The sequence below is a fragment of the Aeromonas sp. PI_26 genome (assembly GCF_027854445.1).
Taxonomy (GTDB): domain Bacteria; phylum Pseudomonadota; class Gammaproteobacteria; order Enterobacterales; family Aeromonadaceae; genus Aeromonas; species Aeromonas veronii.
In genome coordinates this window covers 56257-168747 of sequence record NZ_JAJNOE010000006.1, presented here as the reverse complement: position 1 = coordinate 168747, position 112491 = coordinate 56257, and the positions used below count along the sequence as shown (strand labels likewise).

The 112491-nt window shown below is 58.5% G+C and carries 115 protein-coding genes (1 of these 115 only partly in view); 37 read left to right on the top strand and 78 right to left on the bottom strand.

Annotation, left to right across the window (positions count from 1 at the left end; all coding sequences use genetic code 11):
• On the bottom strand, positions 1-1026 hold the 5' portion of the coding sequence (locus LRL22_RS09175; protein ID WP_216952885.1) for an ATPase RavA domain-containing protein. The gene continues 588 nt to the left of window position 1, outside the view; the window shows 1026 of its 1614 coding nt (coding positions 1-1026); it begins with the start codon at positions 1024-1026; its stop codon lies beyond the left edge, outside the window.
• Between the two features lie 313 nt (positions 1027-1339).
• Here LRL22_RS09175 and LRL22_RS09170 point away from each other — a divergent pair, with 313 nt between their 5' ends.
• Entirely contained in the window at positions 1340-1774 is a 435-nt protein-coding gene (locus LRL22_RS09170) for a DNA polymerase III subunit psi (protein WP_257696323.1), read from the top strand.
• A gap of 102 nt (positions 1775-1876) precedes the next feature.
• A complete protein-coding gene (gene rimI / locus LRL22_RS09165; protein ID WP_216952883.1) occupies positions 1877-2326 on the top strand; it encodes a ribosomal protein S18-alanine N-acetyltransferase in 450 nt (149 codons plus the stop codon).
• Positions 2327-2333: 7 nt separating this feature from the next.
• On the opposite strand, the gene LRL22_RS09160 is transcribed toward rimI, so the two are convergent.
• Positions 2334-2834 (bottom strand): hypothetical protein, encoded by a 501-nt coding sequence (locus tag LRL22_RS09160; protein WP_406596058.1) that lies wholly within the window; start codon positions 2832-2834, stop codon positions 2334-2336.
• Positions 2835-3061: 227 nt separating this feature from the next.
• On the opposite strand from LRL22_RS09160, the gene LRL22_RS09155 reads away from it, so the two are divergent.
• Complete coding sequence (locus LRL22_RS09155; RefSeq protein WP_270905235.1) at positions 3062-4852, top strand: AMP-dependent synthetase/ligase; 1791 nt, start codon at positions 3062-3064, stop codon at positions 4850-4852.
• An 81-nt stretch (positions 4853-4933) separates the two neighbouring features.
• Here LRL22_RS09155 and gshA read toward each other — a convergent pair whose 3' ends face one another.
• The 4 genes from gshA to LRL22_RS09135 all read right to left on the bottom strand — a co-directional run bounded on the left by gshA (position 4934) and on the right by LRL22_RS09135 (position 10846).
• Positions 4934-6532, bottom strand: coding sequence for a glutamate--cysteine ligase (gshA, locus tag LRL22_RS09150; protein WP_005340500.1), 1599 nt, complete (start codon positions 6530-6532; stop codon positions 4934-4936).
• A 61-nt stretch (positions 6533-6593) separates the two neighbouring features.
• The gene (locus tag LRL22_RS09145; RefSeq protein ID WP_270905234.1) at positions 6594-9407 is read right to left on the bottom strand and encodes a M16 family metallopeptidase; all 2814 of its coding nucleotides are present in this window, start codon (positions 9405-9407) and stop codon (positions 6594-6596) included.
• Between the two features lie 27 nt (positions 9408-9434).
• Positions 9435-9872, bottom strand: coding sequence for a YqaA family protein (locus tag LRL22_RS09140; RefSeq protein WP_270905233.1), 438 nt, complete (start codon positions 9870-9872; stop codon positions 9435-9437).
• The gene (locus LRL22_RS09135) at positions 9869-10846 is read right to left on the bottom strand and encodes an NADP-dependent oxidoreductase (protein WP_270905232.1); all 978 of its coding nucleotides are present in this window, start codon (positions 10844-10846) and stop codon (positions 9869-9871) included. The genes LRL22_RS09140 and LRL22_RS09135 overlap by 4 nt, the downstream gene beginning before the upstream one ends.
• A gap of 56 nt (positions 10847-10902) precedes the next feature.
• On the opposite strand from LRL22_RS09135, the gene LRL22_RS09130 reads away from it, so the two are divergent.
• Positions 10903-11070: a hypothetical protein gene (locus tag LRL22_RS09130; protein WP_005358060.1), complete on the top strand. Its 168-nt coding sequence runs from the start codon at positions 10903-10905 to the stop codon at positions 11068-11070.
• Positions 11071-11124: 54 nt separating this feature from the next.
• Here the strand turns inward: LRL22_RS09130 and LRL22_RS09125 are convergent, their stop codons facing one another.
• Positions 11125-12135: a Preprotein translocase subunit SecY gene (locus LRL22_RS09125; RefSeq protein ID WP_100654550.1), complete on the bottom strand. Its 1011-nt coding sequence runs from the start codon at positions 12133-12135 to the stop codon at positions 11125-11127.
• A 255-nt stretch (positions 12136-12390) separates the two neighbouring features.
• Here LRL22_RS09125 and LRL22_RS09120 point away from each other — a divergent pair, with 255 nt between their 5' ends.
• Together LRL22_RS09120 and LRL22_RS09115 are read left to right on the top strand one after the other, a co-directional pair.
• A complete protein-coding gene (locus LRL22_RS09120) occupies positions 12391-12687 on the top strand; it encodes a hypothetical protein (RefSeq protein WP_219295547.1) in 297 nt (98 codons plus the stop codon).
• Positions 12688-12706: 19 nt separating this feature from the next.
• Entirely contained in the window at positions 12707-13057 is a 351-nt protein-coding gene (locus LRL22_RS09115) for a hypothetical protein (protein ID WP_042053367.1), read from the top strand.
• Positions 13058-13106: 49 nt separating this feature from the next.
• Here LRL22_RS09115 and LRL22_RS09110 read toward each other — a convergent pair whose 3' ends face one another.
• From LRL22_RS09110 to rpsF, 4 genes are all read right to left on the bottom strand, one after another.
• Positions 13107-13847, bottom strand: a complete 741-nt coding sequence (locus LRL22_RS09110; protein ID WP_042084396.1) for a ferredoxin--NADP reductase — start codon at positions 13845-13847, stop codon at positions 13107-13109.
• 101 nt (positions 13848-13948) lie between these two features.
• Positions 13949-14395, bottom strand: coding sequence for a 50S ribosomal protein L9 (gene rplI / locus LRL22_RS09105; RefSeq protein ID WP_005340490.1), 447 nt, complete (start codon positions 14393-14395; stop codon positions 13949-13951).
• Positions 14396-14447: 52 nt separating this feature from the next.
• Positions 14448-14678 (bottom strand): 30S ribosomal protein S18, encoded by a 231-nt coding sequence (rpsR, locus tag LRL22_RS09100; protein ID WP_005308890.1) that lies wholly within the window; start codon positions 14676-14678, stop codon positions 14448-14450.
• 30 nt (positions 14679-14708) lie between these two features.
• Positions 14709-15095 (bottom strand): 30S ribosomal protein S6, encoded by a 387-nt coding sequence (rpsF, locus tag LRL22_RS09095; protein ID WP_005308887.1) that lies wholly within the window; start codon positions 15093-15095, stop codon positions 14709-14711.
• 237 nt (positions 15096-15332) lie between these two features.
• Here rpsF and LRL22_RS09090 point away from each other — a divergent pair, with 237 nt between their 5' ends.
• The 3 genes from LRL22_RS09090 to LRL22_RS09080 all read left to right on the top strand — a co-directional run bounded on the left by LRL22_RS09090 (position 15333) and on the right by LRL22_RS09080 (position 18132).
• Complete coding sequence (locus LRL22_RS09090) at positions 15333-16556, top strand: Nramp family divalent metal transporter (RefSeq protein ID WP_270905231.1); 1224 nt, start codon at positions 15333-15335, stop codon at positions 16554-16556.
• Between the two features lie 111 nt (positions 16557-16667).
• On the top strand, positions 16668-17525 hold the full coding sequence (locus LRL22_RS09085) for a hypothetical protein (RefSeq protein WP_270905230.1): 858 nt from the start codon (positions 16668-16670) through the stop codon (positions 17523-17525).
• Positions 17526-17688: 163 nt separating this feature from the next.
• Positions 17689-18132 carry a PACE efflux transporter gene (locus tag LRL22_RS09080; RefSeq protein ID WP_270905229.1) on the top strand — a complete coding sequence of 148 codons (444 nt, stop codon included), beginning with the start codon at positions 17689-17691 and terminating at the stop codon, positions 18130-18132.
• Positions 18133-18259: 127 nt separating this feature from the next.
• Here the strand turns inward: LRL22_RS09080 and hupA are convergent, their stop codons facing one another.
• Complete coding sequence (gene hupA / locus LRL22_RS09075; protein WP_005340484.1) at positions 18260-18532, bottom strand: nucleoid-associated protein HU-alpha; 273 nt, start codon at positions 18530-18532, stop codon at positions 18260-18262.
• A gap of 337 nt (positions 18533-18869) precedes the next feature.
• Here hupA and LRL22_RS09070 point away from each other — a divergent pair, with 337 nt between their 5' ends.
• On the top strand, positions 18870-19352 hold the full coding sequence (locus LRL22_RS09070) for an Rsd/AlgQ family anti-sigma factor (protein ID WP_005348975.1): 483 nt from the start codon (positions 18870-18872) through the stop codon (positions 19350-19352).
• Positions 19353-19452: 100 nt separating this feature from the next.
• Positions 19453-19833 (top strand): PilZ domain-containing protein, encoded by a 381-nt coding sequence (locus LRL22_RS09065; RefSeq protein WP_108540899.1) that lies wholly within the window; start codon positions 19453-19455, stop codon positions 19831-19833.
• 81 nt (positions 19834-19914) lie between these two features.
• Here the strand turns inward: LRL22_RS09065 and radA are convergent, their stop codons facing one another.
• The gene (gene radA, locus LRL22_RS09060) at positions 19915-21282 is read right to left on the bottom strand and encodes a DNA repair protein RadA (protein WP_005340481.1); all 1368 of its coding nucleotides are present in this window, start codon (positions 21280-21282) and stop codon (positions 19915-19917) included.
• Positions 21283-21382: 100 nt separating this feature from the next.
• Between radA and LRL22_RS09055 the strand changes: the two genes are divergently transcribed.
• Positions 21383-23761: a PilZ domain-containing protein gene (locus LRL22_RS09055; protein WP_201906421.1), complete on the top strand. Its 2379-nt coding sequence runs from the start codon at positions 21383-21385 to the stop codon at positions 23759-23761.
• 54 nt (positions 23762-23815) lie between these two features.
• Here the strand turns inward: LRL22_RS09055 and LRL22_RS09050 are convergent, their stop codons facing one another.
• The gene (locus LRL22_RS09050) at positions 23816-24721 is read right to left on the bottom strand and encodes an alpha/beta hydrolase family protein (protein WP_270905228.1); all 906 of its coding nucleotides are present in this window, start codon (positions 24719-24721) and stop codon (positions 23816-23818) included.
• 28 nt (positions 24722-24749) lie between these two features.
• Entirely contained in the window at positions 24750-25760 is a 1011-nt protein-coding gene (serB, locus tag LRL22_RS09045) for a phosphoserine phosphatase SerB (RefSeq protein ID WP_270905227.1), read from the bottom strand.
• A 119-nt stretch (positions 25761-25879) separates the two neighbouring features.
• Between serB and LRL22_RS09040 the strand changes: the two genes are divergently transcribed.
• The gene (locus LRL22_RS09040; RefSeq protein ID WP_270905226.1) at positions 25880-26500 is read left to right on the top strand and encodes an AhpA/YtjB family protein; all 621 of its coding nucleotides are present in this window, start codon (positions 25880-25882) and stop codon (positions 26498-26500) included.
• A gap of 67 nt (positions 26501-26567) precedes the next feature.
• On the opposite strand, the gene deoD is transcribed toward LRL22_RS09040, so the two are convergent.
• The 7 genes from deoD to LRL22_RS09005 all read right to left on the bottom strand — a co-directional run bounded on the left by deoD (position 26568) and on the right by LRL22_RS09005 (position 33789).
• Positions 26568-27284 carry a purine-nucleoside phosphorylase gene (deoD, locus tag LRL22_RS09035; protein WP_005340471.1) on the bottom strand — a complete coding sequence of 239 codons (717 nt, stop codon included), beginning with the start codon at positions 27282-27284 and terminating at the stop codon, positions 26568-26570.
• A gap of 76 nt (positions 27285-27360) precedes the next feature.
• Positions 27361-28569, bottom strand: a complete 1209-nt coding sequence (locus LRL22_RS09030) for a phosphopentomutase (RefSeq protein WP_270905225.1) — start codon at positions 28567-28569, stop codon at positions 27361-27363.
• 14 nt (positions 28570-28583) lie between these two features.
• A complete protein-coding gene (gene deoA / locus LRL22_RS09025; protein ID WP_270905224.1) occupies positions 28584-29915 on the bottom strand; it encodes a thymidine phosphorylase in 1332 nt (443 codons plus the stop codon).
• 109 nt (positions 29916-30024) lie between these two features.
• Positions 30025-30798: a deoxyribose-phosphate aldolase gene (gene deoC / locus LRL22_RS09020; RefSeq protein ID WP_270905223.1), complete on the bottom strand. Its 774-nt coding sequence runs from the start codon at positions 30796-30798 to the stop codon at positions 30025-30027.
• Positions 30799-31222: 424 nt separating this feature from the next.
• A complete protein-coding gene (locus LRL22_RS09015) occupies positions 31223-31393 on the bottom strand; it encodes a XapX domain-containing protein (protein ID WP_005340467.1) in 171 nt (56 codons plus the stop codon).
• A 125-nt stretch (positions 31394-31518) separates the two neighbouring features.
• Positions 31519-32793 carry a NupC/NupG family nucleoside CNT transporter gene (locus LRL22_RS09010; protein ID WP_005340466.1) on the bottom strand — a complete coding sequence of 425 codons (1275 nt, stop codon included), beginning with the start codon at positions 32791-32793 and terminating at the stop codon, positions 31519-31521.
• A 222-nt stretch (positions 32794-33015) separates the two neighbouring features.
• Positions 33016-33789, bottom strand: a complete 774-nt coding sequence (locus tag LRL22_RS09005) for a TatD family hydrolase (protein ID WP_270905222.1) — start codon at positions 33787-33789, stop codon at positions 33016-33018.
• Positions 33790-33830: 41 nt separating this feature from the next.
• Between LRL22_RS09005 and tppF the strand changes: the two genes are divergently transcribed.
• On the top strand, positions 33831-34445 hold the full coding sequence (tppF, locus tag LRL22_RS09000) for a type IVa pilus pseudopilin TppF (RefSeq protein WP_270905221.1): 615 nt from the start codon (positions 33831-33833) through the stop codon (positions 34443-34445).
• 325 nt (positions 34446-34770) lie between these two features.
• On the opposite strand, the gene luxS is transcribed toward tppF, so the two are convergent.
• The 4 genes from luxS to LRL22_RS08980 are packed head-to-tail and all read right to left on the bottom strand — an operon-like array spanning position 34771 to position 37922.
• Positions 34771-35280: an S-ribosylhomocysteine lyase gene (gene luxS / locus LRL22_RS08995; RefSeq protein WP_005340462.1), complete on the bottom strand. Its 510-nt coding sequence runs from the start codon at positions 35278-35280 to the stop codon at positions 34771-34773.
• Positions 35281-35298: 18 nt separating this feature from the next.
• A complete protein-coding gene (locus LRL22_RS08990) occupies positions 35299-35901 on the bottom strand; it encodes a transglycosylase SLT domain-containing protein (protein ID WP_270905254.1) in 603 nt (200 codons plus the stop codon).
• A 50-nt stretch (positions 35902-35951) separates the two neighbouring features.
• Positions 35952-36290 carry a nitrogen regulatory protein P-II gene (gene glnB / locus LRL22_RS08985; RefSeq protein WP_005308848.1) on the bottom strand — a complete coding sequence of 113 codons (339 nt, stop codon included), beginning with the start codon at positions 36288-36290 and terminating at the stop codon, positions 35952-35954.
• Between the two features lie 9 nt (positions 36291-36299).
• Positions 36300-37922, bottom strand: a complete 1623-nt coding sequence (locus LRL22_RS08980) for an NAD+ synthase (RefSeq protein ID WP_270905220.1) — start codon at positions 37920-37922, stop codon at positions 36300-36302.
• Between the two features lie 146 nt (positions 37923-38068).
• Here LRL22_RS08980 and LRL22_RS08975 point away from each other — a divergent pair, with 146 nt between their 5' ends.
• Positions 38069-38578 (top strand): GspH/FimT family pseudopilin, encoded by a 510-nt coding sequence (locus tag LRL22_RS08975; RefSeq protein ID WP_270905219.1) that lies wholly within the window; start codon positions 38069-38071, stop codon positions 38576-38578.
• A gap of 104 nt (positions 38579-38682) precedes the next feature.
• Positions 38683-39210: a GspH/FimT family protein gene (locus LRL22_RS08970; RefSeq protein WP_058058695.1), complete on the top strand. Its 528-nt coding sequence runs from the start codon at positions 38683-38685 to the stop codon at positions 39208-39210.
• Positions 39211-39237: 27 nt separating this feature from the next.
• Here LRL22_RS08970 and tapY2 read toward each other — a convergent pair whose 3' ends face one another.
• From tapY2 to murJ, 12 genes are all read right to left on the bottom strand, one after another.
• On the bottom strand, positions 39238-39519 hold the full coding sequence (gene tapY2, locus LRL22_RS08965) for a type IVa secretion system protein TapY2 (RefSeq protein ID WP_019445572.1): 282 nt from the start codon (positions 39517-39519) through the stop codon (positions 39238-39240).
• Positions 39516-43178, bottom strand: coding sequence for a pilus assembly protein (locus LRL22_RS08960; protein ID WP_270905218.1), 3663 nt, complete (start codon positions 43176-43178; stop codon positions 39516-39518). The genes tapY2 and LRL22_RS08960 overlap by 4 nt, the downstream gene beginning before the upstream one ends.
• Positions 43179-43188: 10 nt before the next feature.
• A complete protein-coding gene (tppD, locus tag LRL22_RS08955) occupies positions 43189-43626 on the bottom strand; it encodes a type IVa pilus pseudopilin TppD (RefSeq protein WP_110304056.1) in 438 nt (145 codons plus the stop codon).
• On the bottom strand, positions 43623-44621 hold the full coding sequence (locus LRL22_RS08950; protein ID WP_270905217.1) for a PilW family protein: 999 nt from the start codon (positions 44619-44621) through the stop codon (positions 43623-43625). The genes tppD and LRL22_RS08950 overlap by 4 nt, the downstream gene beginning before the upstream one ends.
• Positions 44618-45187 carry a type IV pilus modification protein PilV gene (gene pilV / locus LRL22_RS08945; RefSeq protein ID WP_236381100.1) on the bottom strand — a complete coding sequence of 190 codons (570 nt, stop codon included), beginning with the start codon at positions 45185-45187 and terminating at the stop codon, positions 44618-44620. Before pilV ends, LRL22_RS08950 begins: the two co-directional genes overlap by 4 nt.
• Positions 45188-45189: 2 nt before the next feature.
• A complete protein-coding gene (locus LRL22_RS08940; protein ID WP_270905216.1) occupies positions 45190-45594 on the bottom strand; it encodes a type IV pilin protein in 405 nt (134 codons plus the stop codon).
• A gap of 110 nt (positions 45595-45704) precedes the next feature.
• Positions 45705-46640, bottom strand: a complete 936-nt coding sequence (gene ispH, locus LRL22_RS08935) for a 4-hydroxy-3-methylbut-2-enyl diphosphate reductase (protein WP_270905215.1) — start codon at positions 46638-46640, stop codon at positions 45705-45707.
• Positions 46640-47092, bottom strand: coding sequence for an FKBP-type peptidyl-prolyl cis-trans isomerase (fkpB, locus tag LRL22_RS08930; protein ID WP_005341354.1), 453 nt, complete (start codon positions 47090-47092; stop codon positions 46640-46642). The genes ispH and fkpB overlap by 1 nt, the downstream gene beginning before the upstream one ends.
• Positions 47089-47586: a signal peptidase II gene (gene lspA, locus LRL22_RS08925; protein WP_005340447.1), complete on the bottom strand. Its 498-nt coding sequence runs from the start codon at positions 47584-47586 to the stop codon at positions 47089-47091. The genes fkpB and lspA overlap by 4 nt, the downstream gene beginning before the upstream one ends.
• Positions 47586-50447, bottom strand: coding sequence for an isoleucine--tRNA ligase (ileS, locus tag LRL22_RS08920; RefSeq protein ID WP_270905214.1), 2862 nt, complete (start codon positions 50445-50447; stop codon positions 47586-47588). Before ileS ends, lspA begins: the two co-directional genes overlap by 1 nt.
• The gene (gene ribF, locus LRL22_RS08915; RefSeq protein WP_270905253.1) at positions 50447-51421 is read right to left on the bottom strand and encodes a bifunctional riboflavin kinase/FAD synthetase; all 975 of its coding nucleotides are present in this window, start codon (positions 51419-51421) and stop codon (positions 50447-50449) included. The genes ileS and ribF overlap by 1 nt, the downstream gene beginning before the upstream one ends.
• Before the next feature lie 154 nt (positions 51422-51575).
• Positions 51576-53138: a murein biosynthesis integral membrane protein MurJ gene (gene murJ, locus LRL22_RS08910; protein WP_270905213.1), complete on the bottom strand. Its 1563-nt coding sequence runs from the start codon at positions 53136-53138 to the stop codon at positions 51576-51578.
• 191 nt (positions 53139-53329) lie between these two features.
• On the opposite strand from murJ, the gene rpsT reads away from it, so the two are divergent.
• The gene (gene rpsT / locus LRL22_RS08905) at positions 53330-53593 is read left to right on the top strand and encodes a 30S ribosomal protein S20 (protein WP_005308808.1); all 264 of its coding nucleotides are present in this window, start codon (positions 53330-53332) and stop codon (positions 53591-53593) included.
• A 49-nt stretch (positions 53594-53642) separates the two neighbouring features.
• Here the strand turns inward: rpsT and LRL22_RS08900 are convergent, their stop codons facing one another.
• The 8 genes from LRL22_RS08900 to rppH form a co-directional block, all read right to left on the bottom strand.
• On the bottom strand, positions 53643-53945 hold the full coding sequence (locus tag LRL22_RS08900) for an ArsR/SmtB family transcription factor (protein WP_013724128.1): 303 nt from the start codon (positions 53943-53945) through the stop codon (positions 53643-53645).
• Between the two features lie 51 nt (positions 53946-53996).
• Positions 53997-54929 (bottom strand): transcriptional activator NhaR, encoded by a 933-nt coding sequence (nhaR, locus tag LRL22_RS08895; protein WP_005340434.1) that lies wholly within the window; start codon positions 54927-54929, stop codon positions 53997-53999.
• Entirely contained in the window at positions 54916-55323 is a 408-nt protein-coding gene (locus tag LRL22_RS08890; protein ID WP_042053339.1) for a hypothetical protein, read from the bottom strand. Before LRL22_RS08890 ends, nhaR begins: the two co-directional genes overlap by 14 nt.
• Positions 55320-56510, bottom strand: coding sequence for a Na+/H+ antiporter NhaA (gene nhaA / locus LRL22_RS08885; RefSeq protein ID WP_270905212.1), 1191 nt, complete (start codon positions 56508-56510; stop codon positions 55320-55322). Before nhaA ends, LRL22_RS08890 begins: the two co-directional genes overlap by 4 nt.
• A gap of 223 nt (positions 56511-56733) precedes the next feature.
• Positions 56734-57528: a thymidylate synthase gene (thyA, locus tag LRL22_RS08880; RefSeq protein ID WP_005340427.1), complete on the bottom strand. Its 795-nt coding sequence runs from the start codon at positions 57526-57528 to the stop codon at positions 56734-56736.
• The gene (lgt, locus tag LRL22_RS08875; protein WP_031227775.1) at positions 57528-58352 is read right to left on the bottom strand and encodes a prolipoprotein diacylglyceryl transferase; all 825 of its coding nucleotides are present in this window, start codon (positions 58350-58352) and stop codon (positions 57528-57530) included. Before lgt ends, thyA begins: the two co-directional genes overlap by 1 nt.
• Positions 58353-58419: 67 nt before the next feature.
• Positions 58420-60699: a phosphoenolpyruvate--protein phosphotransferase gene (ptsP, locus tag LRL22_RS08870; protein WP_179903131.1), complete on the bottom strand. Its 2280-nt coding sequence runs from the start codon at positions 60697-60699 to the stop codon at positions 58420-58422.
• Between the two features lie 14 nt (positions 60700-60713).
• Positions 60714-61241: an RNA pyrophosphohydrolase gene (gene rppH / locus LRL22_RS08865; RefSeq protein ID WP_005340421.1), complete on the bottom strand. Its 528-nt coding sequence runs from the start codon at positions 61239-61241 to the stop codon at positions 60714-60716.
• A gap of 733 nt (positions 61242-61974) precedes the next feature.
• On the opposite strand from rppH, the gene mutH reads away from it, so the two are divergent.
• The gene (mutH, locus tag LRL22_RS08860) at positions 61975-62649 is read left to right on the top strand and encodes a DNA mismatch repair endonuclease MutH (RefSeq protein WP_042084339.1); all 675 of its coding nucleotides are present in this window, start codon (positions 61975-61977) and stop codon (positions 62647-62649) included.
• A gap of 80 nt (positions 62650-62729) precedes the next feature.
• Positions 62730-63053, top strand: coding sequence for an isoamylase early set domain-containing protein (locus LRL22_RS08855; protein WP_005348910.1), 324 nt, complete (start codon positions 62730-62732; stop codon positions 63051-63053).
• Between the two features lie 108 nt (positions 63054-63161).
• Here LRL22_RS08855 and rplS read toward each other — a convergent pair whose 3' ends face one another.
• The 5 genes from rplS to ffh all read right to left on the bottom strand — a co-directional run bounded on the left by rplS (position 63162) and on the right by ffh (position 66679).
• Complete coding sequence (gene rplS, locus LRL22_RS08850) at positions 63162-63509, bottom strand: 50S ribosomal protein L19 (protein WP_005313505.1); 348 nt, start codon at positions 63507-63509, stop codon at positions 63162-63164.
• Between the two features lie 32 nt (positions 63510-63541).
• Entirely contained in the window at positions 63542-64291 is a 750-nt protein-coding gene (trmD, locus tag LRL22_RS08845) for a tRNA (guanosine(37)-N1)-methyltransferase TrmD (RefSeq protein WP_005340400.1), read from the bottom strand.
• A gap of 34 nt (positions 64292-64325) precedes the next feature.
• A complete protein-coding gene (gene rimM, locus LRL22_RS08840; RefSeq protein ID WP_005340394.1) occupies positions 64326-64847 on the bottom strand; it encodes a ribosome maturation factor RimM in 522 nt (173 codons plus the stop codon).
• Positions 64848-64871: 24 nt separating this feature from the next.
• On the bottom strand, positions 64872-65120 hold the full coding sequence (gene rpsP, locus LRL22_RS08835; RefSeq protein WP_005340392.1) for a 30S ribosomal protein S16: 249 nt from the start codon (positions 65118-65120) through the stop codon (positions 64872-64874).
• 182 nt (positions 65121-65302) lie between these two features.
• Positions 65303-66679, bottom strand: a complete 1377-nt coding sequence (gene ffh / locus LRL22_RS08830) for a signal recognition particle protein (protein ID WP_064338811.1) — start codon at positions 66677-66679, stop codon at positions 65303-65305.
• 202 nt (positions 66680-66881) lie between these two features.
• Between ffh and LRL22_RS08825 the strand changes: the two genes are divergently transcribed.
• Together LRL22_RS08825 and LRL22_RS08820 are read left to right on the top strand one after the other, a co-directional pair.
• Complete coding sequence (locus tag LRL22_RS08825; RefSeq protein WP_270905210.1) at positions 66882-67670, top strand: cytochrome C assembly family protein; 789 nt, start codon at positions 66882-66884, stop codon at positions 67668-67670.
• A 42-nt stretch (positions 67671-67712) separates the two neighbouring features.
• Entirely contained in the window at positions 67713-68993 is a 1281-nt protein-coding gene (locus LRL22_RS08820; protein ID WP_042053332.1) for an HlyC/CorC family transporter, read from the top strand.
• A gap of 40 nt (positions 68994-69033) precedes the next feature.
• Here LRL22_RS08820 and LRL22_RS08815 read toward each other — a convergent pair whose 3' ends face one another.
• Positions 69034-69504, bottom strand: coding sequence for an Rrf2 family transcriptional regulator (locus LRL22_RS08815; protein WP_005340388.1), 471 nt, complete (start codon positions 69502-69504; stop codon positions 69034-69036).
• A gap of 111 nt (positions 69505-69615) precedes the next feature.
• Here LRL22_RS08815 and hmpA point away from each other — a divergent pair, with 111 nt between their 5' ends.
• Positions 69616-70809: an NO-inducible flavohemoprotein gene (gene hmpA, locus LRL22_RS08810; protein WP_270905209.1), complete on the top strand. Its 1194-nt coding sequence runs from the start codon at positions 69616-69618 to the stop codon at positions 70807-70809.
• 99 nt (positions 70810-70908) lie between these two features.
• Here the strand turns inward: hmpA and LRL22_RS08805 are convergent, their stop codons facing one another.
• The 6 genes from LRL22_RS08805 to LRL22_RS08780 form a co-directional block, all read right to left on the bottom strand.
• Positions 70909-71493: a tetratricopeptide repeat protein gene (locus tag LRL22_RS08805; protein WP_041202422.1), complete on the bottom strand. Its 585-nt coding sequence runs from the start codon at positions 71491-71493 to the stop codon at positions 70909-70911.
• 395 nt (positions 71494-71888) lie between these two features.
• The gene (mdh, locus tag LRL22_RS08800; protein ID WP_005340384.1) at positions 71889-72824 is read right to left on the bottom strand and encodes a malate dehydrogenase; all 936 of its coding nucleotides are present in this window, start codon (positions 72822-72824) and stop codon (positions 71889-71891) included.
• A gap of 221 nt (positions 72825-73045) precedes the next feature.
• Positions 73046-73708 carry an arginine ABC transporter permease ArtM gene (gene artM, locus LRL22_RS08795; protein ID WP_005348902.1) on the bottom strand — a complete coding sequence of 221 codons (663 nt, stop codon included), beginning with the start codon at positions 73706-73708 and terminating at the stop codon, positions 73046-73048.
• 3 nt (positions 73709-73711) lie between these two features.
• Positions 73712-74362, bottom strand: a complete 651-nt coding sequence (gene artQ / locus LRL22_RS08790) for an arginine ABC transporter permease ArtQ (RefSeq protein WP_103251361.1) — start codon at positions 74360-74362, stop codon at positions 73712-73714.
• 3 nt (positions 74363-74365) lie between these two features.
• Positions 74366-75103: a transporter substrate-binding domain-containing protein gene (locus tag LRL22_RS08785; protein ID WP_270905208.1), complete on the bottom strand. Its 738-nt coding sequence runs from the start codon at positions 75101-75103 to the stop codon at positions 74366-74368.
• Between the two features lie 24 nt (positions 75104-75127).
• The gene (locus tag LRL22_RS08780) at positions 75128-75868 is read right to left on the bottom strand and encodes an ATP-binding cassette domain-containing protein (protein ID WP_270905207.1); all 741 of its coding nucleotides are present in this window, start codon (positions 75866-75868) and stop codon (positions 75128-75130) included.
• Between the two features lie 201 nt (positions 75869-76069).
• Here LRL22_RS08780 and argR point away from each other — a divergent pair, with 201 nt between their 5' ends.
• A complete protein-coding gene (gene argR / locus LRL22_RS08775) occupies positions 76070-76540 on the top strand; it encodes a transcriptional regulator ArgR (RefSeq protein WP_005340378.1) in 471 nt (156 codons plus the stop codon).
• 90 nt (positions 76541-76630) lie between these two features.
• On the opposite strand, the gene LRL22_RS08770 is transcribed toward argR, so the two are convergent.
• The 5 genes from LRL22_RS08770 to glnK form a co-directional block, all read right to left on the bottom strand.
• The gene (locus tag LRL22_RS08770; protein WP_270905206.1) at positions 76631-77536 is read right to left on the bottom strand and encodes a Dyp-type peroxidase; all 906 of its coding nucleotides are present in this window, start codon (positions 77534-77536) and stop codon (positions 76631-76633) included.
• A gap of 103 nt (positions 77537-77639) precedes the next feature.
• Positions 77640-78674 carry an ABC transporter ATP-binding protein gene (locus LRL22_RS08765; RefSeq protein WP_270905205.1) on the bottom strand — a complete coding sequence of 345 codons (1035 nt, stop codon included), beginning with the start codon at positions 78672-78674 and terminating at the stop codon, positions 77640-77642.
• 82 nt (positions 78675-78756) lie between these two features.
• On the bottom strand, positions 78757-80382 hold the full coding sequence (locus tag LRL22_RS08760; protein ID WP_270905204.1) for an ABC transporter permease: 1626 nt from the start codon (positions 80380-80382) through the stop codon (positions 78757-78759).
• A 39-nt stretch (positions 80383-80421) separates the two neighbouring features.
• Positions 80422-81429, bottom strand: coding sequence for a Fe(3+) ABC transporter substrate-binding protein (locus tag LRL22_RS08755; protein ID WP_005357960.1), 1008 nt, complete (start codon positions 81427-81429; stop codon positions 80422-80424).
• A 258-nt stretch (positions 81430-81687) separates the two neighbouring features.
• A complete protein-coding gene (gene glnK, locus LRL22_RS08750; protein WP_005341406.1) occupies positions 81688-82026 on the bottom strand; it encodes a P-II family nitrogen regulator in 339 nt (112 codons plus the stop codon).
• A gap of 201 nt (positions 82027-82227) precedes the next feature.
• Between glnK and arfB the strand changes: the two genes are divergently transcribed.
• The gene (arfB, locus tag LRL22_RS08745) at positions 82228-82644 is read left to right on the top strand and encodes an alternative ribosome rescue aminoacyl-tRNA hydrolase ArfB (RefSeq protein ID WP_270905203.1); all 417 of its coding nucleotides are present in this window, start codon (positions 82228-82230) and stop codon (positions 82642-82644) included.
• A 29-nt stretch (positions 82645-82673) separates the two neighbouring features.
• Positions 82674-83165, top strand: coding sequence for a methylated-DNA--[protein]-cysteine S-methyltransferase (locus tag LRL22_RS08740; protein WP_270905202.1), 492 nt, complete (start codon positions 82674-82676; stop codon positions 83163-83165).
• A 358-nt stretch (positions 83166-83523) separates the two neighbouring features.
• Here LRL22_RS08740 and LRL22_RS08735 read toward each other — a convergent pair whose 3' ends face one another.
• From LRL22_RS08735 to tapT, 4 genes are all read right to left on the bottom strand, one after another.
• Positions 83524-83949: a hypothetical protein gene (locus LRL22_RS08735; RefSeq protein WP_040098961.1), complete on the bottom strand. Its 426-nt coding sequence runs from the start codon at positions 83947-83949 to the stop codon at positions 83524-83526.
• 194 nt (positions 83950-84143) lie between these two features.
• Complete coding sequence (yaaA, locus tag LRL22_RS08730; RefSeq protein WP_270905201.1) at positions 84144-84917, bottom strand: peroxide stress protein YaaA; 774 nt, start codon at positions 84915-84917, stop codon at positions 84144-84146.
• Between the two features lie 47 nt (positions 84918-84964).
• The gene (gene tapU / locus LRL22_RS08725) at positions 84965-86074 is read right to left on the bottom strand and encodes a type IVa pilus ATPase TapU (protein WP_236271980.1); all 1110 of its coding nucleotides are present in this window, start codon (positions 86072-86074) and stop codon (positions 84965-84967) included.
• 28 nt (positions 86075-86102) lie between these two features.
• Complete coding sequence (tapT, locus tag LRL22_RS08720) at positions 86103-87137, bottom strand: type IVa pilus ATPase TapT (protein WP_005340354.1); 1035 nt, start codon at positions 87135-87137, stop codon at positions 86103-86105.
• A gap of 39 nt (positions 87138-87176) precedes the next feature.
• Here tapT and LRL22_RS08715 point away from each other — a divergent pair, with 39 nt between their 5' ends.
• From LRL22_RS08715 to LRL22_RS08695, 5 genes are all read left to right on the top strand, one after another.
• Positions 87177-87878, top strand: coding sequence for a YggS family pyridoxal phosphate-dependent enzyme (locus LRL22_RS08715; RefSeq protein ID WP_058057968.1), 702 nt, complete (start codon positions 87177-87179; stop codon positions 87876-87878).
• Positions 87879-88020: 142 nt separating this feature from the next.
• Complete coding sequence (proC, locus tag LRL22_RS08710) at positions 88021-88845, top strand: pyrroline-5-carboxylate reductase (protein ID WP_270905200.1); 825 nt, start codon at positions 88021-88023, stop codon at positions 88843-88845.
• Positions 88846-88856: 11 nt separating this feature from the next.
• Positions 88857-89408 (top strand): YggT family protein, encoded by a 552-nt coding sequence (locus LRL22_RS08705; protein ID WP_005341416.1) that lies wholly within the window; start codon positions 88857-88859, stop codon positions 89406-89408.
• A complete protein-coding gene (gene yggU, locus LRL22_RS08700) occupies positions 89408-89710 on the top strand; it encodes a DUF167 family protein YggU (RefSeq protein ID WP_005340341.1) in 303 nt (100 codons plus the stop codon). The genes LRL22_RS08705 and yggU overlap by 1 nt, the downstream gene beginning before the upstream one ends.
• Before the next feature lie 43 nt (positions 89711-89753).
• Positions 89754-90173, top strand: coding sequence for a DUF4426 domain-containing protein (locus LRL22_RS08695; protein ID WP_270905199.1), 420 nt, complete (start codon positions 89754-89756; stop codon positions 90171-90173).
• Between the two features lie 101 nt (positions 90174-90274).
• Here LRL22_RS08695 and LRL22_RS08690 read toward each other — a convergent pair whose 3' ends face one another.
• The 7 genes from LRL22_RS08690 to LRL22_RS08660 all read right to left on the bottom strand — a co-directional run bounded on the left by LRL22_RS08690 (position 90275) and on the right by LRL22_RS08660 (position 97702).
• Complete coding sequence (locus tag LRL22_RS08690; RefSeq protein WP_005357935.1) at positions 90275-91471, bottom strand: NupC/NupG family nucleoside CNT transporter; 1197 nt, start codon at positions 91469-91471, stop codon at positions 90275-90277.
• Positions 91472-91653: 182 nt separating this feature from the next.
• Positions 91654-92589: a LysR family transcriptional regulator gene (locus LRL22_RS08685; RefSeq protein ID WP_162515184.1), complete on the bottom strand. Its 936-nt coding sequence runs from the start codon at positions 92587-92589 to the stop codon at positions 91654-91656.
• 82 nt (positions 92590-92671) lie between these two features.
• Entirely contained in the window at positions 92672-93208 is a 537-nt protein-coding gene (locus tag LRL22_RS08680; protein WP_005340333.1) for a glutathione peroxidase, read from the bottom strand.
• 58 nt (positions 93209-93266) lie between these two features.
• A complete protein-coding gene (locus LRL22_RS08675; protein ID WP_270905198.1) occupies positions 93267-93830 on the bottom strand; it encodes an NnrU family protein in 564 nt (187 codons plus the stop codon).
• Between the two features lie 232 nt (positions 93831-94062).
• Positions 94063-95196, bottom strand: coding sequence for a glycerate kinase (locus LRL22_RS08670; protein WP_270905197.1), 1134 nt, complete (start codon positions 95194-95196; stop codon positions 94063-94065).
• A 9-nt stretch (positions 95197-95205) separates the two neighbouring features.
• Entirely contained in the window at positions 95206-96468 is a 1263-nt protein-coding gene (locus tag LRL22_RS08665) for a GntP family permease (protein ID WP_108613298.1), read from the bottom strand.
• Between the two features lie 118 nt (positions 96469-96586).
• Positions 96587-97702, bottom strand: coding sequence for a sugar diacid recognition domain-containing protein (locus LRL22_RS08660; protein ID WP_270905196.1), 1116 nt, complete (start codon positions 97700-97702; stop codon positions 96587-96589).
• A gap of 209 nt (positions 97703-97911) precedes the next feature.
• On the opposite strand from LRL22_RS08660, the gene LRL22_RS08655 reads away from it, so the two are divergent.
• Positions 97912-98286, top strand: coding sequence for a YacL family protein (locus LRL22_RS08655; RefSeq protein ID WP_026034971.1), 375 nt, complete (start codon positions 97912-97914; stop codon positions 98284-98286).
• A gap of 66 nt (positions 98287-98352) precedes the next feature.
• Complete coding sequence (locus LRL22_RS08650) at positions 98353-98649, top strand: hypothetical protein (RefSeq protein WP_005340323.1); 297 nt, start codon at positions 98353-98355, stop codon at positions 98647-98649.
• A 67-nt stretch (positions 98650-98716) separates the two neighbouring features.
• Here the strand turns inward: LRL22_RS08650 and LRL22_RS08645 are convergent, their stop codons facing one another.
• A complete protein-coding gene (locus LRL22_RS08645) occupies positions 98717-99454 on the bottom strand; it encodes a substrate-binding periplasmic protein (RefSeq protein WP_216959492.1) in 738 nt (245 codons plus the stop codon).
• 120 nt (positions 99455-99574) lie between these two features.
• On the opposite strand from LRL22_RS08645, the gene LRL22_RS08640 reads away from it, so the two are divergent.
• The 3 genes from LRL22_RS08640 to LRL22_RS08630 all read left to right on the top strand — a co-directional run bounded on the left by LRL22_RS08640 (position 99575) and on the right by LRL22_RS08630 (position 102707).
• Positions 99575-100405, top strand: coding sequence for a CPBP family intramembrane glutamic endopeptidase (locus LRL22_RS08640; RefSeq protein WP_270905195.1), 831 nt, complete (start codon positions 99575-99577; stop codon positions 100403-100405).
• 203 nt (positions 100406-100608) lie between these two features.
• Positions 100609-101925 (top strand): sphingomyelin phosphodiesterase, encoded by a 1317-nt coding sequence (locus tag LRL22_RS08635; RefSeq protein WP_270905194.1) that lies wholly within the window; start codon positions 100609-100611, stop codon positions 101923-101925.
• Positions 101922-102707 (top strand): hypothetical protein, encoded by a 786-nt coding sequence (locus tag LRL22_RS08630; RefSeq protein WP_270905193.1) that lies wholly within the window; start codon positions 101922-101924, stop codon positions 102705-102707. The genes LRL22_RS08635 and LRL22_RS08630 overlap by 4 nt, the downstream gene beginning before the upstream one ends.
• A gap of 2 nt (positions 102708-102709) precedes the next feature.
• Here LRL22_RS08630 and LRL22_RS08625 read toward each other — a convergent pair whose 3' ends face one another.
• The gene (locus tag LRL22_RS08625) at positions 102710-103930 is read right to left on the bottom strand and encodes a DEAD/DEAH box helicase (RefSeq protein ID WP_270905192.1); all 1221 of its coding nucleotides are present in this window, start codon (positions 103928-103930) and stop codon (positions 102710-102712) included.
• Positions 103931-104074: 144 nt separating this feature from the next.
• Between LRL22_RS08625 and LRL22_RS08620 the strand changes: the two genes are divergently transcribed.
• Positions 104075-104902: a transporter substrate-binding domain-containing protein gene (locus LRL22_RS08620; protein ID WP_270905191.1), complete on the top strand. Its 828-nt coding sequence runs from the start codon at positions 104075-104077 to the stop codon at positions 104900-104902.
• A gap of 59 nt (positions 104903-104961) precedes the next feature.
• Here LRL22_RS08620 and tpx read toward each other — a convergent pair whose 3' ends face one another.
• Entirely contained in the window at positions 104962-105462 is a 501-nt protein-coding gene (gene tpx, locus LRL22_RS08615) for a thiol peroxidase (protein ID WP_005341463.1), read from the bottom strand.
• A gap of 184 nt (positions 105463-105646) precedes the next feature.
• On the opposite strand from tpx, the gene LRL22_RS08610 reads away from it, so the two are divergent.
• Positions 105647-108094 (top strand): zinc/cadmium/mercury/lead-transporting ATPase, encoded by a 2448-nt coding sequence (locus LRL22_RS08610; RefSeq protein WP_270905190.1) that lies wholly within the window; start codon positions 105647-105649, stop codon positions 108092-108094.
• Between the two features lie 210 nt (positions 108095-108304).
• On the opposite strand, the gene pulA is transcribed toward LRL22_RS08610, so the two are convergent.
• Entirely contained in the window at positions 108305-112369 is a 4065-nt protein-coding gene (pulA, locus tag LRL22_RS08605) for a pullulanase-type alpha-1,6-glucosidase (protein ID WP_270905189.1), read from the bottom strand.
• Positions 112370-112491 lie beyond the last annotated feature (122 nt).

Sequence of the window (112491 nt, the reverse complement as noted above, 5' to 3'; positions counted from 1 at the left end):
ACGCTGGGCCACGCCCTGTTTGAGCTGTTTGAATTGATCCCGCAGGGCAAGCAGCTGGCGGGTCAAGGCCAGTTGCTGATAACCGTAGAGACGGGAGAACTCGGTCATCATCTCCAGCAGGGCGGTGCGGGACTCCTCGTCGTGCCAGAGACAATCCTTGAACAGCAGCAGATCTACCGGTGCGACCTCATCGCGGCCATTGAAGAAGGCGCTCGCCTTGATGAGCCGTACCGCCTTCTTCCAGCGGCGATCCGACACATAACAGCGATGGGCCAGCTGGCTGTCTAGCTGCTGGCGCAGCTGATAGATAAGTTCGAAACAGGCATCCGGCAGGCGCACCTGCTCAATCTGGCTCTGCCACTGCTCGTACTCATCCCCCCGGATCTGCAGGGATTCCGGCAGATTCTGGTGGGCGTGACCGTCGCTGGCCAGCATGGATTGAAAGTTGGCTTTCTCCTGCACCCGGTCCATCCAGATCCGCACCAGCATCCGGTCGTAGAGCGCTTCCAGCCCGCTGTCCGGCGCCGGCAGCTCGTTGGAGGCGGTCACCAGCAGCCGCATGGGGATGGGATGCTGGCTATCACCATTGCGGAACTGCCGTTCGTTGATGGCGGTGAGCAGGGTGTTGAGAATGGCGGGACCCGCCTTCCAGATCTCGTCGAGGAACACCACCTCAGCCTCCGGCAGATAGCCGGCAGTGAGGCGCAGGTATTTGCCATCCTCTTTCAGCGCCTGAATGGAGAGGGGGCCAAATACCTCCTCCGGTGTGCTAAAACGGGTCATCAGATATTCAAAGTGGCGGGCGTCGTGAAAGGCCAGCTTGAGGCGACGGGCAATCAGACTCTTGGCGATACCGGGTGGCCCCAGCAAGAAGACACTCTCGCCACTGAGGGCTGCCAGCAGACCGAGGCGCAGGGCATCCTGCCGTTCATAAAGCCCCTCACCGAGGGCTGCCAGCAGCCGGGGCAGGCGCTCCTGGATGGGAATAAGACGCGCAGGGTTCTGGGCTTGAGCTAAAGACGACATAGAGAGTGTTCCGAAGCTGGGATGATGTTAGCCCCAAGGCGCGATATCCATTTGCTCGACCTTGGGTTTTGTCTTGTTATGATGTTTATTCTGGTATCTCTTGCCGCACAATACCCGCCTCTGGCAGGAAAAAACGCAAAGGCAGTGCGATACCGTATCGGCAGCGTGCTGCGCCCATGCATAGCCAGTGTCGTGATGGCACCATGCCCGCATGCGCCAGATGATGCGTTGCAAAGGGTGCAGCAAAAGCGGTTCGAGTGTACCCTGCGCAACACAATTTTCCCCAACGCAGATCAAGAGTGAGTCGCCCCAGATGCAAGATCCCGTTCGTCAGAGCATGTTGGCCCGCATGGGCATTCAAAGCTGGCAACTGCGTCGTCCGGCATTGCTGGGTGCAGATCTCGTACCCGAGCTTGCGCAAGATGCCGTGCAGCCCGACCAGACAGCACCGGCCACCCGCGCTCCGCTGCCCAGCGGCAAACTCTGGTTGCTGGCGCCTCAGCTGCCTGCCACCACGCTGCTGGCGGATATCTGCCAGCTGCTCGGCATGACCCCCGACGAGGTCTCACTGCTCAGCGAGCTGCCGCCTGCCGATCTGCAAACGGCGGATGCCTCACCGCTGCTCTGGCTGACGGAGGCCAACCCGGAACGACCCGATGCGTTGATCTGTCCGCTGGCCCCCAGTGCCGCACAAAAGCGCGCCCTGTGGCAACAACTACGCCGACACTTGGCGAACAGTACGGCATGATCATGCCTTCAACGCCCTCTTGGAAGCCGCTCTTTTTACCTGATTTTACAAAAGTCGTCTTTGCCAACCCCGACATCCTCCACCCAGTCACCCGGAGTCAACATGCCTGAGTTTCGTCCCCTGCTCGAAGCCGATTTCGACCTTGTCTATCCCATAGAGCAGGCCGCCCACAAGGAGCCCTGGAGCCAGGCCAACCTGCTATCCTGCTTCGGTCCTCGCTATCTCAACGGCTTGATGCTGGTCGATGGTCGCCCGGCCGGCTTCTATATCTCGGATCTGGTGGCCGGAGACAGCTCGCTGATGAATATCTGTGTCCACCCCGAATTTCAGGGCAAGGGGTTGGGACGGACACTGCTGCAAGCCTACCTGACTCGCAGCAAACAAGCCGGGGCAGAAGCCTGGTTTCTCGAGGTGCGGGCAGGCAACCAGACCGCCATCAACCTCTACGAGAGCGCCGGCTTTGCCGAGTATTGCCGCCGCGCCGACTACTACGGCACCGGCAATGATCGGGAAGATGCGGTACTGATGTCCCGCCTGTTCGACTTCAGCTGATCCCGCCTCAATCGAGGGGGGCATTGTCCATCGCCGGATCCTGCAAGGAGAGAGTGGTGTGAACCACCGCCTCGAATCCGGCGGCGGAAAGCGGCATATAGAAGCCCCGCAGCCAGGTTTTCCCCGGCATCCAGATCTGCTGTATATCCACCACTATCTTGATCGGTTTGAGGGGTTGACCCGGCTGCTGGATATAGATGCCGGGCGGTGTGGCCACCTTGGGAAAACGGCGCAGGATCTGTTCACTACCATCCCCCTTGCCCGGATTGAGCCGCACCTTGACCAATCGGCTCAACGGCACTCTCATCTCTTCACTGCGCCAGAAGCGTTCGTTCAATGCCTTGCAGCGACGGCACTTGGGGGTCTCCAGCACATAGAGCAGCGGATAGCCCAGCGCCAATGCCTGCTGTTGGGCCTGCTGGTATCCCTCCGCCCCTTCATACCAGGGATTCGCAGGCTGCTGTGTCTTGCCCAGAAAGTACCAGGCCGCCCCGCCCCCCACCATCATGAGCCCGATCACGGCCAATGCCCCTTTCATCCATAGATTCATATCGTTAACTCTCCCTTTGCTCCTTTGCAGTATCGGCCACTCTGCACAAAGGAAGAGCTATTTGCACTCTTTGTGATCCAAGACAAACAGCGAACACTTGTAAGCTGTAATCTTGGAGTTTAAACTCTAGCCCGATTTTTAGTGCCCTTGCAGGCGTACAACTGTAATTAAAGGATGTTTAACTGATGCCGAAGCTTCATCTGGTTCGACTGATGCGTGAACGTATTGCCCAGCTTGGCAACAAGGCTGCCCTGCGGGTTCAGCAGGATGGCCAGTGGCGCGCCATCGGCTGGCGTACTCTGGGCCAGGCCATGGACTACTGCGCACAGGCGCTGATCCGTGCCGGCCACCAGCCCACCGAGATGGTCGGCATCTATGCCCGCAACATGCCGGAGTGGACCCAGGCCGATCTCGGCATCCTTGCCGCCCGCGGCGTCAGCGTCCCTATCTACCCCACCAGCACGCTCGATCAGCTGCGCTACATCGTCAAAGATGCCGGCATCAAGGTGCTGTTCGTTGGCGAGCAACCCCAGTTCGATCAGGCGCTGAAACTGATTGAAAACGGCGAGATCCGCCAGATCGTCGCCCTCGATGGCAGCGTCAACCTGCGCGGCTGCGAGCAGGCGAGCCACTTCCAGACATTTCTGGTCTCCGGCAACCATCAGCCCAGTGAGCAGGAGCTGCGCGAGCGGGAAACCCAGTACCGGATGGATGATCTGCTGACCCTGATCTACACCTCCGGCACCACAGGCGAGCCCAAGGGGGTCATGCTCGACTTCAGCAACATCGCCGCCTGTTTCGAGATGCACAACAGCCGCCTCGATCTGAACGAGCAGGATGTGTCGCTCTGCATGCTGCCGCTCAGCCACGTATTCGAGCGGGCCTGGAGCTACTACGTGCTCTATTGCGGCGCCGAGAACGTCTATATCCGCGATCCGCAGAAGGTGATGGATGTGATTGGCGAGGTGCAGCCGACCGTGATGTGCGCCGTGCCGCGCCTCTACGAGAAGGCCTATGCCATGATCCAGGCCAAAGTCGCTCAGGCTCCGGCTCTGCGTCGTGCCCTGTTTGGCTGGGCAACCCGTGTCGGCAAGCAGATGGTTGCCACCCGTCAGGCTGGCAAGTCCGCTTCCCCGCTGCTCTACGGCCAGCTCTGGCTCGCCGAGCGACTGGTGTTTCGCAAGCTGCGCGCCCGCTTTGGCGGCCGCACCCGCTTTCTGCCGGTGGCGGGCGCCCGTCTGGCCGACGATGTGAACCTCTTCTTCCAGGCGATGGGGCTCAACCTCAAGTACGGCTACGGCATGACCGAGACCACCGCCACAGTCTGCTGCTACGAGGATAGCCAATTCAAGCTCGGCTCCATCGGCACGGCACTGAACGGCATCGAGGTGAAGCTGGGGGAGAACAACGAACTGCTGGTGCGCTCCCCCACAGTGATGCGCGGCTACTACAACAAGCCGGACGCCACCGCAGAGGTGATGACCGAGGATGGCTTCCTGCGTACCGGCGATGCCGGTGAGCTCGACAGCCAGGGCAATATCTACTTCACCGAACGTCTCAAGGAGCTGATGAAGACCTCCAACGGCAAGTACGTGGCCCCGCAACTGGTGGAAGGGACCATCGGCAAGGATCGCTTTATCGAGCAGATCGCCATCGTCGCCGATGCCCGCCACTTCGTCTCGGCGCTGATCGTCCCCTGCTTCGAGTCGCTGGAGGAGTACGCCCGCTCCATCAACCTGCAGTACCAGTGCAAGACCGAGCTGCTGCGCCACTCCCGGGTAATGGAGTTCTTCGAAGCCCGCATCGCCGACTTGCAAAAAGAGCTGGCCAAGTTCGAGCAGGTGAAGAAGTTTACCCTGCTGCCGAGCGCCTTCTCCATGGAGCTGGGTGAGCTGACCCCCACCATGAAGCTGCGCCGCAAGATCATCGAGGCCAAGTACCAGAGCGAAATCGAGGCCATGTACAACCACGTCTGATATCGCTCAGGTTCAGAGAAATCAAAAAGCCGCTCACTCGAGCGGCTTTTTGTTGGCACTTTGGTTGGTACGAACCTGCCTTCAGGCCGTGGTGGTACTGGTTCCGAAGTAGTCGGCCAGGAAGTCATCGAACGACAGGCTGTCGCTGCGCTCGCGTTCGCGCTGCTTGGCCAGCGAATCCTTCGCTTCACCGGCAAAGTAGGCCTCATCCCAGTACTGCAGCTCCCCTGCCAGCAGCTCCTCGCGATAGCGGGTCGCCAGCTTGTCACCGTAACAGCCGTTATCCTTGCCACTCTCCAGCAGCTCCTTGAGCATGCGGGCGGAGTAGGTGAGCTCGGGGTTGAGCAGCTTCTCGCGGTGCATCGCCAGCGTCTCGCGATAGCGGTTGCGGCCACAGCAGCGATCCAGCAGATCGGCCACCTGAGCCAGCTCGTCGAACAGTTTGAGTCCGTACTCTTTGAGGCCAATGGCATTGCCCTGCTCATCTTCAAGCGTCAGGCCGGGACGACGCCCTTCCAGCACCACCTTGTTCTGGTTGCGGCGGTTGCGGGCAATCTCCTCGTCACTCAGCACCGGAGAGGGGCGCAGCAGGCACCAGACCAGGAACAGGTCGAAGAAGCGGATCTGATCCGCATCGATGCCGAGAGGGGTGAAGGGGTTGACGTCCACGGTGCGCAGCTCGATGTATTCGATGCCGCGCTGATCCAGCGCATCCGAGGGCTTCTCGCCGCTGCGCGGGGTGCGCTTGGGGCGGATCGGGGCGTATAGCTCGTTCTCCAGCTGCAACACGTTGTCGTTAAGCTGACGATACTCCCCATCCACCTTGACCCCGATCTTGGCAAAGTCGGGATTGTGGGTGTTGATGGCGCGGCGCAGGCTGCTGACATAGGCAGGCAGATTGTCGTGGCTGATCTTGAGCCCAGCCTGGGCGCTGTTGGTGTAACCGAGATCAGAGAGACGCAGCGCGGTGGCGTAAGGCAGATAGAGGGTGCCCTTGCCGGTCTTCTCGAACGGCAGGTTGCTCTTGCGCCCCTTGAGGAAGGATTCGCAGATGGCCGGGGAGGCGCCAAACAGATAGGGCACCAGCCAGCCGAAGCGGTAGACGTTGCGAATAAGCCCCATGTACTTGTCGGAGATAAAGCGCTGGCTGCAGCACCCTTCGCACACCAGATCCTGCCACTCGCTCCAGAAGCTGTCGGGCATGGAGAAGTTGAAGTGCACCCCGGCGATCACCTGCATCAGGCTGCCGTAGCGGTTCTTCAAGCCCTGACGGTAGAGGGTCTTCATCTTGCCGATGTTGGAGCTGCCGTACTGAGCCAGTCGGATGCTCTCTTCCCCGCCGACGAAGCAGGGCATGGAGAGCGGCCAAATCCGCTCGTCACCCAGATGCTGAATCACATGGTGATGGATGTCGCCGAGCTGTTCCATCAAGCTGTCGATGGAGTCGGTGGCCGGGGTGATGAACTCCAGCAGGCTCTCCGAGTAGTCGGTGGTGATATTGGGATGGGTCAGGGCCGAGCCCAGCGCCCGGGGATGGTCACTCTGGGCGAGTCGGCCATCCGGCGTGATGCGCAGGCATTCACGTTCGATCCCGCGCCGGATCCCCTTGAGCGCGGTGAGGCGCTCCGGTGATCCCAACGCATTCAGCAACTCGGTGAGCGACAAGCTTGTTGTAGTCATATTCACGGCTCATGTGAGGCCGCCCCATCCGGGGCGGCTCTTGATTTTTATAAAGCGTCAGTTACGGCAACTGCAGCGGATAGATGGGAAGATGAAGCTCCTTCAGGGGTTTTTCAAGCTTTTGCTTGTCTCCCACCACCACGATCACCATGTCGGCCGGATTGAGCCAACGGGCAGCACTGGCCTTCAGCGCCTCGGGCGACACCGTTTTGATCAGGTTGTTCTGGGCCTGCACATAGTCCGGTTTCAGGTCATACATCACCATCTGCAGCAGGAAGCCCGCCTTCTGGCCCAAGGTCTCGTAAGAGAGGGCATCCTGCTGGGAGACCGCGCTGCGCATATAGGCCAGCTCGACCGGGGTCGGGCCGCTCTTGCGGTAGTTGTCCATCTCCTTGAGGAACTGGCGGATGGCATCGACGGTTGCGTCGGCCCGCACATTGGCGCCGGTGGCGAAGGTGCCTACCTCGCGGTTAGCGGAGAAACCGGAGCTGGCGCCGTAGGTGTAACCCTTGTCTTCCCGCAGGTTGAGGTTGATGCGGCTGTTGAAGTTGCCACCCAGGTTGAAGTTCATCAGCCCGGCGGTGAAGTAATCCCCCGTGGTATCGAACGGCATGGCGCGACGACCGATGCGGATCACCGACTGAGGCGCCCCCGGTTTGTCCACCAGATAGATGCCCGGCTTGGCCTGCTCACCCTTGAGCTTGAGATCCCCCAGGGTCGGCGTGGCCCCCTTCCACTCGGTCAGGAAGCCAAGTTGCTCCTCGATCTGCTTCTGGCCCACATCACCGACCACCACCACTTTGGCGTTGGTGGGGTTGTAGTAGGCCTGATAGAAGTGCTTCACGTCAGCCAGGGTCAGCTTGGCCACATCGGCTGCAACCCCGTCGGTAGGTTGACCGAGGCGGTTGTTCTTGCCGTAGACCAGCTCGCGGAACGCCTGCCCGGCCAGCCACTCGGGCTGCTGCTGGGCCTGTTGCATCCCTTGCAGCAGCTGCGCCTTGACCCGCTCGAAGTCCGCCTCCCGCATGCCCGGGCGCTCCAGCACCTCGCGCACCAGCGCCAGGGTCTGGGGCAACTTGTCCGCCAGCGAGCTGACGGTGATGAGGTTGTTGTACTGGGCGCTGGAGACATCAATGCTTGAGCCCAGCTTTTGCAGCTCATCGCTGAGCTGAGCCTCGGTCAGGCGCACCGTGCCCTGTCCCATCATGGCGGCGGTCAGATTGGCCAGCCCAAGCTGTCCTTTATCTTCGGCACGAATACCGCCCGGCAGGGCGATCATGATGGAGACGGCCGGGATCTCGTCACTCTTGGTGCCGATGATCTCGATGTTCTTGTCGAGCTTGCCGTGCCAGATGGCGGGCACCTTGACGCTCACCGCCTCACTCGCCTTGGGCTGCACGCTGCGATCGAAATTGTCTTTTACCGGTCGTTCGGCCAGCGCCTCGTCATGCTTGCTGTAATCCGGCAGCTCGCGCTTGGCGGGGGTAAAGTTCGGGGTGGCAACCTGCCACTCTGTCTTGCCCTTGGGCACCACGCTCAGCACCACCGCAGGCTTGCCCGCGATGAACTTGTCGTAGGCGGCCTTCACCTGCTCCGGTGTCACCTTGCCGATGGCATCCAGCGTCTTGAACACATAGTTGGGATCCTGGGCAAACACCTGACCCATTGCGAGCTGGCTCACCTTGCCGGAGACGCTGTCCAGACCCCAGATGGCGGAGGCGCGGTACTTGGCGATCGCCTTCTCCAGATCTTCCGGCTTGAGGCCGCGCTGGGCAAACTCGCCGATCACCTTGTCCACCTCCCCCTTGAGGGTCTTGAGGCTGCCATCCTGCGACGGATTGGGATAGGCGTAGACGGTCAGAGTACAGGCCAGCTCTTCGCAGTAGTGGGACGCCCCCACATCGATCGCCTTGCCGGTTTTCACCAGCGACTGGTAGAGCATGGAGCTGGCGGAGCCGCCCAGCACGTCGGCAAACATGTCGAGCGCAGGCTCCTGCGGATCGCCAAGAGAGACTGTGGGGTAGCTGATATAGAGCAGCGGCAGGTGCACCTTGTCCTGCAGCGTCACGTAGCGGGTCTCGGGCAGTGTCACCGGCTTTGGCGTCGGCTCGGCCACGTCCGGGCCGCGCGGGATGGCGCCGAAGTACTTCTCGATCCACTCGAGGGCCTGCTTGCTGTCAAAGTCGCCGCCCAGGGTCAGGGTGGCGTTGTTGGGACCATACCAGCGCAGGAAGAACTGCTTGAGGTCGTTTACATCGACCCGGTCGAGATCTTCCACGTAACCGATAGGCTGCCAGGAGTAGGGGTGAGTACGCGGATAGAGCGCCTCCCCCACCTTTTCGCTCACCAGCCCGTACGGCTGGTTGTCGACCCGCTGGGCCCGCTCGTTCTTGACGGTGGCGCGCTGGATCTCGAACTTCTTCTGGCTCACCGCATCGAGCAGGAAGCCCATCCGATCCGCCTCCAGCCAGAGCACTTTTTCCAGCTGGTTGGCCGGCACAGTCTCGTAGTAGTTGGTGCGATCCTTGTTGGTGGTGCCGTTCATGTCGCCACCGGCCTCGTTGATGATCCGCATATGCTCCTGATCACCGACGTGTTTCGAGCCCTGGAACATCATGTGCTCAAAGAAGTGGGCGAAACCGGACTTGCCGACCGTCTCGCGGGATGAACCGACGTGATAGGTCACATCGAGGTGCACCAGCGGATCTGAGCGGTCAGGGGCCAGGATCACGGTCAGGCCGTTGTCCAGCTTGTACATCTGGTAGGGGATGGCGAGCTTGCCCTCCTCCTTGCCCTGTTCGGCAATCAGGGTCGGTGCCGCCAGCACCGGCAGGGTGAAGCCCAGCAGAATCGTTAAAGGTATGACTTTGTTCACGGTAACCTCGTGAGTGACAAAAACAGGCTAGAAAATGTGACTGGCCAGCAGAAAAACCAGGGCATAACGGAACAATTTGCCGAGCCCGATCAAAATGAGAGAGCGCCAGAAGGAGAGGCGCAGCCAACCGGCCAACAGACAGAGACCATCACCGACCACCGGCGTCCAGGCAAGCAGCAGACACCAGTGACCATGTTGTTTGAGCCAGCCTAAGGCTTTTTGTTCCCCACGGCCTTGAAAATCTTCCGGTTTTTTCTTGAAGGTGGCGAGCCAGCCGAGCCACCAGGTGGTCATGGAGCCGAAGGTATTGCCCAGCGTCGCCCACAGCAGCAGGCTCGCCATGCTCCACTCCCCCTTGGCCGCCATGGCCCCCAGCAGCACTTCGGAGCTGCCGGGCAGCAGGGTGGCTGAGGTGAATGCGCTTAAAAAGAGCCACCCCAGCCCCATCTCCATCATCCCGCTCATCCGGGATAGCCATCGGCCGCAGGCATCCGCAGCAGCAGCTTGCCGCGCACATGGCCCCCTTCGATGACCTGATGGGCCAGCGCCCCCTCGGCTAGGGGGAATTCACCGGCGAGGGTGACCTTCACCTCCCCCTGCCGCAGCAGCATCAACATCTGACCCAGCTGCTTCTGGTCGGGGTGAACCAGCATACCGACCACCTCAATACCCGCCGCAGCCCCAGCATCCTTGATCAACTGGGCGGTGATGGTGGGCACCGTCACCAGGCGGCCACCCGGCTTGACGCAGGCGAGCGCCGCCTTGCCGCTCTCGCCGCCCACCAGATCCAGCACCAGATCGACCTGACCGGCCTCTGCCACCACCCGTGCGGGCCAGTTCGCATCGTGGTAATCCACCATCCAGCGCGCCCCCAGAGCATGCAGGAAGCCATGGTTGTCGGGGCTGGCGGTAGCCACCACCTCGGCGCCATAGGCGCTGGCAAACTGCACCGCAAGATGGCCGACACCACCGGCACCGGCGAGGATCAATACCCGCTGACCGCTCTGGAGGCCGCCGTGCTCAAGCAGCCCCTGCCAGGCGGTGAGACCGGCCAGTGGCAGCGCCGCCCCCTGCTGCAGGCTCACTCCGTCGAGCTTGACCAGCTCGCTCTCGCTTGCCACCACAGACTCCCCGTAGCCACCGGCAGTGAGGGGAAAACCGACCATGCCGCACACCCAATCCCCCTCGACCAGCGAGGTCACACCGGGGCCCAGCTTCTCCACCACGCCGGAGATGTCATAACCCGGCGTCCAAGGCAGCTTGTCCTTGTTCTGGGCCGCCGCCCAGCCAAGACCGGCGCGGGTTTTGGCATCGATGGGGTTCACCCCCGCAAAGCAGATGCGCACCCGCACTTCGCCATCGGCTGGCACCTTATCGAGGGAAGGGTTGAGCTTGAGTACCGAGGGGTCACCGAATGCGGTAATCTGTAGTTGCGTCATTGCACAATCCATCCTGTTGATTGATCAAGGGTCAACAGAATAACAGCGAGGACACCATGGCTCGAATGTTTCTTATTCCTCTGTTGCTGGCACTGGGGTGGTGGGCGTTTCTGCTCTACTTCCGCATCCCGCTCAAACAGGGGGCCAAGGGGTTTTACTGGATCATCGGCATCGGTGGCGGACTGGCCGCCTTCCTCAGCCTGATGATAGTGCTGACTCACTGAGAGCCACAGCCACTCGATAACGAAAAAGGCCACCGAGTTTCGGTGGCCTTCTCACTATCCGGGTTGCTGCTCCAGCGCCGGATTGAGGTAGTAGTGGCGATTGCTCCCCTGCCCCAGCACCCCTTGCGACAGCAGATGGTGGAACACCCGATCCACCTCCTCCAGCGAGAGTGACAAAGCCTGCGCCACCGAGCGCTTGCTGCACTTGAGCTCACCACTCATCAGCGCACCGCGCACCTGCGCCAGCACTTCGGGGGCGGGCTCGGGGGGCATGATGGGCTCGGGCTGGGCAGCCATCGCCAACGCTGCCTGCGCCTCTCTGCGAGCTTGCTCCTGCTGCCAGCGCCACATCCGGCGAAAGCGGTTCTCCTCGCCGATCAGGCTGACGAAAAAGGCACCGAACACATCGAGCAACACCGAGAGGAAGCAGACCAGCAGGAACTGCACCTGACTGATGCTCATCCCTACCCCGTCCGCCAGACTGCTCATCAGCCCCAGCATGGAGGATTGTTCGTTGACCGGCTTGGCATCGCGCTGCTGACGCAGCTCATCCTGCTGCAAGCGCAGCTTGGTATTGGCGTGCTGCAACGAGGAGACGCCACTGGAGATGCGCTCCAGCTCGATATATTTGCGGGCCGCCTCCTCGTTGAGCTGGATCTGCCGCTCGATGCTGGCGATCTGCTCGTCGAAACGGGCAAGCTCCCGTTCGTGGCGCGCCTGCTGGCTCAGTACCGTGTTGGTGGCGCTGTTGATGCCACCGATACTGCCGCCGATGGAGATGGCCGCCAGCACGCTGTAAAACAGCAGCGACCAAAAAGCGCCACTCAAATCCCGCCGCGCCTTGCGCTCGCCGTACTCGTACCAGACGTAAAACTTGCCCAGCTCGAAGATGATGGCCAAGCCGCCGAACAGCCACTTCATCAGCGGGTTGTCATCGATGGAGAGGAACAGCAGCAGGGAGAAGATAATGGAGGCCAGAATGGCCAACCCGGTGAAACTGTATACCGTCGTCAGAGCAAACCACCCCTTGGGGTAGCGCAATGTGGAGGAGTCCTGTGTGGTCATGATGAAGGGGTGTGCTGTGCAGGAAAAGTTGGCTGCCGATTATAGTCGCCAGACTCGCCCAGAGAAGGGCAAATGACTGAATTCCTTCAGATTGGCAACCAGCTGCCCAGAGTGCGACCAAAACGGACAAATCGGCAGCAGAAAAGCGATACAATCCCTCCCTGACTTGATCATGTAGTGAGATGGGGAACAGTTCCGCCCGGGTTCAGCTCCGGTCTGTACACTCATCCACCGTTGCAATTATCCGAGGCCATCATGAACAGTAAGACCACTTTGCTACTCTCCCTTCTTCTGGTTACCGGCAGCGCCGCAGCGACCCAGCAATATCAAGAGAGCAGTGGCACCGAATTTTCCGTCGATGAGCTTAAATTCAATCTGGACTGGGATGACAAACAGTTCGGCTGGACCCAGAACGACTGCCTCACTCTGGATATCGGGGAGACCTCCTCCGTCGACTGCAAGGCGGTCAAATTCAATCTGGAAGATGAAGAGAATCGCAACCAGCCACCGAAAACCAACCAGGTCCCTGCCAACTCGCAGAGCGACCAGTAACAACAGGAGTACCCTTGCGATGACCCAAGCTAAACACAACCCTGTTATCCGGCGCGGCGCCCTGCTGCTTTCCCTGCTGATGGCGCACGGCATCGCGGTTGCGGCACCGCCAAGCAAAAATAGCGATGGCATCAAGATCTCCGGTGATGACATCAAGATCAATCTCGACTGGGATGACAAGGAGTACGACTGGTGGCAGGACAACTGCCTGGATCTTGGCATTGGCGACAGCCGGATCAAACTCAACTGCGACAAGATGGATGGCAAGTACCGGGATCACTACAACCGCAGCATCCACAGCGGCAATAACCCCGGGCAAGGTCACGACAAACAGAAGGATAAAAACAAGGGTAACGGCAAGAAGAACTGAACGCCCTCTCCAGATGCAGCAGGGGCCTGGCGCCCCTGTGCTGATTTTTTTACCAATAATTCTCCGCACTGATATTGCCCGGCGCCCGCCGCAGATTCTTGGCCAACCCCAGCGCCAGCAAGGTCTGCTGGGTCTCTTTCACCATCTCCGGATTGCCGCAGATCAGCACCTGACTCAGCTCGGGTGAGAACTCCAACCCCACTCGATCCTGCAACTGACCATTGGCAATCGCCGCCGGGATCCGCCCTGCCATTGCATCGGGCCAGGGCTCGCGGCTGACAAAGGGGACATAGCGAAAGCGCGCGCCATATTGCTCGGCAAAGCTGGCGATCAAATCCTGATAGCTCAGCTCCTCGCCTTTACGTACCCCATGCACCAGCACCAAATTCTCGAAACGGTTGAAGGCCTCGCCATCGGCCAGCATGGAGAGGAAGGGGCCGATGGCAGTGCCGGTCGAGAGCAGCCAGAGATCGCGCCCGGCGGGCACCTCATCCAGCGTCAGAAAGCCGGTGGCCTGGGATTGCACCAGCAGGGTGTCACCTGCTTGCAGTGAGCCGAGCGAGGGAGTCAGCTCACCGCTCGGGATCTCGACCAAATAGAACTCGTGATATGGCGCAGAGGGGGGATTGACGAAGGAGTAGGCGCGCTGAATGCGGCGATCGCCCTGCTCGAGGGCCAGCTTGGTGAATTGGCCTGCCTTGTAGGGAGCCAGCTCGGCCGCTACCCGCAGGGAGAACAGAGTGGGTGTCCATTCGATGCGTTCAATGACGCGGCCTTCTACCCAAGCCATAAGGATCTCCTCCAGTGGAACAGGCCTTCACTCTACCCCCGGGCCGGAAAATAAAAAACCCGCGCAAAAGCGCGGGTTTTCTCTGCAAAAGCGAATCGCTATTACAGGGCAACAACCTGGATCTGTACGGTTGCTTTAACGTCAGCGTGCAGCTGAACAGCAACTTCGTAGTCACCGGTGTTACGCAGAACGTTGCCCATGCGGACTTCGCTCTTGGCAACGGCTACGCCGGCAGCAGTGATGGCTTCAGCCACGTCACGGGTACCGATGGAACCGAACAGCTTGCCTTCGTCGCCAGACTTGGAAGCGATAACCACGGTAGCCAGTTCGGCCAGCTTGGCAGCACGCTCTTCAGCAGCAGCTTTGTTGGCAGCCAGTTTGGCTTCCAGCTCAGCGCGACGAGCACCGAAAGCTTCGATGTTGGCCTTGGTGGCCATAACAGCTTTGCCTTGCGGGATCAGGTAGTTACGGGCATAACCAGATTTTACGGAAACTTGGTCACCCAGACCGCCCAGTTTGGCGATTTTGTCGAGCAGGATAACTTGCATTACCTTTCCTCTATAAATTTCGTTGAGTTAGGCTTAAGTGCCGGGCCGATTCTTACTTGTTGTGCAGATCGGTGTACGGCAGCAGAGCCAGGTAACGAGCACGCTTGATGGCGCGTGCCAGCTGACGCTGATACTTGGCGCGGGTACCGGTGATACGGCTCGGTACGATCTTGCCAGATTCAGTGATGTAGTTTTTCAGAGTAACGATATCTTTGTAGTCGATCTCGGTAACGTTCTCGGCGGTGAAGCGGCAGAACTTACGACGACGGAAATAACGTGCCATGGCCTTTATCCTCTAGTCAGTGATCCAGAATTACTCTTCGGAAGCAGCTTCAGTAGCTTCTTCGCGGCGCTCGTCGTCACGACGGGTGAAGCGCTCTTCTTTGGCCTTGGCCATCGGAGAAACTTCAGTCACGGCGTGCTTGGTGCGCATGATCATGTTGCGGATAACGGCATCGTTGAAGCGGAAGTTGGTTTCCAGCTCATCGATAACGGCTTGCTCTGCTTCTACGTTCATCAGAACGTAGTGGGCTTTGTGCAGTTTGTCGATCGGGTAAGCCAGCTGACGGCGGCCCCAATCTTCCAGGCGATGAATGGTACCACCGGAGGTGGTGATGGCGCCGGTGTAACGCTCGATCATGCCGGGAACTTGCTCGCTCTGGTCCGGATGAACCATGAAGACGATTTCGTAATGACGCATTTTAGCTCCTTACGGATTAATTCAGCCTCCGCCCAGGTGCAGCCAGACCTCGGAGGCAAGGAACATAAAGGTGTTTAGTCGCTGCTTTTCTAGGGCGGCGTATTGTACGAAATCACATCCCTCACTGCAACTGACTGCCTTAAATGTTTTTCCCGATGGAAATCATCAGAAACAACAATTGATAATGATTATCACTTAGATCTATTCTCTCTCCATATCCTTATGGAGGGTGATGCCATGCAACCCGCACTGACGACTACGATTCCAGCCCGCAAATTCAAACTGACCCTGCTCGGGCCTGCCTTTATCGCCGCCATCGGCTATATCGACCCGGGCAACTTCGCCACCAATATTCAGGCGGGCTCTACCTTTGGCTACCAGTTGCTCTGGGTGGTGGTATGGGCCAACCTGATGGCCATGCTGGTGCAAACCCTCTCGGCCAAACTTGGCATCGTCACCGGCAAGAATCTGGCGGAGCACATCCGCGACCGACTGCCAAAACCGGCGGTCTGGGCCTACTGGGTACAGGCAGAGATCATCGCCATGGCCACCGATCTCGCCGAATTTATCGGCGCCGCAGTCGGCTTCAAGCTGCTGCTTGGCGTGACCTTGCTTGAAGGGGCCTGCATCACCGCCGTGGTGACCTGGGGGATCCTGATGTTGCAATCCCGTGGCCAGAAACCGCTGGAGTTCGTGGTCGGCGGCCTGCTGTTGTTTGTCGCGGCGGCCTACATCGTCGAGCTGATCTTCTCCCGCCCCCATCTGCCCAGCCTGCTGGAGGGCGCCCTCTTCCCCGGTTTGCCCAACAGCGATGCCGTCTATCTGGCTGCCGGTGTGCTCGGTGCCACCGTGATGCCACACGTTATCTACCTGCACTCGGCACTGACCCAGCACACGCAGGATCAGGGTTCAGTCAGCCAGCGGCTGCACACCACCCGGGTCGATGTGGCGATTGCCATGACTATCGCCGGCTTCGTCAATCTGGCGATGATGGCGATGGCGGCCGCCGCGTTCCACAACTCGGGCCACCAGCAGGTGGCGGAGCTGGAATCCGCCTACCAGACCCTCACTCCACTGCTGGGTCAGGCGGCAGCCACCCTGTTTGGCCTCTCGCTGGTCGCCTCCGGTATCAGCTCTACCGTGGTGGGCACCCTGGCCGGGCAAGTGGTGATGCAGGGCTTTGTCCGCTTTACCATCCCGCTCTGGCTGCGTCGCGCCATCACCATGGCTCCCGCCTTCGTGGTAATCGCCATGGGGCTCAACACCACCGAAATTCTGGTGTTGAGTCAGGTGATCCTGAGCTTTGGCATCGCGCTGGCCCTGATCCCGCTGTTGATGCTGACCGGCGATCGGGCACTGATGGGGCAACATCGTAACCACCCCGTCACCCAGGCGGTAGGACGCCTTATCGTTGCGCTGGTGATCGGGCTCAACGCCTATCTGCTGGTTGCCATGATCTAGCGAACCGTAAAACCGAGAAGAGGGGCTCGTTAACTCTGGTTAATGAGCCTCTTCGCACTTTGGCGTATGCTGCCGCTTTCTCTTCTCATTTATCGTTGCGGGAGCCTTGCCATGGAACATACCCGAGCCAGCTTCGTACTGGGCCATCATCAAGAGCAGGCCAGCGTGGTCTGCTGCCAGCGCGGTGACACCACGCTGCTGGTCACCGACCTCACCCCCTTTCATCCCCAGAGCCACCTCTGGCCCGATCAGCCGGGGGATGTAGGCCATGTTCGCTGGGAAGGGGGCGAAGCCACCATTGGCCCTTGCCGAATGGGGGCCATCAGCCCGGATGGCGAGCTGTTCGTCGATACTGCCATTCCGGTCAAGCGGGGCGCAGAGGGGTGGCGTTTCGTGGTGGTCCACCCGCTGACCGGTGACCATGAGCTGGCCGTTGGCAGCCAGGTCGAATTGCAAGTAGATAGCGCTGCCCGCCACGCCCTGAGTCTGGGCCATAGCGGCTGTCATCTGGCGGCACTAGCCCTCAACCGGGTACTCACCCCCTACTGGCGCAAGGAGGTAAGCGAGCGTGATGCACTGGGCCAGCCCGACTTCGACCGCCTGGCTATTCAAAGCTCTCGGGTCGAGCCTTGTGGATCGCGGGAGCAGTACCGCATCGGCAAGAGCCTGCGCAAGAAGGGGGTCAACAGCGAGGGGCTGCTGGCAGATCTGGCGCTGATTGAAGAGAAAGCCAACCAGCAACTGGCCGACTGGATCGCAGCCGGGAGCGAAATCCGCCGCAGCCGCGCAGGAGAGGCGATCATCGATTCGCGCTACTGGCACTGCACGCTGGAAGGCCAGGAGGTCACCATTCCCTGTGGCGGCACCCATGTTGCCTCGCTCGCCGAGTTGGGGGAGGCCAAGGTACAGCTCACTCAAGTGGAAGAGGGCTTTGCCATGCTGACCCAGGTCACGCCAACCGGCATCTGAGTCGCAGACTTGACCACTCAGGGCTAACGCCCAAATTGGCAGTAGAGACGTATCGCAAAGAGGGGGCATCATCATGCCCCTCAACGCCAGTCATGACGGGCCGATGCTTCTCTTTTAACCACTCCCTGATTAGAATGCGCCTCCCACAGGAGGCACATCACCCATGAGTAGCACCCAACTACGCACCACCCCGGATCGACTTCGTTATCTGGTTCTCTACGAAGGCATCGGGCTGGCACTGGTCGCACCGCTGATCAGCCAGCTGTTCGGTCAGGGCGTCGCCGAAGTCGGTTCGCTGGCCATCTTCTTCTCCATCGTCGCCACCGCCTGGACCTATGGCTGGAACCTGTTGTTCGACAAGGGGTTGCTCAAACTTTGCGGGCGCACCAACAAGCGACCACTGGACCGCTTCCTGCACGCGTTTGGCTATGAGGCGAGCTTTATGATGCTCTCCCTCCCCTGCGTCATGCTCTGGCTCGATTTGGGAGTGTGGGACGCCCTGATGCTGGATCTCGGCTTCGTCACCTTCTACCTCGTCTACATCATGGTCTTTACCTGGGCCTATGAGCGGATCTGGCCGCTGCCATCCAACCCGCAGACGGCATAAGGCCTCAGCCGCAACGAGGCTGACAGAAGGAAAAGTCAGGAAGGACGAATAGGAAGGATGGGAGAATCCCATAAAAACAATGCCAGTCAGCAAGCTGACTGGCATTGGACAAAACAGACTTTCGGACTTACTTGACGGCGTCTTTCAGAGCCTTGCCAGCCACGAATGAAGGCACGTTGGCAGCAGCAATCTGGATCTCTTTACCAGTTTGCGGGTTACGACCGGTGCGGCCTGCGCGGTGGGTGACCTTGAAGGTGCCAAAACCGACCAGTTGCACAGCATCGCCTTCTTTCAAGCTCTGGGTAATACCATTGATGATCTCTTCCAGAGCCACTTTGGCCTGAGCTTTGCTCAGATCTGCTTTGGCGGCAATCGCATCGACAAGTTGAGCTTTGTTCATAACATTTCCTTTATGATCGGGCATTTAGCGCTGGGTCACTCTATGCAAAAAAAAACGCACAGGCAAAGCCTTTATCGAGCCGAACGCGTCAAACGCTGGGGTTTTCATCAAGATCTGCGGAAATAGTCACATTCCACACGCGAAAAACCGTGAGCAGGCCTGAAACCTGCTAGCACGCAGACACAATCCGCTGACTATTTCTTCGCCACTTAACATTATCCCCCCATGGCTATTGACGCTTGCCCAGATTTTCCCTAGTTATAGGTTGTGTCACTGCTCAAACGGCTCGGAATACCGAACAATCGGCCAGCCTTTGCCCCACGGAGGGATAGGGATTATGTTGACGAAACTGGAACAGACCAAGCAGGCGCTGGCAGGCAAGCATAAGGCTATCGACGACTGGCTGGATGCAAGGCAAGCGTTGCTGGTTGGATACATGCAGCTGGCAGGCCTTACTCCGGCGCGGACCAAGCAACGCAGCCTGCCCAAAACAGAAGAGCTGCATCAGTTTTGCGACCGCCTGGTCGACTATGTCAGCGCGGGCCATTTCGAGATCTACCACCACGTCGTCACCGCCTTCGAGCAAGCCAGCGGCGAAACACTGGAGCTGGCCAAGCGCATCTATCCCCATATTCGTAACAGCACTGAATTCGCCCTCGAGTTCAACGACAAATACAGTGATGCCGACGAGGCCCAATTGCTGCTACTGGATGATGATCTCAATGAGTTGGGTCCGGTTCTGGAAGAGCGGTTCAAACAGGAGGACCGCTTGGTCAAGGCGCTTCATGTGGTGGAATCCTTGAGTACCCAGCAAGCCTGAATGCCATTTTCGGAGCAAGTTCAAGATACTGGCAACCAAGGTGGATTACACTCAGAGCAATGACCGTAGCGTCCACACTTATTGCATACAGGAGATGAGCATGTCTGAGCGCCGCCGTTTTGCACGGATCCTCTACTTGACCATGGCAGAACTCACCCAGGGGGAACAGAAGTGGCAGACCCAGCTTGTCGACGTCTCCTTGCAGGGAGCCCTGCTGATCCGCCCCGACGAGTGGGAGAGTCGTGACAACAAGGAGTACCAGCTCAGCTTTATCCTGAGCGGTAGCGATATCGAGATCAAAATGCAGGTCGAGCTGACCCACGAAGCCAGCAAGAAGCTGGGTTTCTACTGCCACCACATCGATATCGACAGCGCCACCCACCTCAAGCGGATGATCGAGCTCAACGTCGGTGACGAAGAGCTGCTCCACCGCGAGCTGGAACAACTGCTGAGCGAGCATCTGGAACACAGCCAGCCCTGATGGCAGGTGCCAGCCCATAAAAAAGAGCGCCGAGGCGCTCTTTTTCCGTTGTGCTGTTGTATCGATTGCAATGCTGAGGGATTACAGCGCCTCGAGTGCCTCAGACAGCTTCTTGACCGGCACCACTTCCATCCCTTCGATGGGATGCTTGGGGGCATTGGCGTGCGGCACGATGGCACGACGAAAACCGTGTTTGGCCGCCTCCTGCAACCGCTCCTGGCCGGACGGCACAGGGCGAATTTCACCGGAAAGGCCCACTTCGCCGAACACCACCAGATCCTTGGGCAGCGCCTGGTCCCGGAAGCTGGAGACCATCGCCAGCAGCAGCGCCAGATCCGCGCTGGTCTCCTCGACCTTGACCCCGCCGACCACGTTGATGAAGACATCCTGATCCGCCATCTGCAGCCCGCCGTGACGGTGCAGCACCGCCAGCAACATGGCAAGCCGGTTGTGATCCATCCCCACCGCCACCCTGCGCGGGTTGGAGAGCTGAGAGTAGTCCACCAGCGCCTGCAACTCCACTAGCAGCGGCCGGGTGCCCTCCCAGATCACCATGACGATGGAACCGGGCGCCTGCTCCTGCCCTCGGCTGAGGAAGATGGCGGAGGGGTTGCTCACCTCGCGCATCCCCTGCTCGGTCATGGCAAAAACCCCCAGCTCGTTGACCGCACCGAAGCGGTTCTTGTGAGAGCGCAGGGTACGAAAACGGGAGTCATGGCCACCATCAAGCAGCACAGAGCAGTCGATGCAGTGCTCCAGCACCTTGGGGCCCGCCAGACTGCCATCCTTGGTCACATGACCCACCATGAAGATGGCCACATGATTCTGCTTGGCATAGCGGGTCAGCAGCGCCGCCGCTTCGCGCACCTGCGAGACAGAACCGGGGGACGATTGCACATCCGCCACATGCATCACCTGAATGGAGTCAATCACCATGATCTGCGGCTGCTCCTGCTGGGCAATCAGACAGATCTGCTCGACGCTGGTCTCGGAGAGCATCCGCAGCTTGTCGGTGGGCAGCCCAAGGCGGTTGGCCCGCATCGCCACCTGCTGCAGCGACTCCTCACCAGTGACATAGAGGGTTTTCATCCGTTCAGCGAGACCACACATGGTTTGCAGCAGCAAGGTCGACTTGCCCGCCCCCGGGTTGCCGCCGATCAGAATGGCCGAGCCTGGCACCACACCGCCACCAAGCACCCGATCCAGCTCCTTGAAACCTGAGGTAAAACGGGGAATTTCGGTGGTGGCAATCTCTGCCAGTGTCTGTACCTGACTGCCGACCGCGCCGGCATAACCGGTGTAACGGGCACTCTTGCCAGCGGGGCTCACCGAGCCGAGGCGCACCTCGGTGATGGTATTCCACTCCTTGCACTCGCTGCATTGACCTTGCCAGCGTGTGAAGTCGGCACCACATTCGGAACAAACATAAGCAGTTTTATTTTTGGCCATTGATAACTCGGGGACAGGATGAATTCCTGCTTGATATACTTGTTTGCGACCGACAGATCAAACCCAGAATCGGAAAAGTGACTTTCCGTGGCAGGAACAAATGGATTCAGAACACCAGCAACATCTGATTGAACAACTCGTCCCCTTGCTGCGGGAGAAAGATTTCGAGGAGATCTTCAACCGCATGACCCAGGAGGAAAACAGCAACAGCCGTTTTCTGATCAAGATGGAGCTCAAGCGCAAGTGCTCCCCCTGCCGCAGGGTCATCGACATGCGCGATGAGCTGGAGGATGAGTGCCTGGTGCATGAGTTCGACGGCATCACTCACTTCATGCCCGCCGATGCGATTGCCCTGTTCCAGTCCCAGTGCTATCTCTACCGCGATATCTATACCCTCGGTGTCTACGAGGCGCTGCAACAGTGGCAAAAACAGCACCACAACGCCCGCGTGGATGGTCAGCTGTCGCCGCCGGCCAGCCCCTTCCGGCAATATGATGTCAACACCATCGCCTTTGCCAGCTACTACGGCCGCCGCCAGGAGCGGATGCACTTCAGCTCGCCGGTACTGATCAAGTTTCAGGACGGGGAGAAGCTGTTCGCCAAGAGTTCCGATCTCTCGCTGGGTGGCATGCGGGTCTCGGTGCCCTATCTGCCGAATTATCACACAGGCGCCCAGGTAGAGGTCTTCTTTACCGGACTGGAGCGGGACACCCCCAATCCGGTGCTGCACCAGCCGGTCGGCTATCAGATCCTCGGTGAAGAGAGCAAAGAGGGGAAATACTGGCTGCGGCTGGTACGCTCCGGTGAACAGCCCGCCTTTGATGCCTTCCTCAGCGACTTTATCGACGCCAACAAGATCCGCTATCGGGTCAGCGTCGACTATCTTCTTTCCGCCGCCATCATCAAAGGGTATGAGCAGTTCTACCTGCCCCGGATGACCGGCATGCCGCTCTTCTTCGGCACTGGCGACAGCCCCAATCTCGAGATAGCCCTGCGTACGGAAAACAACCAGCACCTGCTGGAGTATTGGCGCGATGAGAAAAACCGCGATGCCCTCGCGGGGCTTTTCAGCGCAGAGCGGATGAAACGGCTTTGCCCGGCCCCCGGCACCACCACCGAGACCATCATCTACTGCTTTACCCACACGGTGCGCAGCCACATCTACTTCTTCTCCGCCACCGCCGAGGAGCTGCGTCAGAGTGGCCTCACCGCCCTCTTCTTCCAAGTGGGCTCACGCCGCCCCAGCTGGCGAGTCTACAAGTTCACACTGGAGGCGTGCGATCTGGTCGAGGCGGATGTGGGGCAACTGCAGGGGCAGGACAACCCGCAGTTGCAAGATATCTTGCTGCTCGAGCGGCTCAAACAGATCGGCTATTGCGGCCTGCTGCAGGAGATCGGGCTGGAGTCACATCGGGAAGAGTTCCATCAGGAGGGGATCAGCAACAACGCCAACGAGCTGCAACGCTTTGGTCACGAGCAGGGGGTTGCCCCGTTCGAGATCGAGACCCTGCACTATGTTCAGTTGCGCAAGGAGTCGCGCTACATCCACAAGACCGCGGTTGCCATCCATCACAACGGCAAATCCTGGATCGGCTGGACTCGCGACATCTCGACTCACGGCCTGCAAATCGAGCTGGAAGATGCCTTTATCGGCGAGAAGAACGATGTGGTGACCATCGCCCTGCCCCGCTTGCAGGAGCTCTCCAAGAGCATGGATCTGCAGCGCCTCTCCTACCGGCTGGTCAGCCTCAACATGACCCGCACCGTGCTGCACCTCTGCATCGAAGGGGATTCGGATCGCCATACCGGCCGCCAATTCTTCAGCCTACTGATCGAGAGCAACCAGAACAAGCTCAAGGCGGCGCAGGAGCAGCGCCGCTATCGTGGGCTGGCGCGGGCACTGCGCAACATCTATACCCACCACCTGTTCAACTCACCGGTCTACGTCAACAAGCTGAAAGGCGCGCCCAAACCGGCCTCCATCGGCAAGTCGCTGCAACCGCGCAGTCTGCAGCGGCTGCTGCAAGCCTGTGCCGAGCTGCCGGAGCAGGAGAACCTCTATCCGCTGTTTCAGGGGGAGCTGCTCAAGGAGCTGCTGATGAACCCACTGCGCGCCATCGAGCGGGAGGACAAACCGAGAGAAGACGAGGTCTATATCGCCAGCATCCAGACCAAGGCCGGCCTGCCCATCTTCAGCAGCCGGCTGGCCAGCAGCTTTGCCAACCTCAAAGAGAAGCGTCAGTTCATCGAGCTGGCGCAGCAACAGGGGGAGTTCTACTCGGTGCTGGTCGGTATCTCCCGTACCGGACGGCCCGACACCAACTTCATCGCCAACGAGCTGGACTACATCGCCAAGTTCGCCATCCACAAGGCGCGCAAGCTGGAAGAGGAGCTGTGGAGCGTGGTGGGGGTGGGCGAACTGACCGATACCACCCAGGCCACCCTGTTCCGCTTTGGCATCACGCCGCCACTGAACTGATGATCCGGAAACAGACAGAAATGAAACAGGGCGCTCGAGGCGCCCTGTTTTTTATCATGCCGCCTGCGGGTTGAGCAGCCAGTCGAGGATCTGGGGAAAGTGATCCTCCTGCGCCTGTGGGGCGGTCAGCATATTGATGTGGTCATAATCGAGGCAGTTGCCATTGTCCCGCCCCAATCGGGTGTGACGCGTGACCGACCCCATCTCGTCGCTGAAGCGGCGCACATCGGTCGGGTGACCCAGCGCCTTGTCCGCTTTGGCCGAAATCATCCAAAGCGGTGGCCAGTTGACCCGTGCCGCCGCCTCGTCATAGGCAAAACCGTCGTGAGGATCCTGCCAGGGGCCGCACTTGACCCAGGGGATGGTCTCCTGCAGATATCGCAGCGGCTCGTCGTCAGCACCGATCTTCAGAGTGCGAGCCGCCAGAAAACCACGGCGGCGAGCCAGCCAGGGGGCCAGCCGATTCCAGATCAGATCCACCTTCAGCCAGCGCTCGGGATTGTGCACCGACACACCGCGCTTGGTGCCAAAAAACAGCAGGCTGGCCACCTGTTCCGCCAGCTCGGGGAAGCGCACCAGAGTCGAGGCCATGATGACACCGCCCCAGGAGTGGGCCACCCAGTGCACCTTGAAGCCATGATGGCGCTCGGCAATCCAGCGCTGCAGGGCGGGCAGATCCTCGGTAATCAGCTCATGCTGACCGTGCTCCGCCTGCTCGGCGATGGCAGGAGTGCTGAGCCCCCGCCCCCGCAAATCAGCCACATAGACCTGATAGCCGTGACGGGCCAGAAAGCAGGCCAGCCCCTTGCCCGATTCGGTATAGAAGATCCGCCCGTTCTCGATGGCGCCATGCACCATCAGGATCGGATCTCCATGCACGGCGACCCGGGGTTTGATGTGGCGCACATGCAATTGATGGCCACCACAGGGGATAAACAGAGACTGCTGCAACAATTCCATTTTTATTGGTTTCCTCCTTGAAACACTGTCAGCGCTTGTCCCAACGTTGCTCGCTGCAGGCCCGCGCCGCCAGCAGGCAGATCACCCCCTCCAGATCGTGATGATTGAGGGTGGCCGCCGCCTGCGCCCGCACCAGCGGCTTGGCGTGAATGGCGATGCCAAGGCCCGCGATCCCCATCATTTTGAGATCGTTGGCACCATCGCCGATGGCCACTGTCTGGTCGGCAGCAATGCCGTACTCCTGAGCAAGCTGCTGCAACACCTCGGCCTTGACGCTGGCGTCGACGATGCGCCCGCTCACCTTACCGGTCAGCTGACCCCCTTCCACCGCCAGCTCGTTGGCGAAGATGGCATCGAGCCCCAGCTCACGCTGCAACTGGCCAGCAAAACGGGTAAAACCGCCGGAGGCGATGGCAACACGCCACCCCGCCTGTTTGAGGGTATCGACCATCAGCTGCAAGCCCGGCATCCAAGGCATCCATGCCGCCACCTCGTCGAGAATGGTGACCGGCGCCCCTGCCAGCAGGGCCACCCTATTGCGCAGGCTGTCGGAAAACTCCAGCTTGCCCTGCATGGCTGCGGCCGTCACAGCCGCCACCTGCTCGCCAACCCCGGCAAGCCGAGCAATCTCGTCGATGCACTCGATGCGGATCGCGGTGGAGTCCATGTCCATCACCAGCAGGCCGGGCTCCTTCAGGGTCGGTAGCGCGGGCAGATGGCAGAGATCGATCTCCCACTCACCGCTCTTGAGCTCGGCCACCAGCTCGGAAGAGAAGCGATCGCAGCCAAGCAGCAGCAACGGCACGCCCGCCACCTCGGTGGGAGGATAGAGGGTGGCCGCCAACTTCTGTGCAGCCAACAGTGGCGACAGACGCGCCAGATGGGAGGCGCCCAGCCCCTTGCCAAACAGCACCAACCAGCCGCCAGCCTGCGGAGTCTCTGTCGGTTGCAACGCATCTGCGTGGAGCTGCCAACAGGGTGAGCCGGACAACAACGCGGGCCAATCGGATAACAGAGGGGGGAGCCGGGACAACAACATAAGGGATACGCCTTCCTTGGTGATCAGGGGGTTAACAGTGCTGGCCCAGAGTAGCGTATTGCTTTTTGTACAGGCAAGCGCCAAGATCCCGCCACTCCTTGTTACCAGAGGTCTCACGCTTGCAGCGTCATCTTCCCATCAAACGTGTTCTCAGCCTGGGTGCCGGTATCCTGCTCGGATGCTGGGTGCTCGGTGTGCTCATTCATATGCAGGGTGAAAGCCAGGCCTCGCTGCACAGCGAAGCGCGCAACCGGGCGCAGGCGCTGGTCGCCTATGCCTCCCGCGACATGAAGCGCTGGATCAAGGAGGAGAAGAGCAGCGAGCTGGAGCGGCTGGCGCGGGATCTGGCGGCGGAGCCGGAGATCCTCGATGCCACCCTCTACGACGGACGCGGCATTCCCCTCGCCCAGTCTGAGCAGGCGGTGCCGCTGGAGAGCCTGCTGCCCATCGGCAGCGATAACAAGTCACTACCGGAGCAGGGAAAGGGGCGGATCCAGTTCGTGCAGGAGATCCGGGATGGCGAGCAGACCATCGGCTTCCTGCGCATCACCCTGGAAGAGCAGCAGATGCTGGCAGAAAAGGACACCCGGCTCAAGGTGGTGCAGGAGAAACAGCGCCTGATGCTGCTGGTCGCCCTGCTGGCCGGGGTGCTCATCTCCTACGGCGTGCGCCGCAACTACATGCGGGTGCGCAAGCACAAGAAAAAGAGTACGCCCCCCTCGCCACCTCCGGAAAATTGATGGCGCAACCAGTGAGCAGATACAAAAACGGCGGCCAGAAGGCCGCCGTTTCTTATTCGCAAGGGAATTACTTGTCGCCCAGCAGGACGGAATCCAGCGCAATTTCGATCATGTCGTTGAAGGTCAGCTGACGCTCTTCAGAGGTGGTCTGCTCACCGGTACGGATATGGTCGGAGACGGTGCAGATGGTCAGCGCCTTGGCACCGTACTCTGCGGCCACGCCGTAGATACCGGCGGCTTCCATCTCGACACCCAGGATGCCGTACTTTTCCATGACGTCGAACATGGAAGGGTCCGGGGTGTAGAACAGGTCGGCGGAGAAGATGTTACCGACGCGCACGGCAACGCCCTTGTTCTTGGCGGCCTGCACGGCATTGGCAACCAGGTCGAAGTCGGCGATGGCAGCGAAGTCGTGATCTTTGAAGCGCAGACGGTTTACTTTGGAGTCGGTGCAAGCCCCCATACCGATCACCACGTCACGCAGTTTCACGTCTTCACGCACGGCGCCACAGGAGCCCACACGGATCAGGGTCTTCACACCGTAATCAGTGATCAGCTCTTTGGCGTAGATGGAGCAGGAGGGGATACCCATGCCGTGACCCATGACGGAGATACGACGCCCCTTGTAGGTACCGGTGAAACCGAACATGTTGCGCACGTCGCAGATCTGCTCGACGTTCTCCAGGAAAGTTTCAGCGATGTACTTGGCGCGCAGGGGGTCGCCCGGCATCAGCACGGTATCAGCAAAGGCGCCATCTTTCGCATTGATATGAGGAGTTGCCATTCTCTTGATTCCTTCACACTAGGTTGAGTTTTATTGTTTTATAAATTGCCCGCCGCCGAAGTGGCGGGCGGGTAAATTACAGGAAGCTGGTACCGTACGCCAGTTTAGGCAGGCCGTGATAAGCCGCGATGCTCTGGCCGATATCGGCAAAGGTCTCGCGACGCCCAACGGAGCCAGCCTTGACCGGCTTGCCGAAGAACAGCACCGGAATGTATTCGCGGGTGTGGTCGGTACCACCCCAGGTCGGGTCGCAGCCGTGGTCGGCAGTCAGCACCACCACGTCGCCATCTTGCAGCAGTTCAAACAGCTCCGGCAGGCGGGAATCGAAATACTCCAGCGCACCGGCATAACCGGCAACGTCACGGCGGTGGCCGTAGGAGGAGTCGAAGTCGACGAAGTTGGTGAAGACGATGGTGTTGTCACTAGCCGCTTTCACCTCTTCCAGCGTGCGATCCCACAGCTCGGTCAGACCGGTCCCTTTCACCTGCTTGGTGATGCCCTGCTGGGCATAGATGTCGGCAATCTTGCCGATGGAGACCACCTGACCACCCGCTTCCTTCATGTAATCCAGCACGGTCGGCGCCGGCGGCAGCACTGAGTAGTCGTGACGGTTACCAGTACGCTTGAAGTTGCCCTTGCCAGTGCCCACGAACGGACGCGCAATCACGCGGCCGATGTTGTAAGGCTCCAGCAGCTCGCGCACGATGTGGCAGAGCTCATAGAGCTTCTCGAGGCCGTAGGTCTCTTCGTGGCAGGCAATCTGGAACACGGAGTCGGCAGAGGTGTAGAGGATCGGCTTGCCGGTGCGCATATGCTCTTCGCCCAGATCATCCAGCACTTGAGTACCGGAGGCGTGGCAGTTGCCCAGATAACCCGGCAGACCGGCCTTCTCGACGATGGCGTCCAGCAGCTCCTGCGGGAAGCTGTTGTGGTGATCCTTGAAGTAGCCCCACTCGAACAGCACAGGCACACCGGCGATCTCCCAGTGACCGGACGGGGTGTCCTTGCCGGAGGAGAGCTCCTGAGCAAAGCCGTAGGCACCGACCACCTCGATATCTTTCTTCAGCCCTTCCGGGAAGTAGCCGGAAGCCTGCTCGCAGGCGTGGCCCAGACCCAGCTTGTTGAGGTTGGGCAGATTGAGGGCGCCACGGCCTTCAATTTCACCTGCCGCACACGCCTTGGCGATATGGCCAAGGGTATTGGCGCCCACATCTCCGAACTTGTCGGCGTCGGCAGCTGCGCCAATACCGAAAGAGTCCATCATCAGAATAAAAGTACGTTTCATGGGTCTTCCCCTTGTTACAAATCGGCCAGGGTGATACGGCGGTACACTTCAGGCAGTGCTTCCGGCCGCTCGCCACCAATCCGGACAGCCGCCTGCACCATGCTGGCAGCCTGAGCAAATTGCTCTTCAGTCTGAGCGTGGATCATCGCGATCGGCTTGTCAGCATCGACGCTTTGACCCAGGCGGATAAAGTCGGTCAGACCGACCGCATAATCAAGTTTGTCACCGGCAGCGCGGCGACCACCGCCCATGGCGACCACGGCCAGACCCAGCTCGCGGGTATCCATGGCGGTCACGAAACCGCTGTTGGCCGCGAAGACCGGGCGCACGATGGCGGCTTTGGGCAGGTAAGCGTCGTAACGCTCCATAAAATCAGCCGGGCCACCCAGGCCAGTCACCATGCGACCGAAGATCTCGGCCGCCTTGCCGTTATCCAGCACCGCCTGCAGCTTGGTGCGGGCATCGCGCTCGTCGCTGGCAAGACCGGCGGAGATCAGCATCTCGGCGCACAGCGCCATGGTCACTTCGTGGATCCGCGGGTTGCGGTATTCACCGGTCAGGTAGCGCACCGCTTCACGCACTTCCACCGCGTTACCGGCGCTGGAGGCCAGCACCTGGTTCATATCGGTCAAGAGCGCAGAGGTGCGGCAACCGGCACCGTTGGCCACGGCCACAATGCTCTTGGCTAGCTCTTCAGACGCTTCGAAGGTCGGCATAAAGGCGCCGGAGCCCACTTTCACATCCATCACCAGCGCATCGAGCCCGGAGGCAAGCTTCTTGGAGAGGATGGAGCCGGTGATCATGGCGATCGATTCGACGGTGGCGGTGATGTCCCGTACTGCATAGATACGCTTGTCAGCGGGGGCAAGATCGCCGGTCTGGCCGATGATGGCGACACCCGCCTCTTTCACCACTTTCAGGAAACGGTCGTTGTCGACCGAGGTCTGGTAGCCGGGAATGGCATCCAGCTTGTCGAGGGTGCCGCCAGTGTGGCCCAGGCCACGACCGGAGATCATCGGCACGAAACCGCCACACGCAGCGACCATCGGGCCAAGCATCAGGGATACAACGTCACCCACACCGCCGGTGGAGTGCTTGTCGACAATCGGGCCACCCAGATTGAGGTGATCCCAGGTCAGCACCATGCCGGAGTCGCGCATGGCGCAGGTCAGGGCGACCCGCTCATCCATGGTCATGTCTTTGAAGTAGACCGCCATCGCCAGCGCGGCGATCTGCCCTTCGCCGATGGTGTTGTTGGTAATGCCCTGAACGAAGAATTGAATTTCTTGGGTACTGAGCGCTTCACCGTTGCGCTTCTTGCGAATAATTTCTTGAGGCAAAAACATCTTTCATTCCCTCCGCCATTGCTGGCGTTACACAAGCCTGAATCCTTGCCCGCACACCGCATGGTGGGGGCTAACAGGGCGGACTGCTGTCCGCCCTCTCATCAACCTATTAGTAACCGCTGGTGTTGGCCGGCTTGTCGCCATGCCCCAGAGTGGCCAGCAGACTGGCCAGCAGGCTGGATGCACCAAAGCGGAAGGTACGGGCGGATACCCAGTCGTTGCCGAGGATCTCTTCGGCCATGGCCAGGTACTGACCGGCAACGGCGGCATCTTTCACGCCACCGGCAGGCTTGAAGCCAACTTTCGGATTCTTGGCCTTGATCACTTCCATCATGATGCGCGCCGCTTCCGGAGTCGCATTGACCGGCACCTTACCGGTGGAGGTCTTGATGAAGTCGGCACCGGCATCGATACAGATTTCGGAAGCGCGGCGGATCAGCGCCTCTTCTTTCAGCTCGCCGGTTTCGATGATCACTTTCAGCAGCACGTTGGCACCACAGGCCTCTTTACAGGCTTTGACCAGCTCAAAACCAATCTGTTCATTACCGGCCATGAAGGCGCGATACGGGAACACTACGTCCACTTCGTCAGCACCGTAGGCGACAGCGGCACGGGTTTCAGCCACGGCGATCTCGATGTCGTCGTTGCCGTGCGGGAAGTTGGTCACGGTCGCAATGCGTACGTCGGCTGCGCCGATCTCACGTAGGGTTTTGCGAGCGATAGGGATAAAACGGGGGTAGATGCAGACGGCAGCGGTCAGGCCAGCCGGTGACTTGGCCTTATGGCACAGGTCGATCACCTTCTGATCGGTGTCGTCGTCGTTCAGGGTGGTCAGGTCCATCAGGTTCAGGGCGCGCTGAGCGGCCACTTTCAGATCAGTCATTCTGTTCTCCAAAGTCTCGATTTAATCCAGATAACCGGGCACCACCATACCATCCAGCCATGGATGCACAGGCAGTAATCCCCAGCTATACGGGAATGGAATTACAGTGCAAAGGCACCGGCACTATCGGGATGCTATTCAAAACACCCTGCAGGCACTGCGACTGTAAATAAGGCAAGAGCCCTGTCACTTTCTTACAAAAGTGCGGACTTGGTTCCATGAAGACTTGAGAAAGGCCGACAACATCTGACCCGACTTCCCAATCAATTCCATTTGACCGCCAACACCCGATTTCATCGAGTATTAGTCATTGCCAGCACCCTGCTGGCAACGCCTATTTCAGCCGAGATACCCCCTGTTTGCAAGCCGGATTTGCCAATTTCAGAGGTACCTCACATCTGGCAAATCCAGGTCTAAAAAAGCCTTACGAAAAGAAACGAGTCAGGATCCAGGAGTAGGCCAATCCCCCCAGATAGACCCCGACGATCCCCATTACCCCGGACAAAACGGGAGGCGCCGGGATCGGCAATTTGAGGAAAGAAAACAACAAACCAACTATAAAGCCGGCCACCATCGCCAGTAGCACTTCATTCATATAACCTCCGATTTGACTCATTTTATTATTAGTTTAGATAGGAAAACGGTTGTCACCGCTCCATACGCGAACGCCACGGCAGATGCCGTGGCGTTCGTGTTTATACCCTGTCAGTCAGGCGGCGATTACATGCCGGACAGTGCCAGGAAGAAGCCTGCGATAGTGGCAGACATCAGGTTGGACAGAGAGCCAGCCAATACGGCTTTCAGACCAAAGCGTGCAATGGTACCGCGGCGGTTCGGCGCCATGGACCCCAGACCACCCAGCAGGATGGCAACAGAGGAGAGGTTGGCAAAACCACACAGCGCGAAGGAGATGATCGCCTTGGTGTGGTCGGACATGGCCACACCGTTGATCAGCACTTCGTCTTTCAGGTACGGAGCGAAGTTCAGGTAAGCCACGAACTCGTTCACTACCAGCTTCTGACCGATGAAGGAACCAGCAACCACTGCTTCATTCCAAGGCACACCGATCAGGAAGGCCAGCGGGGAGAAGATCCAGCCCAGCAGCAGTTCCAGAGAGAGTTGCGGATAACCGAACCAGCCACCCACACCGGAGAAGATGCCGTTGATCATGGCGATCAGACCGATGAAGGCCAGCAGCATGGCGCCGACGTTCAGGGCCAGTTGCATACCGGCAGAAGCGCCAGCAGCAGCAGCGTCAATGACGTTGGCAGGCTTGTCATCCAGCTCGGCATCGGCAGAGCTTTCGTCGTAGTTCGGGGTCTCGGTCTCGGGAACCAGCAGCTTGGCGAACAGCAGACCACCCGGTGCAGCCATGAAGGAGGCAGCAATCAGGTATTCCATCTTCACGCCCATGGAGGCGTAACCGGCCAGTACGGAACCGGCAACGGAAGCCAGACCACCACACATGACGGCGAACAGCTCGGAGTCAGTCATCTTGGCGATGTAGGGACGAACCACCAGCGGCGCTTCGGTCTGACCGACGAAGATGTTGGCTGTTGCAGAGAGGGATTCGGTGCGGGAAGTACCCAGTACTTTCTGCAGACCGCCGCCCAGCAACTTGATGACCATCTGCATGATGCCCAGGTAATAGAGCACTGCAATCAGGGAAGAGAAGAAGATGATGACCGGCAGAACACGGAAGGCAAAGACAAAGCCGCCGCCACCGAACACTTCAAACATCTTGTTGCTGACCAGACCGCCAAACAGGAAGTCGATCCCGTTCTGGCCGTAGCTGATCACGCTGGATACCGCGTCGGACACGCCGACCAAGATATCGCGACCAACCGGAACATAGAGAACAAACGCCCCCAGACCGGCTTGAATAGCGAACGCACCGACAACGGTACGCACGTTGATTGCCTTGCGATTGCTGGAGAACAGCACCGCGATAAGGACGAGCGTCGCCATCCCTACCAGACCCATGAACAAATTCATTATTATCTTCCTCTAGTAGCACCTGGCTTGTTAGTGAGTTGTTATCAAACCCAACTAATCAAGGGGAGCGCATTATACTAATTAAAGTCCGATAAAATAGAATACTGGTCACATTTTATCGTTATCAAAATGTCCAAGTGTCACAAAATTAGACAGCAAACGATTTTTACGCTCATTTTTTTTCCTGACAACTAAATCAGGTGTTGCGAATTTGTTTCATGACTATTGGTCGTGATGGAAAATATGCCGGGCAGTTTCAAATAACACCTTGGTAACATCCGCCGATGATTCCTCCCGTAAGGTCATCAATATTTCCGCTATTTTCGGCAGCGCTTCCGGGGTATTTCGGGAGCCTTGTGCGCCTTGCAACGGCATATCGGGCGAATCGGTTTCCAGCACCAGAGCCTCGAGCGGCATGACCCGAAATACCTCTCGCGTCTTGTTCGCCCGTTCAAAACTGATCACCCCGCCCACCCCGAGTCGAAAGCCCAGTTGCCAGAAAGCCTCCGCCTGCTGCAACGAACCGCTGAAAGCATGGATCACCCCACCACGAGGCGGCTTGAAGCGGCGCAACAGCTTGGCCACAGTGTCATTGGCGCGCACCGAGTGGATCATAAGGGGAAGCCCGACATCGGCAGCCAGCCGGATCTGAGCCTCAAACAGCGCCACCTGCCCCTCCTGCGGCACGTGTGAACGGAGGTCCAGCCCGCACTCGCCTATGGCCACCAGCCCGGCAGGTTGGCTCATCACCAGCGTTCGCAACCGCTCCATCACCCCCTCCCGCTGTTCACCGGCATACCAGGGATGAATGCCCAGACCATAAAAGAGGCCGTCATGCTGCTCTGCCAGACCCATCACACGAGTCCAGTTATCCTCTGCGATGGCAGGAATGATATACTCCGTCACCCCCAATGCCCGACAACGGGCCAGCAGCGCCTCCCTGTCCTGGTCGAACACCGGAAAGTCGAAATGGCAATGGGTATCTATCAGCTGCATATCACTCACACCTGTTTGCGGTATTTAATGGGTCATTGAACATGATGAACAACAGAAACAACGGCTTTACCCTGATTGAACTGGTGTTGGTGATCATAGTGCTGGGGATCCTGGCCGTCACCGCCCTGCCCCGCTTTATCAATATCAAGGATGATGCCCTGAAAAGCACGGTCTCGGCGACCGCAGGCAGCTTTGCCAGTGCAATTCAGCTGGCTCATGCTGGGTGGGCGGTGAAAGTGCAGGGACAAGACCTCGCACTGTATAACTTCAGTGGGATGGGCAATAAAGATTTGGATATCAACCACTACGGCTGGCCTGTGGGGACAAAAGAGGATCAGGGTAATCAAGGTGTTGATATTGTTTTCCCCGGAGGCACAAGTGACCAGATATCGGTCAGTAGCCCGGATGACTGCAAACTACTTTTCACTGGATTACTTGATACCAATCAAACCGTTCCTGACCTAGCAGACAAAAATACGGACACAGACTACACCTCTGAGATCATTGCTGCAGATGACCAAATTGACGGGGGGCTACGTCACGATAACTGCCGTTATATTCTTCGCGATTCTATCGGCCGCTTCCCGGATCACCCCAACGGCCTCGGCTTCGAGTACAACAGCGTTACCGGTGCCGTGACCCGCAATTTTGATTGAGCTCAGCCTCTTCTGCGCAAGCTCGCTCTTTGCTTGAATCATCATCATAACGAACCGGCGTGCAGCAGCGCCGGTTCTCCTGAGTGAGTCCCCACTCCTCACACCATGCATCGTAACGGGCCAACCAACGCACCAATATCCCTTTCATCGTCACACCTCCGCCAACGGATTCGGTTCAAAAACCATCCTAATCAGAGTCGGCAAGGTGAGCAAGCCATCCCCACTATGGCGGTCGGGCGAGATAAAAAAGAGCCGGTCAGCATGGCTAACCGGCTCTTTTAACATTTCCTGAAGAGGTTCTCCGATGAGCGACAGCTCATCAGCCTCAAAGACTCTTCAGCTTCTCTTCCGGCAGGGCCAGCTCGTCGTTGTGGTTGACGCCGATACCGCGCTCCAGCACATGACGGGCGATGGCGTGCGCCTCTTCCAGCGAGTGCATGCTGTAGGTGCCGCACTGATACTCGTTCAGCTCGGGGATCTTGGCCTGATCCTGCACGGTCAGCACGTCGCTCATGGCCGCCTGCCAGGCGGCGCCAACCCGGGCTTCGTCCGGCGCGCCGATCAGGCTCATGTAGAAGCCGGTACGGCAGCCCATGGGGGAGATGTCGATGATCTCCACGCCGTTGCCGTTCAGGTGATCACGCATAAAACCGGCGAACAGGTGCTCCAGTGTATGAATACCGCGCTCGGAGAGGATCTCCTGATTCGGTACGCAGAAACGCAGGTCGAACACGGTAATGGTGTCCTTGTTCGGGGTCTGCATGGTCTTGGCCACACGCACCGCTGGCGCTTCCATACGGGTGTGGTCAACGGTAAAACTGTCCAATAACGGCATTTCTGACTCCTGATTTGGTTACCAGAACCAGCCCCCACGGGAGAGCTGATCCTTGCATTGACGGTACTGGGCGCCGTAGCGCTGAGCGCGAGCTTCCACCTTGCGAGAGGTCTTCATCAACCACCCCTTGCTGCGATAGCTGCCACGCCGGTAGCCACCCCACCCTTCGTGATAGTTGAGGTACTGGCCATAGGCATCCCACTTGGAGGTGCCATTTAGCCGCTGGGCTTTGTTAGTGTACCAACCCATAAAATCGATGGCGTCGGCAAAATCATCGCGGTCACTCCAGCTGTTGCCGGTTTCTCGCTGGTAATCGGCCCAGGTTTCATCTTTGACCTGAGCATAACCATAAGCCGAACTGGCCCGCCCGGTCGGGATGAAGAGGAAATACTGCATCGGCGGCTGGGCATCATGTACGTAAGAGGACTCCTGATACATCATGGCCATCACCACATGGATCGGCGTCCCCCACTTATCGTTCATCTTGAGCGCGGCCTTGTGCCAGTCAGGCTTCTCGCGAAAGATCTGACACAGATTCTCCGGCTGAGCAGGTGGACGGGTACTGCAAGCAGTCAGGCCCGCCAACAGGCTGGCGACCACCACGAAGCGCAGCCACCCCATCAAATGAGGCAGCACTTCGCACCTCTGGTCAGGTAAAGAGATAGCCAAGGTCAGATCGCGTCTTCGTTCTCTTCGCCGGTACGGATACGAATGACACGCTCCACCTCGCAGACGAAGATCTTGCCATCACCAATCTTGCCGGTGCGGGCGGTGTTCTGGATCGCTTCCAGACAGGCATCGAGATCCTCGTCCTGCACCACCAGCTCCACCTTCACTTTCGGCAGGAAGTCGACCATATATTCGGCGCCGCGATAGAGCTCGGTATGGCCCTTCTGGCGGCCGAAGCCTTTGACTTCGGATACGGTCATGCCGTTGATGCCGATCTCGGCCAGGGCCTCGCGCACATCGTCCAGCTTGAACGGTTTGATGATGGCTTCAATCTTCTTCATGGTGACTCCTTACCAGTTCTGTTTGCCGAACCCGGATGTAATGGGGTAACGGCGATCCTTACCAAAGTTGCGAGCCGTAATGCGGGGCCCGACCGCCGCCTGACGGCGCTTGTATTCGTTGAGATCCACCAAGCGGATCACCTTGCGCACCACCGCTTCCTCGAACCCTTCTGCCACCATGTCGGCGACCGAGGCATCCTCTTCCACGTAGCGCTTGAGGATGGCATCCAGGATGTCGTACGGGGGCAGACTGTCCTGATCCACCTGATCCGGTGCCAATTCTGCCGAAGGCGGACGGTCGATAACCCGCTGAGGGATAACGTAGTCGACCGAGTTGCGATATTCGCACAGCTTGAAGACCAGCGTTTTGGGCACATCTTTCAGCACGTCGAAGCCACCGGCCATGTCACCGTACAGCGTGGCATAGCCGACCGCCATCTCGCTCTTGTTACCGGTGGTCAGCACGATACGACGACGCTTGTTAGAGAGCGCCATCAGCAGCACACCGCGGCAGCGGGCCTGCAGGTTCTCTTCGGTGGTATCGCGGGCGGTGCCTTCAAACAGCGGCGCCAGCTGGGTCATAAACCCTTCGAACATAGGCTCGATGGAGATGATGTTGAACTCAACCCCCATCCGCTCGGCCTGCTCCTTGGCATCTTCCACACTCATCTGTGCTGTGTAGCGGAACGGCATCATCACCGCCTGCACCTTGTCGGCCCCGATGGCATCGGCCGCGATAGCCAGCGTCAGCGCCGAGTCGATCCCGCCGGAGAGACCCAGCACAGCGCCGTGAAAGCCGTTCTTGGTGACATAGTCGCGCACTGCCAGCACCAGTGCCTGATAGGTCTCGGCCAACGGCTCGAGCGGCGCCGCGGGTTCCCGCTCCTTCACCGGCTGGGCATCAGCAAAACGTACCAGCGCCAGCTCTTCGGCAAACGGGGCCAGCTTGTGGGTCAACTCACCCTGGCTGCTGAACACCTTGGAGCAGCCGTCGAAAATCAGCTCGTCCTGACCGCACACCTGATTGAGGTAGACCAGCGGCAGACCGGTCTGATCGCAGCGCTCGGACATCAGCTCGCGGCGGATCCAAGGTTTTTCCTGATCATAGGGCGAGGCGTTGATGGTGAGCAGCAGTTCGGCCCCTGCCGCCTTGGCGGCCAGCGCCGGACCCGGCTGCCACAGATCTTCACAGATGAGCAGCCCCAGCTGGTGACCCCGGAATGGCACCACGCAGGTCTCGCTTGCAGCGGTAAAGTAGCGCTTCTCATCAAACACGCCGTAGTTGGGCAAATCCTGCTTGAAGTAACGGGCAATCAGCTGGCCCTGCTCATAGAGGGAAGCCGCGTTGTAGAGCGCCTCTCCTTCACGCCAAGGGTGACCCACCAAAATGGCACAGTTGCCCTGCCATTCGGCAACACGAGCCAACGCGGCTTCGACCCGGATCATCAGATCGGCACGCAACAACAGATCTTCCGGTGGATAACCGGTCAGGGCCAGCTCGGAGCAGACAAGCAGATCGGCACCTTGCTGTTCGGCTTGAGCTGCCGCAGCGAGCACTTTGTCAGTGTTATCTTCGATGGCGCCTACCGTCAGATTCAACTGGGCAAGCATCAGAGAGAGGGCTTTTGCCATGGCGATGCATCTTGAATTCGAAAATGATGGGGAATGATAAAGAAAAGGGGGGCAATCTGCCAGTTCAAGACAGGCGTAACCGTGTGACAGCAACCTGCGGGAAGGATAAGCTGTAGATAGTCACGGAACGACAGGCCTTCGCAGATATGAAAAACGCCGGATTTACCCTGATGGAGTTGATGATAGCCATTGCGCTGGGCGTCATTCTGTTGGGGATTGGTATTCCTTCCCTCTCTAACCTGCTTGGCAGCAATAATTTGGCGACCCAGGAAAAAAGCCTTCTCAACCACTTAAACTATGCCAGACAACAGGCTATCTCTAACCAGCAAACGGTTACTCTCTGCCTGACCACCACCAGCGGGACTGCGGAGGAGTGTGTTACCGGCGGAGCAACTCGGCTGTTAGTCTTTATCGACAGCAATAGCGACCAGAAACTCAATGGCAGCGAAACAACTCTGACGGCAAGTCCCGAGTTTCCTGCAGAACTGGCCATTTCTGCAGATGCACAGGCACTGCGCTTCACCCCAGATGGCACCATTACGTCTGACAGCGAGGTCATCTTTTCACTCTGTGTAAGCGGTGAAAAGGGCATTGAGATTGCAATTATGCCTGCCGGGCGTGCCCATAGCCAGGCAAGTGGTGCTGTATGTCCATGACCAGCATTAACTACAACTACCGCGAAACACACACGAGCACAAAAGGATCCATTTCAATCCAATAACTATGCTTAGAGTCTCCTTTGAACAAGGACTCATACGCTATGGCACGAAATGGATTTACCCTGCTTGAGTTTTTAATATCTGCAAGCCTGACAACCATCCTGCTGACCTTGGGACTGCCGTCATTGGCAAATCTGCTGACATCTACCGACAGCGACATCTACACAAGAAACCTGCAGGACCACCTGATCTTCGGCCAACGGCAAGCCATCACACAGCAGCAACCCGTCACAGCATGTCTTGCCATGCCTGTTAGAAACTCCACAAAAGAAGGTTGTGTACTAGCAAATCAAACCGGCGCTCAGCGCATGCTTGTCTTTATCGACACCAATCAGGATCGCCAATTCGATATTGCAAATGGCGATATCTTGTTATCAGCAACAGAACCCTTTCTTGAAAAACATACCGTGACGGCCAATCGACAATTTGTGCGATTTAGTCCAGATGGCACTGCGATTGGCACCAACATGACACTCCGGTTTTGTATCGACCAAGCACCTCGAGTCGATATCATCGTTTCCCCATCCGGCAGAAGCAGAAGCGAAAAAAAGGGGCTGAGTTGTTCTTAGCCCCTTTACCCTACTCAATAACCAACGTTATCTGGGTTGGATTTCATCTTGTTTTTTTGCATCAGCCAGCGAAAAGGTAGCCGCCAAAGGAACGCACTCGATTACCTCTGTGACAAGATGCACCACCCCATCAATCTCATAACCTTTCTGTTTAAACACCCTGACCAGATTTGCCTTGCTCGTATCAGCAACCGGTTGCTGCAACACCATCTGCACGCCACCTTCCAGAGTGACATAACATTTCATGTCTTCCGTTTGAGCATGAACCAACAAGGGTAAGCCCACACACCAGAGCAGCATGCGTTTCATCCCTGTTCTCCTTCATAGAGATAGATTTTCTTGGGGGACATATCCATTTTTGCCTCTTCCGCACCTTGTGAGCATTCTCCTTCACCGGTACAGCGCTCAGGCTCTCCCTTCCCATCATCTTTGAGGATGACCTCCTTGCCCGGAGCACCACCTATAATCCTGATCCGGCCATCATCCCCACCATGAATAACCAGATCATCAGCAACCTTATTTTGCACCTCTACGTAACGCTGAATAACTTCCTGATTGTTGCTATCCAGTATATATTTGAAAGAAGTGCCATAGTGCATATCAATCATATATTGGCGCATGGCACCGATCGATTGAATCGTACATTGTTGGAAGTCCTGTACCTGAGGCAAGAAGGAGGTGAAATAGAGCTTGCCTTGCAACACCAAACCAGCCCCCATCGATTTTTCACCGCTTTCATTGAGCCAGAATTTCCATCCTAGCTTGCTGGTCAACGCCTTGGTGGTGTTTACAATCTGCTCTTCATTCAAACCCGTAAAGGGATCGCTGGTCACATCGTAGAGATCGTTCAGTGTGATACTTGATGGCACCGCTGGTTCAGACGTTGCCCCAAACAAGGTTGGATTAACATTGTAGTCACGTAGCATCACATACACATTTTGGGTTGTCGCTTCTGAGGAAGGACGATTTCTATCACCACTGCCTATCAATACGGCATCAAACGGACGCTCACTGTAAAGATAATTTGTACCATCATACTTCCAACCTTTATTGATGGTGCGCACCAATACGGGCTGAGTAAAGAAGCGACGGTCGTCTGCCAGTTTCTTATCACCCTCACTTAAATGGGCATTACCCAAACTGGCAAATTTGATGGCCGTCCATTTGGATTTTTCTGTCCCCTTCATGTCGATGCGCCAGATCTGGCCACCGGTATCTCCTGCATAGATTCGGTCTGAAATACCATCTCCATCACTATCCAGCACGGAGACAGAGCCAGGCATGCTATAAACCATGCCTGCTACTTGTTTGTTGGTTGCACTGGCCGCATCCGGGGTAAAGCTGAACAACAGCGTGCCGGCCTCAGCATCCACGATATAAATACCCACCCCTTCACTGTCTTCAGCCCCCTGGCCCAAATAGCTCTTGGCCTGATCATAACCTCCAGAGAATATCAGGACTGGCTTATAGGTTTTTTTACCATTGGTTTCGGTGTAATAACCGGGAATAAACGCAACCTCGGGGATCGACCAAGTCTCGCCCAGTTTGTTGAAACCGGCGCTGTTTTTATCCAACCGCCACATCAGCGAAGGGGAGTCCGGATTGGATATATTCAACGCATAATAGGCCTTGCCACCACCCCGCAGCCCGGTAAATAACCACACCTTGTCACCTTGTGACGACTTGATATGACCATCTTTTACTTGCTCATTGACCAGCACTGTAGGCGATGCATCCACACCATAGAGATGCACTGATGAGTCCAGGTTCTCTCGCAGCGCTTTCTGATTCGCGATAAATTGATAAGGCATAACGGCCCAGCTTTCATCAACCGTGGTGCCACTGTCTTTAAACATATGCAAGAAGCCGGCATTACTTCCCATCATAATGCGCAAGTCAGGTGTACATGTAGTCTGTCCTGTCGACGTTGTACAACCGTAGTTGATCACTAATGGCCGTGAATGCAACGGGTCACCAAGAATATGCTCCCGACTATCTGATCTATCACCATCCTGATTCTCATCAAACGCATCTATCCCCTTGGTCCAATTAAGCAGGTCATCCATGCTATCAGCACTATCAAGCTTCATGACAGTGCGTAGCTGCGTCGCCCCGCCTGCCATACCCTCAAGAGCAGACTTGCTAAAGGGAGTTAATGTATTAGTGGAAGGGGGAATAATATAAAGATTGCGATTGGTTTTAGCTGCCAGCATCTCTTGTACCCCACCCTCGGCAACCTTGTTACCATCACTGGTGGATGACCAATAGGTTCTTGCTGACTCAAGAATTGTTCCATCACTGGATATCGCAGGTAAGCCGCTCTGATCGACTACATAACCCTTATCTGGATTCAGAACCAGCTTTTTAAGATTTCCCTTCCATCGTGGACCAGAACCAGGCTCAAACATTGCATAATAAATATTATTCAGGCTGCGAGTACGGTCAAAGTTATTAGTGGCAATGGCGGGAGATACCAGCGAGGTATTCATTTTCAAGATAGCTAGTAATGATGATTTTAATGCTTCGTTAAGTTGGGTTGCATCGGTTGCTGGATAGTATTTACCCCCACCACGACGAGCGGTCTCTGCCAATAATGCACCGGCCCCCTTAATTGCTTCATCTCCAAAACCCACGGTGAATGTTGTGACTGTTTGTTTGCCAATAGCCGAGGTGTTTACATCATTGTTTTTCATATATCCGGCAAGTGCAGCAAGATAGCTTTTTTCACCAGAAGAGCCATAACTAACCAAGCCGCCATAAGCAACCTTATCCTCTGTAGATAACGTACTGATCAGGTTGGCAACAAGGGAATCTGCTGCTTTATCATTGGTTGGTTCACCATCTGTCATATAGATGATATAACCATTATTGGAACATTTATCATAGGGGGTTTTATATATACCCGATGTTACTTCAGCATTGCTATCACGCTTGGGAGTACGATTTACATCATCGTCACCAAAGTACACCCCCAAACCGCCAAAGTATCTATATGATTCATATAATGTTTCACACAAGGGAGTCCAAGTGTCAGAGCTCAAACTATTTACCTTGTCAATCAAATCCTGCGCACCGCTTTTACCAGAGGTGAGGATGGCATCGTTACCTACAATATTGCGGATTATTCTTCCGCCATTTCTACTACCTGGTTCATTGCCATCATTGTAGTTAAAAACAGCCAGACCAAAATCGACAGCTGGCGTAGCCAAAACCAGTTCTTTGACTGCATCCTGAGCAACTTTCAATCGAGTTTGTGTTGACACTCCTGTACTACCGTAATACCAACGGACATAATTTGCCGTAAATAATGAGATCTGGGTAGAACTACCACTAGCAAGAGCATTGGCTACGTTTGATGTGTAAAACCAGCTTCCCGTTGTACGATTTGGCTTGTCAACGGGATAACCATCAACAATATATGTTGAATATGGACCTGAATATTGATTGTTTGCGTTTTGCTCATCAATATCTTGCTGGCAATCTGCGATTATTATACTGTAAATATCAAAATCATTTAGAGAACGCCAACGCCCCTTTCTATTTTTATCATATATTTCATATCCCCAAACTCGTGACTGAAATCGGCCCACATTATTTAGAGGGCCTTTAGATGTCGCACATGCATTTAAATTCTCACTAAAACGTTTGGTACTGTTGATAGTGGGAACTTTTCCATCACTGGAGAAATAGATGAAGCGATTACTATTGTTAACATCTGGATCATTAGCCAATGATGGATAACTTATCGATGAGTCATAAGGCTCTTTAGCAACTTCGGTTGTATTTTTCATACTCCCCGAGTTATCGAAAATAAAGAGCACCTTAGGGCGGAAGTCCCCCGCCTTGGCAAAGTCATAAATAAACAACTCGGTATCGTCGGAATAACCAGTACCTACCGCCAAAGATCCCCCTGATATTCCGCAACACAATACCAGCAAGCTTGTAAACAAACAGTTCCTTATGTTCATCACCCGCTCCCTAATTGGCACTGAGCAAGGGTTGTTCTACCCCAGCAGTAAAGGTCATTTGGCTATTCACCTTGCCATAAGCACTGGATGTGGTGGCTTCAGCATAACGACAAGCTGGCGTTACATTCTGGCTACTGGCTTCAAATTTGCGTTTACATACACTTTCTGTATTGACTGTCAGAGTCGTCGATGGAGTAGTCGTGCCTATTGCAGCTGAAACCCCAATTGCCTGTGTAGCAATTTGTGTTGAGAGAGAAGTATCGCTCAAGGCAGACTCCAGAGTACCTTCAACTTCGTGCTCTGCCCGTTGCAAACTGGCACTGGAACCCGCCATCTTCAGACTCATACCACTGGATTGCATGACAACTACCGCAATCAGAGTCAAAGGAACCAGAATAACCAGTGCGACTATCAGTGCAATCCCTTGCTGTTGTTGAAACGATCTCATGTGCCACTCCGAGTAACAATTTGCGGGTTACGCAATGCGATGCTGCTTTCCAGCAATAGGCGGCGATAGCCATCGCCATTGCCTTTTATCGGGGGCAGATTGCCAAGTTGATAGGTGTTATTATTTTTGTAACGTGCAGACTCTTTCGCCGCTCTAATTAATAAAAATAACCGCACCCCCAATACCCGACCTTCATTCCAACTCTGAGCAGCTATCTGGTCAGCTGAAAGATATCTATCGATATGCCCATCGGGGATCACTGAATCATCAATACCGAACATCAGTATCATATGTTCAACCCCTTCCGCCATGGCGCCACCAATCAGAGAAGAACCACCATTGACGGTCAAATAGCGCTTGCGTAAAACAGGAATGCCATCTTCTTGTGATAGGTAATAAATGTAGTGCTGGTATTCCCAGATCTGGCTCTCATTATTGGCACCAAAGAGTGGTCTGGTTTCGCTTCCCTTGATGACTCTCGCCTCCTGACTATTGGTTGCCATATAAAAGCGGTTTGTATCCAATCCCTCTGATGCTGGTATAGGACGCCCTACCAGTCGCTTGATACTGATTACATCGGAGTTTGCCACTCGATCGTTGGCATCAATACAAGTAAAACCACTCAATCCTTTGCTTGCGGAAACCCGTGAAACCCAAAGCCCGCGAATTGGCCCAAGAGGTGATGGCAAACTACCGACAGAGCGCTCATCCAGACAATCACTGGCTGATAAAATGGTACTGCCAGTGCTGAGCGACAGTGAGGAGCCAACCTGGGTTGATTGGCCGGTATAGGCGCCAAAAAAACCGGCCCACTTGATATCCTGGCTGATCAACCGAATGGCCAGTCTGCCATTTTCCTGCAGTTCGCCTTGATCAAATGCATCTTCCGAGCTGGAGCGAGACATCACAAAAACAGTGAATACCCCCGCCAACAAAAATAGACCGAGCAGCATAGCGACCAGCCACTCTACCAGCGTGAAACCGCGAGAATTCATAAAGTCGTCGTCAGAATAAACTGGCGCCTCGAAAGATTATTTGCTGTCGAGAGTTGACACTCATTGATCAGCGTTGCTGCGGCGGCAGCTGCCCCACCATCAGATATATCTTGTTTACCAGCCCAGAATATCCCGACAGCCAATACATTATTAGCCCGCCGCACCACGCAGCCTATCGGTGAATTCAGGGAAGATGCAGCCCCCGAAACACTGGCCCCAAGCAGGGCTTGTTGCCAGTAGTGAAGGTCGGCGTTACGTAAATCTGCAGCACTGCACGCGCTGATTGTGCCATCTGCGGCGGCGCATGTCGGGCGTGGCAAGTTGGCAGCAAGATTAACGGTCACTGCACCGGATGCGGCCCAGCTATCGCGATTTATCCGTACTCGTTCGACCATATCGTTAGCCAGCCAGCTGGCAATAGTGCGCTGGCGAGCTTCATAACTGGCAAATTTGGAATGGGTTTGCAAAGCAACCAGACCAAGCAGCCCCAACGACAGGATGACTGCGGTGATCATCACCTCCAGCAGGCTGAATCCTCTCTCATGTGATGAAACATGAATGGCCATGGCTATTCCCAACAGCTATTGCTAGCTGCACCAGAGGCACTTTTGACACCGAACTGATTAATGGAAAACACCGTGCAATCGGTATCTTTGGCTTGGGCTGTCGTCGCGCCAGCACTGGCTGACAAGGTGTAGGTGTTGCCTGATACGGCAATGGATAATTGATACAGACCATTCTCAGATGCACTACTGATACCAAGAGCAGCAGCAGAGGATGCATACTGATTGAAATCCATAAAATAGGTTTCTTGCCGATTGGCTGCATTGAGCAGCATGGCCTTGGCTTCGACACGATGACTGGTCAGCACATATTGCTGATAGGCGGGATAAGCGATGGTGCCAAGAATCGCCACGATGGCGATGACAATCATCAACTCAATAAGAGAAAAGCCACGAAAGTATCCAATCATATCCCATCCTTGGTGACAGACTGCTTCATAAGTTTAACGCCGAGCCTGTCTCTTGAACAAACCCGGCGTCATTATCAACACACTTTATTCTTAAGCCTTCCTGGCTGCACTCAAATTATTCTAAGTTCGGGAGGAACCTCAAAGACTACGTTCTCTTCACGGCCAGGATGCTCGGCGACCACCTTGCCACCCAGATCCCGCAGACGGGCAATCACGTTTTGCACCAGCACCTCGGGGGCGGATGCGCCAGCAGTGACGCCGATCGCCTTCACCCCTTCCAGCCAGCTCGCCTCAATCATCGACGCATCATCGATAAGATAGGCTCTGGCGCCCACCTTCTCGGCCAGCTCGCGCAGCCGGTTGGAGTTGGAGGAGTTGCGAGACCCCACCACCAGCATGGCGTCCACCAGCCCCGCCATCTCCCGCACCGCATCCTGACGGTTTTGGGTGGCGTAGCAGATATCGTCCTTGCGCGGCCCCTGGATCTTGGGGAAGTGCTTACGCAGCGCATCGATCACGTCAGAGGTCTCATCCACGCTCAGGGTGGTCTGGGTGACGAAGCAGAGGTCATCCGGATTCTTTACCTTGAGCTTGGCCACATCTTCCGGCGTCTCCACCAGATACATGCCGCCTTCGCGATTCTCGTACTGCCCCATGGTCCCGATCACCTCGGGGTGGCCAGCGTGGCCGATAAGCACGGCTTCGGAGCCCTTGCGACTGGCGCGATGGACTTCCATGTGAACCTTGGTCACCAGCGGACAGGTGGCATCAAATACCTTGAGGGCGCGGGACTTGGCCATCTCGCGCACTGTCTTGGCCACGCCGTGAGCAGAGAAGATGACGATGCTGTCGTCCGGCACCTCGTCCAGCTCCTCGACGAAGACTGCTCCAGCCTCTTTCAGCTTGTTCACCACATAACGGTTATGCACCACTTCGTGGCGGACATAGATGGGGGCACCGAACTTCTCCAGCGCGCTCTCGACAATGCTGATGGCGCGATCGACACCGGCGCAAAAACCACGAGGGTTAGCGAGCAGAATATCCATTAATGCACCTTCTCCTCATCATCAACGCCCAGGATCTCCACCTCGAAGGTGACGGTATGACCGGCCAGCGGGTGGTTGAAATCGACCGTGACCGACATCCCGGCTACCGCCCGGATGATGCCCGGCAGCTCGCTGCCATTGGGCTGATCGAACAGGATGATGGTGCCGACTTTTGGCTCCACATCGGCGCCAAATTTGGCACGGTCGAGATGGTAGATATTGTCGGGATTGGAGAGACCAAAGGCCTCTTCCGGCGCCAGCGTGAAGCTCTTGCTCTCCCCTTCGCTCAGCCCCAGCAGGCACTGCTCGAAGGTGGGGGTCAGGCTGCCATCGCCCATCCGCAGGCGGGCAGGTTTGCCGTGCAGCGCCGTGCTGTCGGCAACCGAGCCATCTTCCAGCTTGATGGAGAAGTGGAACAGCACGCTGCTGTTAGCGGTGATCTGCTGGCTCATGCCTGCTCCTTTTTCTCACCACGGAAACCGTCCAGCACAATCATGGCGGCCCCGATAAAGATAAAGCTGTCAGCCAGATTGAATGCCGGCCAGTGCGCACGCTGCCAGTAGAAGTCGAGGAAATCGACCACATGGCCCAACACCAGTCGATCAAAGACGTTGCCAAGGGCGCCGCCGATGATGAGTGAATAGGCGATACCGCTCCAACGCTGGGTCACCGACTGCTTGCGCAGCCAGTGGATCAGCAATCCACAGATGGCAAAAGCCAGCACCGCGAAGAACCAGCGCTGCCAGCCCCCCTGATCAGCCAGAAAGCTGAATGCGGCGCCCTTGTTGTAGACGTGAACCAGATTGAAGAAGGGGGTGATCTCCACCCCCGGGTAACCAAATGGCAGCAACTTGACCACGGCGAGCTTGCTCGCCTGGTCCAGTACAAAGGCCAGCACTGCCAGCCACAGCCAACGCAGGCCGCTTTTATGTTGAGTCATGTTCATCAGGCAAATTGACGAGTTTCGCCGTCACCCTCAACGTTGGTCACACAGCGACCACAGATCTCTTCGTGACCCGCGATGGTGCCCACATCTTCTACATGGTGCCAGCAGCGGTCGCACTTGGCGGCAGCAGACTGGGCCACGCTCAGCCACAGGTCATCACGCTCGGTCGCCACAGAGCCTTCCGGCGCAGTGTCAGCCTCAACAACCTTGGCTTTGGAGGTGAGCAGCACGAAGCGCAGCTCATCAGCCAGGGCATTCAGGCGTGCAGCCAGCTCCGGCTTGGCGAACAGGGTCAGTTCGGCCTGCAGGGAACCGCCGATACGCTTCTCGCCACGGGCCACTTCCAGCGCCTTGTTCACTTCACCACGCACGGTGAGGATCTCGGCCCAGAAATCGTCATTGAGGGATTCACCCGCTTCCAGACCGAACAGGCCGTCGTACCACTCTTCGGTGAAGACGAACTCGCCGCGCTCACCCGGCAGCAGGGCCCAGATTTCATCAGCGGTGAAGCTCATGATCGGCGCCATCCAGCGCACCATGGCCTCGGCAATGTGATAGAGGGCGGTCTGGCAGGAGCGACGGGCCAGGCTGTCGGCCTTGGCGGTGTACTGGCGATCCTTGATGACGTCCAGATAGAAGGAGCCCATCTCGATGGAGCAGAACTGCATCAGCTTCTGGGTTACACCGTGGAAGTTGTACTCGTCGAATGCCGCCATGATCTCGGCCTGTACCGCTTTGGCACGACCCACAGCCCAGCGATCCACCACCACCATGTCGGCAGGCGCCACCATGTCGGTCGCCGGATTGAAGCCGTTCAGGTTGGCCAGCAGGAAGCGGGCAGTATTGCGAATACGACGATAAGCATCGGCAGAGCGCTTGAGGATCTCGTCGGAGACAGTCATCTCGCCGGTGTAGTCAGTGCTCGCTACCCACAGACGCAGGATGTCGGCACCCAGCTTGTTCATCACGTCCTGCGGGCTGACCACGTTGCCGATGGATTTGGACATCTTGCGACCCTGACCATCAACAGTGAAACCGTGAGTCAGCACCTGGTTGTACGGGGCCTTGTCTTTCATGGCCACGCCGATCATCAGGGAGGACATGAACCAGCCGCGGTGCTGGTCAGAGCCTTCCAGATACATGTCGGCTGGCTTGCCGTTGAACTCGGGACGGGCATCAACCACGGAGGCATGGGTAGAACCGGAGTCAAACCAGACGTCGAGGGTATCAGGTACTTTCTCGTAGTTGTCGGCATCGGCACCCAGCAGCTCCGCCTTGTCCAGATCCCACCATGCCTGAATGCCGGACTGCTCGACCCGCTTGGCTACTTCGTGCATCAGGCGCACGGATTCCGGGTGCAGTTCCTGAGTCTCTTTGTGGACGAACAGGGAGATGGGCACACCCCAGGTACGCTGACGGGAGATACACCAGTCAGGACGGTTCTCGACCATCGCCTGAATGCGGTTTTTACCCCAGGCCGGTACCCAGCCGCTCTGGCCTTGCTGGGCAATGCCGTCCTTCTCGATGCGCTCGATCTCTTCCTGCGCGCGCTTGCGCAGACCCTTCTGCTCCATGCTGATGAACCACTGCGGGGTGGCACGGAAGATGATCGGGGTCTTGTGACGCCAGCAGTGCGGATAGGAGTGGTTGAACACCTTGTGGTGCAGCAGGGCGCCGCGCTCAGTCAGCACTTCGATCACGGAGGCATTGGCCTTGAACACATGCTGGCCGGCAAACAGTTCGGTATCCGGCAGGTAAACACCGTTGCTGCCAACCGGGTTGGCCACTTCCAGACCGTACTTCTGACCGACCACGAAGTCTTCCTGACCGTGGCCAGGTGCGGTGTGAACGGCACCGGTACCGGCATCCAGGGTGACGTGGTCACCCAGTACCACCGGCACGTCGAAGCTGTAGAAGGGGTGGTTGAAGCGCAGCAGCTCGAGTGCGGCGCCCTTGGCGTAACCCAGATTGTGGAACTTCTCGATACCGGCGCGATCCATCACATCCTTGACCAGCTCGGCGGCCAGGATCAGACGCTCGGGGTGCTCACCTTCAACCTGCACCAGTGCGTAATCCAGATCGGCGTGCATGGCGATGGCGCGGTTGGCTGGCAGGGTCCACGGAGTGGTGGTCCAGATCACCGCAGAGATCGGGCCCTTGCCGGTGTGGCCTTCGGCGCAGTCAAACTTGGCGGTAACGGTCGCCTCATCGACGGCCTTGAAGCGCACATCGATGGAGGGAGAGTTCTTGTCGTAGTACTCCACCTCGGCTTCAGCCAGCGCGGAGCCGCAATCGGTACACCAGTGCACCGGCTTGGAGCCTTTGTGCAGGTGGCCGTTTTCAACGATCTTGGCCATGGAGCGGATGATGTTGGCTTCGGTGCCAAAATCCATGGTCAGGTAGGGGTGTTCCCAGTCGCCCAGCACACCCAGACGGATGAAGTCGGTCTTCTGCGCTTCGATCTGGGTCTTGGCGTATTTGCGGCACTCGGCGCGGAATTCGGCAGCGGAAACCTTCTCGCCCGGCTTGCCGACCATGCCTTCCACTTTCAGTTCGATAGGCAGACCGTGGCAATCCCAACCCGGCACATAGGGGGAATCGAAACCGGAGAGGCCCTTGGACTTGATGATGATGTCTTTGAGGATCTTGTTGACCGAGTGACCGATGTGAATGTTGCCGTTCGCATAGGGGGGGCCATCGTGCAGAATGAAAGAAGGCTTGCCCGCTTTGGCGCGGCGAATAGCGCCGTAGAGATCCTGATCGTACCAACGTTTCAGCATGTTGGGTTCGCGCTTGGCCAGATCGCCACGCATCGGAAACTCGGTTTCCGGAAGATTCAGGGTGTGTTTATAGTCGCTCATCAGTCCTGGGTTCCCTTCTTTTCTAAAAGAGTGCTGGGTAAATTGAATTGTGGCAGCCCGAACCAGGCTCGGGACGCCAGGGCATCTCGTTCGATCTGCTCTTTCAAGGCAGTGAAAGAGGCAAACTTCTGCTCTTCGCGCAGCTTGTGGCGAAGCAGCACCTTGACCTGCTGACCATATAGATCACCAGAAAAATCAAATAGATGTACTTCCAATCTGGCTTGTGTACCGCTCAAGGTCGGCCGTACACCCACATTGGCTACACCGGGGAAGGTCTTGCCGGAACATATCACTTCCACCGCAAACACGCCACCGACCGGGATCACCTGGCGCTTGAGGGCCAGATTGGCGGTGGGAAAACCTATGGTGCGCCCCAGCTTGTCGCCGTGAGCCACCCGGCCGCTGATGGTGTAGGGACGGCCAAGCATCAGCTCCACTTCCGCCATCCGGCCCGCCTTAAGGGCTTCACGCACCAGGGTGCTGCTGACCCGCTGCCGTTCGAGCTGGAAGCTCTGGGTACTGATCACCTCGAAGCCGAAGCGATGACCCTCCTCCTCCAGCAGGTGGAAATCCCCTTCCCGCCCCTTGCCGAAGCGAAAATCGTCGCCGACCACCAGATAGCGCACTCCGAGCTTCTCCACCAGCAACTGCTCGATGAATGTCGAGGCCGCCTGCTCGGCAAAGCGGTGGCTGAAGCGCACGCAGAGCATGCGATCGATATGCAGCCCCTGCAGCGCTTCATACTTCTCGCGCAAGCGGCTCAGCCGGGCCGGCGCCTCGCTACCGGCAAACAGCTCCAGCGGCTGCGGCTCAAACAGCATGACGCAGGCGGGCAATCCCAGCTGGGCCGCTTTCTCCTTGAGACGTGCCAATACCGCATGGTGACCCTGATGAACCCCATCAAAGTTGCCAATAGTTAATACACATCCCCGGTGACGGGGCTTGAGATTGTGAATGCCGCGAATAAGCTCCATCAGTGCCTTGTGCGTTGCTGCCATGGAAATCGGCGGATTATATATCAGGCAGCAGGCAGGGTCAGCCCTCATAGCCTGATTTCAACTATCCGGGCCCAATCACGCCCCCTGCGGCGCCATGAGGCACTATCCCCATGGCGCCGCAGGATCACGGCTACTGCTGCCCCGATTTAAGGTGACGCGGCCGAATGCCCAGCAGCAGCAACACCACGGCATAGACCGCTGCCCCCAGCGACAGCAGCATGGTCAGCTGCAAACTGGCCTTGCCCATGCTCCACGCCCCCCACTGGGTCAGATCCGGCGACAGATAGGCGAGCACGCCCCCCATCAGCACGCTGGCGACCAGCAACTTGAGGCAGAACACGCCGGTATGGCGGGAGGGACGATAGACGCTCTGCTGGTACAACCCCTTGAACAGCAAAGCCGCATTCAGAGTGCCCGAGCAGGCGGTCGAGAGCGCCAACCCCACGTAACCGAGCGGGTAGATGAAGATGAGGTTGCAGACCATGTTGGCAATCATCGACATCACCCCGATCCGCACCGGCGTCTTGGTGTCCTGACGGGCGTAGTAACCGGGCGCCAGCACCTTGATCAGCATCAGGGAGAGCAGACCGGTAGTGGAGGCCAGCAGGCTGGCGCTCGACATGGCCACTTCATGCAGGCCAAATTCGCCGCGCATGAACAGCACTCGCAAAATGGGCTCGCGCATCACCGCAATGCCTATCATGGCGGGCAGGCCGAGCAGCATCACCATCCGCACCCCCCAATCCATGGTGCGGGAGAAGTCGGCCGGATCGGCATCCACATGCTTCTTCGCCAGCGCAGGCAGGATCACGGTACTGATGGCTACCGCAAACAGCCCGAGGGGGAACTCCAGCAGGCGATCCGAGTAGTAGAGGTAACTGATGGCACCGGTCGCGAGGAAAGAAGCCAGCATGGTATTGACCAACAGGTTGATCTGGCTGACCGATACCCCGAACAGGGCGGGGATCATCAGGGTGCGGATCTTCACCACCCCAGGGTGATTCCATCCCCACTTGGGCCATACCAGCATGTTGATTTGGCGCAAAAAGGGGTACTGGAACAAAAACTGCACCAAACCGCCCAAAAAGACACCAATCGCCAGCGAGATCTCAGGTTTGTCCATCAACGGCGCAATCCACCAGGCCGCCGCAATCATGGTGATGTTGAGAAACACCGGCGTAAACGACGAGACTGCAAAGCGGCCGAAGGTGTTGAGGATGGCCCCCGCCATGGCGGTAAAAGTGATAAACCAGAGGTAGGGGAAGGTGATTTTGAGCATCAGACTGGCGAGCTCGAACTTCTCGGCCGCAGGGCCGCCATGCAGCCAGTCCCAGAACCAGCCCCAGCCAAATAGCGCGGTCAGCACACCCGAACCGAGCACACCAAGCAGGGTGATCACAGTCACTATGCCCCCCAGCGTGCCCGCCACCGCCGCCAGCAATTCACGCACTTCCCCCTCGTCGCCATTTTTCTTGTACTCCGTCATCACGGGAACAAAGGCCTGGTTGAAGGCACCTTCGGCGAACAGGCGACGCAGAAAGTTGGGAATGCGATTGGCAAAAAAGAAGACGTCGGCGGCCACCCCGGCACCGAGCAGATTTGCGATGACCACATCGCGAACCAAGCCCATTACGCGGGATGCCAGCGTCATTCCGGACACTATCATGCCGGATTTGATCAATTTCTTACTCAAGACGAGGCCTCTGGAACTGTCAGAATGAAAAGAATGCTGCTAGAATCGGCCGACAGTTTAACCGTCTCCCTACTGACACACCACCGGGAGGCGGTGTTTATTTGCACAAATCATTTGACAATATGTGGTTGGAAGGGCATATTTCCGGGCCTTTTCAATACACTCGCTAAGACAGTTTTAGGAGTTTTACCTTGGCTAACATCAAATCTGCTAAGAAGCGCGCTCTTCAGTCAGAAAAACGCCGTCAGCACAACGCCAGCCGTCGTTCCATGACCCGTACCTACCTGAAGAAAGTCATTGCTGCTATCGCCTCTGGCGACAAAGCTGCTGCGACTGCCGCTTTCGCTGTTGCTCAGCCGATCATGGATCGTATGGCGACCAAAGGCCTGATCCACAAGAACAAAGCTGCTCGTCACAAGAGCCGCCTGTCTGCCCAGATCAAAGCTATGGCTTAATCAGCGTCTGCTGATCAAAGCTGAAAAAACCGGCCTTAGTGCCGGTTTTTTATTTATCTGCGCTGCAATAAAGTCGATGCAGCAAACTGATCATTTCACGCACCTCATGGCTGCGCAGCGAATAGTAGACCGTCTGAGCCTCTTTGCGTGTCGTCACCAGCTCATCCCGCCGCAACAGCGCAAGATGCTGTGACAAGGCCGACTGACTCAATCCCAATCGCTCGTTGAGCTCCCCCACCGACAGTTCGCGCTCCAGCAACTGGCACAGAATAAACAGCCGCCGTTCGTTGGCCAGCGCCTTGAGCAAGGCCACCGCTTTACTCGCATTGGCTTCCATCTCTTCAAGTTGCATAATATCTCTCCTCTACCACTGATCGCCGATGATACGTGGTGACGGGTCGTTTTAAAACGACAGGGTGGCCGGCTGGATGGCGGAGAAGTTCTCCTGGCCAGAAAAGAGAAAGGTAAAATCGCTCTCGCAGACCCGCTTCACCGCCGGATGCTGGATCATCCGCTCGGCGAAGATGACGTAATACTCCTCCATCAGATCCTGGGTTTCCCCGATCAGCATCACCCCCTCCCCCTCAAGGATCTCCTCCCGATAGATGGTGGGAGCCATGAAAATCCCCTGATTGAAGAAGCCAAACGCCTTCATCAAGGCGGCATCATCAAACTCGCCAAGAATGCTGGGGGAGACACCCTGCTGCTCGAACCACTGGGTCAGCTGACGCCCCATGGCGGTACGACGACCGGGGATCAGCAGCTTGCGCTCTTCCAGACAGGCTGGAAAGGGCTTTTCAGGCAGCGGCGCCTTGCAGAAGAAGCTGACGCCACAGCCGCCCAGCCGTTTGGAGAGCAGCCCCGCATGTTGGCTGGAGTCCACCGGACAGTCGGAGAGGATCATATCGAGCTTGTGCTCGCTCAGCTGCTCCAGCAGCAGTTCGTGGGTCGATTCGAAACAGCGCAGATGGATGGAGCCATCATTGGGGATGACAGAGAGCAGCACGCGGCTGGCAAGGCGCTTGGAGAGGGCATCGGCGATGCCGACGTCGAACAGGATCTGGCTCTCCTTGCGGTAGTTGACGATATCGAGCATCTCGTAGGAGAGGCTGAACATCTTGTCGGCATAACGAAATACCAGCTGGCCCAGCTCGGTTGCCTCAAGGGAGCGTCCCTTGCGCTTGAGCAGCTTGCCACCGAGGCGCTGCTCCAGCAGCTTGATCTGGCCGGTGACCGTCTGCGGGGTCAAAAAAAGGGCTTCCGCTGCCTGGGTAACGGAGCCCTTCTTCTGAGTCATCCAGAAATAGTAGAGATGGTTGTAGTTAAGGTGTGACATCCGATGGGGTTCCCGCTTGACGCGGACTCCGGTAGCAGCTGAGTTCAACCGCCAGAATGTCATACATGTCGCTAACCGAGTCAACCTTGTTCGCGCCAAACTGCTCCATCAGAGTGGCCTTGAGGCGTGCCTTGTCAGGCATCCGGTCAGCGCAATAACGCTTGTTGGAACGCTTTACCATCTCGCCAGCCCGGCTGCTCAGCGCCCGCTCAGAGAAGGTTTCGCCAAAGCGCGCCTTGGCCTGCTTGTCCCCCAGCAGCAGGGCGCTGTCTACCACCCCGTTGAGATAGGCAGAGCAGTTCGCCGAAGTGGCGTCCTGCTTGCAATCCTCCAGCCCGCCGGCCCATGCCGCGGGGCTCAACAACAGCATCAACAACCCTGTATGCAGCTTCATAGTCCCTCCGTACTCTGTTCCCCTTCACCCTTGGGAAGGGCCATGCGCAAGGCCAGATAGCCGACTACCGCCGCCATGGTGGAGCCCACCAAGATCCCGAGGCGAGAGTAGCTGCCGTAATCCAGCCCACCGTGCTCGAAGGCAAGCGACGCGATAAACATCGACATGGTGAACCCGATGCCACAGAGGATGCTGACCGCAAAAATCTGCTTGAAGTTGACCCCGGGCGGCAACTGGGCGATGCCCAGCTTGACCGACAGCCAGCTAATGGTGAACACCCCGAGCGGCTTGCCGATAAACAGCCCCAGCATGATCCCCATAGGCACCGGACTCAGCAGAGAGGAGAGACCAATCCCCTCCAGCGATACCCCTGCGTTGGCAAAGGCAAACAGCGGCAGGATCAGATAGGCACTCCAGGGGTGCAGCTGATGCTCCAGATACTTGAGCGGCGAGGCGTAACGCTTGCCGTTAAGCGGAACCATAAAGCCCACTACCACGCCCGCCAGAGTCGCATGGACACCAGACTTGAGTACCGCAACCCAGAGCACCAGACCAACCAGCATGTAAAGGCTGATCCGATCCTCACCACGGCGATTCATCCAAAGCAGAATGAGGGTTGCCAGAATACCGATGGCCAGCGCCTCAAGCGACAGCTGCTGGGTATAGAAGAGCGCGATGATGATGATGACGCCGAGGTCATCCATGATGGCCAGCGCCAACAGGAATACCTTGAGGCTCACCGGCACCCGCTTGCCGAGCAGCGCCATCACCCCGAGGGCAAAGGCGATATCGGTCGCAGCCGGAATTGCCCATCCAGCGCGCGCCACTTCATCCGAATAGTTGAAAAAGGCGTAGATCAAGGCCGGAGCCAGCATGCCACCCACCGCCGCAATAGCCGGGAAGGTCGCCTGAACCCGGGTCGAGAGCGCCCCTTCCAGCATCTCTCGTTTCACTTCCAGGCCAACCAGCAGGAAGAAGATCGCCATGAAGCCATCGTTGATCCAGAGCAGCAGCGGCTTGTTGATGTCGAGGGCCGCAATGCGCACTTGCACCGGGGTGTCGAGAAACGCCTGATACCCGCCAGCCAGCGCGGTATTGGCTAAAATCATTGCCAGCATGGCAGCCATGATCAGAATAATTCCGGAGGCGGCCTCCAGCTTCAGGAACTTTTTGATTACGTCACTCATGGTTAATTTTTCCACAAAATTACTTGAATTTAAGTCTATAGCCTGCAACAACCAATGGAAAATCGTTTCTTGCTGCCAAAAACCTCGGAAAAATCGAAAGCAAAATAGAACTGGCCTACCTAGAACAGATTTTGCCTGCGTCATATTCACAACTAAGTTAGCCAATAATGAGATTTTTAAATGTTTTTATATGTAAAAAAAGGCGCCTCATGGCGCCTTTCTGTCAGATGGCGACGGGCGCCTTGATGCCGGGGTGGGGGTCATAACCCTCGATCTCGAAATCCTCGAACTTGTAGTCGAAGATGGAGTCAGGTTTGCGCTTGATCACCAGGGTCGGCAGCGGGCGCGGCTCGCGGGAGAGCTGCAGAGCTGTCTGCTCCATGTGGTTGGAGTAGAGGTGCACATCACCGCCAGTCCAGACGAAGTCACCCACTTCCAGATTGCACTGCTGGGCCATCATGTGGGTCAGCAGGGCGTAGCTGGCGATGTTGAACGGCAAGCCGAGGAACACATCACAACTGCGCTGGTAGAGCTGGCAGGAGAGCTTGCCGTCCGCCACATAGAACTGGAAGAAGGCGTGGCAGGGAGCCAGCGCCATCTTGTCCAGCTCGCCCACGTTCCAGGCAGATACGATGATGCGGCGCGAATCAGGGTTGTGCTTGATGTCATCCACCGCCTTCTGGATCTGGTCGATGACAGACCCGTCGGCCGCAGGCCAGGAGCGCCACTGAGCGCCGTAAACCGGCCCCAGATCGCCATTCTCGTCGGCCCACTCATCCCAGATGCTGACGCCGTTTTCCTTCAGATAGGCGGTATTGGTATCGCCATTGAGGAACCAGAGCAGCTCGTGAATGATGGAGCGCAGGTGGCACTTCTTGGTGGTGACCAGCGGGAAACCTTCCGCCAGATTGAAGCGCATCTGATGGCCGAACAGGGAGACAGTACCGGTGCCGGTACGGTCTGACTTGACGGTCCCCTCATCGAGGATTTTCTGCATCAGGTCGAGATAAGCTCGCATTATTTGGCCTCCTTCACGGCATTACCGAACAACTGCGGACGCTTGTAGGCGGCCCAGATCATCAGGGCTCCGGCGATAATCATCGGGGTGGAGAGGATCTGGCCCATGCTGATCTCCTGGAAGTAGAGACCGAGCTGGCTGTCCGGTTGGCGCACAAACTCCACCAGGAAGCGGAACAGGCCGTAGAACAGCAGGAACATGCCGGAGATGGCACCGCGCGGCGGATTCTTGCGCCAGAACAGGTTGAGGATGATGAACAGCACCACCCCTTCCAGTGCGAACTGGTAGAGCTGGGAGGGATGACGCGGCTCGGGGCCGGCCTCCGGGAAGATGATGGCCCAGGGCACATCGGTGACCCGGCCCCACAGCTCGCCGTTGAGGAAGTTGCCGATCCGGCCAACGCCGAGACCGAACGGAATGAGCGGTGCCACAAAGTCGGCCACGGTGAAGAAGTGGCGCTTGGTCTTGTGGGCAAACCAGATCATCGCGGTGATCACCCCGATCAACCCACCGTGGAACGACATACCGCCGGTCCAGATCTTGAACAGATAGGTGGGATCCGCGAGGAAGAGATCGAAGTTGTAGAACAGCACGTAACCGACACGGCCACCGAGGATCACCCCGAGGAAACCGTAGAACAGCAGATCCGATACCTCGTTGCGGGTCCAGCCGCTGTTCGGCGCATCGGCGCGACGGCCGGCAAGCCACATGGCAAACGCGAAACCGAACAGGTACATGAGACCATACCAGCGTACCGATAGTGGTCCCAAACTGAATGCTACGGGATCAATCTGCGAGAAAACCCAATATCCATCGTGCTGCATATGCGGCCCCAGTCAAAATAAAAGCCGCATTTTCCGATCATTCGTCAGCAGGGACAAGGCATGATTATCAATCACTCTGTTTCGATTTATGACCGGCTCGCAGCAAACCGCCCAAACCATGCTCCTCCAGATAGCGGGCAAACAGGCCGCGCAGTACGTGGGGGTTGTCATGTTTGAGGCCATCGGCCATCAGTTCGGTCAACTCGCTCAGGGTGGATTGACGCAGCACGTACTTGATCCGAGCGATGTTGTGGGTGTTCATACTGAAGCGGCGATAGCCCATGGCAAGCAGCAGCAATACACCGACCGGATCACCGGCCAGCTCGCCACACACCGACACCGGCTTCTGGTAGCGATGGGAAGCATCAACCAGCTGTTGCAGGGCGCGGATCACTGCAGGATGGAAGGCATCGTAGATGTTGGCAACCCGGGAATTGTTGCGATCTACCGCCAGCAGGTACTGGGTCAGGTCGTTACTGCCCACCGACCAGAAATCGATGAGCGGCGCCATCTCCGGCAAGATAAAGAGTGCTGAGGGCACCTCGATCATCACCCCGAGGCTGGGGTAGCGGATCACCGCATCGCGGCTCGCCGCCTCTTCCGACACCTCCCGCCATGCCTGATCCAGCAGACGACGGGAGGCTTTGATTTCGCTAACGCTGCTGATCATCGGCAACATGATGGCCAGATTGTCCAGCCCTTCGCTGGCCCTCAGCATCGCCTTGAGCTGCACCAGAAACAGTTCGGGGTGATCCAGCGTGATCCGGATCCCCCGCCAGCCAAGGAAGGGGTTTTCCTCGACGATGGGGAAATAGGGTAGCGGCTTGTCGCCGCCCACATCCAGCGTCCGCATGCAGACCGGCCGGTTGCGGTAGGTCTCCAGAATGCCGCGATAGCGGGCAGTCTGCTCCCACTCGGAGGGGAAGCTCTCCTGCAGCATAAAGGGGATCTCGGTGCGATAGAGGCCCACCCCGTCCGCCAGCTGATTGAGGGAGATCTCGGTATCGGCGCTGAGACCGGCGTTGAGCAGCAGGGAGACCTTGGTGCCGTCGGCCGTCTCGGATGGCAGGTTATCGACGCTGCGCACCAGGGTATCGAGCGCCCGCTCTTCGCTCAGCAGCTGACGATACTCGGTCAGGATCACCTGATTGGGCTCGATGAAGAGATCGCCGCTGTAGCCATCGACCACCAGCATGCGACCGCCTATGTCACCAAGGGGCAGATCGACCCCCATGATGGCGGCCACCCCCATGGCGCGGGCCAGAATGGCGGCGTGGGAGTTGGTCCCCCCCTTGAGCGAGACCACCCCGGTCAGATACTCGCGGGGCACTTCCGCCAGAATAGTGGCTGTCACCTCGTCGGCTACCAGCACCACAGGTTCGCCGATGGAGATATGCTCCGGTTCATTCTGCACCAGTCGGCTGATCAGCCGCTGGGCAATATCCTTCACGTCGGTGGAGCGCTCCTGCAGGTAAGGATCCTTCATCCCCTTGAACTGCTCGATCAAGCGATCGCTGATGAGCTTGACCGCAGATACCGCAGTCCAGTGCTCCTTGCTCACCTTGTTGCGAATGGGCTTGATGTAGCCGGGATCGTTCAGCAGATGGAGATAGATATCGAAGATCGCCACCGAATCCTGGCTGTAGCTCTCGCGAAAACGCAGCGCCAGACTCTCCAAGTCGTGCCGCACCTCCTCAACCGCCAGCTCCAGCCGCGCCAGCTGGCTGGCATGGTCTTCATCCTTGCGCGGGGTAATGGACGAGAGCGCCTTGCGGGGCCGCCACACCCAGGCCTTGGCCATGGCGATGCCGCTGGCCCCGGCAATACCGCGCAGCGGCTTACTCCAGTCGGTCTTCTGCAACCACCCCTTGGCCTGCGCCTGGGCGATCCGCGCCGCCAGCTGGGCCGCCAGGGTGACCATGAAGGACTCTTCCCCCTCATCGAAGCGGCGGCTCTCCTTCTGCTGCACCACCAGAATGCCGACCACCTGACGCTGGTGCATGATGGGGGCGCCCAGGAAGGAGCGGAACGCCTCTTCGGCAACATCGGGCAGGAATTTGAAACTGGGATGCGTGGGGGCATCAGCCAGGTTGATCAGTTCTTCTCGCTGACCCACCAGACCGACGATGCCCTGCTCGTAGGGCAGGGTCACCTTGCCGACTGCGGACGGGGCCAAGCCGTCGGTAGCCGCCAGGCGATAGCGGCGCACCTCGGGTTCCGAGACATAGACGGAGCAGCAGTCCACTGCCATGGCGTGCCGGGTCTGGCTCACCAATGCTTGCAAGGCCTGCTCGAGGGTATTGGCCTCGGCCATGCTCTCGACGATACGTCTCAGTTCCGTTAACAACTAATCTGTGCTCCTTAACGGGCGCGGTTGCGCCGCCCATCCTTCTTGTTGACCTGCACTGCCGGCACTGGCATCGCCAGCGGGGCAAACTCTTTCATGACCCGGCGGTAAACCTCCCGCTTGAACGAAACGACCTGACGCACCGGATACCAGAAGCTGACCCAACGCCAGTCGTCAAATTCGGGATGGCCATGACAGCCAAACTGGATCCGCGACTCCTTGCCCGAATTCAGCTGTAACAGGAACCATTTTTGTTTTTGGCCAATACAGACCGGTGAACTGTCCCAGCGGACAAGACGTTTGGGTAAACGGTACTTTAGCCAGTTACGACTGGTGGCCATGATGGTCACATCTTCGGGCTTGAGGCCAATCTCCTCATACAGCTCTCGATACATGGCCTGCTCTGGCGTTTCACCATCATCAACCCCCCCCTGCGGAAACTGCCAGGAGTGCTGCCCATAGCGTTTAGCCCACAACACTTGTCCTTCACGGTTACAGATCACGATACCGACATTGGGACGAAATCCGTCGCCATCAATCACGTGATCACCTTATAAAGGCTGAATCTATAAGGAGATTGTTCCACATTCACTCCGTGGCAGCAAACAAGGAGTGAATCCCCTGTTTCATGAATAACTTTCGATTTCAAACATACTTATAAACAAATCCAAGGATCCGCGCCCCCAAGTTGCCCACCCAGTCTGTGCATAAAGCTGTTAGCAAACGGGTATATACAGTACTTTTTAACTGTACGCGAAAAGTGCCTCTCCGTCTCATTACGCGACATAAAATATAAAAAATCATTATTTTTTATAATCTTGTGATAAAACAACTGGATCTAGATCCATGTTACCCCAAGAGTCAGATCCATGATCCGGATTGTGAACAAGTTCAACTGCTCAAAGATCCACCGCGGCGAAATTATCCACAGGAGTGGCACAATATCTACCCCGTTTACCCTGTAAAAATGGGGTGGCATTCACAATTTTTTGTAACATATCAGCGACTCCAACCACTTTCATCCACTTATCCAAGATTTCTGTGGATAACTGTGTGTAACATCATGCACAAACCCTTGGACAACTATTTCGAGGTCAAACCAGACCTGGATTACTGCTCGATAAAACAGACAAAACCCTTTAAAATCATAATGATGAGCTGATAGCCCCCAAATTCTCTGCATTTGATCTTATCCACTCAGGATCGGTTATAAAAACAGCGATCCTTCTCGGGATCCTCCCCTGTTAGAATATGGCGAGCAAGATGGAGCCAAACATGCCAAGCAATCCCCAATCCGAGCAGGAGTTATTGAGCCGCGCCTATGCCATGGCTGGCTTCACGCTGGCGCAGCTGGCCGCCGAGGCTGGCGTCGCGGTGCCCAAAGACCTGCGCCGTGACAAGGGGTGGGTCGGTCAGTTGATCGAGCTGCAACTCGGGGCCAGCGCAGGGAGCAAGCCGGAACAGGACTTCCCGGAGCTGGGGATCGAACTCAAGACGATCCCTGTGGATCCTCAAGGCAAACCGCTGGAGACCACCTTCGTCTGCGTCGCCCCGCTGATCGGTGTCAGCGGCCAGCGCTGGGAGGAGTCCAACGTGCGCAACAAGCTATCCCGGGTGCTCTGGATCCCGGTGGAAGGCAGTCGCGAGATCCCGGTTGGAGAGCGGCGAGTCGGCATGCCGCTGATGTGGAGCCCGAATGAAGAGGAAGATCGGCTACTGCGTCAGGACTGGGAGGAGCTAATGGACATGATAGTGCTGGGAGAAGTGGAGCAGATCAGCGCCCGCCACGGCCAGGTGATGCAACTGCGGCCCAAGGCGGCCAACAACAAGGCGCTGACTCGCGCCATCGGCCGCGATGGTCAACCCATCATGACCCTGCCGCGCGGCTTCTATCTCAAGATCGACTTCACCCACAGTCTACTGCAACGCTATTTTGCCTTGCCGACTTGATCTGCCTTATCAACATCTTTGTCACATGGTGGTATAAAAATAGACAGGAGCCATTTTTAACTCACAGACAAGGAGGCGTCATGCCACTGATCAAACAGTTTTTGAAGTCCAAGCCCGAGGTCAAGGTGACCTTTGCCGTAGAGAAAGAGGCGGCTGCTGGGGCAGAACAGGTGATGCTGATCGGCGAGTTCACCCAGTGGCAACCGGTCGAGCTGAAACGAATGAAGAGCGGCGAGTTCAAAGCCACCCTCAATCTGCCGACCGACGGCCCGGGGTACTTCGAATATTGCTACCAGCTCATCACACCGGCAGGGGAAACCCTCTACGAGAATGACTGGGCAGCCGACGACTATGTGCCAGGCCCCTTCGGACGCGACAACTCGGTAGTTCGGGTCATCCAGTAACGGCCCCCAGATAGCCAATAGACGGATACAAAAAAGGCTCGCCATTGGCGAGCCTTTTCACTACCTGTCGAGCGTTTCGCCGACATACCGACACCAATTCGAATCGAATTAGTTGAGCTTCTCTTTGATACGAGCAGCTTTGCCGGACAGGTTGCGCAGGTAGTACAGTTTGGCGCGGCGAACATCACCACGACGCTTCAGTTCTACACTGTGGATCAGCGGAGAGTGAGTCTGGAATACACGCTCAACACCTTCGCCGTTGGAGATCTTGCGAACGGTGAAAGCAGAGTGCAGACCGCGGTTACGCTTGGCAATAACGATGCCTTCGAAAGCCTGCAGACGCTCTTTACCACCTTCTTTAACACGAACTTGAACACGTACAGTGTCGCCCTGGGCAAAAGCCGGGATGTCGGTACGCAGTTGCTCTTGTTCAAGCTGCTGAATAATCTTGCTCATTGTCTTTCCTTACCTAGGATAAACTGAAAACTCTACTTAACGCTGTCACGCACTTCGCGGACATACTCGGCAAGAAGTGATTCTTGCTCGTCAGTCAGAGCTAGGTTGTTAATAAGTTCCGGCCTTCTTTGCCAGGTTCGTCCGAGTGATTGCTTGAGACGCCAGCGTCGAATCACTTCGTGATTGCCGCTTGTCAGCGCCTCGGGCACCGCCAATCCATCCAACACCTCCGGCCGAGTATAGTGGGGATGATCCAGCAAGCCATCCGTAAAGGAGTCTTGCTCGGCACTGGCCTGATCGCCCAAAACCCCAGGGACCAGACGCGAAACCGCATCGATCAGGGTCATGGCAGGCAACTCGCCACCACTTAACACGTAATCCCCGATAGACCACTCTTCGTCGACTTCGGTTTGTATCACGCGTTCATCGATACCTTCGTATCGACCGGCTACCAGAATCAGTTTCTGATTCGTCGCCAACTCGGTTACGCCCGCTTGAGTCAGCTTGCGTCCCTGAGGAGAGAGATAGATGACTTTCGCCCCGTCTCCCGCTGCTTGCTTGGCTGCATGAATCGCGTCACGCAGCGGCTGAACCATCATTAACATGCCGGGCCCACCACCATAAGGACGATCATCGACCGTACGGTGTTTATCGTGGGTAAACTCCCGGGGGTTCCAGCACTCAATCTGCAGCAGGCCACTCTTGACGGCCCGACCCGTTACCCCGTGCTCGGTAATGGCTCGGAACATTTCAGGGAAGAGGCTAATAACCCCAATCCACATAAGAAACCTCCGGCACCCGTGTTAGCGCGGGAAACTAGAAACCAGGATCCCAATCAACTTCGATTGTTCGAGCAGTCAGATCAATATTCTTGATCACCTGCTCTTCCAGGAACGGAATCAACCGCTCCTTTGCACCAAAGGCATCTTTTACATTGGCCTCAACCACCAACACATCGTTGGAGCCGGTTTCCATCAATTCGGTCACCTTGCCCAGGTCGTATCCCTTGGTGGTCACCACGGAGCAACCAATCAGGTCACGCCAGTAGAACTCACCTTCAGGCAACGCAGGCAACAGATCGGCGGGTACGCCAATCTCGACATTGGTCAATGCCAGGGCATCTTCGCGCACATCGATACCATCGAGTTTGCAAATCAGACCCTTGTTGTGACGTTTCCAGGATGAAACCCGAATTTCACGCCACGCCCCGTTCTGATTAATCAGCCAGGGGTTGTAATCGAAAATCGCTTCGGCAACATCGGTGAAGGAGTTCACTTTAAGCCAGCCCTTGATGCCATAAACGGTACCCAGGGTGCCCAGAACTACAGGTTTTTCCACCTTAACTCCTTACCGTTGGGCTGATTAAGCAGCTTTTTTAGCGTCTTTGATCAGCTTGGCAACGCGGTCAGAAACAGCGGCACCAGTAGCAACCCAATGCTCGATACGAGCCAGGTCTAGGTTCAGCTTTTCAGCTTGACCAGCAGCAACCGGGTTGAAGAAACCAACGCGCTCGATGAAGCGACCGTCACGGGCGCAACGGCTGTCAGAAACTACTACCTGGTAGAACGGACGCTTTTTCGCGCCACCACGTTGTAAACGAATGGTTACCATATCGTCCTCATTAACATCTAATGAACAAGGCCCGCAAACACGCGGACCCTAGCTTAAAATAAGCCGCGTAATTCTACTTGGATTTGTAATAATTGCAACCAAGCCAGCCATTTTTTGCGCAGAGCAGCAATGAAAAGGGTCTGCCACCGGCAGACCCTCATGCAATACGTCAGCCCGGATAATCAGAACGGGCCGCGACCGCCACCAAATCCCGGTGGCAGCATGTTCTTCATCTGACTCATCATTTTGCGCATGCCACCCTTGCCGGACATCTTCTTCATCATGCGCTGCATCTCGGTGAACTGCTTGAGCAGCTTGTTCACATCCTGCACCTGCATGCCGGAACCTGCGGCGATACGGCGTTTGCGTGAGCCCTTGATGAGATCTGGGTGAGCACGCTCCTTCGGCGTCATGGAGCTGATGATGGCCTCCATTCGCACGGTGAGCTTGTCATCCATCTGATCTTTCACGTTATCCGGCAGACCGGACATGCCGGGCAGCTTGTCAAGCATCCCCATCATACCGCCCATATTGCGCATCTGGGCCAGCTGCTCGCGGAAATCTTCCAGATCGAAGCCTTTGCCACTCTTGACCTTGCTGGCCAGCTTGGCTGCTTTCTCTTTATCGACGTTGCGCTCGACTTCCTCGATAAGAGAGAGCACATCGCCCATACCGAGGATGCGGGAGGCGAGGCGATCCGGGTGGAACGGTTCCAGCGCATCGGTCTTTTCACCCATACCGATGAACTTGACCGGCTTGCCGGTGATGTGACGCACCGACAGGGCGGCACCACCTCGGGCGTCGCCGTCCGCCTTGGTAAGGATGACACCGGTGAGCGGCAGCGCTTCATTGAACGCCTTGGCGGTGTTGGCGGCATCCTGACCGGTCATGGCATCCACCACGAACAGGGTCTCAACCGGCTTGATGGTGGCATGCAGATCCTGGATCTCGGCCATCATCTCGCTATCAACGTGCAGACGACCGGCAGTATCGACGATCACCACGTCATAGAATTTCTTGCGCGCCTGATCGATAGCTGCGGTGGCGATGTCGACCGGCTTCTGGCTGGCATCGCTCGGGAAAAAGTCGACACCGATGTCGCTGGCCAGGGTCTCCAGCTGCTTGATCGCCGCCGGACGATAGACGTCGGCACTGACTACCAGCACCTTCTTCTTGCTGCGCTCTTTGAGCAGCTTGGCCAGTTTGCCAACTGTGGTGGTCTTACCGGCCCCCTGCAGACCGGCCATCAGGATGATCGCTGGCGGCTGGGCAGCCAGGTTGAGCTGTTCGTTGGCCTCCCCCATCACGGTGACCAGTTCACCGTGCACAATCTTGATGAATGCCTGGCCCGGGCTCAGGGATTTGGCCACTTCCTGCCCGACTGCGCGCTCTTTGACACGCGCCACGAAATCACGCACGACCGGCAGGGCGACATCCGCCTCGAGCAGCGCCATGCGAACTTCGCGCAGGGTTTCCTTGATATTGTCTTCGGTCAGGCGACCACGGCCACTGACATTGCGCAAGGTGCGCGAGAGTCGTTCAGTCAAATTCTCAAACATGACGGATTCCGGTTCTTGGCGTAATAAATTGGGGGCATTATAACCCAGAGCGGGCGCGAGGACGATTATTCACCGCACCGCAGCAGCAGGGACCTTCTCCCTATATATGGGCAGATCGGCCGTTGCACAACTGGCGAGCACTTCTCGTGCAAGGTATACTGCCCCTCTTACCCTCAAAAGCTTGTGCAACAACGACCTGGTTATGATCGTAATCTCTGTTCTGGCCCTGGCGTTTTATCTGCTGGCCATCATCGCCTCCCTGCATCTGTTACTGAGCGCCAAGCCGGTGGGACAGCGCTCCCTGTTTGCCTGTATCGGATTGGCCCTGATCACCCACGCCAGCGCCCTCGGTTCAGAGGTATTGCAGAGTTACGGCCAGAACCTGAGCATGCTCAACGTTGCCTCGCTGGTCAGCCTCATCATCAGTTGCTTCATGACTTGCGTAACCCGCCGCTTCAACGGCTGGATCCTGCTGCCGGTGGTCTACAGCTTCTCGGCCTTGTTGCTGGCTGCCAGCGCCTTGATCCCGGGTCGCTACATAACCCATCTGGAGGCCCATCCCCAGCTGTTGCTGCACATAGGCCTCGCCCTGATGGCCTACTCGGTATTGATGATCGCCTGTCTGTTTGCGCTGCAGCTCGCCTGTCTGGACAAACAGCTTAAATCGAGAAAAATCAGCAACCTGCCAGCCATGCCGCCACTGATGACAGTGGAAAAACGGCTGTTTCAGTTGATCTCTGCAGGGGTGCTGCTACTGACACTTTCCATCGCCTCCGGCCTCTTCTTCCTCGAAGATATGTTCGCCCAGGGCAAGTCTCACAAGGCTGTGCTCTCCATCCTGGCATGGTGTGTCTACGTGTTGCTGCTGTGGGGTCATCACACCTATGGCTGGCGCGGCCGCAAAGTCATCACACTCAGTCTGATCGGCAGCTTCATCCTGACTCTTGCCTACTTTGGCAGTCGCTTCGTCAAAGAAGTGCTGTTGAGCTGACACCTATACTCTTTTAGCCATACCATCCAACAGGAGCCCTTTTTGGACAGCATCTCAACGAGTACATTACTGATTGTTCTCGTTATCTTGATCCTTCTTTCCGCCTTTTTCTCCAGTTCCGAAACCGGCCTGATGTCCATCAACCGCTACAAACTGCGGCATCTGGCACAGACCAAACACAAAGCCGCACGTCGCGTCGAGCAACTGCTCGCCCGCCCCGATCGCCTGCTGGGGCTGATCCTGATCGGCAACAATCTGGTCAATATTCTCGCCTCCGCCATCGCCACCATCGTCTGTATCCGGCTGTTTGGTGATCTCGGGGTCGCCATCGCCACCTTCGGGCTGACCCTGGTGGTACTGGTATTCGGTGAAGTGACCCCCAAGACCCTGGCCGCCATGTTTCCGGAGAAGATCGCCTATCCCGCCTCCTGGATCCTCAAGGGGCTGATGGTGCCGCTCTCGCCGCTGGTCTGGCTGATCAACGGCATCACCAGCGGGCTGCTCAAGATGCTGAAGATCAATCCCAACAAGGATGACGCCCTCAACACCGAGGAGCTGCGCACCATCGTCAATGAGGCGGGTAACCTGATCCCCCAGCGTCATCAGGAGATGCTGCTGAGCATTCTGGATCTCGACAAGATGCTGGTCGAGGACATCATGGTGCCGCGCAGCGATATCTACGCCATCGACATCAACGATGACTGGAAGAGTATCCAGCGTCAGCTGGCCCACTGCGCTCACACCAAGATCCTCCTCTATCGCGACAATATCGACGACGTTGTCGGATTTTTACACGCGCGCGATGCCCTGCGGCTGGTAGCCAGGGACCAGTTCAACAAATCGAGTCTGTTGCGGGAAGTGGACGAGATCTACTTCATTCCGGAAGGAACTCCGCTCAACGTGCAGCTGGCCAAATTCCAGCGCAACAAGGAGCGAATTGGCCTGATCGTCGACGAATACGGCGACATTCAGGGGTTGATCACCCTGGACGATATTCTGGAAGAGATCGTGGGCGACTTCACCACCTCCATGACGCCAGCGCCGAGCGACGAGATCCACCCCCAGTCAGATGGTTCTTATCTGGTCGAAGGCTCAGCCAATATTCGTGAGCTGAACAAGGAGATGAACTGGCACCTGCCCATCGACGGCCCGCGTACCCTCAACGGTCTGATCCTCGAATATCTGGAAGAGATCCCCCAGCCCAACATCGGGATCCGGCTGGCCGGTTATCCTATCGAGATCCTCGATGTGGAGAACAACATGGTCAAGATGGCGCGGATCATGCCAGCATCGTATCGGGCGGAGTCGGATTCGCAAGATTGAAAAAGGGCTGCCACTGGCAGCCCTTTTCTATTGCTCATCGTCATTGCTCATCTTCATCATCCGGCTCAAGCACCAGCGTCGGGATCAACTCGCCGAACACCCGTTGCAGCTCGTCACGGTTGGCCAGCAGGTCTTGCAGCGTATAGCTGTCCATCACCGCCAGAAACGCATCCATCGCCTCTTTCAGCGCACTCTTGAGCAGACAGACAGAGACGATGTGGCAAGCGGGCGAGCCGCAGTCAATGCCGTCCAGATTCCCTTCCAGCGCCCTGATCACCTGCCCGATATTGATGGTGGCGGGATCGCAAGCCATACGAATGCCGCCATTCTTGCCCCGCTGGGATTGCAGATAGCCCAGCTTCACCAGCTGATTGACCACCTTCACCATGTGGTTGCGGGAAACGCCATACAGGGCCGATACCTTGGCAACGCTCGACAACTCCCCTTCCGGCAGGGTGGCAAGATAGAGCAGGGCTCTCAATCCAAAATCTGTATAACTGGTTAGTCTCATAAAACCTGATTAGCGCGATGCGAAAAGTGGAGTATTGATTCAAATCAAATAAACATCTAGGATGCCACTTATTAAATGACATTTTATATGTTCAATTAGAACGAGGCCCCTATGCTAGATCAAACCACCGTTGCCGTCATCAAAAGCACCATTCCGCTGCTCGAATCGGCAGGCCCTGCCCTCACCCAGCACTTCTACCAGCGGATGTTCAGCCATAACCCGGAGCTGAAAGATATCTTCAACCTGGCCCACCAACGCAGTGGCGGCCAGCCGCTGGCCCTGTTCAATGCAGTCGCCGCGTATGCAAAGAATATCGACAATCTGGGAGCGCTCGCCGGTGCGGTCGAGCGGATTGCGCACAAACATACCGGATTCCTGATCCAGCCGGAACAATATCACATTGTAGGTAGTCATCTCTTGGCCACGCTCAAAGAATTGGGCGGAAGTGCGGTCACCGACGAGGTGCTGGAGGCATGGGGCAAGGCGTATGGCGTGCTGGCCGACATCTTCATCGGCCGCGAGCGGGAGATCTATCAGGAGAAGGCAAGTCAGGATGGCGGCTGGCAAGGCACCCGCACCTTCATCATCAAGGAGAAGCGAGCCGAGAGCGACCTCATCACCTCCTTCCTGCTGGCACCGGAAGATGGCAAGCCGGTACTGACCTTCAAACCGGGCCAATACCTCAGCATCAAGCTGGTTCACCCCGAGCTGGAATATCAGGAGATCCGCCAGTACTCCCTCTCCGATGCCCCCAACGGGCAGGATTACCGCATCAGCGTCAAGCGTGAGCCGCAGGGTCAGGTCTCCAACCTGCTGCACGATCACCTGCAGGCGGGTGACAAGATCGAAGTGATGCCCCCTACCGGCGATTTCTACCTCAAAGCCAACAGCCAGACCCCGGTGGTACTGCTCTCCGCCGGTGTCGGCGTGACGCCGATGATGAGCATGCTCAACCAGCTGCTGGCGAACGGCCATCAGGCTGATGTCACCTGGCTGCACGCCTGCGAACAGGGCGCTGTACACGCCTTCCGGGAGGATATTCAGCAAAAATCCCGCCAGAATCCCAACTTGCTGAGCCGGATCTGGTATAGGGAGCCGGAGGCCAGTGATGTGCAGGGTCAAGATTACGATCTGGCCGGCACCATGGATCTGACTGCCGTGAAGGAGCGCATCACGCCGCAGGCCCACTACTACTTCTGTGGCCCCGTCGGCTTCATGCAAGAGATCAAGCGGCAGCTGCTGGCGGCTGGGGTGCCAGCGGGGCAGCTCCATTACGAAGTTTTTGGCCCCCATCAAGATCTCTAAGGCGCGGGCAGCCATATAACAGAGGGAGGTTCCGGCCTGTCATGGCACGGCGGCTGGAACCGGACCCACAGGTGCAGATCTGTGGGTCATTTTTTTGGATCAGTGCATCGCTTTGGCGCGGGCCACCACGTTGGCCGGCATCCGGTTGCCAAGACGGTTGAGCAGACTCGCCGCCTTCTGGTGCAGCGCCTTGTCACCGATGACGGAGCCATGGAGCCAGCGATAGGCGTCCTCATAATCGAGCGGACTGCCCATCCCCTGCAGCAGCATCTCGACCCACTCGATGCGAGCCCGCAGAAAACCGAGGCTGGCTGCCTCGCGCATCAGAGTTTCGGCTCGCACCAAATCCTTCTGCACCAAAGTTCCTTTCCAGTAGTAGCGACCCAGCTGCTCCAGCGCTGGCGCCAACCCCTGATTGGCCGCCTCCCACATATATTGCACGCCAAGCTCGGCGTTGGGTTTGGTACAGACACCCCACGCCAGCATATCCCCCCAGAGGAATTGATAGGCTGGGATCTTCATCACCGAGGCGCGCGCTTCGATATCCTGAGTCAGCTGACAGCGATCCTGTTTAACCTGAGTGAGGTGGCGCCCCTGCTCAATCCAGTTGAGCAGCTCGTCCTGACGATAGAGCGGCACCGCCTGCAACTCGCCAGCGGCCAGAGGTGCGGGAGGCGCCACCACAGCGGCAGGCTCAGCCGGTTTTGGCAGCGGCGCGCCCCCATCGCCACTGCTGGCAACGGGTGTGACCGGCTCGGCCGGAAGCAAGACGGGGACTGCCTCAGAGGGCGCTGGCGTAGCAGCAGAGACAGGCGCCGTTGCCACCGCAGCACTGCTTGCGGTCGGTGCCGATGCACTTGCTGCAGGCGCATCGCTCGATACGGCAGCCGATACCGCCTCGGCACCATAGAGGGGCGCGGTGAATGCACCGACAAGAACGAGAAGGGTAAGGGGTTTCATCATAAGGATCTCCTGCTGCACTCTGTTATCGGCACTAACCCCCATCCCCTTAGCCTGCCGGGCGGATCTCATCAATACAAAAGGGAGCCGAAGCTCCCTTGTTGGCACGGTTGACCCGCTTACTTGACGAAATCGACACCCAGCTGGATATCGGCTTTCAGGGTAGCCAGCATGCCTTCCATCGCTTCCTGCTCGAAGGCGCTCAGCTTGCCGTAATCCAGTACGGTTTCGACGCCGTTCTTGCCCAGCAGTACCGGCTGCGCGAAGAAGGTGGCGTGCTCGCCGTTGCCTTCCACGTAGGCGCACTCGACAACGTTGGCTTCGCCCTGCAGACCCTTGATAAGGGAGAGACCAAAACGGCAAGCCGCCTGACCCATGGAGAGGGTCGCAGAACCGCCACCGGCTTTGGCTTCCACCACTTCGGTACCGGCATTCTGGATGCGCTTGGTCATGGCTGCCACTTCTTCAGCAGTGAAGGAGGCACCTTCAATCTGGGAGAGCAGCGGCAGGATGGTGACGCCACTGTGACCACCGATCACGTTGACGCGTACCTTGTCGATGTTCAGCCCTTTGGCGGCGGCCACGAAGGTCTCGGCGCGGATCACGTCCAAAGTGGTGACACCAAACAGACGACGCTTGTCATAGACACCGGCTTTCTTCAGCACTTCGGCGGCGATGGCAACAGTAGTGTTGACCGGGTTGGTGATGATGCCGATCAGTGCTTTCGGGCAAGTGGCCGCGCACTTCTCGACCAGATTTTTGACGATACCGGCGTTGATATTGAACAGGTCGGAGCGATCCATCCCCGGCTTGCGTGCCACACCGGCGGAGATCAGCACTACATCGGCCCCAACCAGTGCAGGAGTCGGATCTTCACCGCAGAAGCCCTTGATGGCGACGTCGGTAGGAATATGACTGAGGTCAACGGCCACACCCGGGGTGACCGGGGCGATGTCATACAGGCTCAGCTCGGAGCCAGCCGGCAGACGGTTTTTCAACAGCAGAGCGAGGGCTTGACCGATGCCACCAGCGGCACCCAGAACGGCAACTTTCATGATCAACTCCATGTTTAAGCGTAGGTTTAAGGTTGTTTCTTGTTGTGCGCCCAACCTTAATGGATCCCCCCATAAAAAACAATCTGATAACAGTTGCAGTCACGGGTTCTGTGAGCCACGAAACACGCGGGAGCAAAAATTGGAGGGAAATACAAAAAGTTGGAGGAGAAGCACAGTTTTTCTGCACTTCCCCTTACCATAAAGAGGTAGTTGTGAAGGTTTCAGGATTGAAATGCCAACGCCCGTTTTTCACACCAGCGAAAACCAATTGTTAACAATCCGTTCATCGCCAGATAAAGCCCGCCAGCCACCCCGAACACCGCCAGGGTATCGTAGGTCTGGGCATTCAACCCCTGCGCCAGCCCCATGATGTCCATGATGGTGATGGTACTGGCGAGGGAGCTCCCCTTGAGTACCAGGATCACCTCGTTGGAGTAGGCAGGCACCAGATGACGGGCAGCATGACGCACCTTCATCCACAAGGTCTGGCGGCCGTTAAAGCCAAGCGCACGACACGCCTCTACTTCACCGGCCGGGATGGCATCAAGCGCCCCCTTGAATAACCGGGTGGAGTAGGCCGCCGTGTTGAGACCCAGCGCCAGCACGGCGCAGAACCAGGGCTGCTTGAGCAGCGGCCAGAGCGGGCTGGCTTTCAGCCACTCGAACTGGCCCGGCCCGTAGTAAATCAGGAAGATCTGGATAAGCAGCGGCGTACCGGTAAAGAGCAGCACCCACAGCTGCACCAGCTGGGTCGCCACCGGCAGGCGCAGCTCCAGCACCCAGGTCATCAGGGCCGCCAGCACAATCCCCAGCAGCAGGCTGAACAGGGTCAGCTCCAGCGTGGTGACAAGACCGCCCAGCAACGTAACGAGATACTCTTGCATCAGTTAGCCTCCGTAGCGGCGGGTGTAGCGGGCAGCCAGCCCGAGGCCATATTCACTCACCAGACTGATGGCCAGATAGATGAGGGCCGCCGCGGCATACCAGGTGAAGGGCTGATAGGTACTGGCCGAGGCCATCTGCGCCTGACGCATCATCTCGTTCACCCCGATAAGCGACACCAGCGCGGTATCTTTCAGCAACACCAGCCACTGGTTGCCGAGGCCCGGCAGGGCATGACGCCACGCCTGCGGCAACACGATGCGAAAGAAGATGTGGCTCTTGCTCAATCCCAGCGCCAGTGCTGCTAATCGTTGCCCTGAGGGCACCGCATTGAGCGCCGCTCGCAGGGTCTGGGTCGCATAGCTGGCAAACAGCAGGGAGAGCGCCAGCACGCCACAGGCAAACGGGCTGAACTCCACATACTCGCCAGTGATGAGGAACAACACCTGGGTCGAGCCGAAGTAGATGAACAACACCACCAGCAACTCGGGCAGGCCACGGATCAGCGTGGTCAGGGTGGCCACCGGCCACACCAGAGCGCGTTGTTTGCTCAGCTCAGCCGCACTGAACGCCAGTGCCAATACCATGCCCCCGACCAGTGATGCCAAGGCCAGCCCGAGGGTCATCCAGGCTGCATCCAACAACAGGCTCAACATAGCTTACTGCGCGAAGTATTTGTCGAAGATTTTCTGATAGGTGCCGTTGGCCTTGATCTCGGCCAGCCCCTTGTTCAGCTGGGTCAGCAGCTCCTGATTGCCCTTGGCGACCGCGATGCCAAAGCCGGTACCGAAGTACTTGGCATCCGTCACCGGTGCACCCACCACCGCATACTCCTTGTGCTGCTTCAGCCAGTCGGCTGCGACAGCGGTATCAGCAAACACACCGTCGGTACGGCCATTCATCATGTCGAGGAAGGCGCTCTGGTAGCTGGCGTACGGCACGGTCAGCAGACCCTTGCTCACCCAGTTATCCAGCAGATAGGACTGGTGAGAGGTACCGTTCTGCACGCCGACTGTCTTGTCGACCATCTCTTCCGGCCCCTTGAAGGCCCCTTTCTTGGCGACGAATACTGCCGAGTTCTCGTAATAGATGTCGGAGAAATCGACCTGCGCGGAGCGCTCCGGAGTCACGTCCATGGCGGCGATGGCTGCATCATAGCGACGGAATTTCAGGCTGGGGATCAGGCTGTCAAAGGCCTGGTTGTGGAAGCTGCACTCCAGTTTGGCCTGCTCGCAGATGGCGCGGGCCAGATCGATGTCAAAACCCTGAAACTCGTTCTTGTCATCCAGGTATTCGAACGGTGCGTAGGTGGCCTCGGTGGCGAACTTGATCTCTTTGGCCATGACGGAGGTACTCAACAGGCCCATGGCAGCAACCAACAACAGACTCTTTTTCATGACAGCTTCCTTATCGATTCAATATCAATGCATCAAGAATTCGGCAAACCGGCTGGTTTGCGGGGATTGGAAAATGGCAGCGGTGCCGGATTCGATGATCCGCCCCTTCTCCAGATAAATCACCTGACTGGCCACCTTGCGGGCAAAATCGACCTCGTGGGTCACCACCACCTGGGTAATGCCGGTCTGGCTCAGGTTGCGGATGATCTCGGCCACCTCCTTGGTGATCTCGGGATCGAGGGCAGCAGTCGGCTCGTCAAACAGCAACACTTCCGGGTCCATCATCAGGGTACGGGCAATGGCAACCCGCTGCTGCTGACCGCCGGAGAGACGGACAGGCCAAGCATCGCGCTTGTCGGCCAGTTGCAGCTGGGCCAGCAGGTAGGCCCCCTTCTCGATGGCGGCCTCCTTGCTCATGCCGAGCACCTTGACCGGCGCTTCAATCAGATTCTCCATCACAGTGAGATGTGGCCAGAGATTGTACTGCTGGAACACCATCCCCACCTTGCGACGCAGCAGTTGGGACTGGCGGTTGAATTCGGCAGCAGAGAGGGAGTTCGGGAAAGAAAATTCACTTTCACCAATCCGCAGAACACCCGCATCCGGGGTATCCAGCAGATTCATCATCCGTAGCAGGGAACTCTTGCCAGCACCGCTCGGGCCCAGCAACACCAAGGTTTCACCGGGAGATGTCCGAAAGCTGACCTGTTGCAGAACCGGCACCTTGTGCCAGGACTTCTCGATACCTATTAATTCAATACCCATACAGCCCAATTGAATAAGTTTTCAAAATTTCATCCCGATTCTATCCCTAATAAAGGTTGATGCAAGCCATTTTTGAATCAATATGCAGAACAAGCGCCGCTTCCTTGCAAAAAACGGCATATGAATGCAAAATGGCCCCGCTGTTCGTATCTGCCGCCTGTATCGCACAGGCCGCCACACCTCCTCATTCGTGAGACCAAGATGAAACACAACGACAAGCAAGAAAAACTGGCCAAGGCCTTTAAAGCCTTGCTGAAAGAAGAGCGCTTTGGCTCCCAGGCAGAAATCGTCACCGCCCTGCAAGAGCTGGGCTTCGAGAACATCAACCAGTCCAAGGTATCGCGCATGCTGAGCCGCTTCGGCGCCGTTCGCACTCGCAATGCCAAGATGGAGATGGTCTACTGCCTGCCAGTGGAACTGGGCGTGCCCACCACCTCCAGCCCGCTCAAGAATCTGGTACTGGACGTCGATCACAACGGCGCACTGGTGGTGATCCACACCAGCCCGGGCGCAGCCCAGCTGATCGCCCGCCTGCTCGACTCCCTCGGCAAGGCAGAGGGGATCCTCGGCACCATCGCCGGTGATGACACCATCTTCATCACCCCGACCAGCGATACCGATATCGAAGAGCTCTACCTCTCCGCCCTCGAGCTGTTCGAACAGACGCCGTAATGGCCGCTACCGCGTCATCGCGGTCACGCCAGAACGAAAAATCCCGGCCAAGGCCGGGATTTTTGTTTTCTGCAGCTTCGTTAGGCGGGCTTATTTGCCCTGCGCCATCAGAAAACCCTCCGATGGGGCGAAGAAAGCGGCGCCGGTCACCGCCTTGGTGAAGCGCAGCAGGTGGTCGAAGTGGCTGCCCTCCCCCTTGTACATGCTGGCCAACATGGCGTTGAAGTGCTGCGGAGTGCGGCAGCAGGAGATGAAGTAGAGCCCCTGCTCGGTCATGGTGCCCCAGGGCATGCTCTGGCGCAGGATCTCCATGGACTCCCCTTTCGGCGTCTTGAGGTTGACCCGCTTGATGTGGGCGGTCAACGGCTTGGCGGCAGACTCATACTCGATGTTGTCGGGCTTGGTGCGACCGATAATGTCTTCCTGCTCTTTTTGCGCCAGCTTCTCCCAGTCGCTCATGGCGTGGACCCAGCGCTGGACATGAATGTAGGAGCCACCGGCAAACTCGCCATCGGCCAGCAGCGCCACTTCGGCACGGTGTTCATCCTGCGGGTTCTCGGTGCCATCAACGAAACCGGTCAGGTCACGGAAATCCAGGTTGCGGAAACCGCGCACCTCTTCGGCCAGCTCGACCAGCCCGGCCAGCAGCGCCATCACGCGGTGACCGGCGTGGTGCAGCACATCCACCCGATCGGCACGCAGCTGAATAAAGAGATCAAACGGGGTGTTGGGGGCTTCCTGACCGTTGGCGGATTGCGCCATAAAGCTGCGGAACTGGGGCGGACGGGCGGCAGGGTAGAGACCATCCCAGGCATCGGCGCCAACGGCAACCAGACCGCTGAAACCGGCATCGGGGAAATCGGAGGCGACCGCCTGCCACAGGGCGGGCAGTTTGGCCAGACGGCCGACCAGTTCGGCGGCATCGCCGGTACGATTGAACATCAGATAGAGGGCGTGCAGATTCGGCTCTGCGCAGATCCCGGCTTGGGCTTTCATATATCTCTCCCCTGAGTAGGCGTTAGCGTTACGGGCTATTTGCGTTGCGCGATTATAAACCAGAGTGGATCCAGTTCTTTGATTTCACGACGATATCACGCGTTCAGGGCAAAGGGTCAAACAACACCAGCCCATGGGGGGCAACCTTGATCCGTGCCCGCCCCCCATCAAGGGGCTCGCCAATGCTCGCCTCCAGCTGCAGCTCGCCACACTCGAACAGCACCCGGCAGTGGTGGCCGAGGAACTGCTGCTCCACCACCTTGAGCTCGCCATCTGCGGCGCTCTCCAGCAGCAGTTGCTGAGGGCGGAGCATCAGCTGTAACTGCTCACCCACCGCGCGGCCATGAGGCTCGCTGCCACAAATGACCCCGAGCGCCGTCTGCACGCAGTGGCTGTCCACCACCTCGGCAGCCAGATAGTTGACCCCGCCGAGAAACTCCGCCACGAAGCGGTTTTGCGGGCGGCGATAGAGCTGCTCAGGCTGGCCCACCTGCTCGATGTGACCGGCGCGAAACAGCGCCAGCCGATCGGCGAAGGCGAACGCCTCCTCCTTGCTATGGCTGACGAAGATGGCGCCAATCCCCTGCTGCTTGAGCAGGGCGCGGATCTCGAGGATCAGCTTCATCCGCACCTGGGTATCGATGTTGGAGAAGGGCTCATCCAGCAGCATCAGCCGCGGCTTGCACACCAGCGCCCGGGCGATGGCTACCCGCTGCTGCTGACCACCGGAGAGCTGGTGCGGATAGCGATCCCCCAGCCCCTGCAGATTGACCAGCGCCAACGCCTCATCCACCTGCTGTTGGCGGGCACTGCGATCGAGTTTGGTCAGACCAAAGCCAACATTGTCGGCCACCGTCAGGTGGGGGAAGAGGGCGTAATCCTGAAAGATCATCCCGATATTGCGCGCCTCGGGCGGCACGCTGGCACCCGGCCCGTCGAGCAGGGTATCGCCGAGGCGAATCGAGCCCTCAGCCAACGGCAGCAGCCCGGCGATGGCCTTGAGAAGCGTGGTTTTGCCGCAGCCACTGGCTCCCAGCAGGCAGACGATCTCGTTGTCTGCCACCGTCAGGGAGAGCTGCTCCAGCACATTGCGGCCGTTGTAACGGCAGCTGACATTTTCAACCTGCAAACAGGACAAGGCTGACTTCCTCTCGTTTCTGGCGGCGTGCTGCCTTTCGGTTCAGCACACCGCATGCAATTTCATTGACCGACGCGGCGACTCAGTGGCCCGGACTGTCCAGACTGCGGTTGACCCAGATCAGCGGCAACAGCCCCACCAGCACAATGACGATAGCCCCCAGCGCGCCGCGCTCCAGCATCTCGTCCGAGACAAACTGATAGACGTGGGTCGCCAGGGTATCGAAGTTGAACGGCCGCAGCAGCAGGGCGGCGGGCAGCTCCTTCATGGATTCGATGAATACCAGCATGGCACCGGCAAACAGACCCCGGCGCACCAGCGGCAGATGAACCCGCCGCAGCATGCCGCCATCCCCCTGCCCCAGGGAGCGGGCAGCCATGTCGAGACTGGGGGAGATCTTGCCCATGCTGCTCTCCACCGAGCCGATGGCGATAGCCACGAAGCGCACCAAATAGCCGAACACGATGGCGGTAATGGTGCCGGTCAGCAGCAAGCCCGGCCCCTGACGCCCGAGCCACTCGGCCAGATCGTTGATGGCAAAGTCGAGGGCGGTGAGCGGCACCAGCACCCCGATGGCGAGCACGGTGCCCGGCATGGCGTAACCCATGGCGGCGATGCGCAGGGGCAACAGACTCTTTATACCGCCATCGAGGCGGCGGAAGAAGCCGAGCAGCAGGGCGATGCCCATCGCCAGCAGGGCGGTCAACGCCGAGATGAGCAAACTGTTACCGGCAAAACGAACGAACTCCGGTGTCCACGACAACTCGAAGTAGCGCACCCCGTAATCGAGCAGGATGACAAACGGCAGGCCGAAACCGGCCAGCACCAGCCCCCAGCACCAGAGACCGGCCAGAGCGCGACTCATCCCCTTGAGCGGATAGCGCAGCGGCTGCTCATGGCCCATCGACTTCTGGAACACCTGCTGCCGACTGCGCGAGCGGCGCTCCAGCGCGATCAGCAGCACCACAGCCAGCAGCATCAGGCAGGAGAGTTTGGCCGCGGTGGCCAGACTGCCATAGCCGAGCCAGGTGTCGTAGACCGCCGTGGTCAGGGTGTTGATGGCAAAGAAGTGGACGGTGGCGAAATCGGCCAGCGTCTCCATGGCCACCAGCGATACCGCCACCATGATGGCGGGGCGCGCCAGCGGCAGACTGAGACGACGAAAGCTCTGCCACGGGGTACAACCAAGCAGGCGGCTGGAGTGAATGAGGCTAACCGACTGCTCGAGAAAAGAGGCGCGGGTCAGCAGATAGACATAGGGGAACAGCACCAGTGCCAGCACCCAGGCGGCACCGCCAAGGGAGCGAATGGCCGGAAACCAGTAATCGGCCGGACTGTTCCAGTCAAAGAGGGCGCGCAACCCGGCCTGCAACGGGCCCGAGTAATCGAGCAAGTCGGTATAGACGTAGGCGACGATATAGGAGGGCATCGCCATCGGCAGCATCAAGGCCCACTGCAGGACACGGCGCCCCGGCACCTGACACATGGCCACCAGCCAGGCGGTGGGCACGCCAAACAGCAGGCTTAGCAATACTACGCCGACCACCAGCCCCAGGGTATTGCTCAGATAATCGAGCAGCACGGTATCGGCGAGGTGGCGAAAGAGATCTCCCTCAGCCGAGAAGGCAGAGAAAAGCAGGGCTATAACCGGTAAACCCAGCAGCAGGGCGGTGGCCCAGCTGCCGGTCATCCATCCAAAATTTTTCATGAGACCACAGATGTTGATGGGGCCGTTGGCCCCATCTGATTACAAGTCGAACTTCACTTCATCCAGCAACTGCAAGGCGTCCTTGCGGTGCTTGGCGTAATCGCTGACCGGTAGTGCGTCAGACTTGAAACTGCCCCAGGACTTGACCATGGCGGAAGGCTCGACTCCGGCCTTGACCGGATATTCGGCGTTCACGTCCGCATACATGTGCTGGGCGGTGTCGCCAGCCAGAAACTCCATCAGCTTCTGGGCCTCGGCCTTGTTCTTGGCATACTTGGTCATGGCCACGCCACTCACGTTGACGTGTGCACCGCGGTCAGCCTGGTTCGGGAAGTTGATATAGACCGCATCCGCCCAGGACTTCTGCGCAGGATCTTTCAACATGGCGCCCAGATAATAGCTGTTGCCGAGCGACACGTCACAGATACCATCCTTGATCGCCTTGACCTGATCCCGGTCGTTGCCCTGCGGCTTGCGCGCCAGGTTGGCCTTGACCCCTTCCAGCCAGGTTTTGGTCTCGGCCATGCCGTGATGGGCAATCATGGAGGAGACCAGCGCCACATTGTACTCATGCTTGCCGCTGCGGGTGCAGATTTTCCCTTTGAATTCCGGCTTGGCCAAGTCTTCGTAGCTGATGGTATCGAGCTTGCCGAGGCGCTCCTTGCTGGAGTAGATGGCGCGAACCCGGGTAGTCAGGGCGAACCAGCGATTCTCCGGATCACGATAGATAGCGGGGATGTTCTCCTGCAGGATCTTGCTGTCCACCGGCTGCACCAGCCCCTTGTCCACCAGATCGGTCAGACGGCTGATATCGACAGTCAGCATCAGGTCGGCCGGAGAGAGCTTGCCTTCCCGCTCCAGACGCTCGTTCAATCCCTCTTTGGCGAACACCACGTTCACCTTGATGCCAGATTCCTTCTCGAACTGCTGGATGATGGGCTTGATCAGCTCATCCTGCCGGTTGGAGTAGACATTCACTTCCCCGGCCGCCAATGCCGACTGAGCTGCCAACGCAGAGAAAGCCAGTGCCAACATCTTCATTTTCATCATCCATTCCTTGATTAGCTATACAGAGTGATAACGATTTCCGTTTGCATTCTGCATACATCTTATAAGCGGATCAAGAAAGCTCGCCGTCGCCACATCACATATTTAATCGCCCACAAATGAAAAGGGCCGGATGGAATCCCATTCGGCCTCTTCAGAGCAAAACGTTATGTTGATCAGGCTTCAATAAGCGCTCACTCCATCGGGATTCCCCGAGATCAGGAGGTCAACAGATCTGTACGTCACGGATGCGGTTCATCACAGCGCCTCGTCGTCACTCTCGCCGGTGCGGATGCGCACCGCTTGCAGCAAGTCGTAGACAAAAATCTTGCCGTCGCCGATCTTGCCGGTATAGGCCGCCTTGCAGATCGCCTCGATCACCCCTTCCACGTTATCATCGGCGGTAGCAATCTCCAGCTTCACCTTGGGCAGGAAGTCGACCTGATACTCGGCTCCCCGGTATAATTCGGTGTGTCCCTTCTGGCGGCCAAATCCCTTGACCTCGGACACGGTCAGCCCTTCCACCCCCAGGTTGGCAATAGCCTCGCGGACATCGTCCAACTTGAACGGTTTGATAATCGCACTAATCAGCTTCATCTGGTTGCTCCCAATCCATGGTGTGTCATGAATCGGGTTTCAATTCTTATGCCAAGTATTTTTATTGTTTTATTTCATATAGATAGAGTTTAATGACCGCGCCATTCGCCAGGCACATCCCCATAACCGGCCAGCACGCCCCATAATGAGGCACCATGCTGCAGCGGTCAGCGGGTATGCACCAAACAAGAGCAAAACAGCATGTTAGTTATCTCCAACAGCGTCACGATTCCCTGGCATGAGTTGCAATTTCAGACCATGCGGGCACAGGGCAACGGTGGACAGCACGTCAACAAGACCGACTCCGCCGTCTGGTTGCACTTCGATTACCGCAACTCTCCCAGCCTGACGCCCCTCTACAAGGAGGGTCTCGACAAGCTGAGCGATAGCCGGGTACACGATGGCTTTATCCTGATCCGGGTCGAGAGCCATCGCAGCCAGGACATGAACCGCAAGGAGGCGATGAACCGCCTGGTGGAGTTGCTGAAGAAGGCCGCCTGGCGCCCCAAGGCCCGCCATGCCACCAAGCCGACCCGCAGCTCCCAACGCAAGCGGGTTGATGCCAAAAAGCGCAAGGGTGATATCAAATCCGCCCGCGGCAAGCCAGTTCTGGACTGAGCCTCCCCGCCCCCAAAGGATGTCAGCCGATGAGATACAGTTTTTGCGACAGCGCCCGCGGCCCGCTGCTGGTCGCCATCGATCAGGATGGCCTGCGCCACGTGGAGTTCATGCACGGAGAGCGGCCCGTCATGCCGCAAACTGACTGGCAACGGGATGACAAGGCGTTGGCCCCCTATCTTGCCCAGTTCAACGCCTATTTCGCCGGAAAATTGCAGCAGTTCAATCTGCCCATGGCAGCGAAGGGCACCCCGTTCCAGCAAACGGTGTGGAATGCTTTGTGCGATATCCCCTATGGCGAGACCGTGAGCTATCTCGAGATTGCCCAGGCGATAGGCAATCCCAAGGCAGTGCGAGCAGTAGGCGCTGCCAATGGCCGCAATCCGCTGAGCATCATAGTACCCTGCCATCGGGTGATCGGACGCAGCGGCGATCTGACCGGCTATGCTGGCGGCATTCCCATCAAGCGCTGGTTGCTGGCACTGGAACAGACAGGCACAACATTCGAGCTGGCCCCATGAGACGATGAGCGCCTTGGAGAGGGCGAGACAATATGGTGACCAGAATGAAAAGGCTTTCAGTCAGTGACCACGCTTTGCTGACAAGATGAACAGAAAATGAAGAATCGCCTCAGAACTACTTCAGATTGAGCTTGGCATGATGGCTCCATACTTGAATGGCACGGCTCATTCGCTGATTCAAGTAGCACCCATGTGACGCTTCCAATCTGTCTTTTTCCCCGCGCCTCCTCTGAGGCGCTTTTTTTGTGCCGACACAACAGGCCACCACCCAAGCTGAATGGCCTGAGCGCCACAAAATCTGCACCCGCCCAAAACCAAGAGGCGAAGGATCATCCTTCGCCTCTGACGTAACAGCTGGCTACTCGTTCTGGGGCAGGAACTGCAGTTCCGGCGCCGAGGAGGTCAGCACATCGGCGCAATAATCCCAGGTCGAGATGCGATAGTGCTGCAGATCTTCATCCAGATGCAGACCATCCGACTCCTGATGGAACCAGCTGGCAAAACGGGATGGGGTGATGAGCTGGATCTGCTCTTCGATGGCGTGACTATCCTTCCCCTCGGCCAGATCGCAATCTTCGATAACACGCAGGGCGTAGATATGGCGAAAATATACCCGGCAGAGGATTTGCGGGGGCAGATCGATGCTGCGCGCCCGCCCCAGCATGATGGTCAGAGAGTCGCTCCAGAGATCCTGATGCAGCTCGGCCACAACCAGACCGGGCGGTAGCTGGCGGGACGGAGCCCAAGGTACGGCAACCTGCCGAATGGCATTTTTCTGTTCCATATTCACCTCACGACGACTCGCTCCCTGTCTTGAGTCTATCTGAACCACATAGTCCCGGCGAAGGCAATCGATGGACAATAAAAACGGCAATAAAAAAGCCGACGTATCAAACGTCGGCGAATAAAAAGTGCTTACAACAGAGGATTCACATGTTCAGACCCGCGGGTCGAAAGATTGGTTCCCTCTTTTTGTAATTAATTTTCGGCGCGTTTAAACATCAGGGTATTGGCGTCCGACTCTTCCGGCACAAAGTAGTAACCCTCGGCGTTGAAACCGGTCAGCTGCTCCACCTCGGTCAGGCGGTGCTTGATGATGTGGCGAGCCATCATGCCGCGCGCCTTCTTGGCGTAGAAGCTGATGATCTTGAACTGACCGTTCTTCTCATCCTTGAACACCGGCGTGACGATCCGCCCTTTCAGGCTCTTGGGTCGTACCGACTTGAAATACTCGTCGGAGGCCAGATTGATCAGCACCTCATCCCTCTGGGCTGCCAGCGCGTCGTTGAGGTGATGAGTGATCACCTCCCCCCAGAACTGGTAGAGATCCTTGCCGCGACTATTGTCGAGCCTGGTCCCCATCTCCAGCCGATAGGGCATCATCAGGTCGAGGGGGCGAAGCACGCCGTAGAGGCCTGAGAGCATCCGCAGGTGTGCCTGAGCGAAGTCAAAATCGGCCTCGCTGAAATCCTCTACCGCCAATCCGGTGTAGACATCCCCCTTGAAAGCCAGCAGCGCCTGACGGGCGTTGGCGGGGGTGAAATCTGGCTGCCACTCGGCAAAACGGGCGGCATTGAGACCGGCCAGCTTGTCGCTGATCTTCATCAGAGTGGCGATCTGGTCAGGGCTTAGTTGGCGGGCTCGGCTAATCAATTCGGCGGAGTGATCCAGCAGCTCGGGTTGGGTGAAACGGGGTGTCACCAGCGGTGACTCGTAATCCAGCGTCTTGGCCGGGGAAACCACAATCAGCATAACGTTCCTTTATGGCGAGGGGCCGAACGACAGAGCGGCCCCATGATTCATTCATCCAGCGTCACATTGTCCAGCGTGCCAGTGCCGAGCCGCTCGCGACCGGAGAGCTTGATCAGCAGTCGCAGGTCGTTGGCCGAGTCGGCGTGGGCGAGGGCCTCACTGTAGCCAATCTGGCCGGCGCAGAACAGGCTGAAGAGCGCCTGATCGAAGGTCTGCATACCCAGCTCGGTGGATTTGGTCATCACCTCCTTGAGGCGATGCATCTCTCCCTTGCGGATAATGTCGGTGATGAGCGGGGTATTGAGCAGGATCTCGAACGCAGCGCAGCGCCGCTTGCCATCCATACTCGGCACCAGCTGCTGGGCGACGATGGCCTTGAGGTTGAAAGAGAGATCGAACAGGAACTGGCGGTGTTTGTCTTGCGGCACCAGATGGAGGATGCGATCCAGCGCCTGGTTGGCATTGTTGGCATGCAAAGTGGCGAGACAAAGGTGTCCCGTCTCGGCGAACTGCAGGGCAAACTCCATGGTATCCTGACTTCGGATCTCGCCGATCAGGATCACGTCCGGCGCCTGTCGCAGCGAGCTTTTTAGCGCCACATCGAACGACTCGGTGTCGATCCCCACCTCTCGCTGGGTCACCAGACTGCGACCATGCTGATGGACGAACTCCACCGGATCTTCCACCGTCAGAATATGGCCGTCAGCATGCTGGTTGCGATAGCCGATCATCGCCGCCTGGGTAGTCGATTTGCCCGCCCCGGTGGCGCCGACAAACAGCACCAGCCCCCGCTTGGCCATCGCCACCTCTTGCAGGATCTTGGGTAGCTGCAAATCTTCAAAGGTGGGAATGCGGGTCTCGATACGCCGCACCACCATGCCGGGCAGCTCCTGCTGCCAGAAGGCGCTGACCCGAAAACGGCCAAGCGCCTCGCGATAGATCGCGTAGTTGGCCTCCTTGGTGCGGATATAGCGCTCGAAGTGATCGCTGCTGAGGGTATCCCTGACCAGCGTCAGCGCCCCCTTCTTGTCGAGCGCTTCGCCCCCCAGCGACACCAGATGGCCATTCACCTTGAGGGTGGGCGGCGAGCCCACCGTCACAAACAGATCCGATCCCTTTCGCTCGACCAGCTCGCTCAGCAGATCATCCAGATTCATCATCTATCCCTCCCTGGGTGCGAGTCGCTTAAATGCTGTTGGGATCGACGGCCTTGGCCTTGGCATCGAGGGATGCCACTACGCCGCGACTCACCAGCTGCTTGAGGCTCTGATCCATGGTCTGCATGCCGTGGGTCATCCCGGTCTGGATCACCGAGTAGAGCTGGGCAATCTTGTCCTCCCGAATGAGGTTACGCACCGCCGGAATGCCCATCATGATCTCGTGGGCCGCCACCCGACCGCCACCGATACGCTTGAGCAGGGTCTGGGAGATGACCGCCCGCAGGGATTCGGAGAGCATGGAGCGCACCATGTCCTTCTCCGCGCCTGGGAAGACGTCGATGATACGGTCGATGGTCTTGGCCGCCGACGAGGTGTGCAGGGTGCCAAACACCAGATGGCCAGTTTCGGCGGCGGTCATGGCCAAACGAATGGTCTCAAGGTCGCGCATCTCGCCCACCAGAATGATGTCCGGGTCTTCCCGCAGTGCCGAGCGCAGAGCGTTGCTGAAGCTCTTGGTATCCCGGTGCACTTCCCGCTGGTTTACCAGACAGCGTTTGTTCTCGTGGACGAATTCGATGGGGTCTTCGATGGTGAGGATATGGTGATGGAAGTTCTCGTTGATGTAGTTGACCATGGCTGCCAGGGTGGTCGACTTACCGGAACCGGTCGGGCCGGTCACCAGCACCAGACCCCGCGGGAACTCGGCGATCTTGCGGAAGATCTCCGGCGCATCGAGATCCTCGAGGCTCAGCACCGTGCTGGGGATGGTACGAAATACCGCGCCCGAACCGCGCGCCTGCTGGAAGGCGTTGACCCGGAAACGGGCCAGATTGGGCACCTCGAACGAGAAGTCGACCTCGAAGTTCTCCTCCAGCTCCTTGCGCTGATGGTCGTTCATGATGTCGTAAATGAGGGCATGCACTTCCCGGTGTTCCAGGGCGGGCAAATTGATCTTGCGAACCTCACCATCAACCCTGATCATCGGGGGAACCCCGGCCGAGAGGTGTAGATCCGAGGCTTTATGCTTTACACTGAAAGCCAATAACTCTGTGATATCCATAGACTTGTCATTCTCCCATCACAAGATCACTAACGAAATATGAACCAGATTGCCCAGCACCTGTTTCAGGTAAAGGAACGTATTGCCCAGGCCGCCGAACGGGCGAGCCGCAACCTGCAGCAGATCCGCCTGCTGGCCGTGAGCAAGACCAAACCTGTCGAGGCCATCATGGCCGCCCATGCCGCAGGTCAGCGCTGCTTTGGCGAATCCTACGCTCAGGAAGCAGCGGCCAAGATCGATACCTTGCGCCAGCAGCCGGAATATAGCGACATAGAGTGGCACTTTATCGGCCCTTTGCAATCGAACAAATCCAAACTGGTCGCCGAACGGTTTGACTGGGTGCAGAGCGTGGATCGGGACAAGCTGATCGACCGCCTCAACAACCAGCGCCCAACTACAATGGCACCGCTAAATGTTTGTCTGCAAATCAATATTAGCGGAGAGAGCAGCAAATCCGGAACGTCGGAACAAGAGATTTTCCGCCTTGCCGAGCTGGTATCTCAAAGTGAGCGACTGGTGCTGCGGGGGCTGATGGCCATTCCCGAACACACCAGCGACGAGGGCGTACTGGCCGCCCAAATGACCCGTATGCAGACTCTGTTCACCGAGCTTGCGCGACAATACCCCACGGTGGATACCCTCTCGATGGGGATGACCGAAGATCTCGAACTGGCGATCGCCCACGGTAGCACCATGGTGCGGGTCGGCACCGCCATCTTCGGCGCCCGTGACTACTCATAGGCAAGGCCAGCGGATAACCCATACATCCGCCTCTTGCCGCGACTTCATCAACAGGAGCGTTTGATGGAACACCGAATTCTGGCGTCAGTTGGTGCAGGCAGCACCCACCCCGCCGCGACCCCATGTGCAACAGGAGCATCTGATGCAGCATAGAACGCTGGCCTTTATCGGCGCGGGCAACATGAGCCGAAGCATCATCGCCGGACTGGTCAAGGCGGGTTATCCCGCCGGGCAGATCACTGCTGCCAACCCCAGTCTGCCCAAGCTGGAGACGCTGGCGAGCGAACATGGCATTCGCATCACCCAGAGTAATGCCGAGGCGGCCCGCGACGCCGAGGTGATCGTGCTGGCGGTCAAACCGCAGCTGATGGCCGGCATGTTGGCAGCACTGGTTGAAGAGCTGGGATCCCTTGAGGGCAAGCTGCTCATCTCCATCGCGGCTGGCATCAAGGTGGCGCGCCTTGGCGAGATGGCCGGTGGCCACGACCGCATCATCCGCACCATGCCCAATACCCCTGCCCTGCTGGGTCTGGGCATGACCGGTCTCTACGCGCCCGAACATATTGCCGCCGCGGATCGCGAGTTTGCCGAGCAGATGATGCAGGCGGTTGGCAAGACCCTCTGGGTGGAGCAGGAGTCCGGTATCAACGGCATCATCGCCGCAGCGGGCAGTGCCCCAGCCTACTTCTTCCTCTTTATGCAGGCGATCGCCGAAGAGGCAGAGGCAATGGGCTTCTCGCCCGAGCAGGCTCGCCTGCTGGTGCAGCAGACCGCGCTGGGCGCAGCCGCCATGGTGGAGCAAAACCCGGAGCTGGCGCTGCAGACCCTGCGTGAGCAGGTGACCAGCAAGGGCGGCACCACAGCCGAAGCCATCAAGACATTCCAGCAACAGGGGCTGATGCCGCTGACTGCACAAGCCATGCAGGCGGCCGTTGCTCGCGCCACCGAAATGGAAACCCTCTTCTAACAGGAGCCCAGATGAACACTGCTTACTTTCTGATTAACACCGTTTTCGATCTCTACCTGATGGTGATCCTGCTGCGCGTCTGGCTGCAGTGGGCCCGCGCCGACTTCTACAACCCGATGAGCCAGATGGTGGTCAAGCTGACCAATCCGCTGGTGATCCCGCTGCGCCGCGTTATCCCGGGCTTTGGTGGCATCGATCTCGCTTCCGTGGTGCTGGCGCTGGCCATCGCCTTCGCCAAGCTGGCCCTGCTCAAGAGCATGAACGTACTGCTGGCGGACTGGCTCAGCATCAGCCTGTTTGCCGCGCTGACCGTGCTGAAGAAAGCGGGCTCGATGATCTTCTGGGTACTGCTGATCCGCGCCATCCTGAGCTGGGTCAGCCAGGGCCGCAACCCCATCGAATACGTGATGCATCAGCTGACCGAGCCGTTCCTCGCCCCTATCCGCCGCGTACTGCCGGCACTGGGCGGACTGGATCTCTCGGTGCTGGTCGCCTTTATCGGCCTGCAAGCCATCAACTACCTGCTGGGTGACCTGTTTGGCCAGCTGTGGTGGATGATTTGATGCCAGCCGTCCTGCAACAAGGGGATGAACTGGTACTGCATCTGGTGATCCAGCCCAAGGCGAGTCGGGATCAGATCATCGGATTGCATGGCGAAGAGCTGAAAGTGGCCATCACGGCGCCGCCGGTTGATGGCCAGGCCAACAGCCATCTGATCAAGTTTCTGGCCAAGCAGTTCAAGGTAGCCAAGGGACAGATCACCATAGTGCGGGGCGAGCTGGGGCGACACAAAACCGTCGCCATCGACAGCCCCAAACAGTTGCCGCAAGAAGTGAGTGCACTGCTGAATGACACGCAAGGCTGAATGAATCGGCCTGCGCCAACCGTAGATATGAGAGGGATGACAGATGAAAACAGCCTGGATGAGTGGCCTGCTGGCACTGCTGATGACCCTGCCGCTCAAGGCAGAACAGATTAAGGAGCTGGGGCCCTGGCTGGTGCACTACAACGCCTTCAACTCCAGCTTCCTCACCCCCGAGGTCGCCAAAGCGTATGGACTGGAGCGCAGCCGCTACAACGCCATCATCAATATCGCGGTACAGGACAAGCAGAAAGTGGCGCAAGCCGTGGGGATCACCGGTGAGGCCAAGAACTTGACCGGCACCATCCGCACCCTGAACTTTCAGGAGGTAAAAGAGGGCGACGCCATCTACTATCTGGCGACCCTCCCCTACCGCAACGAAGATACCTATCAGTTCACCCTGAAGATCATGGGCGGTGGGCAGCAACAGAACCTCAGCTTCCAGCAGACCTTCTACGTCGACTGAGCACCAACAAGAAGCCCCGACCAAAGCCGGGGCTTCATTTTATCCATATGACAAGGGTGCCATCAGGGCGCCCTTGTTGCATCTATTCCGTACCGCAGCGGTTACAGGGCGAGGAACAGACCGGCCAGACAGGCGCTCATCAGGTTCGCCAGCACGCCGGAGAGAATGGCGCGCATGCCGTAACGGGCGATGAAGGATTTGCGCTCCGGCACCATGGAGCCCAGACCGCCGATCAGGATCGCCATGGAGGAGATGTTGGCAAAGCCGCACAGGGCGAAGGTCACGATGGCCTTGCTCGACTCGCTCAGGGTCTGATCCTGCACCAGACCGATAAAGGCGACGAACTCGTTGACCACGATCTTGGTGCCGATCAGGGCGCCAGCAGCTTGCGCCTGATCCCAGGGCACGCCGATCAGCCAGGAGACGGGGGCAAACAGCCAGCCCAGAATGATCTGGAAGCTCAGATCCAGCCCCACCAGACCGCCAGCCCAACCCAGCAGACCATTGAGCATGGCGATCACGCCAACGAAGGCCAGCAGGGTCGCACCGACCGCCACCGCAATATTGAGGCCAGACATGGCGCCATCGGCCGCCGCCTCAATCACGTTGGTGGCGCGGGGGATCTCCACATCCTGATGGTGATCGACCTCTTCAGCTCCCGGCGGCACCAGGATTTTGGCCATCGCCAGACCGGCAGGGGCCGACATGAAGGCGGCAGCGATCAGGTATTTCAGCTCAACCCCGAGGCTGGCATAGCCCACCAGGGTGCCACCAGCGACAGAGGCGAGACCACAGCTCATCACAGCGAAGAACTGGGAATCGGACATCTTGGAGAGGTAGGGTTTGACCACCAGCGGCGCTTCCACCATGCCGACGAAGATGTTGGCGGTCGCGGAGAGGCTCTCGGCACGGCCGGTGCCCAGCAATTTCTGCAAGCCACCACCCAGCAGGGCGATCACCCGCGGCATGATGCCGATGTGGTAGAGGATGGCGATCACCGCGGAGAAGAAGATGATGACCGGCAACACGTTGAAGGCAAAGATGAAGCCCAGCTTGAACTTGGCCAGATCGCCGAACAGGAAGGCGATCCCCTCCTGACCATAACCGATCACGCTGCTTACGCTCTCGCTGACCCCGTTCAGCACGTGCTGACCGGCAGGCAGCCAGAGCACCAGACCGGCAAACATGACTTGCAGACAGAGGGCAAGACCAACTGTTCGCAATGGGATACGACGACGATTATCAGAGCAGATGACGGCAAGCGCCAGGATACTCAGGATGCCGAGCAGGGCAATCATAGGGACTCCATCAGGTGGGGCAAAAGATGGGCGCGGATTCTGCGCCTCTCACCCCGTCACTGCAAGTCCGCTTGGTTACAAGCCTGTTAGAAAAAACGTTTGCACGATATCGGTTGCGCCAACTGGCTGATTTGGTTCGGTTTTAGTATCAGGAGAAATCGAGAGTTTTTATATGGAAACAATCATTCCTCACTGCCGGACAATTTACCCCCGAGCCAGGGGGCCAGTCGCTGCTCCCAATAGGGTTCGGGGCCAAAGCGGGCCTTGAGAAAATCGATGAAGAGACGGATCTTGGGATCCAGATGTTCGCGCCGGGCATAAACGGCGTGTACCGCCATCTGCTGGTTCGGTCGCCATCCTGGCAACACCGGGATTAGCTTGCCGCTCTGTAACTCCTTGTCCAGCAAGTAGTTGGCGATATAGGCGATGCCGAGCCCGGCCAGTGCCGCATCCCGCACCGCCTCCGCCATATCCACCCGATAGTTGCCCGCCACCTGCACCGTCTGGCGCTCCTTGCCCTGGCGAAACGACCACTGGTGATAGCGCCGCTCCCGACTCTGGTAAGTGATGCAGTTGTGCTGGGCCAGATCCTTGGGATGGAGTGGCGTACCGTGGCTCAGCAGGTAATCCGGCGAAGCCGCCACCACGAAGCCAATGTCGGCCAGCCGCTGTCCCACCAGCCCTTCCGGCTTGTCCTCATAGGTGGTGAGCCAGAGATCCAGCCCCTCATCCACCAGATTGGTTCTGTGGTCGAACAGCGAGACCTCCAGCTCCAGCTCGGGATAGCGATCCTGAAACGCCTTGAGATGAGGAATGACGTGCAGACGACCAAAAGATTGGCCCACCCCGAGATGGAGCACGCCACTCACCTTGCCACGCCGCTCGGCGATCATGGAGTCAGCCTCCTGCGCCACCGCCACCAGCGCATGGCAGTGACGGGCATACTCCTGACCCAGCTCGGTCAGGACGAAGCGGCGGGTGGTGCGCTGCACCAGCTGGGCGCCAAGGGTGGTCTCCAGCAGCGCCAGCTGCTTGCTGATATGGGATTTGGAGACCCCGAGACGACGGGCGGCGGCAGAGATCCCCTGCTCGCGCACCAGCGCATCGAAGATCACCATTTGAGGAAGACGTTGCAGCACAGGATAACCGGATTGAGTGGCGGGAGCCCATTATTCCAGAGCCGCCCGCCAAGGGGTAGGGTCAGAGCCCCAGCGCCCGGGTGATCTGCAGTTTGAGGGGGTCGTCAGCCGGATTCTGGTTGGCGCCGTAGCTGGCGATCAGCTTGCCATCGCGACCCACCAGATACTTGTGGAAGTTCCAGTTCGGCTCATCCCCGTCAGCGGCCGCCGCCAGCCCCTTGAACAGTGGCACAGCATCGGAGCCCCGCACCGCTACCCGATTGAACATCGGGAAGGTGACGCCATAGTCGCGGCGACACACCTCGGCAGTCTTGGTCTCGTTGCCCGCCTCCTGCCAGAAGTCGTTGGAGGGGAAGCCCAGAATAATCAGACCCTTATCCTTGTAACTCTGGTAGAGCTTCTCCAGATCTCGAAACTGGCCGCTGTAGCCGCAGTAGGAGGCGGTATTGACCACCAGCACCACCTTGCCCTCGGTCAGCTGACAGAGGTTATGGCGCTGAGAGTTGTTTAGCTCCCGCATCTCCACATTGAAATAATCTGGGCACGCCGCAGAGGCCGCACCGGCCCCCAATAACAGCAACAGAGTGAACCATTTCATCGCCAAGACTCCTTTTGTTTTGTCCATCATACGCGGTTACCAGAGCCGCAGTTCACTCTCAATGCAATGGAATGCCGGTCAGCCAGCCGTGGCCCCAGAACACCAGCAGCGCGGTGGCAGCCAGGCCCGCCCCGACGCTGATGCCGGTGCCCGTCCAGTTAGCCGCCGGACGGGGATATCGCTGCCACTCCCGCACCGAAATCCAGACCATGCTCACCAGCGCCCACAGCCCGATGCCGCCAAACAACACCAGAGAGCGCGCCTCGCTGTTGACCAGCAGATGGGCCACCGCCCAGAGCAGGGTACCGAGCAGTTGGGGATGCACCAGCCAACGGCGCAGATGGTTGGGCCCCTGGCCGGAGAAGAAGAGGATCAGCGCAAAGGGCATCATCACCGTCATGGTCATCGGCCCCCACTCCGGCAGGAAGTAGAGCGGCAGCGAGCTGGCCGAGCGCCAACCGGCGATGATGCAGGCGATGGCGATAAACACCAGCAGGGAGAAGAGCCCCTTGTAGCGATTCTCACCCAGCCGTTCTCTCAGTCGCGCCCGATGGGCCACCGCAAAACAGGGGTAGAGATGGATCAGGGTAAACAGCGCAACCCCCAGGGTCAGCAGGAACATGAGTCTCTCCTTGTACTTGGTACGACCACTATGCCGTAAAGGGAGATGTGCGCCTATCAAAACCGCGCTGACCCATGGAGTCAAAAGTGTGGCAAGACAAAGGAGCAGAAAGAAAAGAGCCGATCACGATGGATCGGCAAATAAGTGCCAGGGCAGTCAGACATCTCGCGGGATGGGAGATGCCCCAAACGGGGATATTGAATGGCCGATGGCGCCCATCGGCCGAACCGGATCAACCCTTGAGTTGATAGAGTGCCGCGACGTTGCGCGCAGTGAGTTGAATGTTGGTACTGGCGCTCTCCAGCGCCTCCGGCAGAGACATGGCGCGGTTGACCACGGCGAATACCGCGTCCAGACCGTGATCGTGTACCACACCACAATCGTCGGTCAGGCAACCGGAGATGCCGATCACCGGCTTGCCGAACTGCTTGGCGCAACGTGCGACACCGATTGGCGTCTTGCCATGGATGGTCTGGCTGTCGATGCGCCCTTCGCCTGTGATTACCAGATCCGCATCGGCCACTTCCTCGGCCAGTTTCAGCGCTTCGATGACGATCTGGATGCCGGGCTTGAGCTCGGCACCAAGCAGACCGACCAGTGCGGCCCCCATGCCACCGGCAGCGCCCGCCCCCGGAATATCCTTCACCTGCTTGCCAAGGGCCTGCTCAATGCAGTCGGCATAACGGGAGAGGTTGGCATCAAGTTCGACAACCATCTCGGGCGTTGCCCCCTTCTGCGGGCCAAACACCGCAGAGGCGCCTTTCGGGCCGCAGAGCGGGTTGTTCACATCACACGCCACCTCGATAACCAGCTCGCCCAGACGCGGATCCAGACCGCTCAGGTCGATGGTCTCGAGCTCACCGAGACCCGCGCCACCCAGCTCGATGGCAGAGCCATCGGCTTTGAGAAACTTGCCGCCGAGCGCCTGGATCATACCGGCTCCGCCGTCATTGGTGGCGCTGCCGCCGATACCGAGAATAAGGTGCTTCACCCCCATCTCCAGCGCGGCCAGGATCAGCTCGCCGGTGCCGAAGCTGGAGGTGAGCAGCGGATTGCGCTGCTCGGGCGCCACCAGATGGATGCCGGAGGCGGCAGCCATCTCGATGACGGCGCGCTGGCCATCACCCAGCAGGCCGACGAAGCCCTGCACCTTGTTACCTAGGGGCGCGGTCACTTCGACCGGCAGGATGCGGCCACCGGTGGCATCGACCAGCGATTGCACCGTGCCTTCACCGCCATCGGCCATCGGCAATTTGACGTAGGTGGCGTTCGGCAGTACCTGCTTGAAACCAGCCTCGATGGCATCAGCCACCGCCATGGCGCTCAGACTCTCCTTGAATGAATCGGGGGCAATAACAATTTTCATATCAATTCCTTAGGCGAGGCCAAACACGCCAAACATCAGGGTGGAGACAGTGGCAATGGTCAGACCGACTGCAGTTTCGTAAGGGATAAGTTTCAGGCGCTCCCCCACCCCCATGTGGACGCTGCCACCGGTGGCATGGAAAAAAGAGCCGTGGGGCATGTGGTCAAACACGGTGGCACCAGCATGGATCATCGCCGCCCCGGCCAGACTGCTGATCCCCAGTTCAATCAGGGTGGAGCTGAAGACGTTGGAGGCCACCACGGTACCTGCGGTAGTCGAGGCAGTCGCCAGCGACATCAGGGCACCGGAGATAGGCGCCAGCAGGTAAGAAGGCAGACCGGAGGCGGTCAGGCCGCTGATCAGCACATCTTTCAGGCCGGAGTTGGCGATAATGCCCGCCAGGGTTCCGGTGCCCAGCAGCATGATGGCGACCGGCGCCATGCGGGCGAGGCCGGAGACCGCAAACTGGTTCACCTTGCGGAATTTACCCATCATCAGGGCGCCGACCAGACCACCGAGGGGCAGTGCAATCAGCGGATCCACCACGATACCGGCAACCGGGCGCAGAGCCAGCAGCAGGATGGCGACCAGCGGTGCACTAATGGCGGCGGCAAAGCCCGGCAACTTGGCACCGGCAAAGCTCACCACCTCATCAGCGGCAACCTTGCTGCCCTTGTTGTTCAGCCGCTTGGCCAACCAGTAGGCCATCACCAGACCGAACAGACCCGGGATGATACCCGCCGCCATCACAGAGGTGAGGGGAAGATGGAAGGCATCAGCCGCGGCAATGGCGTTGGGGTTGGGGGACATGACGTTGCCCGCCTTGCCGCCGCCGATCATCGCCAGCAGGATGGCCGCCTTGGAGAGATCGGCACGGCGGGCGATAGCCAGCGCGATGGGGGCAACCGTGATAACGGCCACGTCCACGAAGACACCAACCGCGGTCAGGATCAGGGTTGCCAGCGCCAGCGCCAGCAAGGCGCGGGTTTCACCCAGCTTTTTGACGATGGTCTCGGCGATAGTGGTGGCGGCACCCGATTCGATCAACACGCCGGCCAGTACACCGGCCGCCAGGATCCGCATCACAGCAGTGGTGATCCCCTGGGCGCCGCCGATCATCAGGGCGACGGTCTGGGTCAGATCGGCACCGCCAATCAGGCCACCGGCAAGGGCACCCACGATCATGCCGTAAGCGGGCGGCACCTTCTTCAAAATGAGGATGATGGCGATGGAGAGCGCCGCGATGGCGCCAAGGGCAGTAACCGGGATCATGACGGACACCTTCAATGGGAGTGAATGGCCGCCATTATGGAGATCTGCAATCAGAATGCTTTGGCTGAATAGCCAAAAAACGTGTCATGCAAAAGTAGTTTTTTGTCTAATTTTACAATCACAAGTCGAGATTAAGGCCGAGATAGAGCAAAAATTTGTCGTCTAACTTGTTGAAATTCAACCCGGTTATCTGCTCTATCCGCCCCAGCCGATAGCGCAGGGTATTGGGGTGAATGAACAGGGCTTCGGCACAGCGATGCAGATCACAATCCTGCAAGAAATAGTGGCGCAGGGTCTTCTGCAGCGCCCCTTTGCCATCTTCCCGGGCCAGTTTTTGCAGCGGTGCGCGCAGCTGATCCGCCTGCCAGGAGTCCGCCAGACTGCCGAGCAGCACCGGCAAACGGTAGTCCTCAAAGAAGTAGACCTGTTTGCGCGGTGCTTGCCGCATGCCACGGCGCAGGGTATCTCGCGCCGTCTGGTAAGAGCGCGCCAGCCCGTCGATCCCGGCGAAGTAATCGCCCACCGCGATATGCACCTTGAAGTGGGGAATGCGCGCCAGCAACTGCTTGATCCGGCTGCGCTCCTGCGCCGATTGCCAGACGCCCTCACTCAATTGCGCAGGTTTGAGCACCACTATCTCGTCGAGCCCGTTGATGGCGACCAGATTGTCCCGCTCCGGGTTCTCCAGCTGATGAACCAGCTCCCGCAGACGAGCCGGATCAGCCTCTTCCAGGGCCAGCACGGCCACCACCCGAGGCTGGGCCAACTCCAGCCCGAGAAAACGGGCCGCCTGCTGCAATTGATCGACTCGCCCCTCACCACGAATGAGCTGCAACACCAACTCCTCCTTGTGGCGCTTGTCCCACTGCAACTGCTCGGTAAGCGCCGCCTGCTCCAGGATCAGTTCTGCCGTCATTCGCACCAGCTCGGCGTAAGCACGAACGATGTCCGGATCGCCGGAGATGCCGATCACCCCGATCAGCTCCCCCTGATAGGAGATGGGTAAATTGATGCCGGGTCGCACCCCTTTGAGCTGCAAGGCAGTCGCTTCGCTGATCTCCACCACCCGGTTTTCGGTCAATGCCAGCACGGCCCCTTCGTGACGCTGATGAATTCGCTCCGGATTGCCGGACGCAATGATGAGGCCATGTTCGTCCATCACGTTGACCGAGAACGACAGGATCTTCATCGCCCGTGCGACGATCTGGCGGGCAAGGTTATCGTTTAGCTGCATAACATCTCCGGACAAGGGGCTGATCTGGCGGCGCCACCATGGGTCGATTCAGAGCACATGGGCGCAAAGATGCCACATCATCAAGACAAGCGAGAGGGGGATCGCTAGAATAGGCCACTTTACCCGATGTGTGCCCCGCCATGGAGCAGGAATTGCGTGCTTGCACCCGCCTGCCCGTGATGGCCCATCCCTCCGATCTGGACTGTGCTATGGATTATGAATTTCGCCGCGACCCGTTTGGTGGCTATCGCGCCCGGTTCTCCATGGGCCATGAAGCCATCGGTCAGTGGCTGATCGACGAGGTTGGCAAGGATGAGGAGAAGCTCGACGAGCTCTTCTCCATCATTGATCAGCTCTCCAACCGCACCCGAGTCGAATACCGGCTCAACGGCGGTGACTACTCCCTGCTGCTGACCCATGAAGAGGCGGAGGTGAAAGCCAACGCCCTCAATATCGAGCTGGGTGAGGATCTTGACGATCTCGCCTACTACGATGATGAACAGCTGGCCATGTGCGGGCTGGAAGATTTTGCCCAGGTGCTTACCTCCTGGCGCGCCTTTATCCGTAACGAGGATATGGGCTGATTGACCCAATGTCGGATTACTATGTCGGGCAAATGTGCCCTTTTGCCTAACTCAACAGGATTGACTATGTCTATTTACGATTTTGATGACGAACTGCCGGAAGACGAAGAACAGGAATCCACCAAGAAAGCGGCTGCACCTGCCAAGAAGAAAGGCAAGCAGGTGATGAACACTCAGGTCAACCTGAGCCCGCGCGATGCCAGCCGTCTGAACGGCATGCACGTTGAAGCGATCGCCACGCTGGACGACGTCAGCCTGCCGAAGAACGTCATCTTCAAGGCAGGCCTGATCGCCCTGGGCGAACTGGAAGCCAGCAAGCGCGCCGATATCATCGCCCGCGTGATTGCCGAATCAGGCCGCTAAGCGTCCCTGAAGGCAAATAGAAAGCCGGAGCCACTGCTCCGGCTTTTTGTTTTCCGGCCGTGCACTCTCAACGGCAATCGATCCCCTTTCCGGCTCGGGAGATCAGTTGGTCATAGCGGCCATCGGCACGGGCGGCAGCCAGGGCATGATTGAAGCGCTCAAGCAGGTTGGCGGCCTCCGGGTACTGCCGTGAAATGATCAGGTAAAAGGTGTCGCTCTGACGAAAGTGGGGCAATGCCTGCAGATGGCAGGGGTCGCCAAACAGCTGACGGCTGGCATCCCGGGTCACCGTCTCGTTCATCGGCAGCAGATCGATCCGTTTGCGATCCAGCAATTGCAGACATTGTGCCAGGGTCTTGGGGCGCTGCAGATCCAGCCCGAAACGCTTGATCACCCCGTCGGCATGGCTGGTGCTCCACCCCAGCGGAATGCAGACACGCAGCCCTTGCCAGCGGCCAGCCTGAATGGCCTCGCTCCCCCGATAGGTGTACCAGGAGAGGCGATCTATATGAATGGGAGCGCTGTAGTGGAAGAGCTTGGCCCGCTCGGCAGTCCAGGCGTAGGGGAAGGTGGCCGCAACCAACCCATTGCGGGTCAACTGATAGCCGCGGGGCCAGGGCAGGTAGTCGACCTGGAGCTCTCGATACCCGGCCTCTTGCAGCAGGGTCGTCACCAGCCGGGTGCTCTCGCCGCCTTCAGGCAGGGCCTTGCCGGTATAGGGGGTGAACTCACCGGTCACCAGCAGCAAGGGTGCGGCCTGCAGCCAGACACACCAACAACACAACAACCACAGACAGTGCTTCATCAGCTGCTCTCCCTTTACCCTGTTGATGAGTATAGAGAAGGGATCCGACCACCTCCTGCGCGGTTGTCCTGCTGACGCCCACTTGTTAAGGTTGCCGCCTGCCTCGATCAAGGAGATCCAATGTTACCCCTCCCCGACTCATTTATCTGGGGCACGCTGGCGCTGGCCGTGCTGCTTGCCCTCTTCCGCCAACGTCTTCCCGCCTTTGCCCTGCTGGGACTCTCCCTGCTGCTGGCCCTGTGGCTTGACCGAATGACGCTACCCGCCCTACTGGTCTCGGTCGCAGGATTACTGCTGGCGTGGCGTACGCCAACCCTCCCCGCCCGCCGGGCGATGGCGGCCCGAGTGGTGCTGATCCTCTGGGCGATTGCGCTGACCCTGCACCTGATCCCCGGCTTCAACAATCTCAAGGTGCTGGGTCAGGCGCTGGCAGGCCCCGCCAGCGTGCCGTTCAACATGTATCTGAACCTCGACAAACCGCTGCTGCTCTTCGGCTTGCTGCTGGCCTGCCCGATGCTGCTGGGCAAGGGGGGCGCCATCCGCTGGCGCCCGCTGGCCCTGTTACTGCTGCCGCTGGGTGCCCTGCTGGTCATCGCCTGGCAACTGGGGGCACTGAAACCGGAAGTGGGTCTGCCCCACTGGTGGTGGCTGTTTGCACTCAACAATCTGCTGTTCACCTGTGTGGCGGAAGAGGCGCTGTTTCGCGGCGCGATCCAGCAGGGGCTGACCGAGCGTTACCGCCCCTGGATTGGCATCGTCGTGGCTGCGCTACTGTTCGGAGCTATTCACCTGCCCGGTGGCCCACTGCTGGCGCTGTTTGCGACCCTGGCAGGCTGCTGCTACGGCCTGGCATTCCAGCTCAGCGGGCGACTCTCCGTGGCCATCCTGATCCACTTCGCCTTCAACTTCGCCCATCTGGCGCTCTTCACCTACCCGCTGGCCCACCGCTAACTCCTGAAGTGAAGGCGCCCGACACGGGCGCCTTCCCTCGCTCTTCCCTCTCTCTTTAAGCGTGCTGCCTCGCTCGCTTTACAGCTCCACAAAGCTCCAAACAAAACCAATTCATTTACTTGTAACCAAAATGTAAACAAACTGACCTCTGCATTCGCCATAACAGTCACTTTCCATTGCCCTGCAACCAAAAGGATCCTGTGATGCAGAAAACCCTCAGTTATGCCGCCCTGCTGCTGGTCAGCCAGTTCCCGCAACTGGCACTGGCCGATACCGATGTCTATCTCACCAACAACAGTCCTGAACCGCTCCAGATCGACATCCGTCAAAGCGGCAGCGGCCAGCTGCAACCCGGCAGTCAGTGGAGCCAGCACCGCACCGAGCTGGGCCCATGGGAGAGCGCCATGGTACTCAGCTTCAATCGCTATGAGGGGGTAAAGGCGGGCAAGAGCTATCTGTTCGAAACCCGCGTGACCACAGCGGGTGGCGACGTCTATCGGCTCAACCAGCTGATGGAGGGAACCTGGTGGAACACCACCTTGCAGCACGGTGGCGAGACGCCGACCAGCGCATCCGGCTGGCAAAACGATAGGGAGATCCATCGCGTTGCGGGGCCACAAGAGCTGGCCTTTGCCGCCAAGTTCACCGGCCGCTACGACGATCTGCACTATATGATCACGCCCCCCCAAAAACGGGAGCAACCGGAACCGGCAGAAAATAGGCTCAAGGTGGCCAGCTACAACGTCTGGGCGCTGCCTGTGATCGCCTCCAGCATCGGCGAGCGGTTGACCTTGCTGCCTGATTATCTCAAGGGCTATGACGCCCTGCTGCTGCAAGAGGTATTCGATGGCCGCCGCGAGGGCTTTTTGCAGGCGCTGGCGAAAGAGTACCCCTACCAGACCAAGGTACTCGACAAGCCCGGGGTCAACATTCATGACGGCGGCGTGGTGATCGTCAGCCGCTATCCCATAGTGCGGGAGGCCCAGCTGGTCTATCCCCAATGCACCGGCACTGACTGCTTCGCCGACAAGGGGGTGATGTACGCCGAGGTGATCAAGGGGGGCAAGGCGTGGCACCTGTTCGCCACCCACACCGCCAGCTTCGACACCGACGAGGCGCGCAAGTTGCGGCAGATCCAGTTCGGTCAGATCCGCTCTCTGGCAGCCAGCCTCAAGATCCCCGCCAGCGACACCGTCATCTACGGCGGTGACTTCAACGTCAACAAACGCAAGTTTGCCGATGACTACGCCAACATGCTGGCCAATCTGAACGCCCATGAACCCGCCTATGGCGGCTATACCGAAGCCACCTTCGACCCCAGGATCAACCCCTATGCCGGTGGCCCGCTCTCCGGTGGCGCCAACGTCGAGTATCTGGACTATCTGGTAGTGAGTCGGGAGTACGGCAGCGCCAGCCACAACCTCAACACGGTCTGGATCCCGCGCAGCAGCGATGGCAGCCTCTGGCCCGCCAGCAACCTCTCAGACCACTTCCCGGTCAAGGGAGAGATCAGCCGATGACTCGCCGTTACGGGATACTGGCGCTGGCTATCCTGACCCTTTTGCTGGTGAATCTGGGCTGGCAGGAAGAGCCGTCCCCGATATCACCAGAACGGTCGGAGACGCCCTCTCCGGCCGATGTGCAGTTGCCAGCAGAACCGGGGAGCCCGCCTCCCCGCATACCAAACGCTGAGGGGATGGATGGCAAAAGCAAAGAAGTGCCCAGCAGCTGGCAGGCGATGCCGGATGAACTGATCAACCAGCTTGCCAGCGAGATCAGCGACAGCGAGTTGCCGCTGGCGCAGCGCGTGAGCAATCTGGAAGCAACAGAGGCCGGGTGGCTGAGCGAGGGGGAGAGTCTGATCCGGTTACAGGGGCGCTATGCCCTGGCGCTGGATCAGTTGGCACAGGAGAGCGAGCAGTTACCTCTGGCAGAGCGGCTGGACGCCCTCAGCCTCTTGCAGGATCGGTGGGCAGCGGATCATCCGGATTTGGCGGTGGAGCTGTTCAACCCGGATGCCCGCCTGCAGCAAGCTCGTCAGCTTTGGGGAGATGAGGAGCTGGCCACCCTGGCCCGCCACTTCCTGCCCGCAGAGCAGGCTGAAGCCACGCTGGCGTTTGCCGAGGCGCGCCAGCAACAGCTCGATCAACGCAGCCGCTACCAGCGAGAGCTGGCCGAGCTCGAGCAGCAGCTGGCGGTCAGCCAACAGCAGATGGAGCCTGCGCTGTGGCAACAACACAAGGAGGAGGTGTTGAGCCAGTGGCGTCGTGACTTCTTCGCGCGGGAGCAAGGCAAACCCTGAGGTCAGCGCTTGCCCTTGAACTGCTTGACGCTGCGTTTGGCCTGAGTACGGCGATTGGCCTGCTTGTCACGAGGGGGGCGCTTGCCCTCCCCGCTGGCAGGCTGGTCAGTGACCGGGAATCCCGCCAGATCGCCCAACGGCAGCTCGCGGCCGGTCAGGGTGCGAATGGATTGCAGCATGTCACTCTCGCCATGGCAGACCAGCGAAATGGCCAGCCCCTCGCGGCCAGCCCGGGCGGTACGACCGATGCGGTGTACATAGACAGGGGCGCTGGCGGGCAAGTCCAGATTGATCACCACCGGCAGCGCCTCCACATGGATGCCACGCGCCATCAGGTCGGTGGCCACCAGCACCCGAATTTTGCCCTCTTTGAAATCGCCGAGCGCCTGCTCGCGCACCGCCTGCTCCTTCTCGCCATGAAGGGCGGCCACCGCAATGCCCGCCTTGGCCAGCTTTCTGGCAACCCCGTCGGCATCATCCCGCGCACTGATAAAGACCAGCACCTGCGGCCATGCCTGCTCCTTGAGCAAGCTGATGAGCGCCGGGACCTTGCTGCTCTTGTTGACCAGATAGAGCCGCTCTTCGATCTCGTTCACCACGCTGTTGAGGGGGGTGGCCTCGATACGGGTAGGCTCGCGCAGCAGGCCGTTGGCCAGCGCCTCCAGCTCGGCAGGCAAGGTGGCGGAGAAGAGCAGGGTCTGGCGATCCGCAGGAATAAAGCCGAGCAGCGCCTTGATGTCGGGAGCAAAGCCCATCTCCAGCAGGCGATCCGCCTCATCCAGCACCAAGAGTTGTAAACCATCCAGCCCCAGCAACTGTTGGGTCAGCAGATCCCGCAACCGCCCCGGCGTGGCGACCAGCAGCTGTGGCCCCAGCGCCAGCTCGGCCTGTTGCCGCTCCTGCGCAACGCCCCCACACAACGTCACGATGCGCAGCCCCAGCGCCTTGGCGCCCTCTTCAAGCGCGGCAGTGACCTGAATCGCCAGCTCGCGGGTTGGCACCAGCACCAGACCCTGCACCTGACTGGAGGCAGGATCCAGCCGTTGCAGCAGCGGCAAGCCAAACGCCAGGGTCTTGCCGCTGCCGGTCTGGGCCAGCGCCAGCAGATCCTGCCCCGCCAGCGCCGCCGGAATGGCCAGCTGCTGGATGCGGGTCGGCGTCTGCAAGGTGACGGGCAAAGAGGCAAGCAGAGCGGGATGAAGGGCAAGTTCGCTAAAGGTCATGGCGCTACGTCAACAAAGAAGTGGGAGGCGAAGTCTAGTGAGCGGGGGCCGAGAAGTAAAACCCTATCCATGATGGCCTGGCCGAGGGACGCTGGCGACCGGCTGACTACACTTTAGCTGACCCATCACCAAGAGAGACCCGCCATGACCAGACACATCCCCCTTCTGCTGCTCGTGGTCACCCTGCTCGGCAGCGCCACCCTCGGCCTGTCGCAGACTCCGAAGAACGACGCTGCCCCCGAGCCGCCTAAACCGGCGCGCATCCTCAATGCCCACCTTGGCGAGCTGCCGGGGCTGATCAATGCCGACAAGACAGGCCCCTTTGTCGACCTGGTGCACGCCATCGATGATCTCTACCCCGATGTGACCATCAAGATCACCATCTACCCCATCGCCCGTGCCATGGCTGGGGTGATCTCCGGCAAGGCTGATCTGGGGCTGCCCGCCATCCGCAACCTCAAGGATATCGATATGCTGGCTTATCGCTTCAGCACCCGCAGCTTTGGCAAGGTTGCCCATGTGATTTACAGCAATACCGCCTATCCGGTCACCACGGATATGGCCTATGGCATAGTGCCCACCAAACGGGATCTGCTGATCGAGGCCGTACCCGACTATATGCCCTTCCCGGTGCAGCGCTCGATGAGTATCGAGCAGTCACTGCGCAAGCTCTCACGCGGCCGTATCGACGCCTTTGTCTGGGCACAAGAGGAGGCCGACCTGATGCTCAAGCAGCTGGGGCTGACCAATATCAGGCGAGAATTTTTCGGTGATTTCGAGGATGTCTTCATCATCCAGAAAGGGGCAGCAGGTGATGAGATGGACGAATTTCTCCGGCAAGCCATTGATCAGCTGGCTGCCACTGGCAAACTGGCCGAGATCTACGAGAAGATCCACCGCCCCTATGTAGAGTGGCAACCCTCCCCACCCGCCAAGGCTGAACCTGCGCCCCCCCCGCCAGCTACGCCCTGAATGGACAATTCCCGCATAAAAAATCCCGCCGAAGCGGGATTTTTTTATGGCTTGCAGCCTTACAGCACGGCCAGCGCCGCAGCGTAGTTCGGCTCGTCGGCCACTTCGGCGACCAGCTCGCTGTGCAGCACCTTGTTGTCACCATCCAACACCACGATGGCGCGAGCTGTCAGACCGACCAGCGGGCCGGAAGAGAAGGCAACGCCGTAATCTTCCATGAAGGCCGCACCGCGCAGGGTGGAGAGGGTCACTACCTTGTCCAGACCTTCGGCGCCGCAGAAGCGGGACTGGGCGAACGGCAGATCGGCGGAGATGCACAGCACGACAGTGTTCTCCAGCGCGCTGGCCTGCTCGTTGAACTTGCGCACAGAGGTCGCGCAGGTCGGGGTATCGACGCTCGGGAAGATGTTCAGGATTTTGCGCTGACCGGCAAAGCTTGCCAGGGTCACGTCGGAGAGATCCTTGGCCACCAGGGAGAAGGGCTTGGCTTGCTCACCGGCGACCGGGAAGTGACCAGCGACGGAAACCGGGTTGCCTTGCAGAGTGACTGAGTTGCTCATGTGTTATGTCCTTTATTGGTGTAGTAAAAATCCGGGTGATCAGTATAGGGGCGGCGAGACCAGACAAACACCCGCGAAGACAAGGGATATAAAGGGGTTGACCTTGGACTTAACACCAAGGTTTAGACTCCTTCTCGGTAATCAGGGATCTCGCAGGGGCGGGATCCATCAAGAGGGACTCATCATGAGCAAATCCTGCTGCAATCATCAGCACGCCGCCCCCATCAAGGCCGTCAGCAAGGCGGCCCCCGGCCAGAGTGAGCATCACCACGATAGCCACTGCTGCGACAACACCACGCCCGTCAGTTGCTGTTCAAGCCCGACGCCTCATGAGCACGCATCCCGTGACGGCAATGAATCCCCCGGGGATGAAGAGCCTCCCCGAGGAAGCGGTCACGCTCAAGCGTACTGCAGCGCCCCCTTATCGCCAGCTCACGATCATAAGCATGATCACGAGCACGATATGCCCCCTGCAGACCCGCTGGTTGCGCCTGCGCAAGGCAACAGCCGCCATAGCTGGCAGGTGATGGGAATGGATTGCCCCAGCTGCGCCCGCAAGATCGAGACCGCCGTCAGCCGGGTGAGCGGCGTGCAGCAGGCGCGCGTGCTGTTTGCCACCGAGAAGCTGGTGGTGGATCTGGCCCCCGGTCTCTCCCCCGATCCCGTCACCGCCGCCGTGCTGGCCGCCGGTTTCCAGCTTAAGGGGGAAAGCGCTGACAAGCAGGCAGCTGGCCGCAAGCAGGCTTCACAACAGCCCCTGCAGGGCAATCTATTCGGTAACTTTTTGGGCAAATATTGGCAGCCCCTGTCACTGGCCGGTCTGATGCTGGTTGCCGCCCTGCTGCCGAAAGAGTTCGGTCAGCCGCTCTTTACCCTGGCGACCCTGTGGGGGCTGTGGCCTATCTCTCGCAAGGCGTGGGCGCTGACCAAAAGCGGCTCCCCTTTCGCCATCGAAACCCTGATGACGGTCGCCGCCCTGGGCGCTCTGTTCCTCGGCGAGACCGCCGAAGCGGCCATGGTACTGCTGCTATTTATACTGGGTGAGCATCTGGAGGCCTACGCCGCCGGACGCGCCCGGGCCGGGGTGACCGCCCTGATGGCGCTGGTGCCTGACAAGGCGCTGCGGATCCGTACCACTGCCGAGGGCGAGGTGCGGGAAGAGGTAGCTGCCGATGCGCTGCGTCCCGGCGATATTATCGAAATCGCCCCGGGTACCCGCTTGCCTGCCGACGCCCGCCTGCTCGATGAGCTCGGTGCGTTTGACGAGAGCGCCCTGACCGGTGAATCCATTCCGGTGGAGCGCCATCAGGGTGACAAGGTGCCGGCCGGCAGTCTGGCTGCCGATCGGGTACTGCGCCTTGAAGTCGTCTCCGAGCCCGGCAACAACGCCATCGACCGCATTCTGCACCTTATCGAGGAGGCCGAAAGCCAGCGCGCCCCCATCGAGCGCTTTATCGACCGCTTCAGCCGCTGGTATACCCCGGCCATGATGCTGGTTGCCCTGCTGGTGGTGCTGGTGCCGCCCCTTGCCTTTGGCCAGAGCTGGGACGAGTGGATCTATCGCGGGCTGGCGCTGCTGCTGATCGGCTGCCCCTGCGCGCTGGTCATCTCCACCCCGGCAGCGGTTACCTCGGCGCTGGCTGCGGCAACCCGTCAGGGGGCCCTGATCAAGGGTGGTGCCGCGCTGGAGCGATTGGCCCATATCGATACCGTCGCCTTTGACAAGACCGGCACTCTGACCCTGGGCAAGCCGCAACTGACCGAGCTGGTCAGCCTCAATGGCCAACCGGAGGCCGAGTTGCTGGCACTGGCGGCTGCCATCGAGCAGGGCTCCCACCACCCGCTGGCCCGCGCCGTGGTCGCCAACGCGACCGAACAGGGACTCTCGCTGGCGGAGGCTCGCGACCTGCGTGCCCTGCCGGGCATGGGGGTTGAGGGACGCATCAACGGTGAACTGTGGCAACTGCTGGCACCGAGCCGGGTGGCGACCCTGAATGTGGAACAGCAAAGCCGGATTGCTTCGCTGGAGCGGCAGGGCAAGACCGTTGTGGTGCTCTGCCAGAGCGTCGGCGACCAGGCTCTGCCGGTCGCCCTGCTGGCGCTGCGGGATCAGATCCGGCCGGAGGCGGCAGCCGCTCTGCAAGAGCTCAACCGGCTCGGGCTCAACAGCATCATGCTGACTGGGGATAACCCCCGCGCTGCCGAGGCCATCGCCGGTGAACTCGGGATGGGCTGGCGTGCCGGCCTGTTGCCGGAGGGCAAGGTCGATGAAATTGCCAAGCTCGCCAGCTCGCAGAAAGTCGCGATGATCGGCGATGGCATCAACGATGCCCCCGCCATGAAGCGGGCCAGTATCGGCATCGCCATGGGGGGCGGCACCGATGTGGCGCTGGAGACCGCCGATGCGGCGCTGACCCACAACCAGCTCGGCGGTATTGCCGCGATGATCCGGCTGTCGCGGGCGGCACTGGCCAATATTCACCAGAATATTGCGCTGGCGCTGGGGCTGAAGGCCATCTTCCTGGTCACCAGCCTGCTCGGCATCACCGGCCTGTGGATTGCGGTGCTGGCCGATACCGGCGCCACCGCGCTGGTGACCGCCAACGCCTTGCGGCTGCTACGCAAGGGTTAAGCCAGCCGATAGCATCCCAGCCAAAAGCCGTCCCCCAACCGGGACGGCTTTTCTTTTTCCTCTCATTTCTCTCACGGCCCCCCGTAAAAGAAAAAGCGCGCCTGCCGGTCGGCAGTCGCGCTTTGCTTACTCTCTCGGAGTTATCCCACCCTTGGCAAGGTGGAATTCAACCCGGGGGCGCCGAGCCATCCCCCGGACTCAATGGCTTGCTTACTTGACGCTGCACTCCTGAATGACGGCTGTGCCCGCCTTGACGCCAGCCGGGTCAACCTTCACCAGCACACTCCACAGCCCCTGCGGCAGGGTGATGCTATTATTGGCACTGCCACCCTTGGAGAAGGCGAACGAATAGCCGGTTTCAGCGTTCACCGCGCCGCCACCGTTGAGCAGGTACTCCTTGCTCCAGTCCTCATTGGCGACCTTGAACTCGGTGCTGCCGGCGTAGTTGAACGCCGCCTGATAGATGGCGAGATCGCCGTCCATCCCCTTGTAGCTCAGCTGGTACTGGGGCTGAGCATTCCAGCCTGAAAGCTCCCCCTTGACGAACAGGTTGTAGCCGAGCGGATTGCCCGCCACCGTATCCAGCACCTTGCAACTCTGCACCGGCTCGGTGAAGCTGACGCTCAGGGTCGGTTTGTCCTTGTTCATGGCGGTAAAGACAAACTTGTAGCTGCCTGCCTTGGCCAGATCGACACCGATATTGCCGGTTTCTCCCCCCTTGCAAAGGGTCAGCGGAGTGCCGACCACCAGCTTGTCACCGGCGTTACAGCTGCCGTAGTTGACCGGCCCCCAGCTGGCGTCAGCGATCTTGACGTTGGTGGTACCCAGCTTGTCGGTGCTCACCTCGGTAGTGAACTCGTACATAAAGTTGCCGCTGAAGGTCATCTGGTTGGTGTTGCCCCACTCATTGAGGAACCCCTTCAGATAAACATCGGTGTTGCCAAACGGTGGCAGGGTACTCAGGTCGGTCTTCTTGCTGACCGGCATGCCCGCCCCCTGTGCACCAGACTGCGGCTTGACGAACACGGCGGCAGACCAGGCCCCCAGCGTCAGCTGGCCGTTATCATAGGCGGCGCCGCTGGCGATGCTGTCGACTGCGCGATGCTTGCTGCTTAGCACCATACCGCTCAGATCGATCGGCTGATCGTTACCGTCACGGAAGTCACCGATGCTCTGGCTCTGGTTGCTGGCGTTGATCATCACCACCAGGCCGTCGATGGCCGGATCCAGATCCGCCCCGGCCCTGACGCCATCATCCACCGTCATGACGATAAGGCCGGGCACCTGATCCGGGCCGGTATTGCGGAAGTCGACCCGCTTGATCACCTCGGCGCCACTGCCCAGACGCAGCAGGCGGGAGGAGTTGCGCAGCTCCGCCAGCTCCTGATAGAAGCTCACCATCTGCGCCATCTCGGCCGAGCCCGGCTTGGCATGCTTGCCGAGCACCTGCTCGATCAGCGGATAGTTGTCGCCATCCTTGTCCTTGCGCGGCAACCCCTTGTCGAAGTTGTTGTCGCCCAGGGTGTAGTCGACCTTGTTGTACCAGTCGCCCGAGTCATAGCTGTCCCGCTCCATGGATTTGGAACGCAGCAGCTCGACACCGGCGTGGGTGAAGGGAATGCCCTGACCCAGCATGGCTGTCGCCAGCGAGACCCCCTGCATCCGCACCAGATCGGCTCCGGCAGGCGCCTTGTATATCAGGTTGTCGAACAGGGTCTGGTTGTCGTGCTTGTCGACATAGTTCTGCACTTCCACCGGATCCTGGGCATAGCCGGCAGGCTGACCGTTGTAGTCGATCTCGGCGCCTTTCTTCGGCATGCCATCCTTGTCGGTCAGCACGAACTCCTTGAGGTTGCCCGCCATGCCGAGCCGCACCAGATCGGACTGGTGCAAGGCCGTCGCCAGATCCACCTTGCTCATTTCGTTAGGATCGACGAAAGCACCGTTGCCAAAGCCCTGGGTCTTGCGAATGGTATCGCCACCGTCGAACGGACTGCCGCCGCGCACCGCATCGCGCAAGCGGTCGGAGAAGGAGCCGATACCGGTACCGCCCAGATGCTTCTGGGTAGCCTGCACGAAGCGCTTGTCATCCTGCACTTCGCCGAAGTTCCACCCCTCGCCGTAGAAGTACATCTCGGGATTGACCTTCTTCACCGCGGCCAGCGCCTGAACCATCTGATCTTTCGGATGGTGGCCCATCAGGTCGAAGCGGAAGGCGTCGATCTTGTAGTCGCGCGCCCAGGTGACCAGGGAGTCATCCATCAGCTTGGCAAACATGGCGTGTTCCGGCGCCGTGTTGGAACAGCAGGTGGAGTTCTCCACCGAGCCGGTCTCCGGATTGAGGCGCTGATAGTACCAGGGCACTATCTTGTCTAGCACCGACTTGGGGCCGAGCCCGGATTCGTTGGTGTGGTTGTAGACCACGTCCATCACCACGTTCATGCCGATGTTCTGCTTGATGGCCTTGACCATCTCGCGGAACTCCAGAATACGTTTGGTGCCCTCGGCGTTGGTGGCGTAGGAGCCTTCCGGCGTGGTGTAGTGGTAGGGATCATAACCCCAGTTGAAGGAGTCGACGCCGCGCAGATAGCCGGAGAGCTCCTGCACCTGCGGATTATCCTTGCTGTCGCCCCCTTGCAGGTCGGCCAGCACATCTCCCACGGTCTGACCGCCACCGCAATAGCCACCAAATCTGGATGTTTTCACATCCGGATTGACCTGACAGAGCTTGCTGAAGTCATCGCCGAGATTGGCTACCTTGGCCGGATCCTCGTTGACGGTAGCGATATCAAACACCGGCAGCAGGTGCAGGTGGCTGACGCCGCTTTTTGCCAGCGCTTTCAGATGGTTGACCGGTACAGAGTCGGGCTGGGTCAGACCGACAAACTTGCCGCGCTTCTCTTCATCGGTGGAGGCATCGTTACCGGTCAGGTCGCGAATATGGGCCTCATAGATGGTGATGTCGGCGGGGTTCTGCTGGCTGTGGGGCGCCTTGAGGCTGTCCCATCCTTCCGGTTTCAGGGCCGGATCGTCGAGATCCACTACCTGACTGAACTCGGAGTTCATCGCCAGACTCAGGGAGTAGGGATCGGTCACCTCATAGTGCTCAACCTTGCGGCTCAGCGGATGGTAGACCTCCATGTCGTAGCGGTAGAACTGGCCGATCAGCTCGCTGCCCCCCTCATAACTCCAGCTGCCGCTGGCGCTGTCGAAGGTCATCGCCACTTCACCACTCTTCTGGTGGCTGGCGTTGTAGAGGGCCAGCTTGACCGACTTGGCGGTCGGCGCCCAGAGGCGGAAGGTCACCCGGTTACCCTCCACCACGGCACCATAGCTCAGCTTGGTCGCCTCGGGAGCATAGAGCGCATCGAGGGCGCCGGCGCTCTGCACCAGGGTCGCCCCCTGCAGGATACCGTCGGCATCGGTGCCGATAGCCACCAGCTCACCCTTGAGCAGGGGCTTGAGATCTTTCCCGGCAGGCAGGGCAAAGGCGGCCGCATCCTTGAGGTGCGGATATTTGGCCTGCTGCTCGGCAGTCAGGCTGGTCGCGGTCAGGCTGATATAGGGGAAATCGAACACCCCATCGGCATTGGCCTTGATGGTGCCCGAGTCGGTGTAATAGAGGCGAACGTGGGGCTTGTCCTTGCCCCCTTGCCAAATCAGGGTATTGCCATCGATCAAATGAGCGCTGGCCCCCGCCACGCCAAAGGCGGCGGTAAAGGCTTCGGCACGGCTGCCAAACAGATCTTTCTTGCCTGCAACGATGGCCACGGTGCGATCCGGGTGCTCACTGAAGCTCACCTTCATATCGCTGCCGGTCAGGTTGGCCAGATCGCCGTTGCGGGCGATAAAGTTGATGCACCCTTCCACCTTGTTGAGCGGAACGACCCAGGCCGGACCAAAGCTGTCGGCGGTGGCCGGTGTCTTGCTCTTGTCATCCCACCCGGTATTCAGGCCGCTATCTGCCGTTGCCTTGCAGGCGTCGTTGTTCCAAAGGTGCAGGCTGTAGCTGTCAAACGGTGCCTTGGCGCCTTTGGCTGCCGACTGGGTATCCACCAGTGCAATGACCACCTGATTGTCGCCGGCAACCAGCAACTCTTTCGGGGGATCCATCTTGGGCAGACGAGCGACAGGCCCATCGGTGACTTCAGGTGTAGGCGGTGTAGGGGGGACGGGGTTCACACCGGAGGCATCAGAGCTGTTGTCATTACAGCCAGACAAAAGCGCGAGCAGTGAGGCTGTTACCAGCGCCACTTTGGTCTTTTTCATATCCATATTTTTATAATTCCCGCTGTAGTTAGTCTCGATAGTCGAGCACCCGGTCATTGCCAGGCGGTGCCATATTAATCAGCGGCAATCGATTCAAATGTGAGCGAGAGGGCAAAAAAACCATCCAG

Bases quoted from the DNA above. Each gene is read 5' to 3' on its own strand.
- radA (WP_005340481.1), bottom strand. From the start codon at position 21,282: ATGGCCAAAAATAAAACTGCTTATGTTTGTTCCGAATGTGGTGCCGAC.
- LRL22_RS09110 (WP_042084396.1), bottom strand. From the start codon at position 13,847: ATGGCTTGGGTAGAAGGCCGCGTCATTGAACGCATCGAATGGACACCC.
- fkpB (WP_005341354.1), bottom strand. From the start codon at position 47,092: ATGAGCCAGCAGATCACCGCTAACAGCAGCGTGCTGTTCCACTTCTCC.
- tapU (WP_236271980.1), bottom strand. From the start codon at position 86,074: ATGAATCTGGATGATCTGCTGAGCGAGCTGGTCGAGCGAAAGGGATCG.
- LRL22_RS09130 (WP_005358060.1), top strand. From the start codon at position 10,903: ATGGCTCGAATGTTTCTTATTCCTCTGTTGCTGGCACTGGGGTGGTGG.
- rimI (WP_216952883.1), top strand. From the start codon at position 1,877: ATGCCTGAGTTTCGTCCCCTGCTCGAAGCCGATTTCGACCTTGTCTAT.
- yaaA (WP_270905201.1), bottom strand. From the start codon at position 84,917: ATGCTGATTGTGGTTTCCCCGGCCAAGACGCTGGATTACGAGTCACCG.
- LRL22_RS09070 (WP_005348975.1), top strand. From the start codon at position 18,870: ATGTTGACGAAACTGGAACAGACCAAGCAGGCGCTGGCAGGCAAGCAT.
- LRL22_RS09080 (WP_270905229.1), top strand. From the start codon at position 17,689: ATGAGTAGCACCCAACTACGCACCACCCCGGATCGACTTCGTTATCTG.
- pilV (WP_236381100.1), bottom strand. From the start codon at position 45,187: ATGGCCATTCATGTTTCATCACATGAGAGAGGATTCAGCCTGCTGGAG.
- LRL22_RS08855 (WP_005348910.1), top strand. From the start codon at position 62,730: ATGCCACTGATCAAACAGTTTTTGAAGTCCAAGCCCGAGGTCAAGGTG.
- tppF (WP_270905221.1), top strand. From the start codon at position 33,831: ATGATGAACAACAGAAACAACGGCTTTACCCTGATTGAACTGGTGTTG.
- LRL22_RS09155 (WP_270905235.1), top strand. From the start codon at position 3,062: ATGCCGAAGCTTCATCTGGTTCGACTGATGCGTGAACGTATTGCCCAG.
- ribF (WP_270905253.1), bottom strand. From the start codon at position 51,421: ATGGAGCTTATTCGCGGCATTCACAATCTCAAGCCCCGTCACCGGGGA.
- rpsF (WP_005308887.1), bottom strand. From the start codon at position 15,095: ATGCGTCATTACGAAATCGTCTTCATGGTTCATCCGGACCAGAGCGAG.
- artQ (WP_103251361.1), bottom strand. From the start codon at position 74,362: ATGTTGAGCCTGTTGTTGGATGCAGCCTGGATGACCCTCGGGCTGGCC.
- LRL22_RS08705 (WP_005341416.1), top strand. From the start codon at position 88,857: ATGAACACTGCTTACTTTCTGATTAACACCGTTTTCGATCTCTACCTG.
- rpsR (WP_005308890.1), bottom strand. From the start codon at position 14,678: ATGGCACGTTATTTCCGTCGTCGTAAGTTCTGCCGCTTCACCGCCGAG.
- LRL22_RS08760 (WP_270905204.1), bottom strand. From the start codon at position 80,382: ATGAAAAATTTTGGATGGATGACCGGCAGCTGGGCCACCGCCCTGCTG.
- pulA (WP_270905189.1), bottom strand. From the start codon at position 112,369: ATGGATATGAAAAAGACCAAAGTGGCGCTGGTAACAGCCTCACTGCTC.
- LRL22_RS09015 (WP_005340467.1), bottom strand. From the start codon at position 31,393: ATGAATGAAGTGCTACTGGCGATGGTGGCCGGCTTTATAGTTGGTTTG.
- LRL22_RS09055 (WP_201906421.1), top strand. From the start codon at position 21,383: ATGGATTCAGAACACCAGCAACATCTGATTGAACAACTCGTCCCCTTG.
- LRL22_RS08665 (WP_108613298.1), bottom strand. From the start codon at position 96,468: ATGATCCCGGTTACTGCCCTTGGCGCCATCGCGGCGCTCTCCATCGCC.
- artM (WP_005348902.1), bottom strand. From the start codon at position 73,708: ATGCAAGAGTATCTCGTTACGTTGCTGGGCGGTCTTGTCACCACGCTG.
- LRL22_RS08815 (WP_005340388.1), bottom strand. From the start codon at position 69,504: ATGAGACTAACCAGTTATACAGATTTTGGATTGAGAGCCCTGCTCTAT.
- LRL22_RS08670 (WP_270905197.1), bottom strand. From the start codon at position 95,196: ATGAAAATTGTTATTGCCCCCGATTCATTCAAGGAGAGTCTGAGCGCC.
- LRL22_RS08785 (WP_270905208.1), bottom strand. From the start codon at position 75,103: ATGAAAAAGAGTCTGTTGTTGGTTGCTGCCATGGGCCTGTTGAGTACC.
- LRL22_RS08680 (WP_005340333.1), bottom strand. From the start codon at position 93,208: ATGAAATGGTTCACTCTGTTGCTGTTATTGGGGGCCGGTGCGGCCTCT.
- LRL22_RS09170 (WP_257696323.1), top strand. From the start codon at position 1,340: ATGCAAGATCCCGTTCGTCAGAGCATGTTGGCCCGCATGGGCATTCAA.
- LRL22_RS08690 (WP_005357935.1), bottom strand. From the start codon at position 91,471: ATGATTGCCCTGCTCGGCATCCTGAGTATCCTGGCGCTTGCCGTCATC.
- LRL22_RS09160 (WP_406596058.1), bottom strand. From the start codon at position 2,834: ATGATGGTGGGGGGCGGGGCGGCCTGGTACTTTCTGGGCAAGACACAG.
- tapY2 (WP_019445572.1), bottom strand. From the start codon at position 39,519: ATGAAACGCATGCTGCTCTGGTGTGTGGGCTTACCCTTGTTGGTTCAT.
- ispH (WP_270905215.1), bottom strand. From the start codon at position 46,640: ATGGATATTCTGCTCGCTAACCCTCGTGGTTTTTGCGCCGGTGTCGAT.
- rplS (WP_005313505.1), bottom strand. From the start codon at position 63,509: ATGAGCAAGATTATTCAGCAGCTTGAACAAGAGCAACTGCGTACCGAC.
- LRL22_RS09065 (WP_108540899.1), top strand. From the start codon at position 19,453: ATGTCTGAGCGCCGCCGTTTTGCACGGATCCTCTACTTGACCATGGCA.
- LRL22_RS08770 (WP_270905206.1), bottom strand. From the start codon at position 77,536: ATGAAAGCCCAAGCCGGGATCTGCGCAGAGCCGAATCTGCACGCCCTC.
- trmD (WP_005340400.1), bottom strand. From the start codon at position 64,291: ATGTGGATTGGGGTTATTAGCCTCTTCCCTGAAATGTTCCGAGCCATT.
- LRL22_RS08990 (WP_270905254.1), bottom strand. From the start codon at position 35,901: ATGGGGTGGCTGCGCTTCGTGGTGGTCGCCAGCCTGTTGGCGGGCCTG.
- LRL22_RS09135 (WP_270905232.1), bottom strand. From the start codon at position 10,846: ATGACGCAACTACAGATTACCGCATTCGGTGACCCCTCGGTACTCAAG.
- rplI (WP_005340490.1), bottom strand. From the start codon at position 14,395: ATGCAAGTTATCCTGCTCGACAAAATCGCCAAACTGGGCGGTCTGGGT.
- LRL22_RS09050 (WP_270905228.1), bottom strand. From the start codon at position 24,721: ATGGAATTGTTGCAGCAGTCTCTGTTTATCCCCTGTGGTGGCCATCAA.
- LRL22_RS09140 (WP_270905233.1), bottom strand. From the start codon at position 9,872: ATGAGCGGGATGATGGAGATGGGGCTGGGGTGGCTCTTTTTAAGCGCA.
- rpsP (WP_005340392.1), bottom strand. From the start codon at position 65,120: ATGGTAACCATTCGTTTACAACGTGGTGGCGCGAAAAAGCGTCCGTTC.
- LRL22_RS08620 (WP_270905191.1), top strand. From the start codon at position 104,075: ATGACCAGACACATCCCCCTTCTGCTGCTCGTGGTCACCCTGCTCGGC.
- LRL22_RS08715 (WP_058057968.1), top strand. From the start codon at position 87,177: ATGAACCAGATTGCCCAGCACCTGTTTCAGGTAAAGGAACGTATTGCC.
- mutH (WP_042084339.1), top strand. From the start codon at position 61,975: ATGCCAAGCAATCCCCAATCCGAGCAGGAGTTATTGAGCCGCGCCTAT.
- thyA (WP_005340427.1), bottom strand. From the start codon at position 57,528: ATGCGAGCTTATCTCGACCTGATGCAGAAAATCCTCGATGAGGGGACC.
- mdh (WP_005340384.1), bottom strand. From the start codon at position 72,824: ATGAAAGTTGCCGTTCTGGGTGCCGCTGGTGGCATCGGTCAAGCCCTC.
- LRL22_RS08980 (WP_270905220.1), bottom strand. From the start codon at position 37,922: ATGGCAAAAGCCCTCTCTCTGATGCTTGCCCAGTTGAATCTGACGGTA.
- LRL22_RS09085 (WP_270905230.1), top strand. From the start codon at position 16,668: ATGGAACATACCCGAGCCAGCTTCGTACTGGGCCATCATCAAGAGCAG.
- LRL22_RS08695 (WP_270905199.1), top strand. From the start codon at position 89,754: ATGAAAACAGCCTGGATGAGTGGCCTGCTGGCACTGCTGATGACCCTG.
- LRL22_RS08630 (WP_270905193.1), top strand. From the start codon at position 101,922: ATGACTCGCCGTTACGGGATACTGGCGCTGGCTATCCTGACCCTTTTG.
- LRL22_RS08655 (WP_026034971.1), top strand. From the start codon at position 97,912: ATGGATTATGAATTTCGCCGCGACCCGTTTGGTGGCTATCGCGCCCGG.
- argR (WP_005340378.1), top strand. From the start codon at position 76,070: ATGAAACACAACGACAAGCAAGAAAAACTGGCCAAGGCCTTTAAAGCC.
- tppD (WP_110304056.1), bottom strand. From the start codon at position 43,626: ATGAGATCGTTTCAACAACAGCAAGGGATTGCACTGATAGTCGCACTG.
- LRL22_RS08660 (WP_270905196.1), bottom strand. From the start codon at position 97,702: ATGCAGCTAAACGATAACCTTGCCCGCCAGATCGTCGCACGGGCGATG.
- deoD (WP_005340471.1), bottom strand. From the start codon at position 27,284: ATGGCAACTCCTCATATCAATGCGAAAGATGGCGCCTTTGCTGATACC.
- LRL22_RS08740 (WP_270905202.1), top strand. From the start codon at position 82,674: ATGAGATACAGTTTTTGCGACAGCGCCCGCGGCCCGCTGCTGGTCGCC.
- yggU (WP_005340341.1), top strand. From the start codon at position 89,408: ATGCCAGCCGTCCTGCAACAAGGGGATGAACTGGTACTGCATCTGGTG.
- lgt (WP_031227775.1), bottom strand. From the start codon at position 58,352: ATGCAGCACGATGGATATTGGGTTTTCTCGCAGATTGATCCCGTAGCA.
- hmpA (WP_270905209.1), top strand. From the start codon at position 69,616: ATGCTAGATCAAACCACCGTTGCCGTCATCAAAAGCACCATTCCGCTG.
- LRL22_RS08650 (WP_005340323.1), top strand. From the start codon at position 98,353: ATGTCTATTTACGATTTTGATGACGAACTGCCGGAAGACGAAGAACAG.
- LRL22_RS08625 (WP_270905192.1), bottom strand. From the start codon at position 103,930: ATGACCTTTAGCGAACTTGCCCTTCATCCCGCTCTGCTTGCCTCTTTG.
- tpx (WP_005341463.1), bottom strand. From the start codon at position 105,462: ATGAGCAACTCAGTCACTCTGCAAGGCAACCCGGTTTCCGTCGCTGGT.
- luxS (WP_005340462.1), bottom strand. From the start codon at position 35,280: ATGCCGTTATTGGACAGTTTTACCGTTGACCACACCCGTATGGAAGCG.
- glnK (WP_005341406.1), bottom strand. From the start codon at position 82,026: ATGAAGCTGATTAGTGCGATTATCAAACCGTTCAAGTTGGACGATGTC.
- LRL22_RS08970 (WP_058058695.1), top strand. From the start codon at position 38,683: ATGGCACGAAATGGATTTACCCTGCTTGAGTTTTTAATATCTGCAAGC.
- serB (WP_270905227.1), bottom strand. From the start codon at position 25,760: ATGTTGTTGTCCCGGCTCCCCCCTCTGTTATCCGATTGGCCCGCGTTG.
- LRL22_RS08610 (WP_270905190.1), top strand. From the start codon at position 105,647: ATGAGCAAATCCTGCTGCAATCATCAGCACGCCGCCCCCATCAAGGCC.
- LRL22_RS08645 (WP_216959492.1), bottom strand. From the start codon at position 99,454: ATGAAGCACTGTCTGTGGTTGTTGTGTTGTTGGTGTGTCTGGCTGCAG.
- LRL22_RS08735 (WP_040098961.1), bottom strand. From the start codon at position 83,949: ATGGAACAGAAAAATGCCATTCGGCAGGTTGCCGTACCTTGGGCTCCG.
- tapT (WP_005340354.1), bottom strand. From the start codon at position 87,137: ATGGATATCACAGAGTTATTGGCTTTCAGTGTAAAGCATAAAGCCTCG.
- LRL22_RS08900 (WP_013724128.1), bottom strand. From the start codon at position 53,945: ATGCAACTTGAAGAGATGGAAGCCAATGCGAGTAAAGCGGTGGCCTTG.
- LRL22_RS08950 (WP_270905217.1), bottom strand. From the start codon at position 44,621: ATGAATTCTCGCGGTTTCACGCTGGTAGAGTGGCTGGTCGCTATGCTG.
- nhaA (WP_270905212.1), bottom strand. From the start codon at position 56,510: ATGAGTGACGTAATCAAAAAGTTCCTGAAGCTGGAGGCCGCCTCCGGA.
- ileS (WP_270905214.1), bottom strand. From the start codon at position 50,447: ATGAGCGACTATAAACACACCCTGAATCTTCCGGAAACCGAGTTTCCG.
- ffh (WP_064338811.1), bottom strand. From the start codon at position 66,679: ATGTTTGAGAATTTGACTGAACGACTCTCGCGCACCTTGCGCAATGTC.
- gshA (WP_005340500.1), bottom strand. From the start codon at position 6,532: ATGACTACAACAAGCTTGTCGCTCACCGAGTTGCTGAATGCGTTGGGA.
- LRL22_RS08685 (WP_162515184.1), bottom strand. From the start codon at position 92,589: ATGGTGATCTTCGATGCGCTGGTGCGCGAGCAGGGGATCTCTGCCGCC.
- LRL22_RS08640 (WP_270905195.1), top strand. From the start codon at position 99,575: ATGTTACCCCTCCCCGACTCATTTATCTGGGGCACGCTGGCGCTGGCC.
- deoA (WP_270905224.1), bottom strand. From the start codon at position 29,915: ATGTTTTTGCCTCAAGAAATTATTCGCAAGAAGCGCAACGGTGAAGCG.
- LRL22_RS09090 (WP_270905231.1), top strand. From the start codon at position 15,333: ATGCAACCCGCACTGACGACTACGATTCCAGCCCGCAAATTCAAACTG.
- nhaR (WP_005340434.1), bottom strand. From the start codon at position 54,929: ATGTCACACCTTAACTACAACCATCTCTACTATTTCTGGATGACTCAG.
- hupA (WP_005340484.1), bottom strand. From the start codon at position 18,532: ATGAACAAAGCTCAACTTGTCGATGCGATTGCCGCCAAAGCAGATCTG.
- LRL22_RS09005 (WP_270905222.1), bottom strand. From the start codon at position 33,789: ATGCAGCTGATAGATACCCATTGCCATTTCGACTTTCCGGTGTTCGAC.
- LRL22_RS09125 (WP_100654550.1), bottom strand. From the start codon at position 12,135: ATGACCACACAGGACTCCTCCACATTGCGCTACCCCAAGGGGTGGTTT.
- LRL22_RS08960 (WP_270905218.1), bottom strand. From the start codon at position 43,178: ATGAACATAAGGAACTGTTTGTTTACAAGCTTGCTGGTATTGTGTTGC.
- LRL22_RS09120 (WP_219295547.1), top strand. From the start codon at position 12,391: ATGAACAGTAAGACCACTTTGCTACTCTCCCTTCTTCTGGTTACCGGC.
- arfB (WP_270905203.1), top strand. From the start codon at position 82,228: ATGTTAGTTATCTCCAACAGCGTCACGATTCCCTGGCATGAGTTGCAA.
- LRL22_RS09010 (WP_005340466.1), bottom strand. From the start codon at position 32,793: ATGAATTTGTTCATGGGTCTGGTAGGGATGGCGACGCTCGTCCTTATC.
- lspA (WP_005340447.1), bottom strand. From the start codon at position 47,586: ATGAACATGACTCAACATAAAAGCGGCCTGCGTTGGCTGTGGCTGGCA.
- LRL22_RS08675 (WP_270905198.1), bottom strand. From the start codon at position 93,830: ATGTTCCTGCTGACCCTGGGGGTTGCGCTGTTTACCCTGATCCATCTC.
- LRL22_RS08635 (WP_270905194.1), top strand. From the start codon at position 100,609: ATGCAGAAAACCCTCAGTTATGCCGCCCTGCTGCTGGTCAGCCAGTTC.
- LRL22_RS08890 (WP_042053339.1), bottom strand. From the start codon at position 55,323: ATGAAGCTGCATACAGGGTTGTTGATGCTGTTGTTGAGCCCCGCGGCA.
- LRL22_RS08755 (WP_005357960.1), bottom strand. From the start codon at position 81,429: ATGAAAATGAAGATGTTGGCACTGGCTTTCTCTGCGTTGGCAGCTCAG.
- LRL22_RS09115 (WP_042053367.1), top strand. From the start codon at position 12,707: ATGACCCAAGCTAAACACAACCCTGTTATCCGGCGCGGCGCCCTGCTG.
- LRL22_RS09030 (WP_270905225.1), bottom strand. From the start codon at position 28,569: ATGAAACGTACTTTTATTCTGATGATGGACTCTTTCGGTATTGGCGCA.
- proC (WP_270905200.1), top strand. From the start codon at position 88,021: ATGCAGCATAGAACGCTGGCCTTTATCGGCGCGGGCAACATGAGCCGA.
- deoC (WP_270905223.1), bottom strand. From the start codon at position 30,798: ATGACTGATCTGAAAGTGGCCGCTCAGCGCGCCCTGAACCTGATGGAC.
- LRL22_RS08940 (WP_270905216.1), bottom strand. From the start codon at position 45,594: ATGATTGGATACTTTCGTGGCTTTTCTCTTATTGAGTTGATGATTGTC.
- LRL22_RS08975 (WP_270905219.1), top strand. From the start codon at position 38,069: ATGAAAAACGCCGGATTTACCCTGATGGAGTTGATGATAGCCATTGCG.
- LRL22_RS08780 (WP_270905207.1), bottom strand. From the start codon at position 75,868: ATGGGTATTGAATTAATAGGTATCGAGAAGTCCTGGCACAAGGTGCCG.
- LRL22_RS08825 (WP_270905210.1), top strand. From the start codon at position 66,882: ATGATCGTAATCTCTGTTCTGGCCCTGGCGTTTTATCTGCTGGCCATC.
- glnB (WP_005308848.1), bottom strand. From the start codon at position 36,290: ATGAAGAAGATTGAAGCCATCATCAAACCGTTCAAGCTGGACGATGTG.